The sequence below is a fragment of the Sphingobium phenoxybenzoativorans genome (assembly GCF_001757355.1).
GTDB classification, from domain to species: domain Bacteria; phylum Pseudomonadota; class Alphaproteobacteria; order Sphingomonadales; family Sphingomonadaceae; genus Sphingobium; species Sphingobium phenoxybenzoativorans.
This window is the reverse complement of record NZ_MINO01000008.1, coordinates 1-111385: the sequence shown is the minus strand read 5'-3', so window position 1 is coordinate 111385 and position 111385 is coordinate 1. Positions and strand designations below refer to the sequence as shown.

General features: G+C 60.5%; 118 protein-coding genes, 1 tRNA gene and 2 pseudogenes (1 of these 121 cut by a window edge). 76 read left to right on the top strand and 45 right to left on the bottom strand.

All coding sequences use genetic code 11. From position 1 onward, the window contains the following. Positions 1 to 408 carry the 5' portion of an orotate phosphoribosyltransferase gene (gene pyrE / locus BHQ40_RS06760; RefSeq protein ID WP_070154265.1) on the bottom strand. It extends 174 nt beyond the left edge of the window, so the window shows 408 of its 582 coding nt (coding positions 1-408); its start codon is at positions 406 to 408; its stop codon lies off the left edge, out of view. Positions 409 to 612: 204 nt separating this feature from the next. On the opposite strand from pyrE, the gene coxB reads away from it, so the two are divergent. The 11 genes from coxB (at position 613) to BHQ40_RS06710 (ending at position 10015) form a co-directional block, all read left to right on the top strand. Then, complete coding sequence (coxB, locus tag BHQ40_RS06755) at positions 613 to 1635, top strand: cytochrome c oxidase subunit II (RefSeq protein WP_070154262.1); 1023 nt, start codon at positions 613 to 615, stop codon at positions 1633 to 1635. Positions 1636 to 1653: 18 nt separating this feature from the next. Continuing rightward, positions 1654 to 3327: a cytochrome c oxidase subunit I gene (gene ctaD / locus BHQ40_RS06750; protein ID WP_070154260.1), complete on the top strand. Its 1674-nt coding sequence runs from the start codon at positions 1654 to 1656 to the stop codon at positions 3325 to 3327. Positions 3328 to 3435: 108 nt separating this feature from the next. Continuing rightward, positions 3436 to 4344 (top strand): heme o synthase, encoded by a 909-nt coding sequence (locus BHQ40_RS06745; RefSeq protein WP_070154258.1) that lies wholly within the window; start codon positions 3436 to 3438, stop codon positions 4342 to 4344. After that, the gene (locus tag BHQ40_RS26840) at positions 4341 to 4469 is read left to right on the top strand and encodes a cytochrome c oxidase system small membrane protein (RefSeq protein WP_290438420.1); all 129 of its coding nucleotides are present in this window, start codon (positions 4341 to 4343) and stop codon (positions 4467 to 4469) included. Before BHQ40_RS06745 ends, BHQ40_RS26840 begins: the two co-directional genes overlap by 4 nt. Continuing rightward, positions 4469 to 5035, top strand: a complete 567-nt coding sequence (locus tag BHQ40_RS06740; protein WP_070154256.1) for a cytochrome c oxidase assembly protein — start codon at positions 4469 to 4471, stop codon at positions 5033 to 5035. The genes BHQ40_RS26840 and BHQ40_RS06740 overlap by 1 nt, the downstream gene beginning before the upstream one ends. Before the next feature lie 36 nt (positions 5036 to 5071). Continuing rightward, positions 5072 to 5902: a cytochrome c oxidase subunit 3 gene (locus BHQ40_RS06735; RefSeq protein ID WP_070154254.1), complete on the top strand. Its 831-nt coding sequence runs from the start codon at positions 5072 to 5074 to the stop codon at positions 5900 to 5902. An 18-nt stretch (positions 5903 to 5920) separates the two neighbouring features. Continuing rightward, a complete protein-coding gene (locus tag BHQ40_RS06730) occupies positions 5921 to 6430 on the top strand; it encodes a DUF3291 domain-containing protein (protein ID WP_070154251.1) in 510 nt (169 codons plus the stop codon). Next, complete coding sequence (locus BHQ40_RS06725; protein WP_070154249.1) at positions 6423 to 6827, top strand: DUF983 domain-containing protein; 405 nt, start codon at positions 6423 to 6425, stop codon at positions 6825 to 6827. Before BHQ40_RS06730 ends, BHQ40_RS06725 begins: the two co-directional genes overlap by 8 nt. Then, complete coding sequence (locus BHQ40_RS06720) at positions 6824 to 7468, top strand: SURF1 family protein (protein ID WP_070154247.1); 645 nt, start codon at positions 6824 to 6826, stop codon at positions 7466 to 7468. The genes BHQ40_RS06725 and BHQ40_RS06720 overlap by 4 nt, the downstream gene beginning before the upstream one ends. A gap of 154 nt (positions 7469 to 7622) precedes the next feature. Next, complete coding sequence (gene thrC / locus BHQ40_RS06715) at positions 7623 to 9023, top strand: threonine synthase (RefSeq protein ID WP_070154245.1); 1401 nt, start codon at positions 7623 to 7625, stop codon at positions 9021 to 9023. Between the two features lie 122 nt (positions 9024 to 9145). Next, the gene (locus BHQ40_RS06710) at positions 9146 to 10015 is read left to right on the top strand and encodes a class I SAM-dependent methyltransferase (RefSeq protein ID WP_070154244.1); all 870 of its coding nucleotides are present in this window, start codon (positions 9146 to 9148) and stop codon (positions 10013 to 10015) included. Between the two features lie 93 nt (positions 10016 to 10108). On the opposite strand, the gene BHQ40_RS06705 is transcribed toward BHQ40_RS06710, so the two are convergent. Continuing rightward, positions 10109 to 10714 carry a TetR/AcrR family transcriptional regulator gene (locus tag BHQ40_RS06705; RefSeq protein WP_070154243.1) on the bottom strand — a complete coding sequence of 202 codons (606 nt, stop codon included), beginning with the start codon at positions 10712 to 10714 and terminating at the stop codon, positions 10109 to 10111. 104 nt (positions 10715 to 10818) lie between these two features. Here BHQ40_RS06705 and BHQ40_RS06700 point away from each other — a divergent pair, with 104 nt between their 5' ends. Then, positions 10819 to 11295, top strand: coding sequence for a hypothetical protein (locus BHQ40_RS06700; protein ID WP_070154242.1), 477 nt, complete (start codon positions 10819 to 10821; stop codon positions 11293 to 11295). Continuing rightward, on the top strand, positions 11288 to 11446 hold the full coding sequence (locus BHQ40_RS26115) for a hypothetical protein (RefSeq protein ID WP_171905789.1): 159 nt from the start codon (positions 11288 to 11290) through the stop codon (positions 11444 to 11446). The genes BHQ40_RS06700 and BHQ40_RS26115 overlap by 8 nt, the downstream gene beginning before the upstream one ends. Here the strand turns inward: BHQ40_RS26115 and BHQ40_RS06695 are convergent. Together BHQ40_RS06695 and BHQ40_RS06690 are read right to left on the bottom strand one after the other, a co-directional pair. After that, on the bottom strand, positions 11428 to 11886 hold the full coding sequence (locus BHQ40_RS06695; RefSeq protein ID WP_070154240.1) for a DUF983 domain-containing protein: 459 nt from the start codon (positions 11884 to 11886) through the stop codon (positions 11428 to 11430). The genes BHQ40_RS26115 and BHQ40_RS06695 overlap by 19 nt on opposite strands. Positions 11887 to 11973: 87 nt before the next feature. Continuing rightward, on the bottom strand, positions 11974 to 13620 hold the full coding sequence (locus BHQ40_RS06690; protein ID WP_070154321.1) for an alkaline phosphatase family protein: 1647 nt from the start codon (positions 13618 to 13620) through the stop codon (positions 11974 to 11976). Between the two features lie 108 nt (positions 13621 to 13728). On the opposite strand from BHQ40_RS06690, the gene BHQ40_RS06685 reads away from it, so the two are divergent. The 8 genes from BHQ40_RS06685 (at position 13729) to proC (ending at position 23171) form a co-directional block, all read left to right on the top strand. Continuing rightward, complete coding sequence (locus BHQ40_RS06685) at positions 13729 to 15798, top strand: protein-disulfide reductase DsbD family protein (RefSeq protein ID WP_070154238.1); 2070 nt, start codon at positions 13729 to 13731, stop codon at positions 15796 to 15798. Further along, the gene (locus BHQ40_RS06680) at positions 15791 to 16543 is read left to right on the top strand and encodes a TlyA family RNA methyltransferase (RefSeq protein ID WP_070154236.1); all 753 of its coding nucleotides are present in this window, start codon (positions 15791 to 15793) and stop codon (positions 16541 to 16543) included. The genes BHQ40_RS06685 and BHQ40_RS06680 overlap by 8 nt, the downstream gene beginning before the upstream one ends. A gap of 72 nt (positions 16544 to 16615) precedes the next feature. Beyond that, positions 16616 to 17680, top strand: coding sequence for an efflux RND transporter periplasmic adaptor subunit (locus BHQ40_RS06675; protein WP_070154232.1), 1065 nt, complete (start codon positions 16616 to 16618; stop codon positions 17678 to 17680). Between the two features lie 10 nt (positions 17681 to 17690). Then, complete coding sequence (locus BHQ40_RS06670) at positions 17691 to 20795, top strand: efflux RND transporter permease subunit (RefSeq protein ID WP_070154231.1); 3105 nt, start codon at positions 17691 to 17693, stop codon at positions 20793 to 20795. 30 nt (positions 20796 to 20825) lie between these two features. Further along, positions 20826 to 21374, top strand: a complete 549-nt coding sequence (locus BHQ40_RS06665) for a TspO/MBR family protein (RefSeq protein ID WP_070154230.1) — start codon at positions 20826 to 20828, stop codon at positions 21372 to 21374. A 47-nt stretch (positions 21375 to 21421) separates the two neighbouring features. Next, on the top strand, positions 21422 to 21712 hold the full coding sequence (locus tag BHQ40_RS06660; protein WP_070154229.1) for an accessory factor UbiK family protein: 291 nt from the start codon (positions 21422 to 21424) through the stop codon (positions 21710 to 21712). Positions 21713 to 21824: 112 nt separating this feature from the next. Continuing rightward, on the top strand, positions 21825 to 22331 hold the full coding sequence (locus BHQ40_RS06655) for a type III secretion system chaperone family protein (protein WP_070154227.1): 507 nt from the start codon (positions 21825 to 21827) through the stop codon (positions 22329 to 22331). 27 nt (positions 22332 to 22358) lie between these two features. After that, a complete protein-coding gene (proC, locus tag BHQ40_RS06650; protein WP_070154225.1) occupies positions 22359 to 23171 on the top strand; it encodes a pyrroline-5-carboxylate reductase in 813 nt (270 codons plus the stop codon). Between the two features lie 34 nt (positions 23172 to 23205). Here proC and BHQ40_RS06645 read toward each other — a convergent pair whose 3' ends face one another. Then, a complete protein-coding gene (locus tag BHQ40_RS06645; protein ID WP_070154223.1) occupies positions 23206 to 24120 on the bottom strand; it encodes a DMT family transporter in 915 nt (304 codons plus the stop codon). A 27-nt stretch (positions 24121 to 24147) separates the two neighbouring features. Here BHQ40_RS06645 and BHQ40_RS06640 point away from each other — a divergent pair, with 27 nt between their 5' ends. Next, positions 24148 to 24723, top strand: a complete 576-nt coding sequence (locus BHQ40_RS06640) for a helix-turn-helix domain-containing protein (protein WP_253183281.1) — start codon at positions 24148 to 24150, stop codon at positions 24721 to 24723. Positions 24724 to 24747: 24 nt separating this feature from the next. Here BHQ40_RS06640 and BHQ40_RS06635 read toward each other — a convergent pair whose 3' ends face one another. Both BHQ40_RS06635 and BHQ40_RS06630 read right to left on the bottom strand, forming a co-directional pair. Beyond that, positions 24748 to 25059 (bottom strand): hypothetical protein, encoded by a 312-nt coding sequence (locus BHQ40_RS06635; protein ID WP_070154219.1) that lies wholly within the window; start codon positions 25057 to 25059, stop codon positions 24748 to 24750. A 79-nt stretch (positions 25060 to 25138) separates the two neighbouring features. After that, positions 25139 to 25633 (bottom strand): MarR family winged helix-turn-helix transcriptional regulator, encoded by a 495-nt coding sequence (locus BHQ40_RS06630; protein ID WP_070154319.1) that lies wholly within the window; start codon positions 25631 to 25633, stop codon positions 25139 to 25141. Between the two features lie 180 nt (positions 25634 to 25813). Here BHQ40_RS06630 and BHQ40_RS06625 point away from each other — a divergent pair. The 5 genes from BHQ40_RS06625 (at position 25814) to BHQ40_RS06605 (ending at position 31776) form a co-directional block, all read left to right on the top strand. Next, positions 25814 to 25888: transfer RNA gene (locus tag BHQ40_RS06625), tRNA-Gln, on the top strand. 456 nt (positions 25889 to 26344) lie between these two features. Continuing rightward, a complete protein-coding gene (locus BHQ40_RS06620) occupies positions 26345 to 26824 on the top strand; it encodes an RNA polymerase sigma factor (RefSeq protein ID WP_070154217.1) in 480 nt (159 codons plus the stop codon). Beyond that, positions 26818 to 27795: a FecR family protein gene (locus BHQ40_RS06615; protein ID WP_070154215.1), complete on the top strand. Its 978-nt coding sequence runs from the start codon at positions 26818 to 26820 to the stop codon at positions 27793 to 27795. Before BHQ40_RS06620 ends, BHQ40_RS06615 begins: the two co-directional genes overlap by 7 nt. A gap of 81 nt (positions 27796 to 27876) precedes the next feature. Further along, positions 27877 to 30501 carry a TonB-dependent receptor gene (locus BHQ40_RS06610; RefSeq protein WP_083276748.1) on the top strand — a complete coding sequence of 875 codons (2625 nt, stop codon included), beginning with the start codon at positions 27877 to 27879 and terminating at the stop codon, positions 30499 to 30501. 54 nt (positions 30502 to 30555) lie between these two features. After that, positions 30556 to 31776, top strand: coding sequence for an amidohydrolase family protein (locus tag BHQ40_RS06605; RefSeq protein ID WP_070154213.1), 1221 nt, complete (start codon positions 30556 to 30558; stop codon positions 31774 to 31776). Positions 31777 to 31945: 169 nt separating this feature from the next. Here BHQ40_RS06605 and BHQ40_RS06600 read toward each other — a convergent pair whose 3' ends face one another. Both BHQ40_RS06600 and BHQ40_RS06595 read right to left on the bottom strand, forming a co-directional pair. After that, positions 31946 to 32728: an SDR family oxidoreductase gene (locus BHQ40_RS06600; RefSeq protein WP_070154209.1), complete on the bottom strand. Its 783-nt coding sequence runs from the start codon at positions 32726 to 32728 to the stop codon at positions 31946 to 31948. Further along, entirely contained in the window at positions 32725 to 33051 is a 327-nt protein-coding gene (locus tag BHQ40_RS06595; RefSeq protein WP_070154207.1) for a nuclear transport factor 2 family protein, read from the bottom strand. The genes BHQ40_RS06600 and BHQ40_RS06595 overlap by 4 nt, the downstream gene beginning before the upstream one ends. Positions 33052 to 33146: 95 nt before the next feature. Here BHQ40_RS06595 and BHQ40_RS06590 point away from each other — a divergent pair, with 95 nt between their 5' ends. After that, complete coding sequence (locus BHQ40_RS06590; RefSeq protein WP_070154205.1) at positions 33147 to 33467, top strand: winged helix-turn-helix transcriptional regulator; 321 nt, start codon at positions 33147 to 33149, stop codon at positions 33465 to 33467. 231 nt (positions 33468 to 33698) lie between these two features. Here the strand turns inward: BHQ40_RS06590 and BHQ40_RS06585 are convergent, their stop codons facing one another. The 3 genes from BHQ40_RS06585 to BHQ40_RS06575 form a co-directional block, all read right to left on the bottom strand. Then, positions 33699 to 36143: a TonB-dependent receptor plug domain-containing protein gene (locus tag BHQ40_RS06585; protein WP_070154203.1), complete on the bottom strand. Its 2445-nt coding sequence runs from the start codon at positions 36141 to 36143 to the stop codon at positions 33699 to 33701. A 153-nt stretch (positions 36144 to 36296) separates the two neighbouring features. Continuing rightward, on the bottom strand, positions 36297 to 37730 hold the full coding sequence (locus BHQ40_RS06580; protein WP_070154201.1) for an amidohydrolase family protein: 1434 nt from the start codon (positions 37728 to 37730) through the stop codon (positions 36297 to 36299). 47 nt (positions 37731 to 37777) lie between these two features. Then, complete coding sequence (locus BHQ40_RS06575; protein ID WP_070154199.1) at positions 37778 to 39190, bottom strand: amidohydrolase family protein; 1413 nt, start codon at positions 39188 to 39190, stop codon at positions 37778 to 37780. Positions 39191 to 39548: 358 nt separating this feature from the next. Here BHQ40_RS06575 and BHQ40_RS06570 point away from each other — a divergent pair, with 358 nt between their 5' ends. The 4 genes from BHQ40_RS06570 to BHQ40_RS06555 all read left to right on the top strand — a co-directional run bounded on the left by BHQ40_RS06570 (position 39549) and on the right by BHQ40_RS06555 (position 43349). Beyond that, positions 39549 to 40028 carry an RNA polymerase sigma factor gene (locus tag BHQ40_RS06570; RefSeq protein ID WP_070154315.1) on the top strand — a complete coding sequence of 160 codons (480 nt, stop codon included), beginning with the start codon at positions 39549 to 39551 and terminating at the stop codon, positions 40026 to 40028. Positions 40029 to 40044: 16 nt separating this feature from the next. Further along, complete coding sequence (locus BHQ40_RS06565) at positions 40045 to 41118, top strand: FecR family protein (protein ID WP_083276747.1); 1074 nt, start codon at positions 40045 to 40047, stop codon at positions 41116 to 41118. Between the two features lie 262 nt (positions 41119 to 41380). Continuing rightward, positions 41381 to 42400 (top strand): 1-aminocyclopropane-1-carboxylate deaminase, encoded by a 1020-nt coding sequence (locus tag BHQ40_RS06560; RefSeq protein WP_070154198.1) that lies wholly within the window; start codon positions 41381 to 41383, stop codon positions 42398 to 42400. Positions 42401 to 42581: 181 nt separating this feature from the next. Then, complete coding sequence (locus BHQ40_RS06555; RefSeq protein ID WP_070154196.1) at positions 42582 to 43349, top strand: alpha/beta hydrolase; 768 nt, start codon at positions 42582 to 42584, stop codon at positions 43347 to 43349. A 78-nt stretch (positions 43350 to 43427) separates the two neighbouring features. Here BHQ40_RS06555 and BHQ40_RS06550 read toward each other — a convergent pair whose 3' ends face one another. Then, positions 43428 to 44723 carry a pyruvate dehydrogenase complex dihydrolipoamide acetyltransferase gene (locus BHQ40_RS06550; RefSeq protein WP_070154193.1) on the bottom strand — a complete coding sequence of 432 codons (1296 nt, stop codon included), beginning with the start codon at positions 44721 to 44723 and terminating at the stop codon, positions 43428 to 43430. Position 44724: 1 nt separating this feature from the next. Then, the gene (locus BHQ40_RS06545; protein ID WP_171905787.1) at positions 44725 to 47067 is read right to left on the bottom strand and encodes a thiamine pyrophosphate-binding protein; all 2343 of its coding nucleotides are present in this window, start codon (positions 47065 to 47067) and stop codon (positions 44725 to 44727) included. Between the two features lie 131 nt (positions 47068 to 47198). Here BHQ40_RS06545 and BHQ40_RS06540 point away from each other — a divergent pair, with 131 nt between their 5' ends. The 3 genes from BHQ40_RS06540 to BHQ40_RS06530 all read left to right on the top strand — a co-directional run bounded on the left by BHQ40_RS06540 (position 47199) and on the right by BHQ40_RS06530 (position 49773). Beyond that, the gene (locus tag BHQ40_RS06540; RefSeq protein WP_070154191.1) at positions 47199 to 47696 is read left to right on the top strand and encodes an Lrp/AsnC family transcriptional regulator; all 498 of its coding nucleotides are present in this window, start codon (positions 47199 to 47201) and stop codon (positions 47694 to 47696) included. Positions 47697 to 47832: 136 nt separating this feature from the next. Further along, entirely contained in the window at positions 47833 to 48480 is a 648-nt protein-coding gene (locus BHQ40_RS06535; protein ID WP_139139209.1) for a TetR/AcrR family transcriptional regulator, read from the top strand. An 84-nt stretch (positions 48481 to 48564) separates the two neighbouring features. Continuing rightward, complete coding sequence (locus BHQ40_RS06530; RefSeq protein ID WP_070154186.1) at positions 48565 to 49773, top strand: cytochrome P450; 1209 nt, start codon at positions 48565 to 48567, stop codon at positions 49771 to 49773. Positions 49774 to 49843: 70 nt separating this feature from the next. Here the strand turns inward: BHQ40_RS06530 and BHQ40_RS06525 are convergent, their stop codons facing one another. The 13 genes from BHQ40_RS06525 to BHQ40_RS06465 all read right to left on the bottom strand — a co-directional run bounded on the left by BHQ40_RS06525 (position 49844) and on the right by BHQ40_RS06465 (position 61610). Beyond that, complete coding sequence (locus BHQ40_RS06525) at positions 49844 to 50311, bottom strand: MarR family winged helix-turn-helix transcriptional regulator (RefSeq protein ID WP_070154183.1); 468 nt, start codon at positions 50309 to 50311, stop codon at positions 49844 to 49846. A gap of 60 nt (positions 50312 to 50371) precedes the next feature. Next, positions 50372 to 51133 carry a 2-keto-4-pentenoate hydratase gene (locus tag BHQ40_RS06520; protein WP_070154182.1) on the bottom strand — a complete coding sequence of 254 codons (762 nt, stop codon included), beginning with the start codon at positions 51131 to 51133 and terminating at the stop codon, positions 50372 to 50374. Beyond that, positions 51126 to 52166, bottom strand: coding sequence for a 4-hydroxy-2-oxovalerate aldolase (gene dmpG / locus BHQ40_RS06515; protein ID WP_070154181.1), 1041 nt, complete (start codon positions 52164 to 52166; stop codon positions 51126 to 51128). Before dmpG ends, BHQ40_RS06520 begins: the two co-directional genes overlap by 8 nt. A gap of 33 nt (positions 52167 to 52199) precedes the next feature. Further along, entirely contained in the window at positions 52200 to 53144 is a 945-nt protein-coding gene (locus BHQ40_RS06510) for an acetaldehyde dehydrogenase (acetylating) (protein ID WP_070154178.1), read from the bottom strand. Continuing rightward, positions 53144 to 53959 (bottom strand): 2-keto-4-pentenoate hydratase, encoded by an 816-nt coding sequence (locus tag BHQ40_RS06505; protein WP_253183280.1) that lies wholly within the window; start codon positions 53957 to 53959, stop codon positions 53144 to 53146. Before BHQ40_RS06505 ends, BHQ40_RS06510 begins: the two co-directional genes overlap by 1 nt. Next, positions 53947 to 54597, bottom strand: coding sequence for a class II aldolase/adducin family protein (locus BHQ40_RS06500; protein ID WP_290438419.1), 651 nt, complete (start codon positions 54595 to 54597; stop codon positions 53947 to 53949). Before BHQ40_RS06500 ends, BHQ40_RS06505 begins: the two co-directional genes overlap by 13 nt. Before the next feature lie 19 nt (positions 54598 to 54616). Beyond that, on the bottom strand, positions 54617 to 55519 hold the full coding sequence (locus BHQ40_RS06495) for a VOC family protein (RefSeq protein WP_070154172.1): 903 nt from the start codon (positions 55517 to 55519) through the stop codon (positions 54617 to 54619). 69 nt (positions 55520 to 55588) lie between these two features. Then, on the bottom strand, positions 55589 to 57097 hold the full coding sequence (locus tag BHQ40_RS06490; protein ID WP_083276746.1) for a 2-hydroxymuconic semialdehyde dehydrogenase: 1509 nt from the start codon (positions 57095 to 57097) through the stop codon (positions 55589 to 55591). A gap of 382 nt (positions 57098 to 57479) precedes the next feature. Then, positions 57480 to 58226, bottom strand: coding sequence for a GntR family transcriptional regulator (locus tag BHQ40_RS06485; protein ID WP_070154170.1), 747 nt, complete (start codon positions 58224 to 58226; stop codon positions 57480 to 57482). Between the two features lie 283 nt (positions 58227 to 58509). Then, positions 58510 to 59409 carry a fumarylacetoacetate hydrolase family protein gene (locus BHQ40_RS06480; protein WP_070154168.1) on the bottom strand — a complete coding sequence of 300 codons (900 nt, stop codon included), beginning with the start codon at positions 59407 to 59409 and terminating at the stop codon, positions 58510 to 58512. Next, positions 59406 to 59606, bottom strand: a complete 201-nt coding sequence (gene thmT, locus BHQ40_RS06475; protein ID WP_070154166.1) for a 2-hydroxymuconate tautomerase — start codon at positions 59604 to 59606, stop codon at positions 59406 to 59408. Before thmT ends, BHQ40_RS06480 begins: the two co-directional genes overlap by 4 nt. A gap of 111 nt (positions 59607 to 59717) precedes the next feature. Further along, positions 59718 to 60395, bottom strand: coding sequence for a glutathione S-transferase family protein (locus BHQ40_RS06470; protein WP_070154164.1), 678 nt, complete (start codon positions 60393 to 60395; stop codon positions 59718 to 59720). Between the two features lie 273 nt (positions 60396 to 60668). Next, a complete protein-coding gene (locus BHQ40_RS06465; protein WP_070154160.1) occupies positions 60669 to 61610 on the bottom strand; it encodes a LysR family transcriptional regulator in 942 nt (313 codons plus the stop codon). Between the two features lie 140 nt (positions 61611 to 61750). On the opposite strand from BHQ40_RS06465, the gene BHQ40_RS06460 reads away from it, so the two are divergent. The 8 genes from BHQ40_RS06460 (at position 61751) to BHQ40_RS06425 (ending at position 69256) form a co-directional block, all read left to right on the top strand. Next, entirely contained in the window at positions 61751 to 62989 is a 1239-nt protein-coding gene (locus tag BHQ40_RS06460; protein ID WP_070154158.1) for an acyl-CoA dehydrogenase family protein, read from the top strand. 171 nt (positions 62990 to 63160) lie between these two features. Further along, a complete protein-coding gene (locus BHQ40_RS06455; RefSeq protein WP_070154156.1) occupies positions 63161 to 65296 on the top strand; it encodes a TonB-dependent receptor in 2136 nt (711 codons plus the stop codon). A 23-nt stretch (positions 65297 to 65319) separates the two neighbouring features. Continuing rightward, entirely contained in the window at positions 65320 to 66078 is a 759-nt protein-coding gene (locus BHQ40_RS06450; protein WP_070154154.1) for an SDR family NAD(P)-dependent oxidoreductase, read from the top strand. A 14-nt stretch (positions 66079 to 66092) separates the two neighbouring features. Then, positions 66093 to 66548, top strand: coding sequence for an SRPBCC family protein (locus tag BHQ40_RS06445; RefSeq protein ID WP_070154153.1), 456 nt, complete (start codon positions 66093 to 66095; stop codon positions 66546 to 66548). A gap of 31 nt (positions 66549 to 66579) precedes the next feature. Continuing rightward, positions 66580 to 67338: an SDR family NAD(P)-dependent oxidoreductase gene (locus BHQ40_RS06440; RefSeq protein ID WP_070154151.1), complete on the top strand. Its 759-nt coding sequence runs from the start codon at positions 66580 to 66582 to the stop codon at positions 67336 to 67338. 62 nt (positions 67339 to 67400) lie between these two features. Beyond that, positions 67401 to 67940, top strand: a complete 540-nt coding sequence (locus BHQ40_RS06435) for a nuclear transport factor 2 family protein (RefSeq protein WP_070154149.1) — start codon at positions 67401 to 67403, stop codon at positions 67938 to 67940. A gap of 5 nt (positions 67941 to 67945) precedes the next feature. Further along, positions 67946 to 68863, top strand: coding sequence for a polysaccharide deacetylase family protein (locus BHQ40_RS06430; protein ID WP_171905786.1), 918 nt, complete (start codon positions 67946 to 67948; stop codon positions 68861 to 68863). A gap of 27 nt (positions 68864 to 68890) precedes the next feature. Continuing rightward, a complete protein-coding gene (locus BHQ40_RS06425; protein ID WP_070154147.1) occupies positions 68891 to 69256 on the top strand; it encodes a nuclear transport factor 2 family protein in 366 nt (121 codons plus the stop codon). 87 nt (positions 69257 to 69343) lie between these two features. Here BHQ40_RS06425 and BHQ40_RS06420 read toward each other — a convergent pair whose 3' ends face one another. Beyond that, positions 69344 to 70252: an alpha/beta fold hydrolase gene (locus BHQ40_RS06420; protein WP_070154145.1), complete on the bottom strand. Its 909-nt coding sequence runs from the start codon at positions 70250 to 70252 to the stop codon at positions 69344 to 69346. 19 nt (positions 70253 to 70271) lie between these two features. Beyond that, complete coding sequence (locus BHQ40_RS06415; protein ID WP_070154141.1) at positions 70272 to 71120, bottom strand: NAD(P)H-binding protein; 849 nt, start codon at positions 71118 to 71120, stop codon at positions 70272 to 70274. Positions 71121 to 71246: 126 nt separating this feature from the next. Here BHQ40_RS06415 and BHQ40_RS06410 point away from each other — a divergent pair, with 126 nt between their 5' ends. Further along, positions 71247 to 71642 (top strand): winged helix-turn-helix transcriptional regulator, encoded by a 396-nt coding sequence (locus BHQ40_RS06410; protein WP_070154138.1) that lies wholly within the window; start codon positions 71247 to 71249, stop codon positions 71640 to 71642. 203 nt (positions 71643 to 71845) lie between these two features. Further along, positions 71846 to 72373 carry a VOC family protein gene (locus BHQ40_RS06405; protein ID WP_070154136.1) on the top strand — a complete coding sequence of 176 codons (528 nt, stop codon included), beginning with the start codon at positions 71846 to 71848 and terminating at the stop codon, positions 72371 to 72373. A 74-nt stretch (positions 72374 to 72447) separates the two neighbouring features. Here the strand turns inward: BHQ40_RS06405 and BHQ40_RS06400 are convergent, their stop codons facing one another. Beyond that, a complete protein-coding gene (locus tag BHQ40_RS06400) occupies positions 72448 to 73197 on the bottom strand; it encodes an SDR family NAD(P)-dependent oxidoreductase (protein ID WP_070154132.1) in 750 nt (249 codons plus the stop codon). Positions 73198 to 73469: 272 nt separating this feature from the next. On the opposite strand from BHQ40_RS06400, the gene BHQ40_RS06395 reads away from it, so the two are divergent. Next, entirely contained in the window at positions 73470 to 74750 is a 1281-nt protein-coding gene (locus BHQ40_RS06395; RefSeq protein ID WP_070154131.1) for an acyl-CoA dehydrogenase family protein, read from the top strand. A gap of 101 nt (positions 74751 to 74851) precedes the next feature. Here BHQ40_RS06395 and BHQ40_RS06390 read toward each other — a convergent pair whose 3' ends face one another. The 3 genes from BHQ40_RS06390 to BHQ40_RS06380 all read right to left on the bottom strand — a co-directional run bounded on the left by BHQ40_RS06390 (position 74852) and on the right by BHQ40_RS06380 (position 76894). Beyond that, positions 74852 to 75490, bottom strand: coding sequence for a TetR/AcrR family transcriptional regulator (locus tag BHQ40_RS06390; RefSeq protein WP_070154129.1), 639 nt, complete (start codon positions 75488 to 75490; stop codon positions 74852 to 74854). Positions 75491 to 75615: 125 nt separating this feature from the next. Beyond that, positions 75616 to 76059 (bottom strand): hypothetical protein, encoded by a 444-nt coding sequence (locus BHQ40_RS06385; protein WP_070154127.1) that lies wholly within the window; start codon positions 76057 to 76059, stop codon positions 75616 to 75618. A 64-nt stretch (positions 76060 to 76123) separates the two neighbouring features. Beyond that, complete coding sequence (locus BHQ40_RS06380) at positions 76124 to 76894, bottom strand: SDR family NAD(P)-dependent oxidoreductase (RefSeq protein WP_070154125.1); 771 nt, start codon at positions 76892 to 76894, stop codon at positions 76124 to 76126. 258 nt (positions 76895 to 77152) lie between these two features. Here BHQ40_RS06380 and BHQ40_RS06375 point away from each other — a divergent pair, with 258 nt between their 5' ends. Both BHQ40_RS06375 and BHQ40_RS06370 read left to right on the top strand, forming a co-directional pair. After that, positions 77153 to 79522 (top strand): TonB-dependent receptor, encoded by a 2370-nt coding sequence (locus BHQ40_RS06375; RefSeq protein ID WP_171905785.1) that lies wholly within the window; start codon positions 77153 to 77155, stop codon positions 79520 to 79522. Between the two features lie 65 nt (positions 79523 to 79587). Beyond that, a complete protein-coding gene (locus tag BHQ40_RS06370) occupies positions 79588 to 80328 on the top strand; it encodes an SDR family NAD(P)-dependent oxidoreductase (RefSeq protein ID WP_070154304.1) in 741 nt (246 codons plus the stop codon). 37 nt (positions 80329 to 80365) lie between these two features. Here BHQ40_RS06370 and BHQ40_RS06365 read toward each other — a convergent pair whose 3' ends face one another. From BHQ40_RS06365 to wrbA, 7 genes are all read right to left on the bottom strand, one after another. Then, on the bottom strand, positions 80366 to 81091 hold the full coding sequence (locus BHQ40_RS06365; protein ID WP_070154120.1) for a dienelactone hydrolase family protein: 726 nt from the start codon (positions 81089 to 81091) through the stop codon (positions 80366 to 80368). Between the two features lie 44 nt (positions 81092 to 81135). After that, a complete protein-coding gene (locus tag BHQ40_RS06360; RefSeq protein WP_070154118.1) occupies positions 81136 to 82032 on the bottom strand; it encodes an intradiol ring-cleavage dioxygenase in 897 nt (298 codons plus the stop codon). 10 nt (positions 82033 to 82042) lie between these two features. Then, positions 82043 to 83119, bottom strand: coding sequence for a maleylacetate reductase (locus BHQ40_RS06355; RefSeq protein WP_070154116.1), 1077 nt, complete (start codon positions 83117 to 83119; stop codon positions 82043 to 82045). Between the two features lie 18 nt (positions 83120 to 83137). Then, positions 83138 to 84169, bottom strand: coding sequence for an amidohydrolase family protein (locus BHQ40_RS06350; RefSeq protein WP_070154302.1), 1032 nt, complete (start codon positions 84167 to 84169; stop codon positions 83138 to 83140). Positions 84170 to 84274: 105 nt separating this feature from the next. After that, the gene (locus BHQ40_RS06345; protein ID WP_171905783.1) at positions 84275 to 85120 is read right to left on the bottom strand and encodes a fumarylacetoacetate hydrolase family protein; all 846 of its coding nucleotides are present in this window, start codon (positions 85118 to 85120) and stop codon (positions 84275 to 84277) included. Positions 85121 to 85267: 147 nt separating this feature from the next. Continuing rightward, positions 85268 to 85948 (bottom strand): glutathione S-transferase family protein, encoded by a 681-nt coding sequence (locus tag BHQ40_RS06340; protein ID WP_070154112.1) that lies wholly within the window; start codon positions 85946 to 85948, stop codon positions 85268 to 85270. Positions 85949 to 85976: 28 nt separating this feature from the next. Further along, positions 85977 to 86576, bottom strand: a complete 600-nt coding sequence (gene wrbA, locus BHQ40_RS06335; protein ID WP_070154110.1) for an NAD(P)H:quinone oxidoreductase — start codon at positions 86574 to 86576, stop codon at positions 85977 to 85979. 354 nt (positions 86577 to 86930) lie between these two features. Here wrbA and BHQ40_RS06330 point away from each other — a divergent pair, with 354 nt between their 5' ends. The 13 genes and pseudogenes from BHQ40_RS06330 to BHQ40_RS26110 all read left to right on the top strand — a co-directional run bounded on the left by BHQ40_RS06330 (position 86931) and on the right by BHQ40_RS26110 (position 95206). Further along, entirely contained in the window at positions 86931 to 87299 is a 369-nt protein-coding gene (locus tag BHQ40_RS06330) for a nuclear transport factor 2 family protein (RefSeq protein WP_171905782.1), read from the top strand. 362 nt (positions 87300 to 87661) lie between these two features. Then, entirely contained in the window at positions 87662 to 88936 is a 1275-nt protein-coding gene (locus BHQ40_RS06320) for a tyrosine-type recombinase/integrase (RefSeq protein WP_070154106.1), read from the top strand. Continuing rightward, a complete protein-coding gene (locus BHQ40_RS06315) occupies positions 88933 to 89619 on the top strand; it encodes a hypothetical protein (protein ID WP_070154103.1) in 687 nt (228 codons plus the stop codon). The genes BHQ40_RS06320 and BHQ40_RS06315 overlap by 4 nt, the downstream gene beginning before the upstream one ends. A 77-nt stretch (positions 89620 to 89696) precedes the next feature. Further along, the gene (locus BHQ40_RS06310; RefSeq protein WP_070154101.1) at positions 89697 to 89921 is read left to right on the top strand and encodes a helix-turn-helix domain-containing protein; all 225 of its coding nucleotides are present in this window, start codon (positions 89697 to 89699) and stop codon (positions 89919 to 89921) included. Positions 89922 to 90129: 208 nt separating this feature from the next. Further along, positions 90130 to 90354: a hypothetical protein gene (locus BHQ40_RS06300; protein ID WP_070154097.1), complete on the top strand. Its 225-nt coding sequence runs from the start codon at positions 90130 to 90132 to the stop codon at positions 90352 to 90354. Next, positions 90351 to 90689, top strand: coding sequence for a hypothetical protein (locus tag BHQ40_RS06295; protein ID WP_070154093.1), 339 nt, complete (start codon positions 90351 to 90353; stop codon positions 90687 to 90689). Before BHQ40_RS06300 ends, BHQ40_RS06295 begins: the two co-directional genes overlap by 4 nt. Beyond that, entirely contained in the window at positions 90682 to 91143 is a 462-nt protein-coding gene (locus tag BHQ40_RS06290; RefSeq protein ID WP_070154091.1) for a hypothetical protein, read from the top strand. The genes BHQ40_RS06295 and BHQ40_RS06290 overlap by 8 nt, the downstream gene beginning before the upstream one ends. Then, positions 91140 to 91991 carry a primase/helicase family protein gene (locus BHQ40_RS06285; protein WP_070154089.1) on the top strand — a complete coding sequence of 284 codons (852 nt, stop codon included), beginning with the start codon at positions 91140 to 91142 and terminating at the stop codon, positions 91989 to 91991. The genes BHQ40_RS06290 and BHQ40_RS06285 overlap by 4 nt, the downstream gene beginning before the upstream one ends. Before the next feature lie 154 nt (positions 91992 to 92145). Continuing rightward, positions 92146 to 93774: pseudogene (locus BHQ40_RS06280) on the top strand (DUF927 domain-containing protein); the annotation flags it as partial. Then, positions 93774 to 94415 carry a hypothetical protein gene (locus BHQ40_RS25600; RefSeq protein WP_139139206.1) on the top strand — a complete coding sequence of 214 codons (642 nt, stop codon included), beginning with the start codon at positions 93774 to 93776 and terminating at the stop codon, positions 94413 to 94415. The pseudogene BHQ40_RS06280 and the gene BHQ40_RS25600, both read left to right, overlap by 1 nt. Beyond that, positions 94412 to 94630, top strand: a complete 219-nt coding sequence (locus tag BHQ40_RS24955) for a hypothetical protein (protein ID WP_083276738.1) — start codon at positions 94412 to 94414, stop codon at positions 94628 to 94630. The genes BHQ40_RS25600 and BHQ40_RS24955 overlap by 4 nt, the downstream gene beginning before the upstream one ends. Further along, positions 94617 to 95048, top strand: coding sequence for a hypothetical protein (locus BHQ40_RS06270; RefSeq protein WP_070154300.1), 432 nt, complete (start codon positions 94617 to 94619; stop codon positions 95046 to 95048). Before BHQ40_RS24955 ends, BHQ40_RS06270 begins: the two co-directional genes overlap by 14 nt. Next, positions 95045 to 95206, top strand: coding sequence for a hypothetical protein (locus tag BHQ40_RS26110; protein ID WP_171905781.1), 162 nt, complete (start codon positions 95045 to 95047; stop codon positions 95204 to 95206). The genes BHQ40_RS06270 and BHQ40_RS26110 overlap by 4 nt, the downstream gene beginning before the upstream one ends. Positions 95207 to 95294: 88 nt before the next feature. Here the strand turns inward: BHQ40_RS26110 and BHQ40_RS06265 are convergent, their stop codons facing one another. Further along, positions 95295 to 96062, bottom strand: a complete 768-nt coding sequence (locus BHQ40_RS06265) for a hypothetical protein (protein ID WP_070154082.1) — start codon at positions 96060 to 96062, stop codon at positions 95295 to 95297. A 753-nt stretch (positions 96063 to 96815) separates the two neighbouring features. Between BHQ40_RS06265 and BHQ40_RS06255 the strand changes: the two genes are divergently transcribed. After that, positions 96816 to 97190 (top strand): hypothetical protein, encoded by a 375-nt coding sequence (locus tag BHQ40_RS06255; RefSeq protein ID WP_070154078.1) that lies wholly within the window; start codon positions 96816 to 96818, stop codon positions 97188 to 97190. Positions 97191 to 97303: 113 nt separating this feature from the next. On the opposite strand, the gene BHQ40_RS26105 is transcribed toward BHQ40_RS06255, so the two are convergent. Further along, positions 97304 to 97477 (bottom strand): hypothetical protein, encoded by a 174-nt coding sequence (locus BHQ40_RS26105; protein WP_171905780.1) that lies wholly within the window; start codon positions 97475 to 97477, stop codon positions 97304 to 97306. Positions 97478 to 97638: 161 nt separating this feature from the next. After that, positions 97639 to 98241 (bottom strand): DUF1772 domain-containing protein, encoded by a 603-nt coding sequence (locus BHQ40_RS06245; protein ID WP_216094857.1) that lies wholly within the window; start codon positions 98239 to 98241, stop codon positions 97639 to 97641. 763 nt (positions 98242 to 99004) lie between these two features. Between BHQ40_RS06245 and BHQ40_RS24950 the strand changes: the two genes are divergently transcribed. After that, the gene (locus BHQ40_RS24950) at positions 99005 to 99409 is read left to right on the top strand and encodes a BLUF domain-containing protein (RefSeq protein ID WP_083276736.1); all 405 of its coding nucleotides are present in this window, start codon (positions 99005 to 99007) and stop codon (positions 99407 to 99409) included. Between the two features lie 678 nt (positions 99410 to 100087). Here the strand turns inward: BHQ40_RS24950 and BHQ40_RS06235 are convergent. Continuing rightward, on the bottom strand, positions 100088 to 100258 hold the full coding sequence (locus BHQ40_RS06235; protein ID WP_171905749.1) for a hypothetical protein: 171 nt from the start codon (positions 100256 to 100258) through the stop codon (positions 100088 to 100090). A gap of 437 nt (positions 100259 to 100695) precedes the next feature. Beyond that, positions 100696 to 100980, bottom strand: coding sequence for a hypothetical protein (locus BHQ40_RS24940; protein WP_083276734.1), 285 nt, complete (start codon positions 100978 to 100980; stop codon positions 100696 to 100698). Between the two features lie 1194 nt (positions 100981 to 102174). Here BHQ40_RS24940 and BHQ40_RS06225 point away from each other — a divergent pair. From BHQ40_RS06225 to BHQ40_RS06165, 13 genes and pseudogenes are all read left to right on the top strand, one after another. Continuing rightward, positions 102175 to 102522: a winged helix DNA-binding protein gene (locus BHQ40_RS06225; RefSeq protein ID WP_021688199.1), complete on the top strand. Its 348-nt coding sequence runs from the start codon at positions 102175 to 102177 to the stop codon at positions 102520 to 102522. Between the two features lie 184 nt (positions 102523 to 102706). Beyond that, positions 102707 to 103687 carry a DUF7146 domain-containing protein gene (locus BHQ40_RS06220; protein WP_070154063.1) on the top strand — a complete coding sequence of 327 codons (981 nt, stop codon included), beginning with the start codon at positions 102707 to 102709 and terminating at the stop codon, positions 103685 to 103687. 36 nt (positions 103688 to 103723) lie between these two features. After that, on the top strand, positions 103724 to 105361 hold the full coding sequence (locus BHQ40_RS06215; RefSeq protein ID WP_021688197.1) for a PRTRC system ParB family protein: 1638 nt from the start codon (positions 103724 to 103726) through the stop codon (positions 105359 to 105361). A 37-nt stretch (positions 105362 to 105398) separates the two neighbouring features. Continuing rightward, complete coding sequence (locus tag BHQ40_RS06210; protein ID WP_013846913.1) at positions 105399 to 105836, top strand: PRTRC system protein E; 438 nt, start codon at positions 105399 to 105401, stop codon at positions 105834 to 105836. A 49-nt stretch (positions 105837 to 105885) separates the two neighbouring features. Beyond that, on the top strand, positions 105886 to 106092 hold the full coding sequence (locus tag BHQ40_RS06205) for a PRTRC system protein C (RefSeq protein ID WP_013846912.1): 207 nt from the start codon (positions 105886 to 105888) through the stop codon (positions 106090 to 106092). 219 nt (positions 106093 to 106311) lie between these two features. Further along, on the top strand, positions 106312 to 107259 hold the full coding sequence (locus BHQ40_RS06200) for a hypothetical protein (protein WP_021688196.1): 948 nt from the start codon (positions 106312 to 106314) through the stop codon (positions 107257 to 107259). Positions 107260 to 107267: 8 nt separating this feature from the next. After that, complete coding sequence (locus BHQ40_RS06195) at positions 107268 to 108098, top strand: PRTRC system protein B (RefSeq protein ID WP_021688195.1); 831 nt, start codon at positions 107268 to 107270, stop codon at positions 108096 to 108098. Continuing rightward, positions 108095 to 108754 (top strand): PRTRC system protein A, encoded by a 660-nt coding sequence (locus tag BHQ40_RS06190; RefSeq protein WP_021688194.1) that lies wholly within the window; start codon positions 108095 to 108097, stop codon positions 108752 to 108754. The genes BHQ40_RS06195 and BHQ40_RS06190 overlap by 4 nt, the downstream gene beginning before the upstream one ends. Further along, positions 108744 to 109502 carry a PRTRC system ThiF family protein gene (locus BHQ40_RS06185; protein ID WP_021688193.1) on the top strand — a complete coding sequence of 253 codons (759 nt, stop codon included), beginning with the start codon at positions 108744 to 108746 and terminating at the stop codon, positions 109500 to 109502. The genes BHQ40_RS06190 and BHQ40_RS06185 overlap by 11 nt, the downstream gene beginning before the upstream one ends. A 112-nt stretch (positions 109503 to 109614) precedes the next feature. Then, on the top strand, positions 109615 to 109890 hold the full coding sequence (locus tag BHQ40_RS06180) for a hypothetical protein (protein WP_013846907.1): 276 nt from the start codon (positions 109615 to 109617) through the stop codon (positions 109888 to 109890). Further along, positions 109887 to 110171: a hypothetical protein gene (locus tag BHQ40_RS06175; protein WP_021688191.1), complete on the top strand. Its 285-nt coding sequence runs from the start codon at positions 109887 to 109889 to the stop codon at positions 110169 to 110171. The genes BHQ40_RS06180 and BHQ40_RS06175 overlap by 4 nt, the downstream gene beginning before the upstream one ends. Before the next feature lie 60 nt (positions 110172 to 110231). Then, positions 110232 to 110723 carry a hypothetical protein gene (locus BHQ40_RS06170; protein ID WP_021688190.1) on the top strand — a complete coding sequence of 164 codons (492 nt, stop codon included), beginning with the start codon at positions 110232 to 110234 and terminating at the stop codon, positions 110721 to 110723. Beyond that, positions 110720 to 111385: pseudogene (locus tag BHQ40_RS06165) on the top strand (hypothetical protein); the annotation flags it as partial. The gene BHQ40_RS06170 and the pseudogene BHQ40_RS06165, both read left to right, overlap by 4 nt.

The window sequence follows — 111385 nt, the reverse complement described above, 5'->3', positions numbered from 1 at the left end:
CTCCGCGCGCGCCGCATCCATCGCCTGCCGCGAGGAAAGGCCGGTGGTGACGACATCCTCGACCATCAGCACCTTGGCGCCCTTGCGCAGGGAAAAGCCCCGGCGCAGCTCGAACGTGCCTTCGGGCCGCTCCAGGAACATGGCGTCGACGCCAAGGGCGCGGCCCATTTCATGCCCGATGATGATGCCGCCCATGGCGGGGGAAATCACCGCCTCAATCTCATTGCGCAATTCGCGCGGCAGCTTTTGCGCAAGGCCGCGGGCGAGGGCCGAGGCGCGTTCGGGATTCATCAGGACGCGCGCGCATTGCAGATAGTTGGCGCTGCGCTTGCCGGATGAAAGAATGAAATGGCCCTCCAGAAGCGCGCCCGCCGCCCTGAATTCGGCCAGTGCCTCGTCTTCTGTCATGCCATCATTACCCCTTGTTGTGCGGCAAGGCAGATAGGCGGCGGCAAGCCACGTTGCAACAGCGAAGAAAATAGGCTTTTAGACGCTTGAGGCATGGGATAAGCATCCCTATAAGCCGCCGCAGTCCAAGGATTAATAGCTCCTGAAAAGGGGGCGCGACTGGACCGCGTGGACGGAAAAAGGGGCTAGGGGTACATAACGCTTATGAAAATGGTGAAATCGCTTGTTCTCGCAGGATTGCTGGCCTTTTCGCCAGCCCTGGGAATGACGCAGACTGCTTTTGCGCAGGACAATGCCGCCTCTGCCGAATCTGCCGCCGCCCCGGTCGCTGAAGCCGCCGCCCCCGCTGCGGCGGCGCCCGCCGAATCGGCCGCCGCGCCCGCCGCTGCTCCTGCAGAAAAGGTCGCCCCGCCGCCGCGCATGAAGCCCACCGAGGGTATCGGCATGCCGATGCCGGGCGAAATCACCATCCAGAAGCAGTTCACCGACACCGGCCGCCAGGCGCTGTGGATGCATGACTGGCTGCTTCTGCCGATCATCACCTTCACCTCGATCTTCGTGCTGGTCCTCCTGGCGTGGACGATGTACCGCTATCGCCGTGCGGCCAATCCAGTGCCGTCGAAAACGTCGCACAACACCCTGATCGAGATCATCTGGACGGTCGCCCCGGTCCTGATCCTGCTGGTGATCGCCGTGCCATCGATCGGCCTGCTGGCTGACCAGTATAAGCCCGCGCCGAAGGATGCGCTGACCGTCAAGGTCACTGGCTATCAGTGGTATTGGGGTTATGAATATCCCGACCAGGGCATTCCCGAATTCGTGTCCAACATGCTGACGAAAGAAAAGGCCGCCGAAAATGGCGAACCTTATCTGCTGGCGCCGGACAACCGCCTTGTTCTGCCCGCTGGCAAGCCGATCAAGCTGATCATCACCGGCGCTGACGTGATCCACAGCTTTGCCGTGCCCTCGCTCTGGGTGAAGATGGACGCCGTGCCCGGCCGTCTCAATGAAAAGAGCTTCACCATCGACAAGCCCGGCGTCTATTACGGCCAGTGCTCCGAGCTTTGCGGCGCGCGCCATGGCTTCATGCCGATCGCGATCGAGGCTCTGCCCCCCGCGCAGTTCGACCAGTGGGTGCTGTCGCAGGGCGGCAACCCGAAGGGCAAGGCGGAAACGCCGGCCACGACCGCAGCCGCAGCGCCCGCCGGCGCGCCAGCCAAGATTTGATGTAAGGGCCCCACACCCATGACGACCACCACAGCCAATCCCGACGATTTCCACGGGTCCCACGCGCATGACGATCATGGCGATCATCTGCCCGGCTTCTTCGCCCGCTGGTTCATGTCCACGAACCATAAGGACATCGGCACGCTCTACCTGATCTTCGCGATCATCGCGGGTATCATCGGCGGCAGCATCTCCGGCCTGATGCGCGCGGAGCTTGCGCATCCCGGCATCCAGTATCTGCACGCCTGGGCGCAGATGATGGACGGCCCGGACGCATCGCTCGACCAGGCCTATCATCTGTGGAACGTGCTGATCACCGCCCACGGCCTGATCATGGTGTTCTTCATGGTCATGCCGGCGATGATCGGCGGCTTCGGCAACTGGTTCGTGCCCATCATGATCGGCGCGCCCGACATGGCGTTCCCGCGGATGAACAACATCTCTTTCTGGCTGCTGATCCCCGCCTTCGTGCTTCTCCTCGGCTCGACTTTCGTGCCCGGCGGCACCGGCAATGGCGCGGGCACCGGCTGGACGGTCTATGCGCCGCTCTCGACCAGCGGTTCGGCCGGTCCGGCCGTCGACATGGCGATCCTGTCGCTGCACATTGCGGGCGCCAGCTCGATCCTGGGCGCGGTCAACTTCATCACCACCATCTTCAACATGCGCGCGCCGGGCATGACCCTGCACAAGATGCCGCTGTTCGTATGGTCGGTGCTGGTCACCGCTTTCCTGCTGTTGCTCGCTTTGCCGGTTTTGGCCGCGGCGATCACCATGCTGCTGACGGACCGCAATTTCGGCACCACTTTCTATGACGCGGCCGGCGGCGGCGATCCTGAACTGTACCAGCACCTGTTCTGGTTCTTCGGCCATCCCGAAGTCTACATCATGATCCTGCCGGGCTTCGGCATTATCAGCCAGATCGTCTCGACCTTCAGCCGCAAGCCGGTGTTCGGCTATCTCGGCATGGCCTACGCCATGGTCGCGATCGGCGTCGTCGGCTTCGTCGTGTGGGCGCACCACATGTTCACCACCGGCATGTCCGTGAATGTGAAGATGTATTTCACCGCCGCCACGATGGTCATTGCGGTTCCGACCGGCATCAAAATCTTCTCGTGGATCGCGACGATGTGGGGCGGATCGATGAGCTTCAAGACCCCGATGGTCTGGGCGATCGGTTTCATCTTCATGTTCACCGTCGGCGGCGTGACCGGCGTGGTCCTCGCCAATGGCGGCGTCGATGACGTGATGCACGACACCTATTATGTCGTCGCGCACTTCCACTATGTGCTGTCGCTGGGCGCCGTCTTTGGCCTCTTTGCCGGGTTCTACTACTGGTTCCCGAAGATGAGCGGCAAGATGTACAACGAGTTCCTCGGCCAGCTCCACTTCTGGGTGTTCTTCATCGGCGTGAACCTGCTGTTCTTCCCGATGCACTTCCTGGGTCTGTCGGGCATGCCCCGCCGCTATCCCGACTATCCGGAAGCTTTCGCCAAGTGGAACGCCGTCGCCAGCCATGGTTATGAGATCATGGCGGTCGGCATGCTGATCTTCTTCGTGAACCTCATCTGGTCGCTGGCCGCCGGCAAGAAGGCCGCCGACAACCCGTGGGGCGAAGGCGCGACGACGCTGGAATGGACGCTGAGCAGCCCGCCGCCGTTCCACCAGTTCGAAACCCTTCCGGTTATCGACTGACAGGCATAGCCCCTTCCGTTCGCGGAAGGGGCAGGGTGGGAAGGCCCACGCCTTCGGGCGCTGCGCCTTTCCCGACCCCTCCCTTCAATGGGGAGGGGAGGAATTGAAATGACGACCGCTACGTTAGACGCACGCACCTTGCCCGCCCACTGGCGCGATTTCCTGGCGTTGACCAAGCCCAGGGTGATGACGCTTGTCGTTTTTACGGGGCTTTGCGGACTGCTTGCGGCGCCCGGCGGCATCCACCCGATCCTGGGCTTCACCACCATATTGTGCATCGCGCTTGGCGCTGGCGCAGCGGGCGCGCTCAATCAGTGGTATGAGGCGGAGATCGACGCGCAGATGAAGCGCACCGCCGGCCGTCCGCTGCCCGCCGGCCGCATGGACCGGCAATCGGCGCTGCATTTCGGTGTCGGCCTGTCCTTCTTCTCGGTCATTCTTCTCGGCCTCGCCGCCAACTGGCTGGCGGCAGCGATCCTGGCGGTGTCGATCCTGTTCTATGTGATCGTCTACACCATGTGGCTGAAGCCCCGGACCGCGCAGAATATCGTCATTGGCGGCGCGGCCGGAGCCTTTCCGCCGGTTATCGGCTGGGCGGCGGTCACAGGCGATGTCAGCGCGCTTCCGGTCGCGCTGTTCGCCCTGATCTTCTTCTGGACGCCGCCGCATTTCTGGGCGCTCGCCCTGTTCGTCAAGACCGACTATGCGAAGGCGGGCATCCCGATGCTGCCGGTCGTCGCGGGCGAAGTGGCGACCCGCCGCCAGATATGGCTCTACACCGCGATCATGGCCGCGGCGGCGATGGCGCCGGTTCTCCTGCGGCTTACCGGGCCGATTTACGGCACCGTCGCGTTCCTGGGCACGGCGCTGTTCGCGATATTCGCATTTCAGGTGTCCGTCCGCCGCGAGAGCGATCCTGAAAAGATGCAGCCTGAGCGGCGCCTGTTCAAATATTCCATCCTCTATCTTTTCCTGCTGTTCGGGGCGGTCGTCATTGACCGGTGGGTGTTCGCATGACGCCCGATGAGGAAAAGGAAGTCCGCGCCCGCCAGCGGTCGCGCGCCTTGGTCATGGGCCTGCTGCTGGGAGCGCTGGTCATCCTGTTCTACGGCATTACCATCGCAAAGATCGCGAACCACTGATGGCGACGGCGCCCCAGACCCTCGCGCATCGCAATCGCCGGACCATGCGGATCGCCTTGCTCGTCGCGATCGGTTCGTTGTCGATGGGTTTCGCCTCCGTGCCGCTATATCGCATATTCTGCGAACAGACGGGCTTTGGCGGGACGACCCAGCGCGCCGACGCCGCCACGAAGGTCAATGTTGCGACCGGACACACCCTGTCCATCCGCTTCGATTCCAATGTGACGCCGGGCATGCCGTGGAAATTCTATCCCGAACATCGCACGGATACCGTGACGGTCGGCGCGCGCGACATGGCGATATTCGTGGCGAAGAACATGTCGGACAAGCCGGTGACCGGCACCGCCGCCTTCAATGTCACGCCGACGCAGGCCGGGGCCTATTTCACGAAGATCCAGTGTTTCTGCTTCACCGAGCAGACGCTGCAGCCGGGGCAGGAGGTCCGCATGCCGGTCCTCTATTATGTCGACCCGAAGATCCTCGACGACCCGGACAATAAGGATACGCAGCAAATTACCTTGAGCTACACCTTCTACCCGGTTGAGAACGGGAAAAAGCCAAGCTAAGGCAGTCGATAGATAACGAACAGGGAAGACGAGACGATGGCAGGCGCCAAGAACCACGATTACCACATTCTCCCGCCCAGCATCTGGCCGCTGTTCGGCTCGATGTCGGCTCTGGTCATGGCGTTCGGCGCGATCATGTGGATGCATCCCGATGCGCTGCCCGCGCATGGCGGCTGGGTCTTCTTCGCCGGCGTCGCGGGTGTCCTGTTCACTTTCTATAGCTGGTGGGCGAAGGTCATTGGCGAGGCGCATGCCGGCGATCATACGCCGGTGGTTCAGCTTCACCTGCGCTACGGCATGATCCTGTTCATCGCGTCGGAGGTCATGTTCTTCGTCGGCTGGTTCTGGGCCTTCTTCGATTTCTCGCTGTTCCCCTCGGCCCTGCCGCCGATCGACGGCCTGTTCCCGTCGAAGGGCATCGAGGTATTGAACGCCTTCGAACTGCCGCTGCTCAACACGCTGATCCTGCTCTGCTCCGGCACCACCGTCACCTGGGCGCACCATGCGCTGATCCACGGCGACCGTGACGGCCTGATCAAGGGCCTGTGGTGCACCATCCTTCTGGGCCTGCTCTTTTCCTGCATCCAGGCCTATGAATATGCGCATGCGCCGTTCGACTTCGGCGGCACGCCCTATTCCTCCGGCTTCTACATGGCGACCGGTTTCCACGGTTTCCACGTGATCGTCGGCACGATCTTCCTGATCGTGAACCTGGTCCGCGCCTATAAGGGGCACTTCACCCCGCGCCAGCATTTCGGTTTCGAGGCGGCAGCCTGGTACTGGCACTTCGTTGACGTGGTGTGGCTGTTCCTTTTTTGCGCCGTCTATGTCTGGGGCGGCTGGGGCGCGCCCGTCCACGCCGGCTGATAGAATGAGAGGCGTTCGATGACCGGGCAGGATTACCATCTCGCTCAGGTGAACATCGGACGCCTCGTCGCTCCCAAGGGCGACCCGCGCGTCCAGCCTTTCTTCGATGCGCTGGACCGCATCAACGCGCTGGCGGAGGCGTCGCCCGGCTTCATCTGGCGGTTGAAGGATGAGGGCGGCAACGCCACCGATATCCAATATTCGCCGGACCCGTTGCTGATCCCCAATATGTCGGTCTGGGCGGATGCCGAATCCCTGTTCGATTTCGTCTATCGCAGCGCCCACACCCCGGTCATGGCCCGCCGCCGGGAATTTTTCGAGCGGTTTCGGGGCGCCTATCAGGCGCTCTGGTGGATTCCCGCCGGAACCGTCCCCACCGTCAATGACGCGCTCTCGCGCCTCTGGCTGCTCGATCGCTTCGGCCCAAGCGCTGACGCCTTCACCTTCAAGTCGCGTTTCCCCAAGCCGGGTCTGGCCGGGCCGCCGCAGGATCTGCGGCCGGACCCCTGGTGCATGGGGCGTGCCTGATACGCAGCCGCAGGCCGGCGCACCGGCTCCGACGCCATTGCTCATCGCATCGGCGCGGGGATTGTGCCCGCAATGCGGCCAGCCCACCCTGTTTGCTGCGACGGTTCGTTTCTCAAAGGACTGCCGCGCCTGCGGGCTTTCTTTCGCGCAATTCAATGTGGGCGACGGGCCAGCGGCCTTCCTGATCCTGATCGTTGGCGCGCTTGTCACCGCTCTGGCCGTGATAACGGAGGTGAAGGCGCATCCGCCCTTCTGGCTGCATATCCTGCTATGGGCGCCGCTGACGATCGTGGCTGTGATGGGATTGTTGCGCATCGCGAAGGGCACGCTGCTGATCCTGGAATATCGCAACAAGGCGCGTGAGGGTACGCTGGCGCGGCCGGGGTCTGCATCATGATCCGCCGCCTGCCGCTCATTCCGACACTCCTTGTCGCTATCGCCATTGCGGTCATGATCGGCCTTGGCGTCTGGCAATGGCAGCGGAGCGGGGAGAAGGAGGCGATGATCGCGGTCCTGCGCGCCAATCCCGCCAAGCCTTCCACCAGTTTCCCCGCCATTGGCCCGGTTCCCCCGGAACTCTTGTTCCGCCGCTCGTCGACCCATTGCCTGCGCGTCGTCGGCTGGCGGGATGAAGCGGGAAGGGCGGCGGACGGCTCCATGGGCTTTCGCTATATCGCCGAATGCGCGACCGGGGCCGAGGGGCCGGGCGTGCTCGTTAATCTGGGCGTGGGCGGTAAACCGGGCCTGAAGCCGGGCTGGACTGGCGGACAGGTCGAAGGCTGGATCGCGGAGGAACCTGATCACCGCTCCCTGCTCTCGCGTCTGGTTGAAAAGCCCATGCCGCTGCGCCCGATGCTGATCGCCAGCGCTCCTGCGGCTGGGCTGAAGGCGGCCGCACCGCCGAAGGTCGAGGACGTGCCGAACAACCATATCGCCTATGCCGTGCAATGGTTTCTGTTCGCGGGGATCGCGGCAGTGATCTACGGGCTGGCGGTGCGCAGGCGGCTCGCCGGTACTACAGACACCCGTTCGCCCTGAGCTTGTCGAAGCCCTGTCCTTCTTTGAAGGTAAGGACAGAGGTTGACCTACGGTCGATTGCGTCTCGACCGGCTCAGCCCGAACGGTACATAGGGGTTCCCTTAGCGCTAAACCCTTGCTCCCCGGCCCGCACAACGCTACCGCGCCAGCCACCATGAAATATATAAGCACCAGGGGGAGCGCGCCCGCGCTCGGATTTGAGGAGGTCACGCTCGCCGGTCTCGGATCGGACGGGGGGCTGTATCTGCCCGAAGCCTGGCCGTCTTTCACGCGAGATCAGATCGCGGCCCTCGCGGGTCTCTCCTATGTCGAGACCGCCGTGCGCGTGATGGCTCCCTTCGTCGCCGGATCGCTCAGCGAAGATGAACTGCGCGACCTGTGCACGCAGGCTTATGGCCGTTTCAGCGTGGATGCGGTGACGCCGCTGGTTCAACTCGATCACCAGCATTGGCTGCTGGAACTTTTCCACGGACCGACGCTGGCGTTCAAGGACGTCGCGCTGCAGCTTCTGGGCCTGTTGTTCGAGAAATTCCTGTCGCGCCGTGACGATCATCTGACCATCGTCGGCGCGACCTCCGGGGACACCGGTTCCGCCGCCATCGATGCCGTCGCGGGGCGGGAGAAGATCGACATCTTCATGCTGCATCCCGATGGCAGGGTGTCCGATGTGCAGCGCCGCCAGATGACGACGGTGCGCGCGCCCAATGTCCATAACATCGCCATTGATGGCAGCTTCGACGACGCGCAGGCGCTGGTGAAGCAGATGTTCAACGATCCCGGCTTTTCCAGCCGCTTCCGTCTGTCGGCCGTGAACAGCATCAACTGGGCGCGGCTGATGGCGCAGGTCGTCTACTATTTCTACGCCGCTGTACGGCTTGGCGCGCCCGAGCGGGAGATCGCCTTCTCCGTGCCGACCGGCAATTTCGGCGATGTGTTCGCCGGCTATGTCGCCTCGCGCATGGGCCTTCCGGTCAGGCAGCTTATCGTCGCCACCAACGTCAACGATATTCTCCATCGCGCACTCAGCGATGGCGATTACAGCCAGGGCAAGGTCGTCGCCACCGCCACGCCGAGCATGGACATCCAGGTTAGCTCCAACTTTGAGCGGCTGCTGTTCGATGCGGGCGGACGTGATGGCGCGGCGCTGGCCGAACAGATGCGCGGGTTTGAAGCGACGAAGGCCATGCGCCTTACCAATGCGCAGCGGGAGGGCGCCGCGGGGCTATTCTCCTCTGCGCGCGTGGATGCCGATGGCATGACGCTCGCCATGCGCTGGGCCTATGAGGGCGGTGGGCAGGTCATTGATCCGCATACGGCAGTTGGCCTCTGCGCCGCGAAGGGGGCGGATATCGATCCCGCAATCCCCATCGTCACGCTGGCGACAGCGCATCCGGCGAAGTTTCGCGACGCCGTGGAACGCGCAACCGGAACCCGGCCTGCTCTGCCCGCCCGCATCGGCAGCCTGTTCGACCGCGAAGAAGCCTATACGAAGCTGCCCGCGACGTTCGAGGCGATTACCGGCTTCGTGGCGGAGCATGCGACGGCAAGGGGCTGACGTTTTTCTTCCACCGTTCGTCCTGAGCTTGTCGAAGGACTGTCCTTCCTCTTAAGAAAGTGCGGGGCTTCGACATTCAGGCGAGCCACGCGTCTCGCTTGAACAGCCCGAACGGATGACAGATGGACCTCCAAACCCTCATCGGCGAACCCTGGCCCGATTATGGCCTGATCGATTCGGGCAATGGGCGGAAGCTGGAGCGCTATGGCTCCTACCGTTTCATCCGTCCCGAACCGCAGGCGATGTGGGCGCCCGCCACAACCGACTGGGCGTCGGATGGCGAGTTCATTCCCGGATCGGACGATGAGGGCGGCGGCCGATGGTATTATGACAAGCCGGTTCCGAAGGATGGCTGGCCGCTGGCGTGGAACGAAGTGACATTTAAGGCAAGCTGTACGCCATTCCGCCATCTTGGCTTCTTCCCGGACATGGCGCCGGTTTGGGAGTGGATGCGCCGACAGGTGGCCGGCAAGGCGGAACCGCAGGTGATGAACCTGTTCGGCTATACCGGCGTCGGCACGCTGGCGATGGCGGCCAGCGGCGCGCAGATGGTGCATGTCGACGCCTCCAAGAAATCCGTTTCCGCCGGTCGCGCCAATGCCGAGCTGTCGGGCCTTGCCGATCGACCGATCCGCTGGATCGTCGATGACGCCGCCAAATTCGCCGCGCGGGAAGTGCGCCGGGGCCGCCGCTATGACGGCATCCTGCTCGACCCGCCCAAATATGGCCGGGGGCCGGATGGCGAAGTGTGGCGGCTGGAAGAGGATCTGCCCGGCCTGATAGGCAATTGCCGCGCTTTGCTCAACGCCGACAGCAATTTCCTGTTCCTGACGGTCTACGCCGTCCGCATGTCGGCGCTGGCGATCGGCGAGTTGCTGGCCCAAGCCTTCGCGGACCTGCCTGGCAAGGTCGAAGCAGGCGAACTCGCCGTGCGGGAGGAGGCGAGGGGGCTGCTGCTCCCCACCGCCATCTGGGCACGGTGGTCGCGTTAGGGTTCGATCCGTCGCAGCGCGATTATCCGGAAATGCCGTGAACTCCTGCGGAGGCAGGAGGCCAGTTCATGCCCGGCAACGCGGCGCGTGCGTTCAAACCACATCCTCCAGCGGCCGTCCCTTGCGCGCGCGCAGGTCGGCCAGCAGCGTGCGCATTGCCCATCCGCACGCCTTGGCCATTTGCGCGCCGGTCAGCCCCCAATGGTCGCGCATTTCGAGCCAGGGCGTCGTGTGCAGCACCTGAAGCATGGCGGTGGCGAGCAGTTGATCTTCCTCGCTCAGATCCTGCGTCGCGTCCGCCGCCGCCGCGCGATAGCTTTCCGTGCGGCGCTTGCGCTCCGACATGCGGACCGCGCGCCCTTGCGGAGTGGACCGGATGACCGTCGCCAGCGGCGCAATCCTGTCAAACCCCTCATAGATGGCGGGGAGGGATGAGAGCATCTCCTCCTCTGACCGGGGGAAGGTGACCGATGGTCCCGCCAGCCCGGTCACGCGCTCCCACACCGACTGCATCAGGCTCTCGCGGTCCGGGAAATAGCGATAGACGGTGCGCCGCCCGATTCCGGCGCGTTCCGCCACCCGGTCGTGATTGATGTCGCTGCCCTCGGCGATCAGTGCGATCAGGGCGTCGACCATCCGTGATCGTGCATTTTCCTTGGCGTCCGCGCGACCAGTGGGCGTATCATTCTTGTCTGTCATGCCGTCCCGATAATGTGCGGCACAAAAAGTGTCAAATTTAGATTGACACTTTTTATGCCATCCTTATGAGGCGCTGCCACAGCGAATGAGAAAGGGGCAAGCCCATGTTGTTTCATCTGTCCATCGCAGCCCATGAGCCGCGCCATGTGGCGGAGGTTATCGCGGAGTTCTGGGGAGGGGAGGCGTTGCCCTTTCCGCCGGTTTGCGAAGGGTGCTGGATCGCCTTTGCCGGGGATGAGCGCGCCACCGCGATGGAGGTCTATCCGATCGACACGCGCTTGAAGGAAGCGGATGGCGACGCCGACGCCTATGGCGAGCGGGGGCATGAGGGGCGCTACACGGCGACCCACGCCGCCATCGCGACGATACTGTCCCAGGATGAGGTGCTGGCGATCGCCGCGCGGGAGGGCTGGCCAGCGAAATATCGCAAGCGCGGCGATCAGTTCGGCGTCATCGAATTGTGGATAGAAGGCCGCCAGATGATCGAGCTTCTGACATCCGAGATGCAGCGGGAATATTTCGCGACAACAACCATCGCGAACTGGAAAGCGATGTTTGCGGCGGAACCGGTCAGTGCCTGACGCGCTGGCCCGCTCGCTGTCCTTTGGCCGGATGCAGCATCTGGTTCAGGCCATCGCCCTGTTCGGCCTGACCGGATTGCTGGCCCCGCTCGCCGCGGACATGGCGCGCCGCCTGATGCGGTTCGCCGCGCTCTATCTGGGGCGGTCCTGAGCCGCGCCGGTCCGGCCGTGGAGGGAGTCCCACAGCTTCGCCGTTCCGGCCTCCTGCGCCTTGTTCACATATTGCGCGGCCACCAGCCATCCTTTGATGGGCCGTAACGGAAGGACAGTGGTGATGAGCAAGATCGGCAGGCCGACGAGCAAATGGACCCAGAGCGGTGGGCGGGCCAGTATCTCCAGCATCACGATGAAGATCACGCCCGGCACGCAGGCGAAAAGCTGCACGAATACGGCGGGGCCATCGGCGGGATCGGCAAAGGAATAATCCAGCCCGCACGCCTCGCAATGGTCCCTGATGGTCAGGAAGCCCTGAAAAATATGGCCCTCGCCGCAGCGTGGACAACGCCCCAGCACGCCGGTTTGCACCGGGGAAAGCATCCGTCGGGTCCCATTTGCGTCGCCTGCCGCAGCGCCATTATTCCATGCGTCCATCGGAAATCTCCTTGGCGGCGATATCGGACGGCGCGGCGGCGCATTCAATTGCGCATTTTGTCCCAGGCGCGCAGGCTGGAGCACCCCTTATTTCGGGCAGCTTTCCCCCGGCCCGGCAATGATATCCAGGCATCGCCCGTCAATCTCTCCCCTGGGCACGGAAAGGCCGATGGTTGCAGCGAGCGTCGGCATGATGTCCGCCGTTTCCACACCTAACGGCTGTTCAAAGCTCGCCAGACCTTTGCGCCAGAACAGGATCGGCACCCGCCGGTCCAGGTCCCATGGGCTGCCATGCGTTGCGACATAGCCTTTGGTCGGATCGGCGATCGGCGTGATGCGAGGTTTCAGCATGACGAGGAAGTCGCCGGACCGGCCGGGATAGAAGCTCGCGCGCGCCTCTTGGATCAAGCTCCAGCTTTCCGGCGGACCGGACGGGCTGGGTGTCGCCGCGATCTCGGCATTGGTCAGCACTGTCTGGATCTGCGGATGGGTTTTCCAGATCGCCATCAGCGCATCGGTGACCTTTTTGCGCTGAGCCGGCGAAAGCGTCCTGGCCAAATACATGTCGCCAGCGGGACCATCCCCATAGAGCAGCGTGCCGGACAGGCCCGTCTTTGCCGCCAGTGTCGCGTTCAGCGCCCTCGGTTCGAGCGCGGGGTCGATGCGCGCTTCCATCGGCATGGCGTTCTGGCGATGGCGTTCGGGAAGGTCGTGACCGCCATGATCGGCGGTCAGCATCACTTCATAGTCGATGCCGTCCGCATCCAACCGGTCAAAGAAGGCGCCGAGCTCCCGATCCAGCGAATATTGCTGAATGCACATTTCCGCGCCTTCGGTGCCATAGGTGTGGCCGATATAGTCGTTTGCCGACAGGCCGATGGAGATGATGTCGGTCTGCGCCTGCTTGCCCAGGCCCATATTCTCGATCAGCGCAGCGGCCAGCACCAGCGTTGCGGCATCCTGTTCGGGAGAGGCGCGGAACGCCTTGGCGTCGCCCGCCTTGCGCGCAAAACGGCCAGTGCCGACGCTCTTGCCCGCGCCGATATCAACGGCGAAATCGCGCGACGCGCATTCGGCGGGAAGCTCCATTCCCGGACGATCCTCGTTCAGCATCTTGGCGACGCCGGCATTCACCTGCGTTACCAGTGCGTTGTCTGCCCTTCCTTTCAGCGTGACATAACCCTTGCCGCCCCACCACCAGAGCTGATCAGCGGTAGGCCCGCCCATCATGATCGCCGCCCGGTCCTTGCCCGCCACGGACACGACGCGGGTTGCGGGGTTCGCCACCTTCATGCGCCCGCCAAGCGTCGGGACTTTCAGATGGAGGGCGGAGGCGACATAGGCCTCGCTGGTCGTTTCCGGCTGGCTTTCATCCTCGGCGCAATAGACGGCCTTGTCCGCCCGCGCCGTTTCCAGATCGAACCAGGTATTGGCGATGATGCCGGTGCGCGACGGGCGGCTGCCGGTCAGGATGGTGGAATGGCCGGGGCAGGTTTCTGTCGCGGCATGGCTTTGATAGCCGCGGGGGAATACCGCGCCCTGCGTCATCCGTTTCATGCCCGCGACATAATGCTGGCGATATTCGTTAAAGAGATCGCCCGAAAACTGGTCTACGGAGATCGCGACGATCAGTTTCGGCGGTGTGGCGGCCACGGCGGGCGTCGCGGCGGCCGGAGGCGCGCTTGCAGCGGCGCTCTGGGCGTTCAAAAGCGCCGGAGCGCAGAGGGCGGCCATCGCGGAGGCAGTGGCAAGAGCGCGGCGAAAGATCACGGGGGAAACTCCTTGCTTGACGGCTGCACCGGCGAGACCTAGCCCGCGCAGGGGGTGCTGCACAGAGGCCCGATGCGGATTTTTCATTTCCTCCTGATGACAATGGCGGCGCTGCTGCTTGCGCCAGTGCAGGCTGTTGCGCAGTTGCCGGGCGCTGCGGGCGCAGATCACATCGCCGCCCGGCTGGTTGCGGAGAGCGATGCGCCCGCGCCGGGCAGCCGCGTGACGCTGGCCTTCGTCATGGAACCGGAACCCGGCTGGCACGGCTATTGGGAAAATCCGGGCGACGCCGGTCTGGGCATGACGGCCAAATGGACGCTGCCGTCCGGCGTTACGGCGGGCGTGTTGCGCTATCCGGTGCCGGAAACGCTGTTGATCTCCGGCCTGATGAACCATGTCTATGAGGGGCGATATGCCATCCTCACCACACTCGATATTCCTGCATCCCTGAAGCCGGGAACGAAGCTTCCGCTGCGTGTCCGCGGCGACTGGCTGGCTTGCACGGACCAGATATGCGTACCGGCCGGGGCCGACCTTGCGCTCGACCTTACGGTCGGCGACGGCGCGATTTCTCCAAAAATGCGTGCGACATTTGATGGTTATCGTGCACATTTGCCACGCTCTCTTGGATCGCAGGCGCGTTTTGCCGTGGCCAATGGCAAATTCCGCCTCGCCATTCCCTTTCCCGCCACCGCGCAGATTTCCCAGCCCTGGTTCTTCGCCCTGACCGATGGCGCGCTCAAATATGCCACGCCGCAGCGGGTCACGCGCAATGGCGACATGCTGATCGTCGAGAGCGATGCGGCGGAAACGGCCCCTGCAGAGGTGAAGGGGGTTTTGCGCACAGGCGATCATGTCGGCCTGTCGATCGACGCCCGGCCCGGCGCCGTCCCCGCCGCCGGAACGCCGGTGGGCGGCGCGCAGGGCCAGACTGGGGGCAACGGCGGTCTTTCGACGATCCTGCTCGCATTCGGCGGCGCGATCCTTGGCGGCCTGATCCTCAACATCATGCCTTGCGTCTTTCCGATCCTCAGCCTCAAGGCGTTGAGCCTTGCCAAGGCGGGCGGCGATGCGGCAGGGGTGAAACGGGAAGCATGGGCCTATGCCGCGGGGGTGATCGCGACCTGCCTGGCGCTCGGCGCTGGCCTGCTCGCCCTGCGGACTGGCGGGGCGGCCGTGGGCTGGGCGTTTCAGCTTCAGGACCCGCGCGTCATTCTGCTGCTGCTTGTGCTCGTTACCGCCATCGCCCTTAATCTGGCCGGGCTGTTCGAATTGCGGGCGATCGGCGCGGGGCAGGGGCTTGCCGGCAAGCGCGGCGTCGCGGGCGCATTCTGGACCGGCGTCCTTGTCGCGTTCGTTGCGACGCCCTGCACCGGACCGTTCATGGGCGCGGCGCTAGGGGCTGCGCTGGTTCTGCCTGTGCTGGCCGCGCTGGCGATCTTTGTGGGGCTGGGCATTGGTCTGGCTCTGCCCTTCCTCCTCATCGCTCTCATGCCCGCGATCCGCGCCCATATGCCAAAACCGGGGGCATGGATGGGCGCATTCCAGCGCTGGCTCTCCATTCCCATGTTCGTCACCGCGCTTGCGGTCGCCTGGCTGTTGGGGCGGCAGGTGGGTGTGGGGGGCATGACCATTGGCCTTGGCGCGGCGCTTGCGACGGGTCTGCTGCTCTGGCTGGTCGGATTGCGTCAGCATGCGGGGCGGTCAACCGCTATCGTCGCGCTGGTTCTTGCCGCCTTGATCCTTGTGGGCGGAATGGTCCTTCTGCCGCCCGCCGGATCGGCATCCGCCGCAGCCAGCAGCTCCACTGCGAGCATCCCGTTCGACGAGGGCCGGCTCTCGCAACTGCGTGGCGAGGGAAAGCCGGTGTTCCTCTATTTCACGGCCGACTGGTGCCTGACCTGCAAGGCCAATGAAGCCGCCGCCATCGACCGCTCAGAGGTTGCCAAAGCCTTCGCAAAGGCGGGCGTCACCATGATGGTCGGCGACTGGACCAATGCCGATCCCGCCATCGGGCGCTTCCTCGAAAGTCATGGCCGCTCCGGCGTTCCGCTCTATCTGTGGTATGCGCCGGGGAAAGACGCGCAGGTCTTGCCGCAGGTGCTGACCCCCGCCACTTTGACGGCGCTCGTCAATGGCTAAGCAGCGCGCCGACCAGATGCTGGTCGACCGGGGACTGGTGGAAAGCCGCTCCCGCGCCCAGGCGATGATCCTTGCGGGCCTCGTTTTTTCGGGCGACCGGAAGGTCGAGAAGGCCGGGCAGCAGATCGCCGAGGACGCCGCCATCGAGGTGCGCGGCCGCGACCATCCCTGGGTGTCGCGCGGCGGCATCAAGCTTGCCCATGCGCTCGACCATTTCGGCTGGGATGTCACTGGCGCGGTGGCCATGGATGTCGGCAGCTCGACGGGCGGGTTCACGGACGTATTGCTGAGCAAGGGCGCCGCCCGCGTCTATGCGGTCGATAGCGGCACAAATCAGCTTGCCTGGAAATTGCGGTCGGACCCCCGCGTTATCGTCCATGAAAAGACCAGCGCCCGCATCCTTACCCCGGACCATATTCCTGAGCGTGTCGATATCATCGTGTGCGACGCCAGCTTCATTGGTCTTGCCAAGGTTCTGGACCGCCCTTTGACCTTCGCGGCTCCGCAGGCGCGCCTTATCGCCCTTATCAAACCGCAGTTCGAGGCCGGGCGGGAGGAAGTGGGGAAGGGCGGCGTGGTTCGCGATCCCGCCATCCATGACCGGGTTTGCGGCGAAGTGCGCGCATGGGTCGAAGGTCTGGGCTGGCACGTCGATGGCATCGTGCCAAGCCCGATCACCGGGCCGGAAGGCAATGTCGAATTTCTTATCGCCGCCCGGCATGGCGATGGGCATGGTGGACTGTAACCGAAACTTCGTTGAGGCGCAGTAGGCAAGCACTGTTGCATGGCAGCAAGACACGGAGTAGCGCACCTATCCATGCGATATCTTGGGGTTACATGCGTCGCGGCGCTCTTTCTTGCCGCATGTGGCAATGGCGGCGACAAGAGGGAGCGTCCTGCGCCCCTGGTCGAGGCGAAGCCGGTTGGCCAGGCGACCTTTTCCGACGCCGTGGATGCGGTTGGCACGGCGCTCGCCAATGAGCAGGTGATATTGTCCGCGCCGGTGACGGAGCGGATTACGGCGATCCATTTCACCGATGGCGGCTTTGTTCCGCGCGGCGCGATCATCGCTACGCTGGCGCAGGCGCAGGAGCGCGCAGAGCTGGCGGCGGCGCAGGCCCGCGTGCAGGAGTCCGGGCTGCAGCTTACCCGCGTCAAGGCGTTGAAAGATCGCGGGTTTGCGACAAACGCCAGCGTGGAAAACCAGATCGCGGTGGCTGATGAAGCGCGCGCCACGGCGCAGCAAGCCAATGCCACGATCGGAGACCGGATCATTCGCGCTCCCTTCGCCGGCTATGCCTCGCTGCGCACCGTTTCGGCGGGAGCGGTCGTCACGGCGGGCACGCCCATCGCCACGATCAGCGATATTTCCAGGATCAAGCTGGACTTCACAGTTCCAGAAACGCAGTTGACCTCCATAAGGGAGGGCCAGTCGATCGTGGCGACGGCTGCGGCGTTCGGGGACAAGCCCTTCCGCGGCACGATCGCGACGATCGATCCGGTGATTGACCCGACATCCCGCGCCGTGCGCGTGCGCGCGATCCTGCCCAATCCCGACAAGGCGCTGAAGCCGGGCATGCTGATGACCGTGCGCATACTTTCACGGGAGCGGACGGCCATGGCCGTGCCGGAACTGTCCCTCGTCGGAGATGGCGAGGACCGGTACGTGTTCGTCGTGAATGACGACCGGAAGGCGAAACGGGTCAAGGTTGTTACCGGCACGCATCAGAATGGCGTGGTGGAAATCATCAGCGGCATCTCGCCGGGACAGCGGATCGTGACCGAAGGCGTCGTGAAACTGTCCGATGGCTTGCCTTTCCGCCTGGCGGAGGATGCGCCGCCGGCTGCAAAGGGCGCGGCGCCTGCGGCGTCCGGGCATTAGCGGCTGAACCATGCAACTTTCCGACCTCTCGGTCCGCAGGCCGGTATTCGCCGCCGTCATAGCGGTTCTGCTCTGCATCGTGGGCGTGGTGGGCTATGTCAGCCTGTCCGTCCGGGAATATCCGGATACGGACCCGCCCGTCGTGTCCGTCGAAACGACCTATACAGGCGCGGCCGCATCAGTCATCGAAACCCGCATCACCCAGATATTGGAGGATGCGATCTCCGGCGTTCAGGGCATCCAGACCATTTCCTCCCGGTCGGAAGATGGCCAGTCGCGCATCAGCATCGAATTCGACCCCAGCCGCGACATCGACTCCGCCGCCAATGACGTGCGCGACCGCGTGGGATCGGCGGTCCAGGATTTGCCGGAGGAAGCGCTGGCGCCGCAGATCCGCAAGGTCGACGCCGATGCGCGCCCCATATTGTTTATCGTGTTCACCAAGCCTGACTGGAGCCATGTCCAGCTCAGCGATTATGTCGACCGCAACCTTTCCGACCGCTTCTCCGCCATAAATGGCGTAGCGCGCGTGTTTATAGGCGGCGAGGCGCGGCCATCGACCCGCATATGGCTGGACGCGGAAAAGCTGGCGGCGCTTGGCCTGACGCCAGCCGATGTGGAAAATGCGCTGCGTTCGCAGAATGTGGAACTGCCCGCCGGGCGGCTGGAGTCGAAGGACCAGAATATAACGCTGCGCGTCGAGCGCGCCTTTCTGTCGCCGGAAGACTTTGCGACGCTGGTCGTCCGGCGCAGCGCCGATGGGTATCAGGTCAAGCTGGGCGATGTCGCCCGGATCGAAAAGGGGGCGGAGAACCCCTATAGCGATTTCCGCGTGAACGGCGCGACTTCCGTTGGTCTGGGCATCATCAGGCAGTCGGGCGCGAACACATTGGACGTCGCCGCCAACGCCAAACAGATGATCGAGGAGATACGTCCGACCTTGCCCAAGGGCATGGTGGTGACGATCGGCACGGACGAGTCCCTGTTCATCAGCCGCGCGATCGAGAATGTCTATCATACGCTGGGCGAAGCGGCGGTCCTCGTCATCCTGGTCATTTTCATATTCCTGGGCAGCATCCGCGCGACGATAATCCCCGCGGTCACAGTGCCTATCTGCCTGTTGGCGACATGCGCGGTGATGTGGCTGCTCGGCCTGTCGATGAACCTGCTGACGCTGCTCGCCTTCGTGCTCGCCATCGGCCTGGTTGTCGATGACGCGATCGTGGTGCTGGAGAATGTCTATCACCGGATCGAGCAAGGGGAGGACCCGCTCGTCGCGGCTTTCCTGGGTACGCGTCAGGTCGGCTTCGCCATCCTTTCGACGACGCTGGTCGTCTGCGCGGTATTCGTGCCTGTCATGTTTCTAGCCGGGCAGACGGGCCTGTTATTCCGCGAACTTGCGATTGCGATGATCGCCGCTGTCGCCTTTTCCGGCTTCATCTCGCTCAGCCTGGCCCCGATGCTGTGCTCGAAACTGCTACGGCGGACGGAACGGGGCCGCTTTACGCAGTGGATTGATGAAAGATTTCAGAAGCTTGAGACCCGTTATGCAAACTTTCTGGACAGGGTAATAAGGCGGCCTATTCTATCCGTGGCGGTCATCGTCCTGTTTCTCTCCGTATCCGGCGGACTTTTCCTGACGCTCGGCAACGAACTGGCCCCTGCAGAGGATACTGGCGTTGCCGAAGGCACAGTGATCGCGGCCGAAGGCACCGGTTTCGACAAAATGCGCAATTATATGATGCAAATCGAAAAGGTGCTGTTGCCAATCAAGAAGGAAGGCGAAATCGGCAATGTCGTTATAATCACGCCTGGCGGCTTTGGCCCCAGCGACGATTATAACAGCGGCACTGTCATCGTGTTCCTGCGGCCGTGGGAAGAACGGAAAACCAATACCGCTCAATTGGTTGACCGTATCAACAGGATACTTACCCAGCAGCCCGGCACGCGTGGGAATGTGGCGCCGCGTTCCGGCCTGTCGCGCGGACGCGGCCAGCCGGTCAACCTTGTTATCGCCGGTTCCACCTATGAAGGACTGGTCGCCGCGCGCGACCGCATCATGGCGGCGGCCGCCAGCAACCCCGGACTCATCAATCTGGACAGCGATTACAAGGAAACCAAGCCGCAGATGCGGATCGACGTGAATACGCGGCGGGCGGGCGACCTGGGCGTATCGGTCGATGATATCAGCCAGGCGCTGCAGAGCATGCTGGGGTCGCGCCGCGTATCGACCTATGTCGATCGAGGGGAGGAGTATCGGGTGCTGGTGCAGGCGGACAAGCCCGGACGCCAGACCACGGCTGATCTCGCACGGATACAGGTGCGGACGCGTGACGGCGCGCTGGTGCCCTTGTCATCGGTGGTGACGGTGCGCGAGATAGCCGGACCCCGCCAGCTCAACCGCTACAACAAATTGCGCGCCATCACGCTGACCGCTGGTCTGGCGCCGGGCTATTCCCTGGGTTCGGCCCTGCAGTTCCTGGAGGATCAGGCTCGTCAGTCGCCCGAAGTCTCCGCCATCGGCTATCGCGGCGAAAGCCAATCCCTGCGCGAAACCGGAAGCGCGATCTGGCTGGTCTTTGGCCTCACCATCCTGATCGTCTACCTGCTGCTGGCGGCGCAGTTTGAAAGCTTCATCCATCCCGGCATCATTATCGCCACAGTTCCGCTGGCGGTGGGCGGCGGCATTATCGGTCTTGCGCTGACGGGGGGTACGATCAATCTCTACAGTCAGATCGGTATCGTCATGCTGGTCGGCCTGGCGGCCAAGAACGGCATTCTGATCGTGGAATTCGCCAATCAGCTCCGGGACGAAGGGCTGGAGTTTGGCGAGGCGATCCGCCGCGCGGCGACGCGCCGCCTCCGCCCGATCCTTATGACCTCTGTGGCGACCGTGATGGGCGCGGTGCCGCTGGTCATCGCCACCGGGGCCGGTGCGGCATCGCGCGCCAGCATTGGCGTTGTGGTGGTGTTCGGCGTTTCCTTCGCCACACTGTTAACCCTGTTCCTGATCCCAATCCTCTATTCGCGGGTTGCAGGGCGAACCGTTTCCCCGCAAACGGTAGGACGACGGCTCGATTCGGCGCTGGGGGATGCGCCGGATAAAGCTCCCTGAAAGCCTTCTTCCCGGAGGAAATCACCGCCGATGAACGAAATCGCGTCGAAAGGGCAGTTGCGGTTGTCCTATCTGCGGTGGGCATTGTTCACCGTACCGGCCGTTGTTTTCCTTGGGTTCCTGTCGGCTCGCGTGTCGAACAGCGGCTATGGCAATCGCTGGTTCGTGCAGTTGGTCAAACCCGATTTCATGCCGCAGCCATGGGTTTTCCCGGTGGCCTGGACGGCGTTCTATATCCTGATGGGTCTTGCGCTGGCGGTGATCCTGCATGCGCGCGGCGCGCGCCTGCGAGGGCTGGCGATCCTGTTTTTCCTGCTGCAACTGGTGGCCAATCTGGCCTGGTCGCCCCTGTTCTTCGCCATGCACAAGGTGACCCCGGCGCTCTACCTGATCGGCGGGATATTCATTCTGGCGCTGATCACCACGATCCTTTTCCTCCAGATCCGCAGGGCTGCGGCGCTGCTGATGCTGCCCTATCTCATCTGGTTGGGCTTTGCCGCTGCATTGAACTATGAGATCAAGCGGCTGAACCCGGAGGCCGAAAGCCTTGTCACACCGGCTCTGCGTACCCAGATATAGAGCCGTATTGGTGATGTAAGTCACCGGATTGAACAGACAGGTGCGTTATGCAAAGTGAAAACCGTTTCTTCGACGATCTCGCCAAGCTGATCAACGGTGCGGCCGGGACGATCGCGGGCGTCGGCCGCGAGGTTGAGTCCAATGCGCGCGAGCGGGCGAAAGACTGGATCGGTGGTCTGGATTTCGTCAGCCGGGAAGAATTCGACGCCGTAAAGGCGATGGCCGCAGCGGCACGCGAGGAAGTGGAAATCCTCAAGGCGCGCCTCGACGCGCTGGAGGGCAAGGCGCCCGCGCCTCGCAAGGCTGCGGCGAAGAAGCCCGCATCCAAGGCAAACTGACCGGCATTATCCACAGGCCGTCCACATATTCGTTCACAGCGCGCGCCTGTCTTTTGCAGGGGGCTGGTGCTAAGAGAATGGGGCAGGGATCAGCCGAACAAAGACAAGTGGCATGATGGATAGCGACGAATATGAAAATGAGGGGCAGGAGGCTGCTCCCATCGATATGCTGGCCGCCTATTTCGAGGCGCATGGCTGGGCGTTCGAGCATGCCGGCGAGGATGAGATCATCGCCAACACGCAAGGAAGCTGGGCGCAATATGAATTGCGCGCGATCTGGCGCGAGGATGATCAGGTTCTGCAGCTTCTGGTCCTGCCCGACATTCGCGTCGCGGACGACAAGCGCAGCGCGATCTATGAAACCATCGGCCTGATCAATGAGCAGCTCTGGCTGGGCCATTTCGAGCTTTGGTCGTCCAGCGGCATTGTCCTGTTCCGTCATGGCGCGCTGTTGGCGGCGGGCGAAACGATGACGCTGGATCAGGCGCAGATTCTGGTTGAGACGGCCCTCGACGAATGCGAACGCTTCTATCCGGTGTTCCAGTTCGTGCTGTGGGGAGGCAAGACGCCGGCGGAGGCCATTTCGGCCAGCATGATCGAGACGCGCGGCGAAGCCTGACCGCCGTCCGCCGGAAGGAAACCTAAAATGGTCGATGCCTGGCCCCAGCATCTGTTCATGGTTGGCTGCGGCAATATGGCTGGACAGATGCTGTCCCGTTGGCTTGCTTGCGGCCTCGACCCCGCCAGCGTCACTGTGCTTCGACCCAGCGGCAAGCCCGTTGCGCCGGGCGTTGAGGTCATCACGCATTTCCCCGCGCGTTTGCCCGATGGGACTGCGCTGATATTGGGCATGAAGCCCCATCAGTTTGAAAATGTGGCCGCAGAGCTTGCCAAGGTTGCGGGCACGTCAACCATGTTCATTTCCATCCTGGCCGGTACAACCGCTGCGCAACTGCGCGCCGCCTTGCCCAAAGGCGCGAATATCGTCCGGGTCATGCCGAATACGCCGGTGGGCGTGGGGCAGGGCGTGTGCGCGCTCTATGCCGATGAGCTGACGGAGTTGGCCACCCGCTCCGCCGCCGAAGCGCTGATGCGGCCGCTGGGTCTGGCCGAGTGGATCGCGGATGAGGCGCAGTTTAATCTGGTGACGGCCCTGTCAGGCTGCGGACCGGCCTATCTGTTCCGTTTCATTGACGCGCTGGGCATTGCTGCGGCGCGGCTGGGCTTGCCGGAGGATCAGGCGGCTCGCCTGGCGCTGGCGACCGTGCGGGGGGCATCGACCCTTGCCGTGGAGGCGGGCGAGAGTCCGGGCATACTTGCCGATCGTGTCGCCAGTCCGGGCGGAATGACGCGGGAGGGCATGAATGTCCTCGATGCGGGAGAGAGCCTTATTTCCCTCCTCACCGAAACCCTGCGCGCTGCGCGTGATCGTGGCGAGGAAATGGCGCGGAAGGCTTAGGGGCAAGATCGGTTGGGCGGGCCTGTTGAACGGCTCAAGAATCTATTCTGGCTTTCTCTTTACGCCCGAACCGCAATTCGCTGACAATGACGCCTGCGACGATCAGGAAGCCGCCGAGCAGCGCCGCGGCGGGCAGGCGTTCCCCCGCCATACGGCCGATGATGCCTGCCCAGACCGGCTCACCGGCATAGATCACCGTCGCGCGCGTAGGCGAAACCGTCCGTTGCGCCCAGTTCATGACCACCTGGATCACGGCGCTCATCAGGCCAAGCCCGCACGCGGACAGAAGGAGCAGCCAGGAAAAATGCGGAATCGCTTCCCCGGCGGGGACCATGCACAGGAACGCCGCAAGGGATGTAAAGCCAAGCTGAATGACGGTCACCCGCAATACATTGACCTGACCCGCCCACATGCTGATCAGGATGATCTCCACCGCAATGGCCAGCGTGCTGACGAGCGTCAGCAACTCCCCCTTGCCCAACGCCAATCCCTGCTGCGGCCCCGCCACCAGCAACAGTCCGCCAAAGGCCAGCGCAACGCCGATCCAGCTCATCAGATGCGGGGGACGGCGTAATATTGCCCATTGGAGCAGCGGCACCAGCGGCACATAGACCGCGGTTATGAATGCCGACGTGCTGCTGGGAATGGTCTGCAGCCCCCAGGTCTGCAGCGTGTAGCCGATGAATATGCCAAGCCCGATCGCGCTGCCGGCAATCCATTCCTTGCGGGTCACGCCGCGCAGGAGGGGGGCGGCCACAATGGCTGCCGCGATGGTGGCTGTGGCGAAGCGCAACCCGACGAAGAACAACGGCCCGGTAACCGTCATGGCGTTTTTCACGATCAGGAAGGTCGCACCCCACAGCAAAGTGATGCCGATCAGCGCAAGTTCGGCGCGGCCGATCATCAGCCGCGGCGCAGGGGTCTTGTCTAGGAAAGGATTGTGCAACATACTGCGCAGACCGTTATGAGCACTATATTGCACAGTCAAGAGGAGAGTGCCGATCGCTCGCGCCCCGATGTTCTGGCGCATGTCGGCACCAATCTGCGCCGCATGCGGCAGGAAAAGGATCTGAGCCAGTCAGCGCTTGCGGAGAAGTCAGGCATCAGCCGCCGCATGATCGTGGGTCTGGAAAGCGGGGAGGCCAATATAAGCCTTTCCAGCCTGGATCGTCTGGCCGCGGCGCTCGACGTCAGCTTTTCGGAAATGGTCCGGTCGCCGGATGCGCCGGACAACCGGCGAATAGGCACGCTGGCATGGGCCGGCGCGCATCCCGACAGCCATGCGACGCTGCTGGGGACAACCCCGGCCGCTCGGGAGGCGGAACTGTGGCTGTGGTCACTGGGTGAAGGGGAGCGCTATCCTGCGGAAGCGGACGCGGGTCACTGGCATGAGATGCTGTTCGTGATCGAAGGGACGCTTGTGGTGGAAACGGCGGAGGGCGCGCATGTGGTGGAACCGGGCGACTATCTGATATTCAGCAGCGCCCAGCCCTATGTTTTCTCCAACGGATCGGCCGGTAATGTGCGCTTCGTGCGCAATGTCGTTTTCTAGAAAACGGGCGGAGGCCGAGGCGCGTCAGTCCTTTTTCATATCCTTGCCCGCCTGCTCCAGCGTGGACCCAACGTCCTTTTGCGCCTTGTCCACTTCGTGCCCCGCCTTTCGGGCGGCATTGGAGGCTGCATCGCCGATCTGATCGCCGGTTTGCTCAATGGCGTTGCCTGTCTTGTGCAAGCCGGACTGGATATGATCGTCTGCGTTGTTGACGCCGCGGGTGATGTCGCTGCCAATCGCATCGCCCGCATCCTCAACCTTGTCCGCCGCCTTTTCCGAACATGCGGCGAGTCCCAAGGACAGGACTGCTGCTGCCGTAATGATTGATATGCGCATGGTTGCTCCTTTGGGGATTGTTGGGCTGCGCTATCAATCGATGGGCTAGCGGAAGGGTTCCTCCACAATGCTGCAGAGGTCAGCCATTGCCCCGGAGGGCCGCCACCATTGAGCGGTCCTCAACGGGAATCAGCCCCTCCAGAACGCGCCAGAATCCCGTGACGGAGCCTTGCCCCGCCTGCGTATAGGCGGCGGCCATCCTTTCGCGCAGGGCGCGGAACAGTTCGGCCTCCAGCGCAACGCCCGATTCCGTCAATCGCAGCAGCTTTTGCCGGCGATCGCGTATCCCTGGGCTTGTCTCAATATATTTCCGCTCGATCAGTTCATTGAGGACGCGGCCCAGCGATTGCTTGGTGATCGCCAGCACCCGCAGAAGTTCGCTGACAGTCAGATCCGGCTGGCGCGATATGAAATAGAGGGCGCGATGATGGGCGCGGCCAAGCCCTTGCGGCTCCAGCATCTGGTCGATCGAACGAATCAGGTTGCTGTACCCGAAATACAGCAGTTCCACGCCGCGACGGATTTCATCCTCACGCAGGAACAGGGGGGAGGCGGGTGAGATTTGAGCGGTCATGTCTATCTGTTTTTGCCGGGCTATCGGTGAGCGTCTCTCATACAGATTCTCCGCCGTCTGCATAATGCTGATCTCGCATAGGAAGGCGGATATGTAATCCGGATTGCAAAGGGATTTGCCGGGTTCCATTTCACGACCGAAGCGCTATAGGCCGTGGCTCCGGCGAGAACCGGAGCCTGCTGGGGCGTCGCCAAGCGGTAAGGCAGCGGCTTTTGATGCCGCCATACGCAGGTTCGAATCCTGCCGCCCCAGCCAACACTACCTACAGCTTGAACCTGCTGTTCAACGTATACGACATTTCCAAGGTATCGAAGTCGGTTCGTTTTTAAGCTCCTGAGCTTAGGACGATCGCTTTTCTGCGGAGTGGTGTTGCAGGCCGAAAGGCAGTGAGGCCATGCATTATAGTCGGAAGGGCAAGCGAGCCGCACCGTTCTCGCTTCGCTTCTCATTTGACGAACGGGCAAAGGTCGATGCCAACATGGGCAATATGCCCGTCGCGGGGTACACTAAATCACTTCTCTTCATCGCCTCGTCACCGGCTGAATAGCGAGCACATCTGTGCTCTCAGGCTCCTTGGTATCTGATTTCTTGATTCCCATCACGTCGCGTGGGTTCGCCTGAGATCGGACCGAGGCAGGGCTATTAATACTCCGCATTTTGTCCGGTTTTCGATAATGAATCGTCTTAACGACAAGGAGAGCAGGCTGGCCGATGAAAAGCGCATTGGACATGTTGCGCAAAGCTAGGTCTGCGTTGCTTCGACGCGGGGTTTCCGTGGACGATGTCGATGATCTTGTTCACGACGCCTTTGTTAAGGTGGAGCATTACGAAAAAGGGCAAATCGTGCGCCATCGGGAAGCACTGCTGGTGAGGACCGCCCTCAACCTCTCTACGGATGCTGCGCGCCGGAAGCAGAGATCGCCTTTCGTAACCCTATCGACCGGACTCGAATATATTATCGACCCCTGTCCCCAGCAGGAGGAAATCTTGTCGGTGAGAGATCGCTTAAGAAGGGCGAATGAAGGCTTGAATCGATTGAATCTACAGACCCGAAGGATTCTTCTCGCACGTCGCTTGGACAATAAGAGTGTCGCGGAAATCGCGAAGCAGGAAGGCATGAGCGTCGCGGCCGTCGAGAAGCAGATCGCACGGGCGACGCTGAGTTTGATGAAGTGGATGGACGGATGGTGACACCCGCCGATCTTGACAGAACCGACGGAATCCGTGCTGAAGCCGCTGCTTGGTTGGCGCGTCTTCAGGATCGCAATGAGGCGACCGACCGCGCCCTTCAGGCATGGTTGAAAGAAGATGAGGCGCACAGAACAGCGTTCAACAACGCCACGGAAATCTGGGATTTGCTACCCGGCGCAGTAGCCTTTGACGATGCATTCGAAGATCAGCACAGCCAATTCGCCTGGCGGGGATGGGCAATAGCAGCGACGCTCCTGCTGATGATATTGGGAATGGGCGGAAGCTATGCTTGGTTTACCCGTCCGCAAATCTACGAAACATCCATTGGGGAACAGCGTGAGATCCTGCTCGAAGACGGTACGCTGGTTGCTCTGAATACGGACAGCGCCATTGCCGTCCGCTATAGAGGAAGGGAGCGGCGCGTGAGCCTCGAAAGGGGAGAAGCCTTATTCAAAGTCCATAAGGATGCGGCCCGTCCTTTCGTCGTATCTGAAGAAGATCGTGAGGTCCGCGCGCTTGGCACGACATTTATGGTGCGGCGCGATCCCCAATTCCTGGCCGTGACGCTGATCGAGGGGAAGGTGGTCATCACCCGCGAGGTCAATCGACAGACCCAGAATGTTGCGACATTAGCGCCTGGACAGAGATTGAGGATGTTCCAGGGGGCGGGCGCTGCAATCGATCAACCACCGATGGACGTCATAATGGCATGGCAAGGCGGCGAGGTAATGTTTGACGATGTCACGCTACTCGAAGCGGCGGGCGAACTGAATCGCTACACGACTACGGAACGTATCATTGTCATGCCGACAGCCGCGTCTCTGCGAATTTCCGGCGTTTTCTCTATTAGGGAGCCGCAAGCATTCGCGGAAACCATAGCAGCGCTCTACGGTCTGCACATTCAGCGCCAAGGGTCTGAGATAATTCTTGAACCGGCTCCGCATCAGCCAGCCAAATCCGCATTTTTCTAATATGATGTCCGGACGCCGGAATTCGTTCGTCTAACTAATGAACCCTCCAGACAATCTAGGAAGGGGAAAAAGAGGGGATGAATGATGCGCAAGGCCTTGCGGCGCAACGCGATTCTGTGGGCAACTGTCCTGAGCTCAACAATCTTGGCGGTAGACCCCGCTCACGCACAATTTTCCAATGTGGAGATGCCGCAACAAAGCCTTGCTGTGTCGTTACGTACCCTGGGCAGCAGGCTTGGCATCACTGTCGCCTTTGATCCAGACGTGGTCCGTGGGCGTATGGCGCCAGCGATCCACGGAAACTATTCTCCCGCCGAAGCGATCGCGATCTTGCTGCGTGGAACCGGCCTATCGGTCAAGGCGACCGATGCAAGATCCTATATCATTGCCAAGGAGAAAGTTTCTGCATCTTTGCGGCCTGTCGCTCAGGTCGCCCTAAAATCCAAAGCGTTCGCACCCGAGCCGTTGCCGGCAGATGACAGGAGCGAAGCCGTCGGGCTGGCAGACATCATTGTAACTGCGCAGAAGCGTGAACAGAACCTCAATCAACTCGGTATGACGGTTACCGCTGTTTCCGGCGGCGATTTGGTACAACGAGGCATAACCGGCGCCGCCGATCTCATGAAGATCGTTCCGGGCTTCACCTATATTGAAGGTCCCACCGGCACTCCGGTCTACACGCTGCGAGGCATCGGCTATGTCGATGAGACGCTGTCTGCTTCTCCGGCGGTCAGCGTCTATGTAGATGAAGTGCCTTTGCCGTTCTCGACCATGGCGCGCGCCGCCGCGCTGGATCTTGAGCGCATCGAGGTGCTGAAAGGCCCGCAGGGCACGTTATTTGGCGAAAATTCCACCGGCGGCGCATTCAACTATATCGCCGCCAAGCCAAAAGATGAATTAGGCGCCGGCATTAACGCCAGCTATGGCCGCTTTAATACGACCGACCTGCAAGGCCATCTGACCGGCCCTCTCTCTGACAATCTCAAAGGCCGGATCGCCGTCCGGGTACTTAGCGGTGACGACTGGCAAAAAAGCTATACGAGGCCTGAAACACTTGGCCGGACCCGGCAGTATCAAGGTCGGCTATTGCTTGACTGGAAACCGACAGACAGATTGTCTATCCTGTTCAATGCAAATGGCTGGGTCGACAAGTCCGATACGCAGGCCCCGCAGCTCATCAAGATACTGCCTGGTGTGCCGTCTGCAATCCTGCCCGGCTATCTCAACTATCCCGTCTCGCCCGATCGCGCCCGCGCGGCCGACTGGGACCCGCGCTACGCGCATCGCCGGAACGATACCTTCTATCAGTTCTCCTTACGCGGCGACTATGACGTCACTGACGAGATAATATTCACAACCATCACGGCTTTTGAGAAATTGAAGATCGATGCCTTCTATGAAGGCGACGGCACCAGTTATCAGGGCGGGATCGATCGTCAGGTCAACAGCTCGGCGCGCAGTGTTTTCCAGGAGATCAGGCTTGCTGGAAATTCCGGCGCTTTGAACTGGGTGGTTGGCGGAAATTATTCTCACAGTCGGGCGTCGGAGGCCTTCTTGCAGATCGGGGCGGATGCTTCGACCGCAGAACTTGCGCCTGGCCTTCGCTACGACTTCCCACGGACATCAAGCCGGCAACGCGTCTCGTCACGCGCGGCATTCGGGAATATCGAATATAATCCTTCGTCTGAAATCACATTAAAAGCAGGCGTCCGTTATACCAAGACAGTGCGTAACGCCTATGTGTGTCAGGCCGATGCCGGCAACGGCAATTACGCCGCCTTTTTCTCCATTCTGTCGGACCTGCTCAACGGGCCTGCGCCGGCGCCGGTTATCGGCATCGGGGATTGCGCGTCTCTCGATGGAGCTAATAATTTTGCTCCCGGGCCGTTCATTGGACGCCTGCCTGAGAATAACGTGTCCTGGCGATTGGGCGTAGACTGGAAGCCGGGAGGTGGTCCGCTACTTCTCTACGCCAATGCCAGCAAGGGCTATAAGGCGGGCACTATCGGCACGACGCCCACGGCTTTTCACTCAGCAAACTCTCCGATCGGGCAGGAAAAACTGATCGCGTACGAGGCCGGAATAAAAACACCGCTGTTTAGTCGTACAATGCAGTTGAACGCAGCGGCATTCTATTATGACTATAGCGACAAACAACTGCTCGGACGCGTGCTCGATCCACTTTTCGGGTTGTTGTTCCAACTGATCAACATCCCCAAATCCAGATTGTATGGCGTAGAGGCGGATATCGTCTGGAAACCAGCCGACGGCCTCACCTTCACCGCCGCCACCACCTTTCTCGATACGAAGATCAAGGAATTCATCGGATATAATTCCGACGGTTCGCTGGTTGACTTCGCCGGAACCGGACTTCCCTATTCACCCAGATGGCAGGTCAATGGTGGGGTCGACTACAAGCGCCCTGTTGGCAGCTCGCTTGTGGGGTTTGTTGGAAGCAACCTCAGCTATCAGAGCGCATCATCCTCCGGGTTCGCAGGTGACGACCTCATCAAAATCAAGCCCCGCGCGCTTCTGGATGCACGTATTGGCGTTGAGGCGGACGACGGGCGCTGGAGCGCTCAGATCTGGGGGCGCAACATTACGAATACATTCTACTGGACTCAGGCAACCCAATCAGCGGACGCCGTGCTCCGCTTCGCCGGCAGACCGGCCACATATGGCGTGTCGGTATCCGTCAAATATTAGGACCCAATAGCCTTGCCACATGATGGCATTGAAAATTCTAATCAGGAGAGTGCCATGGGTATCGAAACACTGCCCTCTGCGTTGCAGAATTTCGCGGGCGAAATCCTAGACATTGATAGTCACGAGATGCTTCCAGTGCAGCTTTGGGCTAGCGAGTTGGGGCCGGTCAGTGACGATCTCGCCGATATTTGGCTGCATAATGGCGCAGACATCAGTTCTGATCGCAATCACCCCAACGTGCCGGGCTATTTGAGCGATGACAGGGTGATCGAAGCTGCGACAATCTGGCAGCAGAAGGGTTCGACGGCGCCAGGCGCCGCGGATCCCAGTCGCCGCCCCGCCGTGATGGATATGATGGGCATCAAGCGCCAGCTCATGTTTCCAACGGCAGGAATGTTTGGCGTATTCCTGACCTACCTTCATCCCGATTACGGATATGGAAAGGAACTCAAACGCGATTGCAGAGAATATGGCCGAGAACTGACGAAAGCATATAACAAGTGGGGCGTGAAAGTAGCGCGTTACTCGGACCGCGTCCGTCCAGTTCTTCCTGTATTTGCCGACACTGTCGACGAATTGATGGAAACAGCGCAGGACCTGATCGACAATGGCATTCGGGCAATCTGGATGCCAAGCGGCATGCTGCCCGGCGGAAAATCTCCAGCGCATCCGGATCTGGATTGTTTCTGGTCGTTGATGGAGGAGAGAAATATTGCCGTTTGTCTGCATATTGGACTCGACAGTAAAATCTTTGGAACCGACGAATGGTCGAACGCGCCCGCCTTTGAAGGTTTCAGAGCGCTAAACGAGTTCCGGCTCGATCCATGGTCGATGGCGAACCAACATATCACTTCGCAGAATTTCGTGCTGACGATGGTTCTCGGCGGTGTGTTTGAGCGCCATCCAATGCTGCGTTTCGGCGTGATTGAACTGGGGGCAGGCTGGATCGGTCCTCTCTGCAACCATATGGACTTGTGGCATTCTCAGGACCCGGGCCGGGTCAAAGGAAAGGAGCGGACAACATATCGTCTCTCCAAAGACCCATCATTTTATATGAAGCGAAATATCCGCGTGTCCGGCTTCGACTTCGAGCCGTTTGACACTTACATCAAGCACTACCAGCTTGAGGATGTTCTGTGCTTCGCGTCCGACTATCCTCATGTGGAAGGCGGAACGGATCCAATCGGCAAACTATACGCACTGCTGGAGCCGCTTGGCCAACAAGTGATCAAGAAGTTTTTCGTAACGAACGCGCAATGGCTTCTACCTGACTGAACGGCACATGATGATTTCGTCGCAGATCAAAAATGCCCGCCATCATGCCAATGGCGGGGGTGGGGTGTATGCTGGATCACCCCGGACTTTGATCTTGCGATTGGTGGAGAAACGCCTTCAGAGGTCTCCGCTGGACGGCTTTCAAAGGACGGCGCCTCCACCTGAAGCCTCATGCCGTGGGCACCGTGCCTCCGTCGATTACATATTCGGCGCCGGAAATCGACGCTGCCCGTGGTGAGCAGATGAATGTAATGAGATCGGCAACTTCTTCAGGCTTAGCCGGCCGGCCCAGCGGGATGCCGCCGAGGGCATCCATGATGATTTTCTTGCCGCCTTCATAATCGGTCCCGGCTTTTGCGGCGAGCCGTTCCGCCATCGCCACGGCGGCGTCGGTCTCGACCCAGCCGGGTGAGACGCGAACCACGCGGACACCTTTTGGCGTTACTTCCTTCGACAGGCTCTTGCTGTAGGTCGCAAGGGCGGCCTTTGCAGCGGCGTAGGCGGTGGTGGAATCGGGCAGCGGCAATATGTGCTGGATCGAAGTGACGTGGATGATCACGCCCTTTGCCTGCGCTATCATCGCGGGCAACAATGCGCGGTCGAGCCGGACCGCAGGCATGAGATTATGGTTCAGCTCCTTTTCCCATTCCGCATCGTCCAGTACGGCAAATCCGCCGCTCGGTGCGCTCGATCCGCCGAGCACATTGACGAGGATGTCGACTCCGCCAAGCCGGTCGAGCGCCACGGCAGCTAGGTCGGCGCATCCCTGCGCCGTCATCAGATCGGCCGCGACGTAATGCAGACCATGCTGTTCTTCGGAAGGCACGGTGCGAGCCGCAGCGATGACGGTGACGCCCGCATCAAGGAGGCTGGCGACCACCGCCGCGCCCACGCCTTTCGTGCCGCCAGTGACGAGCGCACGCTGGCCGCTCAAGCCGAGGTCAAAGCTCATGCCCGGATCTCCAGACGGGCGATTTCTCCGCCTGCAAGGGTGAAGGCGTAGCGGAGGTCAACAGGGCTTCCTGGGAAATCGCCAGTCAGATGCGCGGTAACGACCTGTTCGCCGCCGTCCGCCGTGATCGCAATCGGTTCGGCAAGGTAGCGATAGCGCGCGGATGCTTCCGCCTTCCAGCGGGAGATCGCTTCCCGGCCATGATGGGTCTCATTCTCGTCTATCACTACGGCGTCGATCGTGAAGCAGGCCGCGACCGAGCTGCCCTCAGCGACATCGGCCGCGAAATAGGCGGATATGGGGTCTGGCAAGGCAAGGGGCATGGCTGATCTCCGGTATCGATTGTGCGCCGGAGACATCGCGCCTACTGTAAGAAAGCACAAGAACGCACGAAAAAGTAAGGTACTTACGGAAAAGTATGGAGAAGGAATATACGCAGGAAACGGCGGCCGAAGGCGTGCAGAATGCGCTGAGTCTTCTCGAAGGTCGCTGGAAACTCATCATCCTGTTTCACCTGTTCGGTGGGCAGATCATGCGCTTTTCCGAACTGGAGCGCGCGATCCCCAAGGTTTCGCAGAAGATGCTGATCCAGCAGTTGCGGCAGATGGAGGCCGACGGCATTGTGCGGCGTATTGTCCATCATCAGGTGCCGCCGAAGGTGGAATATGGTCTGACGGACTGGGGCCAGGCGTTATGCCCCGCGCTGGACGCGCTGCTCACATGGGCGGAGCAGCGTTAGCATCTGTTCCATCCGTCGAATGGGCGGCCGCCCGATAGTTAGGGTTTCAATGTCTGCCCTTTTCAACAGGGAAGCAGATTTTTCAGGCGCGCATTGCGCTTGTAATGCGTCGCCGTCACATAACCGATATCGGATGATCTACGCCGTTTGGAGTAGCCAGATGTTGTAGAGGAATGTGTTCGGGAAAAAGGAGGGAGCACGCCGTAGGCGCGTGCTCCCCCAGGGGGCAGATCAGAATTTGACGCTTAAACGGCCGTAATAATAACCGCCGTAGAAACCGAACGGCGAGTTGGCAGCGTAGTTGCCGGTGCCGATCGTGTTCACCAGCGTCATGAGGTCGGGATAAACATTGAACAGGTTGTTCGCACCGACTGCGACCGTCGTGCTCTCCGTCAATTTATAGCTTACATCGAGATCGGTGATCCATTTCGCGCTGAAATGCTGGTCGTTCACCGCGGCAGACTGAATATAATCGATCTTGCCGTAGCGCGTTTCACGCAGGTTGACGCTGAGGCCGCCCAGCGACCAGTCGCCGCTCAGGACCAGCTTCGTCGTCGGCGTATTGTCGGTGATGAAGCCCTGCTGCTGGCGGTTGAACATTGTCACGTTCAGCCCGGACAGTTGCGGCGGATTGGCTGCAAGCTTGTGGATTTTGGTCTTGTTATAGTTGAATGCCGCAGACAGTCGCAGCGATCCAAGATCACCCAGCCGCGTGTTGTAGGTCGCGACGACATCGACGCCCTGCGTGTTGGTATCGAGCGCGTTGGTGAAGTAGCGGACGGAGTAAGGCTGGAACCCGTTTGTGGCGAGGATCGCGTTGACGCCCGCGCCCGTCAAAAAGCTGGAGAGCAGGATGCGGTCGCGCAGTTCGATGCGATAGGCGTCGGCCGTTACCGAGAAACCCGGCAATGGCGTCAATGAAAGACCAGCCGAGAGGTTCAGCGATTTTTCCGGCTTCAGCGGCTGTGCGCCAAGCGCGATGCCAACCGGAGAATCGGTTTTTACCGTTTTGGAATCAATCGGCTGGATCACGCCATTCACGACGAAAATCTGCGTCGAGGTCTGGGCGAAGCCGATCTGCGACAGGGACGGCGCGCGGAAGCCGTTGCTGACCGTGGCGCGCAGCGCCACGCCATCCATGATCTCATAGCGCGTCGACAGCTTGCCGCTGAACACATCGCCGGAGCTGTCGTCATAATGCTCAAAGCGTCCTGCGGCGTTCACAAACCATGGATCAGTGATGTTGGTCGCAAGATCGATATAGGCGGCATAGCTGTTCCGCGAGAGGTCTGCGGCATCGCTGGGATGAAGGGTGATCGCGCCCTGCGCGCCCACCTGTGCCGCCTGACCGACCAGGCCGCCATAATTGGCGGGATAGATATATCCGCCGTTCCTGTAGGCCGCTTCATCCTTGGGCACCGTCTTGAAATTCTCCCACCGGTGCTCAAGCCCAAAGGCCAGGGTGAGAGGCTTGGCGAAGCCGAGTTCGAGATCACGGGTGACGTCGAAATTGGTCGTCCACTGATTGAACGCCGATGTGAAGGTCGTGAACTCCGTGGGGCTTAGCGGACCCAGCGATGCGTTAAGCGAGTTCTGCGAGCCATGGGTGTCGAAGTTGCGGCCGAAGGTGGACGAGAGATCCCAGCTCCACGGACCCGCCTCGCTGCGCACGCCGGCGAGGAACTGGAAATCCTTCTCGCTCAGTGTGTAGTCCGGCGCGAAACCATCCGGGTGGACCTGAAGGATGTTCTGATTGCTGTTCGGCTTGCGGAAACCCTGGCCGATGGTCGCGTCACGATAGCCGAGGGTGCCGGTCGCATAAGCCTCTACGCCGCCGAAATCATAACCGGCGTTGGCAATCATGTTGATCGAGCTGGTGCGCGGCAGGCCGCCCTTGACCAGCCAGTTCCTGTCAACCGTAGTCTCGCGCGGATCGGGCTGGCCATTGACCCGGAAATAGAGCTGTTCGGTATGGGTGGAGTTGCGGACGGTGCGGCTCTGGTCGCGTCCGGCGACCGTCAACGACAGGAAGCCGGCGTCGCCGAGCTTGAAACCCTTATAGAGATCGAACGAGTAGGTTTCGCCATCGGACCGGTCATGCCATTTATAGCGCTGACCCGCATTCAGGACGAGTTGCCCGCTGTCATCTTCCTTGAGGGTGATATTGATGACGCCAGCGATCGCGTCCGAGCCATATTGCGCGGACGCGCCGTCACGCAGCACCTCTATGCTGCGGATTGCGCCGTTCGGAATAAGGTCCAGGTCGACAGGATTGCTGCCGCTCGACATGCTGAAGCTGGACAGGTTGATAAGGGCGCTGTTGTGACGCCGCTTGCCATTGACCAGCACGAGGACATGGGCGCCGCCCAGGCCACGGAGACCCGCAGGGCGGGCAAGGCTGTCCCATGAAGATGAGGCGACCGTCTGTGCCTGAAAGGACGGGACCAACTGCGTCAGCACATCGCGAAGCGATGTCGCGCCGCCCATTTTCTCGAGCTGATCGCCGCTGACCACGTCAATCGGCGCGGCGCTTTCTGTTACCGTCCGCGGCTGGCCACGCGTTCCCGTGACCACGAGCACGCCGTCGCTTGGCGTTTCTTCCTGCGCAAATGCCTGACCGCCACCCATGAACGCCAGGGCGGCGACAGTTCCCCAAAGTCGGCTCTTGTATGTCATTTTAGGTTCTCCGCAACTTGCTGAAACTGAAAATCGAGAACCTCTCCCTGTCTCGTCCCTGTTTGGTTTTTTGTTTGTTTTTCTGTGTGTTCACGACACTTCGTTGAGAGCGCGCCAATCAATCCGCGCGAATTTTGTCCGGCGATCCTGGCTCTATTTGAGCGCATCCGGCGGTGAGGGTTTAAGCAGCGGCTTCGGCACATGGCGCGGGACGAACAGGCGGCCGTCCTTGATCACGATGTTGCCGTTGCGGATCACCGTTTCGACCTTCGCAAGATCGTCCAGATTTTGATCCGGGTTGCCGTCCACGACGATGACGTCCGCAAGCTTGCCCGCCTCCAGCGTCCCCAGCTTGTCACCCATGTCCATGATCTGCGCGTTCGTCCGCGTGGCGGCGATCAGCGCCTTGGCCGGTGTGTAGCCCGCTTTCTGCAGGAATTTCAGTTCCGCGATGTAGATATTGGGTGCGCGCTCAAATCCTTCCGAGCCGGTATCGGTGCCGACGCCGATGATCACCCCGGCGGCGATCAGCTTCTTGAGCATGTCGAAATTGCCCTGCGCATTCATCGAGAAGCGCCGCGATGACGGTCCGGTATACAGGCCGCCCCGCATGTCGAGCACCTGTTGATAGAGCTGCATCGTCGGGATGGCGGCCACGCCCTTTTTGGCCATCAGCTTGATGGTCGCGTCGGTGCGCGGCAGCGGGTGTTCAATCGAGTCCACGCCTGCCTCGACGGCCATCTGCGTGTAGATGGTCTCGCAGTTGCAAGTGACCTTCAGGCCAAGGCTATGGGCTTCCTCAACGGCGGCCTTTACTTCGTCAGGGGAGAAGTGGCTGGCGATCTTGATGTGGCTCGCGCCCATCTTGAACGTCTCGCGCACCGCCTTGCGCCAATCGTCGGCGCCGTTCGCTTCGCGCGTATAGACGGGCTGCTCACCGCCAGCTCTTTGCGTTTCCAGGATCATCGCATGATAGGTGGAACCCCGATTGGCGCTATGGCCGCCGGTGCCGGTAATGATATGGCCAGCCGCAAAGACGCGGGGGCCCGGCGCCATATCCTTTTCCAGCCATTCGCTGATGATCGTGCCGGCGTCGCGCGGCCCGCCCAGGTCGCGTATCGAGGTGACGCCATTTTCCAGATAGAGGCGGAGGTTGCGTAGCGCCCGAAGGGTTGCATTGCCTTCGCTGCCGATCTGATCGGCCGGTGTTTCTGGAATCGGATATGTCGCATGAACATGCATGTCGATCAGGCCGGGCATGATCGTTTTCCCGGTTACGTCCATCACGGTCGCATCCGCCGGCCAATCGGTCGAAGCGGCCGGAAGCACGGCCACGACCTTGTTCTGCCTGATGACAAGCGACCCGGCATAAGCCGCATCCTTCACGGCATCGAAGATGCGGCCGCCGCGAAGGACCAGCGTGCCATCGAAGCCCTGCTTTTTAGGGAGAACGGGCACGCGCTGCGGATTGTCCGCAGTTACCTGATCAGGGGTCTGTACCGTCCGCCTGTCATGGAAATCCTGGGCCAGCGCCGGCACTGATAGACCGGCCAGCAGACACGCCAATAGCCGTCCGAAATTCGTCATTCCTTTACCCCCGAAATCATGCATTCGCTCCCTGAAAGAAGCGCCGGTCACCGCAGCGTTTCAGGCGGTGAGGGTTTGAGCAGCGGCTTAGGTTCATGGCGCGGGACGAACAGGCGGCCGTCCTTGATCACGATGTTGCCGTTGCGGACCACCGTTTCGACCTTCGCAAGATCGTCCAGATTTTCATCGGGTCGCCCGTCAACGACGATCACGTCCGCAAGCTTGCCCGGCTCCAGCGTTCCCAGCTTGTCGCCCATGTCCATGATCTGCGCATTGGTCCGCGTCGCGGCGATCAGCGCCTTGGCCGGCGTGTAGCCCGCCTTCTGCAGGAATTTGAGTTCCGCGATGTAGTAATTGGGCGACTTTTCGAATGCCGGAAGGCCCAGGCTGTCCGTACCGACGCCGATCGTGACGCCGGCGGCGATAAACTTTTTGAGCATGTCGAAATTGGATTGCGACGTCATGGAGAACCGGCGCGAAGGGGAGCCTGTGTAGGCGCCGCGCATGTCGAACAGATCCTGATAGGTCTGCATCGTCGGGATGGCGGCTACGCCCTTCTTGGCCATCAGCTTGATGGTCTCGTCGGTGCGCGGCAGCGGGTGCTCGATCGAATCGACGCCTGCCTCAACCGCCATTTGCGTATAAATCGTCTCGCAATCGCAGGTGACCTTAAGCCCCAGATTATGGGCCTCCTCAACGGCAGCCTTCACTTCGCCGGGGGCGAAGTGGCTGGCGATCTTGATGTGGCTGGCGCCCATCTTGAACATCTCGCGCACCGCCTTACGCCAATCGTCAGCGCCGTCGGCCTCGCGCACATAGATCGCGCTGTAGGTGGATGAACGCTCGGCCGCATGACCACCCGTGGCGGTGATGATATGCCCGGCCGCAAAGACGCGCGGTCCCGGCGACATGTCCTTTTCCAGCCATTCGCTGAGGATATAGGACGCGTTCATCACGCCGCTCATGTCGCGAACCGACGTAATGCCGTTCTCCAGCGAATAGCGGAGATTGGTGAGGCCGCGCAGAACGGCATAGCCTTCCATGGCCTTAAGGTCGGCCGGCGTGTCGGACGAGGTTACGTTCGGGGAATAGATATGGACATGCATGTCGATCATGCCGGGCATGACTGTCTTGCCGGTCACGTCCATGACCGTTGCGTCAGCAGGCCAATCAGTCGATCCGGCCGGAAGCACGGCCGCGACCTTGTTCTGCGTGATGACGAGCGATCCGGGATAGGCGGCGCTTTTTACGGAATCGAAGATGCGCCCGCCCTTCAACACCAATGTGCCGTCGAAACCCTGTTTCTTTGGAATGACCGGTATGCGCTGGGGATTGTCGGACGTCGCCTGATCGGGAAACTGCACTGTCCGCCGATCATGAAAATCCTGAGCGGCAGCAAGCCCGGCGCACAATGCCGCCAGAATGGACGCACCCACCAGTCGTACAATTCCAGCCTTCATTTTCGCCCCTTGCCGCTTCCTGTGGAGGATGACGCAGGCGCAAAGGGAAGCCGCATGCCGGAAATCGCCGGAGATGCGTTAGGTGATGTTAGTTTTCGTTAGAATGACGGAAAGTGGCTTGAATTCGTTACGAATGATTGGATTTTTGCAAAAAATGCAAAGGAGAAACCCGATAAACTGGAGGTCGCGCGGATAACGCACTTCCTGGCGCCGCTCGTTATCAAATGTGCGGCGAGAACAGCGAAGCGGCACGATTGCGAGGCGGTTCTGGCACAGCAAAACGGAGGAGAGGAGGACAGGAACTCAGGGGGATGAGGGAATGGAATCTGCGCACAAATCGACCGTGCCATGCGGCGGGATGACGCTGGCCAGCTACATACCTGCACTCAGAGCCTTCTTTGTCCGCAATGTCCGTGATCAGACCCTCGCCGATGACATGACCCAGGAAGTCATGCTTCGCCTGCATGTGCGCCAGGAAAACAAGACAGCCATAGAGAATATGGAAGGCTATCTCTTTCGAATTGCGGCGAGTGTGATGACCGATAATGCGCGGCGGGACAAAGTCCGTCACCGGTCGTCTCATGGAGAACTGTCCGAATTGGATCATCCCGTTGAGGAATTGTCTCCAGAGCGCGTCCTCCAAGGAAGGGAACAGATAGCCCTTGTCGCGGCAGCGTTGGAAGAACTGCCAGAGCGTACGCGGGACGTCTTTGTTCTCAGACGGTTCGAGGAACTATCTTATGCCGAGATCGCCCATAGACTCGATATATCGGTTAGCGCGGTTGAAAAACATGTCGCCAAGGCAATGCGGCATATCCTGCGCCGGACTGCCGGCTGATGGATGTCGCTGACGGATGGCGAAGGGAGATCCTGCCAAGGCGCGCATAGAAAGAGCGACGGAGCTTTTTGCGCGGCTCCAGAATGAAGGCGCGACCGGCGAGGACCGGGAGGCTGCCGCTATATGGCGGCGCGAAGCGGCCGAGAATGAACAAGCCTGGCAGGAGGTCGCTGCGCTATGGGCGTTTCTTGGTGAAGCCCGGCATGAGCCGCTGCTGGCCAGCATGCGCGTACGCACCCAGAACAATATTGCGTCCGTTCCGGCTTCTGCCGCTTCCCGGCGGTGGTTGCCGATGGCGCTGGCGGCATGTCTGATCGGGCTGATCTGCGCGCCGGCCATTTGGTGGAGTCTGCACCAGAAGGACGATCCCGGCGTGAAGGCCGCTCCGGCCATGGCGCGCGACGGTTATATGCGGCAAATCTATGCGTCGGATGTGGGGCAACGCAGGATTGTGAGCCTGTCCGACGGATCGACAATTGAACTGAACAGCGGCAGCGAAGTCATGGTCGCCTTTTCCAGTCATCGCCGCGACGTGCGGCTGGTGAAAGGCCAGGCACTCTTTTCCGTGAGCAAGGACAAGAGCCGCCCCTTCGTGGTTGATACCGGCGCGCTGAAGGTGATTGCCGTCGGCACCGCCTTCGACGTGCGGAGGGGGCGGGATGGCGCGGACATTACGACGATGGAGGGTTTGGTCCGCGTCGAGCCGCATGTCCGTTCCGCTGCTCTGCAGCCGACTCTGGTGCCGGCGGGAAGCAAATTGTCGATGCTGTGCGATACCCTGAAGGTCGGCAAAGTCGATGTTCGCAAGGAAACGATCTGGACCAAGGGGCTGATCGTCTTTGACGGCCGGTGCCTGAGCGATGTCGCCGAAGAGATGAACCGCTATTCCCAACGCAAGCTGACGGTCAGTACGTCAGCCGCGAACCTGACGATCAACGGGACTTTCCAGGCCAGCAACGCTCTGGCTTTCGCCCGCACCCTGCAGCAGCAGGGATTGGTTGAGATGGACGACACAGGCCGCGAAATTCGCTTGTCCGCCCAGTCTCCGGCCGTGATGACCCACGCCCTTTGCCGTCGCAAAAAAATATGATGCTTAGCCAGTAATTTTGACCCCCGATCAGAGCGGAGATCCGCCAAAAAGCGGCCCCGCAAAAGCGACGGGGAATGCGACGGTGATTCGATTTTTTGCGATATGAAAGAATATTCCGATTTTTGGATAAATAGGATGATTATCATTTGAATTTTTGAGAAACATTAAAAAACTCACGAAAAAAATCGGGAAAATTAGAGAGCACCTTTCATCGAAAGTTCGGCATAAAGGCGAGGTCAAAAGCCTTTATGGAGTGTCCAAAATGTCCCTGCTGGAGAAGTTCGAACGGTATCCGCTCACATTCGGCGCGACGCCGATTGAGCATCTGCCCAGGCTTACCGAAGCCCTTGGCGGCAAGGTGCAGATTTACGCCAAGCGGGAGGATTGCAATTCCGGCCTGGCCATGGGCGGCAACAAGCTGCGGAAGCTGGAATATATCGTTCCTGACGCAATCGCGTCAGGCGCCGATACATTGGTGTCGATCGGCGGCGTGCAATCCAACCACACCCGCATGGTCGCCGCGACAGCCGCCAAGATCGGCATGAAAAGCGTTGTTATCCAGGAAAAATGGGTGCCGCATCATGACGCGGTATATGACCGGGTGGGCAATATCCTGATGACCCGCCTGATGGGCGCCGACAGCCGCCTTGTCGAGGACGGGTTCGATATCGGCATCCGCAAAAGCTGGGAAGACGCGATCCAGTCGGTCAAGGATGCGGGCGGCAAGCCTTACGCCATTCCGGCGGGCGCCTCGGTGCATAAATTCGGTGCGCTTGGCTATATCGGCTTTGCGGAGGAGGTCGCCGAGCAGGAGAAGGAGCTTGGCTTCACTTTCGATTATATCGTGGTGTGCGTTGTGACGGGTTCCACCCAGGCCGGCATGGTCGTCGGTTTTGCGGCCCAGGACCGGGCCGACCGGGTGATTGGCATCGATGCTTCTGGCACGCTTGAACAGACGCGCGCGCAGGTCCGGCAGATTGTCGACAATACGGCCGAACTGGTCGGGCTTGGCCGGGAAGTGCGCGAGGATGAAATCGTCATCAATCCCGACTATGCCTATCCCGCATACGGCGTCCCTTCCGAGGAGACGAATGAGGCGATCCGCCTGGCCGCCCGCACAGAGGCCATGATGACCGACCCGGTATATGAGGGCAAATCGATGCAGGGCATGATCGACCTGACCCGGAAGGGCTTCTTCCCCGAAGGATCGAAGGTGCTTTACGCGCATCTGGGCGGCGCGCCCGCCCTCAATGGCTACAGCTATTATTACAGGAACGGCTGACCTTACGCTTCGCAAGCTCTTGGGCTTCGCCAGCATTGACGGTCCGCACTGGGGATAGGGCTGGCGTCTGGCCAGCCTGATCCAAAGCCGCACGCGCATTTCCATTGTGTCCCTGCGCTTGCCGGTCTCCCGGCAAGCGCAAGGATTTTACCTGCACATTTCAAACGCAAGGGAGCGTATCATGCAAATATTCCGGTGGTTGAAATCCTCCATTCTGTCCACGGCCGCTATCGTGGCCGCCGCTGCTTTGACGCCTGCGCAGGCCGCAGAGGTCAAGAATGTCGTCATTGTGCATGGCGCTCTTGCCGACGGTTCGGGATGGCGGAAAGTGTATGATCTGCTCTCCGCCAAGGGCTATAAGGTGACGATCGTGCAGGAGCCGATGACGTCTTTGCAGGATGATGTGAATGCGACGCATCGCATTCTCGCCATGCAGGACGGGCCAGCCATTCTGGTCGGGCATAGCTATGGCGGTGTCGTCATCACTGAGGCGGGCAATGCGCCGAATGTCGCGGGCCTGGTCTATATCGCCGCCTTTCAGCCGGATGCCGGGGAGACGCTGCTAAGCCTGGCGGGGCAGCAGCCCGCCGCGACCAAGGGCATATTGAGCACGCCGGATGGCTTCCTGTATCTGGACCCGAAGGTCTATGCGCAGGATTTCGCCGCGGACGTACCGCAGGCCGATGCGGAATATATGGCCAGGTCGCAGGTTTTTCCGGCGCAGGAAAGCTTCGCCACCAAGATAAAGTCGCCAGCCTGGAGAGCCAAGAAAAGCTGGGCGCTGGTCGCGTCCGAAGATCGCGCCATCCATCCCGATCTTCTACGCATGATGGCCAAGCGCGCGGGGAGCAAATCTGTCGAAGTTGCAGCCAGCCATGCCGTTTTCATGTCCCAGCCAGCGGCCGTCGCGGCGCTGATCGAGGATGCGGCCAAGGGCGTTTCCGACTAATCGGCTATTGCCCCGAAATACAAAAGGCCGGGCCGGACAGTGAAGTCCGGCCCGGCCTTTTTTGTTCGCCCTGACCGGTCAGGTGACGATCTGAAGCGGCGTTTCAACCAGGTCGCGGAAGGCGGCCATGAATTGCGCAGCAACCGCGCCGTCTATCGCACGATGATCGAAGCTGGCGGTGGCGGCCATGATGGTCGCCAGCGCGATCTCCCCATTCACCTTCCAGGGCTGCTCGACGCCTGCGGCAACGCCCAGGATCAGCGCCTGGGGCGGATTGATGACCGGGAACATCTCATCAATGCCGAACATGCCCAGGTTGGAGATGGAGGCAGTGCCGCCCTGATATTCCTCCGGCGTCAATTTGCCCTCCCGCGCCTTAGCGGCCAGAGCCTTGCTTTCCAGAGCAATGGCCGACAGCGAGAGCGAACCGGCATCCTTGATGACCGGCGTGATCAGGCCGCCCTCAATAGCCACGGCCATCGAAATGTCGGCGCGGCTAAAGCGATGCAGATCATCGCCGCCGAACTGCACATTCGCGTCGGGGACCCGATGAAGCGCAAGCGCAAGCGCCTTGATCAGGAAATCATTGACGCTGAGCTTGATGCCGCGCGCGGCGAGGCTGCCGTTGAGATCGGCGCGCAGGGCAAGCAGGCTGTCCAGATTGCAGCGCGCAGTCAGGTAGAAGTGCGGAACGGTCTGCTTGCTCTCCGTCAGGCGCTTGGCGATCGTGCGCCGCATGTTCGAAAGCTTGACCGTTTCCACCGGCACGCCAGCGGGCGGCGGCGCGATTTTGGCGGCCGCCAGAGCGACGGGGGCGGCGTCATTGGCTGGCGCCGGACGGACCAGAGGCGGCAGGCGCAGGTCGGCCTGAACGATCTTTCCACGCGCGCCCGATCCCGTGATCGACGCGAGAGAAATGCCCTTTGCCGCAGCAACCCGGCGGGCGAGGGGGGTCGCGTTAACGCCTGCTTCCACCGTCAGTGGAGCGGCGGCGGGCGCAGGAGCAGGAGCCGCCGGCGCGGGCTTGGGCGCTTCGATGACGGCCACTGCCGCTTCGGACGGTTGCGGCGACGCCTTCGGCGCTTCGGCCGCAGCGCTGGGTTGCGCGGCGGACGGCGCGGGGACGGATTCGCCTTCCTCGGCAAGCAGGGCGATGACGGTGCCGACCGGGACGTCGTCCGTGCCCTCCGTCACGACGAGCCGGGCGATGCGCCCTTCATCGACAGCCTCAAACTCCATCGTCGCCTTGTCGGTTTCAATCTCCGCGATCAGATCCCCGGCCTTGACGCTGTCGCCTTCGGTCACGAGCCATTTGGCCAGCGTGCCTTTCTCCATCGTGGGGGAAAGGGCGGGCATTTTCAGTTCGATCGGCATGTCAGTTCCCCAGGAAAAGTTCGGCGGCCGCTTCGACGATGGCGTCGGCGTCCAGCCGGTAGGTGCGGTAGAGATCCGGAAGATCGCCGGTCTGGCCGAAACGGTCCGTGCCCAGCGGGCTGACGCGCATGCCCTTCACGCCGCCCAGCCAGGACAGCGCGCCCGGCGATCCGTCGAGCACGGTGATGAGACCCGCGCCGGGCGCGAGCGATGACAGCAATGTGTCGGCGTGGCAGGGTTCGGCGTCCTTGCCGTTCCAGCGCGCGGCGCCCTTTGCCGACCAGCCGCGATGCAGCAGGTCAGGCGAGGTGACATTGAGCAGGCCCAGTCCCGGAATATCCTCGACAAGTTGCTCCCATGCCTGGAGCGCTTCGGGCGCGACGACGCCCGTAAAGACGATCGCCGCCTCGGCGCCCGCCGCCGGCTTGCGCAGCCAGTAGCCGCCCTTGAGAGCGTCATCTTCCCAGCCGCCATCTTCCCGGACCGTCTGTTCAATCGCGCGGGTCGAAAGGCGCAGATAGACGGACGATCCATCCGGCTTCTGCATATCGTCAAAGGCAAAGCGCATCATCAGCGCCAGTTCGTCCGCATAGGCGGGTTCGAAATAGGTGAGGTTGGGCTGGCCCATGCCGATCAACGGCGTGTTGATCGACTGATGCGCGCCGCCTTCGGCAGCCAGGGTGATGCCCGATGGCGTTCCCACCAGCAGGAAGCGGGAGTCCTGATAACAGCCATAGTTCAGCGCATCGAGGCCACGGGAAATGAACGGGTCATAGACCGTGCCGACAGGCAGGAGCCGGGTGCCGAAATGCGGAGCGGCGAGACCCAGCGACGTCAGCATGATGAAGAAGTTATTCTCCGCAATGCCCAGTTCGATGTGCTGACCGGCCGCATGCTGCGCCCATTTTTGCGCCGAAGGAATCTTGGCCTTGTGGAAAACGTCGGCCAGTTCCTGACGGCGGAACAGCCCGCGTTGATTGACGAAGCCGCCCAGATTGGTGGTCTGCGTGACGTCCGGCGCGGTTGTGACGATATGATCGCCCAGCGGTTCGCCCGATTTCGCCAGATCCAGCAAAATCCTGCCGAACGCAGCCTGGGTGGATTGTTCCGCGCCGTCGGGAACGGGCAGGCGGGCGGGAACCGGGACCGCAGGGGCGACCGGCTCCGGATCTTTCGACGCCAGCGGGCTGGCTTCGACAAACGCCTTGAGCTGCGCCGCGGCATTGTCGCCGAGGCCGCCCCACGGCTCCCATTCCCGTCCCTCGTCAATGCCCAGGCTGGCCCGGAATTTTTCCATCTGGGCCGGGTTCATCATGCCCGAATGATTGTCCTTATGCCCTGCCAGCGGCAGGCCAAAGCCCTTGACGGTATAGGCGATGAACAGGGTGGGCCGGTCGTCATTCGCGCCGTCGAATGCCTCGATCAGCGTTTCGACGCAGTGGCCGCCCAGATTGGTCATCAGTGTCGCCAGCGCATCGTCGTCAAAGCTTTCCAACAGCTTCTTGACGTGCGGCTTGCCGCCAATGTCCGCGACCAGCCGTTCGCGCCACGCCGCGCCGCCCTGATAGGTCAGCGCCGCGAAATCCGCATTGGGGCAATTGTCGATCCACTGTTCCAGCGTCTTGCCGCCCGGCCGCTCAAACGCTTCGCGCTGCCGCTTGCCATATTTCAGGGTGACGACCCGCCATCCACAGGTTTCGAAAATGTCGTCGAAACGGCGGAACATGCGGTCGGCGGTCGTATTATCGAGCGACTGGCGATTATAGTCGACGATCCACCAGCAGTTACGCAGGTCGTGCTTATAACCCTCGATCAGGCATTCGTAGATATTACCTTCATCGAGTTCGGCGTCGCCCATCAGGGCGATCATGCGGCCCGCATCCTGCTCCTTCATCTGGCCATGCGCGATCAGATAGTCCTGAACCAGGCTGCTAAATGCCGTGACGGCGACGCCAAGGCCGACCGATCCGGTCGAGAAATCGACAGGAATGGCGTCCTTCGTGCGGGACGGATAGCTCTGGACGCCGCCCAGGCCGCGGAAGCGCTGCATCCGGTCCAGCGACTGATTGCCCAGCAGATAGTGGATGGCGTGCAGGACCGGACCTGCGTGCGGCTTGACCGCAACCTTGTCCTGCGGGCGCAGCGCATGGAAATAGAGGGCGGACATGATCGCCGTCATTGAGGCGCAACTCGCCTGATGGCCGCCGACCTTCAGCCCGTCCCGCTTGGGACGGATGTGGTTGGCGTTATGCACCATCCAGGAGGAGAGCCATCTGAGGCGCACTTCCAGCGTGCTGATGGCGCTGACGACGTCCTGTCGCTCATTGGGGATGGTCTTGATCATGTTCGTCCTCTGCCCAAACCGGGAATATCGTCGATTAGCGCCCCAATGGGCGGCATGTCCTTGCGAATTCGCATGGCGGGCAGTGCATTTTTGGAATATAATGCCAATATATCAGGTTTTGGATTATATATATGCCAACATACGATCTTGATGAGCTGGACTGGAAGATTCTCGAGCAGGTTCAGACCGACGGACGCATCACCAATCATGAACTGTCGGAGAGAATAGGGCTGTCCCCAAGTCCCTGCCTGCGGCGGCTGAAGCATCTGGAAGCCGAAGGGGTGATCTCACGCTATGTCGCCCTGGTGGACCCCAGCCAGGTCGGCCTGGGGGTCAGTGCATTCATCCGCGTGCGGCTGGACCAGCAGGGGGACCATCATCTCGACGCCTTTGAAAAGGCGGTCGCCGAAATTCCCGAAGTGATGGAATGCTATCTGATGACCGGCGACGCCGATTATCAACTGCGCGTGCTGGTCGACTCGCTGGCGTCCTTCGAGGATTTCCTTCGCTACAATCTGACGCGCATGCCCGGCGTGTCGCAGGTGACGACCAGTTTTGCCCTACGCCCGGTCGTATACCGGACGGCGTTGCCCGCCCTTTCGAAGAAAAGCGCCAAGAGCCGCGACTGACGGGCAGGCAGGGCATCGGCTGGGCGGGTTTCCGATTGCCTTATGACAAAGCCAAGTGGATACCGGCCGGGGCCGGGTGCTGGACTTCGGCTGTTCCCCATGAGCGGAGAGGTCGATCATTACAGGCGAAACCAGAATGAAGCGGAAGGCGTGGTCGGCATCGCATGCGCGGGTGCAGCAGATGGCGGACAAGCGCGAGCGTATATTGGACGCCGCCCGCGACCGCTTCCTGGCGGAAGGATTTTCGGCCGCGAGCATGGACAGGATCGCTGAGGAGGCCGGTGCGTCGAAAATGACGCTGTATCGCCATTTCAAGAGCAAGGAGGCGCTCTTTCTGGCGGCGATCAACCGGGACTGTGCACAAATCTATGCCGTGGAGGAGCATGACCCGGCGACCACGCGGGAGGCAGCCGCGCAATCGCTGTCGGATTTCGGCCAGACCTTCGTCATGGCCATCACAGAACCGGGCGTGCTCGGCCTGTTCCGCATGCTGATGGGCGAAATGGCGCGTTTTCCAGAGCTTGGCCGCCTTTTCTACGACGCCGCCCCGGCGCGATCGATCGCCGTGATCGAACGCATTCTGTCCGGCCTGTTGCCCGCGGCCGAAGCCGACATGCGGGCTAGGGCGTTCATGCATCTGTTGATGGGAGACACCTATCAGCGCCTTGCCTTGGGCAAGATCGATTTCGCGCAAAGCGCGGCGGACTTCCCCGCGCAGATCAGTCTGGCGGTGGAATTGATCCTGTCCGGAATAGGAAAGGCTACCCCCGAAGAAAGACCTTGATGCGATACCCTATAGTATCGTATTAAACTGTGTGCACTTTGGCAGTGAGCCTGATGTGCTGCAGAGAGGATTCGGGAGAGCTTCATGAGTGAGGACAAGGTTGCGCCGGGCCATGACCTGGCGCGGGATACGAAGGGCTGGAGTTGCTATACGACCCCTCCGGCGGAAAGCCTGGAACTTTTCGAAAGTGCGCGGGCGCGCTGTCCGGTCGCCCATAGCAGCGAACATGACGGCTTCTACATGCTGCTCGACCATAAGGATGTCCGCAAGGCGATGGCGGACTATCGCACATTTTCTTCGGAGCCGCAGGTGCTGCGCCCCATGTTGCCGCGAAAGCAGATTCCGGCGCTGGAAATGGACCCGCCCCGGCACAGCGCCTGGCGCGCCCTGTTCAGTGCGGCCGTCACGACCGCCACGCCCGCTGCGATGGAGCCTTTTGTGCGGCAGGACGTCCGGCGGCATATCGCAAGCTTCATCGGCAAGGGATCATGCGACATCGTTGCGGAACTGGCGGAACCCGTGCCGGCCGAGACCATCTGCCACCTTGTCGGCATAGATGATGACAAGGTTCCGCCGATCCGGGAGGCTGCCCTCGCCATGTTCGCAGCGCAGGGCGACCCGGAGGAGTTCGGCAGGCGGCAGGCCGTTTTCGGCGCGCTGACGGTGACCGAGGTCCATGAACGGCGCGCGCGGCCGCGGGAGGATTTCCTGACTTCCCTTGCCGATGTGGAGGTCGAGGGCAGGTCGCTGGACGACAATGACTATGTTGTCCTCCTCTCCGCTTTCCTGGGGGCGGGGCATCACAGTACGACATCCGCCATGGCCAGCCTGATCTATGAGGTGTTTTCCCGGCCGGATGTCCGCGACCTTTTGATCCGCGACCCCGGCAAGATTCCGGTGGCGGTGGAGGAAGCGCTTCGGCTGAGGCCCCCTTTCTTCGGCTTTTTCCGGCGCACGACAAAGGCAGTGGACGTGCAGGGCGTGGAAATTCCGGCGGGCAAGGACGTCTATATGGGCTGGGCTGCCGCCAACCGCGATCCGCAGATATTCGAGTGCCCGGCCGAATTTTCGATCGATCGCCCAGCCAGCCGCCATTTCAGCTTCGGCTTCGGTATCCATATCTGCCCTGGCGCGCCCCTTGCCAGAATGGAGCTGTGCGTGATGCTGGAAGAATTGCTGACGATGATACCGGATATGCGGATCGAGAGCGGCGTTCCCATCTATCAGTTCGGGGGAGGGGATTATTCCTTCATCCCCGAACTGCATGTGTCGTTCGCCCCACGGGAGGCGTAGCACTGATCATCGGGAAAAGAACCGGCATCGCTTCTTTTGCGAGTGGATGCCGGATGGCCCTTAGGGACACTTACCCGCCGTCCGGCGCGATATCGTGATCGATCAGTTTGCGCAGGCAGCGCATGAAGGTAGCGCGATCTTCCTCTGACAATGGCGCAAGTATTTCACGCTGGGCGGCCTGCACCTTGGGCAAATTTTCCAGCAGCAGCTCAGTGCCCATGGCCGTCAGATGCATGGTCCACGCCCGGCTGTCGGCCTTATCCCGTTCGCGCTCCACCCAGCCGCGCGCGACCATGCGGCCAAGCATCTCCTTCAAGGTGCTCTTGTCGATGCCTGTCGCCTCTACAAGATCGCGCTGCGATGCGCCCGGCCGCTGGCCCAGCGCGAGCATCAGTGCGAATTGCTGGCGTGTAAGAACATCGCCGACGAGGCGGGTAAAGATGTCGAATGACCGCTGGTGATTCCGGCGCAGCAAATGGCCTGGCGCGGACATAAGGTCGAAGTGACGCAATTTCGCGGGCAGATCGTGATCCTTCACTTCTTCGGCTTTCTTTCCCTTGTCCGACCGCCGCCCCTATGCAGCATCGGACGAAGGAAATCACGCCCTCACGGAAAACTCCACCCTTCCAAGCTTCTGCACGAGGAGGCGAACATGCTGTCCCGGCGCAAGATGTTCGGCGGCGGTGGCTCCTCCGGCCATGACTATATCCCCCGCCTTCAAAGGTTCGCCGGCGCTGTCCGCCAGACGCGCGGCCGCCACGAGCGAACGCAGCGGGTGGCCTAGAATGGCGGCGGACGATCCGATCTGTACCGGCTGTCCGTCGATCTCCAGGATCATCCCCAGATTGGAGATGTCGGCCGCAGGGTCAGTCCAGGGACCGACGACGAAGCTGGATGACGAGCTGTTGTCGGCGACCACATCGGTCAGCGAAAATTTGAAGTCCTTGTAACGGGAATCGATGATTTCCAACGCGGGGGCGATTCCGCCGACAGCCGCCAGCGCCCCGGCTGGCGTTACCTTGCCGGCAAGGGGCGCCTTCAGGACGAAGGCGATTTCCGGTTCGACGCGCGGATGCACATAGGCGGAAAAATCGATGCTGCCGCCATCCTCGACCAGCATCTGATCCGTCAGGCGGCCCCAGATCATTTCGTCTATGCCCATCTGGGCCATTTTGGCGCGGCTGGTGAAACCCATCTTTATGCCAACGCGATTTTCGCCGCGCTGATACCGGCGGCCCAGCGATGCCGCCTGAACCCGGTAGGCGTCGTCCAGCGTCAGAGGATCTTCCAACTGCGGTGTGGCGGTCGCGTTGCGCGCGGCGTCATCGAGCCGCGCGGCGATGTCCATGATCTCAGGCATCGGCCTGCTCCTTTTGTTTCAGCATATCGAGCGCGACGTCGACGATCATATCCTCTTGTCCGCCGACCATCTTGCGACGGCCCAGCTCCACAAGGATGGCCCGCGTGTCGAGGCCATGATCCGCCGCCGCCTTTTCGGCGTGGCGCAGGAAGGAGGAATAGACGCCCGCATAACCGAGGGTCAGGGTCTCGCGGTCTACCCGCACCGGGCGGTCCTGCAGCGGCCGAACCAGATCCTCGGCCGCGTCCATCAGCGCATAGAGATCGCAGCCATGATTCCAGCCATAGGTATCGGCGGCGGCGATAAAGACTTCCAGCGGCGCATTGCCCGCGCCCGCGCCCATGCCCGCCAAACTGGCGTCGACCCGGACTATGCCATTCTGGACAGCGACGATGGAATTGGCGACGCCGAGCGACAGATTATGATGGGCGTGGACGCCGCGCTGCGTCTCCGGCTTCAGCACCCGGTCATAGGCCTGGCACCGTGCGGCATAGCCGTCCATCGTCAATGCGCCGCCGCTGTCAGTCACATAGACGCAATGCGCGCCATAGCTTTCCATCAGCTTGGCTTGGCTCGCCAACGCGTCCGGTTCGCTCATATGGCTCATCATCAGAAAGCCGGACACGTCCATGCCCAGATTGCGAGCGGCCTCGATATGCTGTTTCGACACATCGGCTTCGGTGCAATGGGTAGCGATCCGCACGGACCGGACGCCCATTTCATAGGCATGCTTCAGGTCATGTACGGTGCCGATGCCGGGCAGCAGCAGGGTGGTGAGGATGGAATGCTCCAGCACCTCGGCAACCGCGCCGATCCAGTCCCAGTCGGTATGAGCGCCGAAGCCGTAGTTGAAGCTCGACCCCTGAAGGCCGTCGCCATGCGCGACCTCGATCGCATCGACCTTGGCGCGGTCGAGAGCGCGGGCAATGGCCTGCACATGGCCCAGGCCATATTGATGCCGAATGGCGTGCATGCCGTCGCGCAGCGTCACGTCCTGAATGTAAAGCTTTTGTGTTGTGGGATCGAAGGCCATGGTCCGGTCCTGATAAAAGGGGTCAATAGCGCCTTAAGCGGCGATCTGCTCACGGTCGCGCAGGGCGATCTTTTCCGCGGTCTTGAGCGCCGCGGAAGTCATGATGTCGAGGTTGCCGGCATAGGCGGGCAAATAGTGGGCGGCGCCTTCCACCTCCAGGAACACCGAGACCTTGAGGCCGGTAAATTCGCCATTCATTTCCGGGATGCGGAGCGGCTTGTTGGAGCCGATATGTTCGAACTGCACCGCCTGTTTCAGGCGGTAACCCGGCACATAGCTCTGCACTTCCTTCACCATCTGCTCGACGGACGCGGCGATAGCCTCCTGATCTGCGTCGTCGGTGAGGCAATATACGGTGTCGCGCATGATCAGGGGCGGTTCCGCGGGGTTCAATATGATGATGGCCTTGCCGCGCGCCGCGCCGCCGACATCGACGATCGCCTGACTTGTCGTCTCAGTAAACTCGTCGATATTGGCGCGGGTGCCGGGACCGGCCGACTTCGACGCGATCGAGGCAACAATCTCGCCATAACGCACCTTCGCCACGCGGTTCACTGCGGCGACGATGGGGATTGTCGCCTGTCCGCCGCATGTCACCATGTTCACATTGGGCGCATCCAGATTGGCGTCGCCATTAACGGGCGGGATCGTGTAGGGGCCGATCGCGGCGGGCGTAAGATCGATCACCCGCTTGCCATGTGCGATCAGCGCTTCGCTATGCCGGGCGTGGGCGCCTGCGGACGTGGCGTCGAACACGATGCCGATGTCGGCAAATTCAGGCATGGCCATCAATCCATCCAGCCCGCCGGCGGTGATAGGAACACCCATGCGCGCCGCACGCTTCAACCCATCGGATTCCGGGTCGATCCCGACAAATGCCCCCATTTCCAGCACGTCGGACAGCCGCATGATCTTGATCATCAAGTCCGTGCCGATATTGCCCGATCCGATGATGGCCACCTTGGTCTTCATCGTCATCATTCCTTTCCAAAACCTACGCGAACGCTGCCCAGTCCTTCGATCCGGGCTTCAACCTTATCCCCTGGTTTGACGGCGACCATTGGGCCCAGCGTCCCGGCAAGGACGATGTCGCCCTCCTTGAGCGGCCGCCCCACCTCGGCCATCTTGGCGGCGAGCCAGCCCAGCGCATGCAGCGGATTGCCCAGGCATGCGGCACCAGCGCCGAAGGATACCTGTTCGCCATTCTTCTCCAGCACCATGCCGCACAGACGCAGGTCCAGCGCATCAAGCTTGACCGGCGTCGTGCCCAGCACGAACAGGCCGGAGGATGCATTGTCGGCGATCGTGTCGACAATGCGGATGTTCCAATCCGCGATCCGGCTATCGACAATCTCGATGGCGGGCAGGGCGTAGTCGACGCTGTTGATCAGCTCGGCCGTGGTCAGCGCCTTCGCATTGGGCGTCCGGCGAAGAACGAAGGCGATTTCCGCCTCGACCTTCGGTTGCAGCAGGCGTCCGGGCGCGACGTCATCGCCGTCCGCGATCGCCATGTCGGCAAAAAGCGCGCCGAAGTCAGGCTGATCCACCCCCAACTGCTTCTGCACGGTCTTTGCGGTGAGACCGATCTTCGCGCCGACCAGCACGCGCCCCTGTTTCAGCCAGTGGGCGGTATTGGCCTCCTGAATGGCATAGGCGTCCTCAACCGAAGCGTCTGGCAAATCGATGCGGATCGGCTCCACCGGAACCAGAGTGTCATATGCGCCGCGCAAGGAAGCGGCCTTCTGTTCCACCATATCGCTGCCCAGCGCGGGCGCAGTCATTACGCTTGCCATTCGGGATCTCCGAAACAAAGAAATTGCCACATGCGCTCGAAAAGAGCGCCCGCCCTGACGGCGCGCTTCGCGACCTCATCGGCGGTATATTCACGCGGGGTCCGCCCAGCGGCGCGGGCAGGCAGCAGGGCCAGTTCGATCTTGGCCGCGTCCTCCAGGAAGAAGGCAAGGCTCGCCGCTTCCTCCAGCGTCTCGCCCGCGATGACCGCGCCATTCCCCGACAGGACGATCGCGGCGGCGTCACCCATCATCTCGGCCACGGCAACTGCTTGCGCGTCGTCCCGCACCAGGGCGACGCCAGGCCACAAAGGCGGAGCAGGCGCGAAATAGGTTCCCAGGCCGTGCAGCGCGCGGGGCGTTTCACCAAGGGCGGACAGCGCCATCACCGCAGGAGATTGCACCCGGCAGATGCCGCCAATGGAGGGCCGTCGGCGATAGATTTCGCGATGAATGCGAACCTCCGGCAAGGCGCCGGGCGGCAGGTCTCCGTCGAGCGGCACCTGCACGCCGGGTTCGTCCAGGCCGACAGTCCCCAGCGGTTGCGCGGGAGATACGAGAAAGCTTTCGGCGTTCAACCGCGCGCTCACATGGCCATAGGCGTGGGCAAGTCCGTGCCTGCCCATTGCGCGCGCGGCCATCCTTACCGTGCGTGACGGGTCAGGCTGCACGGGCGATCGCTGAGCCATTTGGCTGGGGCACCCTGAATTCCGGGATGTCCGGCACCGAGCCCCACATGCAGAAACTGGATTCCGCCTTGGGGAACTGCCGGGGGACATAGGTCTTTTCGTCCTCGGCCGTGATCAGGCGGACGCCCGTCGAATATTCGTAGACGATATCGTCCGGCCCCTGAAAATAGAGGAAGCGGGCGCCGGATGTGGGATGACGGCCAGGGCCGAACACGATCCGCACATTATTCTTCTGCAGATGGTAGAATGACCGCATGATGTCGTCGATCGACTCCACCTGGAAATTCACATGCTGGATGCCTGCGCGGGTTGAGGGAAACAGGGCGACATTGTGATGCACGTCGTTGATGCGGATCAAAGCCGCGTCGCCGATCCAGTCGCTGACTTTCCCACCCAGATTGCGAACCCAGAACGCCTCATCCGCGCTGGGGTTGCGGGTGTGCAGGCCGACATGGCTGAAATTCAAAATGCCCGCGTCGCGCGTTGGGAAATAGCGTCTGCCGCAAGCGTCCGGCCGTGCGACCAGTTCGATGATATTTCCCGTGGGATCGGAAACCACAATCAGACCGCGCACGCGGCGCAGTTCGCGCTCCTCGCTCGTGCCTGCCCGGACTGTGACGCCCGACGCCTCGAACGCCTTTGCCGCCTCATCAAGCGCGTCCAGGCTTGCCACTTCCCAGCCAGTGACCTGGCCGCTCTCACGCCCTTGCGTGTAGCAGATGTTATGGTCGCGATCGTCGCCGCGCAGATAGGCGCGATTGCCATCCCGCTCCATAAGTTCAAGGCCAAGGATATCGGTGGCGAAGCGGACGCTGGTATCCAGATCGTCGCAACCGATCCGCACGTAGCGGATGTCATGAAGGTCGGCACCCATTTTACATATCCCTGGTCAAGTTGATGCAGCGCATTGGACTATCGGGCATCGGCATGCCCGCTCCCTCGATCATAATTTGATGCAGATGTTCGTCGGCTCGGAATAGAAATTGACGGAATGCTCTCCGCCCTCGCGGCCTACGCCCGACATTTTGGCGCCGCCAAAGGGCGTGCGCAGATCGCGCAGGAACCAGCAATTCACCCAGGATATGCCGACCTCCATCGCCTTGCCCACGCGATGCGCGCGCGAAAGATTGGTGGTCCAGATGGAGGAGGCCAGGCCATATTCGCTGTCATTGGCCATGCGAACTGCTTCCTCCTCCGTATCGAAGGGGATGATCGCACATGCGGGGCCGAAGATTTCCTCACGGCACACCCGCGCCTCATGAGGAAGGCCGGTCCAAATGGTTGGCTGGACAAAATAGCCGCCCGCCGCATCGCCCGCCAAATCGGGGATGCCGCCGCCCGTGATGACAGTGGCGCCTTCCTCCACGGCGAGCTGGTAATAGCCCAGAACCTTGCCCCGATGTTCTTCCGAGATTACCGGGCCGAGCGTCACGCCGGGGTCGTTCGGCAACCCCGGCAGCAATGCTTCGGCTTTCTCCTTCATTCCCGCGACGAAGCGGTCGAGCACGGGACGCTCCACATAGATGCGTTCAGGCGCGAGGCATACCTGGCCGGTATTGAGAAAGGCCGCACGCGCCAATCCGGCGACGGCTGCATCCATGTCGGCGTCCGCAAAGACGATGGCAGCATTTTTGCCGCCCAATTCGAAGGAGAGCGCTTTCACCGTAGGAGCAGCCGCCTTCATGATAGCCGATCCGGTGCGTGTTTCGCCGGTGAAGGTGATCGCGCGCACGCCGGGATGGCTCGTTAGAAATTCGCCCGCGGAATCCGGGCCGAAGCCGTGGATCACGTTGAACACGCCGTCCGGCATGCCGACCTCGGCCATGACCTCGCCCAGCAGGGTTGTGGTCGATGGCGTTTCCTCGGAAGGCTTCACGATCACCGCATTGCCGCAGGCGAGGGCAGGGGCGACCTTCCACGTCATGAGCAGCAGCGGCAGATTCCAGGGGCTGATGACGCCAACCACGCCCAGCGGCTTGCGCACTGCATAGTTGAGAGCCTTGCCGCCGTCGGGCGTATCCATCTCAAAGGTTTCGGTGGACAGATTGGCAATCGCATCCGCAAAAACCCGGAAATTTGCCGCGCCGCGCGGAATATCGAGATGGTGGGCCAGATCATGGGGCTTGCCCGTGTCAGCAATCTCGGCTTCCAGAAATTCGTCGAAGCGCTCCTCGATGCGGTCCGCGACCCGCGTCAGCAATGCGCGGCGCTTGGCCAGCGTCATATTGCCCCATTCGCCCTCGACCGCTTTCCGGGCGGCGCGAACGGCTTCATCGACGATGGCGCGATCGGCCTCATAGGCCGTGGCGTGAACGGATCCCGTCGCTGGATCGAAGATATCGAACGGTGCGCCGCCATCGATAAATTTGCCACCGATGAAGTTGCGCAGAATCCGTTTCGGCCGTTCCGCCGCCGTGCTGGCAAGAGCGGTCTGGCTTGCGTGCGCGATCATTCACCTCTCCATCTTGAGTCGTTTATGGATGTATACGTCCTAAAGAATATGGATGCAACCCTGATGCCATGAAGATTGCGGGCATATCGTTTCCTGACCCATGCACCGGGGAGTGCGCATGATGGAAATCGCATGAAAATGGCGATTAATTGACGCGCTCAATCACCATCGCCTGGGAATTTTCGATAATTTTGGGAGAGACCGCACAAAAGGTGTGGACACAAACTGTATCCAGAATATCATGCAGCAATCAGAGGTGGCGCAGAATCTCTGATGTCTCTCCCTGTGTCAGCCCGGTTTGCCGATGCTGATGCGTTACAGGGCGCTCTACGGCCGGCGGTGCTGCATCACCGCCGGCCATTTTTTTGGACAGAGATGGGGGTCAGGCGGCGTTTGCGCCGGCGATGGAGAAGCTGAGGCAGCTCCTGAGGCGCGACGTGTCATATTCCGGCGCGAGGGCGGCCAGCAATTCTAGGGCGGTTCGAGCGAGATGGCGCGCCGCCAGTTCGGCGGCCAGCGATGCGTTGCCATTGGACATGGCCTGGAACATTTCCCTATGTTCCGCTTCGCCGCGCTGCCACCATCCGACAAGATGAGCGCCCTTGTACGCGGATTGATATCGCTCGCTACGCAATTCCAGTTGTTCCAGCTCATTCGCCAGAACTTCGCCTGCCTCGGCAACGATCAACCGGTGGAGCCTGCGATGCAGTTTCTGCCACTGTTCAAAGACGTCATGCGCATCCTCGCTCTCGAGCGCGAGGATAACCTCGCGCAATTCGTCGAGCAGCGCAGGCGTCATCCGTTTTGTGGTGATGGCCACACCCAGCGATTCCAGTGCGAGCCGCTTGATATAGAGCGCTTCGATATCGACGGGATCGAAACCGACGACACGGCTGCGGTAATTTGGTTCGCCGACGAGCAGGCCGCCCTCCTGCAGCATGCGCATCGCTTCCCGAACGGGCGTGCGACTGACATTCAGGGTCTTTGCGAGTTCGACTTGCGAGACGATCGTGCCGGGTTTCAGTTGGCCGCTGAGAATGGATTGCTGCAGGGTTTCATAGACCTCAACGGCCGTGCGCCGTCCATCGCTGCGATCGATAGGTTTCAGAACGTCCGCAAGAGAAGCCATAGAGGACCGATAACATCGGATGCAGTTTAATCAATAGGCACGGAGGATGGGAAAGGCGCGCGCCGCCAACGGCCGGATTCCCAAAGAGGATCGGCCATTCCGGCCCCAGCCCCAGGATGCCGGAAATATTCAGACATGCGAGGCGGCGTAAAATTGTATTCACATGCGGACAGGCCGGCGGCTTGGTTTTTGCCTGGGGAGGAAATCGCCGCTTTTATTTCGGGTCCGCGCGCCCGGTGTCGACCGCCATTCCGCCAGCGGTAGCGCAAGGGATGTGCGCATATTAAGCGATAGGCGTGACCAGTTCGCCCAGCGGGCCAACCTCCATGACGACCGTATCGCCGGATTTCAGATATTCGCCACGGCCATGCCCGGTTCCCGCCGGCGTGCCGGTCGCGATGATGTCGCCTGGATACAGCGTCATGATCGAGCTGATATGCTCAATGATCGCGGCCACGCCGAAAACCATTTCCCGCGTGTTGGAATCCTGTTTCGTCACGCCATTGACGCTAAGCCGCATCCGCAAGTCCTGCGGATCGGGAACGAAGCGCGCTGGGACGATATAGGGTCCGAAGGGCGCAAAGCCATCGAACGCCTTATGCTGCACCCAATCGACGCCAACCGGCGGCCGCTTGTCCAGCCAGTCGCGGGCGGACAGGTCGTTGAAATTCGCATAGCCGGCGATCACATCGAGGGCGCCGGATGCGGGCACATCCACGCATTGCTTGCCGATGACGACAGCCAGTTCCGCTTCCCAATCCATCATGCTGGAGCGGCGGGGCACGGCGACGGCCTCGCCCGAAGCGCGGATCGTGTTATTCGCCGGTTTCAGGAAGCTGTAAGGATAGGTCGGAACCATCGGGATGGGCATTTCGGCGATATGATCGTGAAAATTGGAACCGATGCACACAATCTTTCCGGGGGCTTGTATCGGGGACAAGAACCGAACGGAGCCCGCGGACAATCCCTCGGAAGAAAATCGAGACAAATTTGCATCCACATATGCGGAAATAATTTGCTCGGACTCGTCCCAATTCTGCAATAGCGGCAGCAGGTCGCCCGGCGCCTTGCCTTCGCTGCCCGGCAGAATATCCGCCAGCGGCAGCATATGGCCGGCATATTCCACCACGGGCGCGCTCTGTCCTTCAATCTGGACAACCGCCAGGCGATACTGGTCCGTCATGCGCTTCCCCCGTCTCTTTCCGCTTTTGTGGTCAGGCCGATTCCCCAGTGTTCCGGCTCAATTTCCGTAACGATCACGCGAACGGACTGCTCTGGAACGCCCAGCGTCCGAATGGCCGCTTCTGCGAGTTCCTTCATGAAGGCTCTCTTTTGTTCAGCCGTGCGCCCACGGATCATCTGCACCGAAATTAGCGGCATCCCTTTTCCCTCTCCGTGACTGCTCAGATGCGGAGTCGTGCATCCTCAATAGCCAATTCGTGGCATCGCGCAATATAGTGGATGCAGTTATGGAATTTTAGATAGCTGCGATCATGCAGGAAGGTGCTGGAACATGTTAGCACGCGCCTGTTCGTCAAACTGCATTTTGAATGCATGGCGTTCACGCAGGCCATGTACGGCCAAGGCTGCGGGGCGTTGGCCGATCCTGTCGACCAGCCGCATCAGATGGGGGAAATCCTGCCGGGCTTCGACGCCCAGCACCCGATCGATATTGGCGCACCAGCCCCAGACCGCCATATCGACTATGGTATAGGTGTCACCAACCATCCATTCCCGATAGGCGAGATGATCGTTGAGCACCCCGTAATGACGGCGCGCTTCAAACACATAGCGCTGGACCCCGTAGCTTTTCGGTTCCGGCGCATAATGCTGAAAATGCACGGCCTGCCCGCTATAGGGACCAAGTCCGGTTGCCACGAACATCAGCCAGGACAGAAGCGTTCCGCGCGCAGCAAAGGATTCCCCCGGAAGGAACTTCCCGTATTTTTCGGCGAGATAAAGCAAGATGGCGTTGCTGTCGAAAATGGTGACGCCTTCATCCACCAGAACAGGCAGTTTCCCATTCGGATTAAGGCGCAGAAATTCGGGGCTGAGCTGCTCGCCTTTCAATATGTCCACCGGGATCGCGTCGTAAGGCACCCCGGATTCTTCAAGGAAAAGCGCGACCTTCATCGGATTGGGACCGATGCAATAATAGAAGCTGATCATGCCCAGTCTCCGTCATGCTGATGGTGTTGTGGTTGGTGCAAAGCCGTTCGCGATGCTGTTGAAATGCCGGCTCCGGCCGACCCGATCGATGGTTCCCTCTCAATCCATCCATGGCCTTTGAGATTGCGCATGCCCGATTATGGTTCTGGCGAATGGACAAAGCTCATGGCGCATTGCAGGCGCTTCATCGCGGCAAGATGTTGCGCTTCCAATTGTGGATACAGATTCCTGATGAGGGTATGTTTGTCAAGCTAGGCGGATGCGTCCGGCCATTCAGTGCGCGTCTGCGGAGATTGCTGTTTCCCTGACAAGCTCCTGGCATCTGGCGACCATCATGCCTCTGAGCCAGGCATGCGCGGCATCATGATCGTCGCGGATGTGCCATAGCATCTTTATGGCGATCTCCGCGAACTCATCGGACAGGATGAGGGGGCGGACGTCGGCATCGCAGCATAGCCGCGGAGCCAGGCGGGCTGGAACGATGCCGATCGAATGGGTGTCTGCCACCATGGGCGCGATCGACAGGAAGCTTGGCACGCGCACGCGCGGCGGATGCCGGTTGGACAGGTTCCGGCTGCCGACATCCTCGACGGCCCGTTTGCTGCCCAGAAACTGGGTGGCGACATGTGGATATGCGAGAAGTTCGTCGAGGCCGATCCGGCCTGTCAACGGATGGTCATTGTCCACGATGGCGACGAACCGGTCAGTCATCAGCGTCTTTGTGCGCACTGATCGCGCCGCTTCTCCACCGATATCATCGATGAGATCGCCAGTGACGCAGAGGTCAACCTTGCCGCTATATACGCTCTCGACAGGCTGATCGATGGCGCTGATGTCAAACTGCACGCCTTTTGCCGTCGCCATCATCTGATCCATGACCTGCGGGAAAATGATGAACAGTCCAAATTCCGACGTCATCATTGTGAATCGGCGTTCCAGATTTTCAGGCTCAAACGGACCGGGATCGAGGGTCAGCTTTTCCGCCGCCAGCAGCATCTGACGCACCTCTGGCAGAAGCGCGCCGGCGCGCTGCGTCAACTGCATCGACTTTCCCACTCTTACCAGCAAGGGATCATGCAACTGATCGCGAAGGCGGCCCAACATGCCGCTCATCGTCGGCTGGGATACGCCAATCTGCCTCGCCGCCACCGTCACATTCCGACTGTGCAACAGGGCGTCGAGGGCGGGTAGCAGATTCAAATCCAGCTCAGCCATGGCCTCTCCTGTCGGCCGTGTTGTTTCAGAAGTGTACCCAATTATCGGAAAAGCCGATAGCATCATTTGGTCCGGGCATTTTTCAACGACAGGCGGCGTCTTTACCCTTCGATCCAATCACAATCATAAGGGATGAGGACATGAACCGGATGACCAATCCACCGCAGGCCGATGACTGGCTGAGTATGGAGCCTGCGCCTGATGTGGATGAACTGATCGAGCGGGCCGCTGCTCTGCGCCCCATGCTGTTCGACCGCGCTGCACAGACGGAGCGGGACCAGTGCGTGTCCAAGGAGGTCACGGCCGAACTAGTTAGAGCAGGACTATACCGGATCTGCCAACCTCGCCGGTTCGGCGGATACGGGTTGCCGCCTTCGGTCATGTTGCAGGTTGGCTTTGAGCTTGGCCGCGCATGTGGAAGCACCGCCTGGTGCGTCATGATCGGCAATGTGAATGCGTGGATGACGTCTTACTGGCCGATCGAGGCGCAGCAGGAAATCTGGGCGGAGAGCAGCGACGATCTGGTGATTGGAACCTTCGTTCCGACTGGTAACTGTTCACCGGCGCCTGGCGGATATCATGTCAGCGGACGGTGGCCGTTCGGAAGCAATTGCGATCATGCCGCATGGATGTTCGTTGGCGCGGCGCTGCCCGATGCGGACGGGAAGCCAGCGGATGTGGGGTGGTTCATGATCCCGCGCGCCGAACTGGGCATTGATCATGATAGCTGGCGGGTGAGCGGCATGCAGGGCACTGGCAGCAAGACCCTGTTCGCCAACGACCCGCTATTCGTGCCCGATCACAGGATCATCAGATTTTCGGATGTCATGCGCGGGACAACGCCGGGGCCAAAGGAGGCCGGGCTGGACATGTCGATGTTCGCCTTCACGACCTTTGGCGCGCTTGGTCTTGTGGCTCCGCTGCTGGGCATGGCCCAGGGCGCTTTGGACTGGTTTTCCGACACCATGCAGAAAAAGGTGAAGACCAGCCTGAAGCCGGGTGGCGCAGGAACGGCTGCCCAAAGTCCGTTCACCCAGACGCGAATCGGTGAGGCCTCGGCGGCGATAGATTCTGCTTTTTGTCTTTTGTTGGCCGATCTCGCCCCGGTGGAGAAAAAGGTGATGGAGGAGCAGTCGCTGACCGTCACGGAGCGGATTCGTATTCGCCGCGACATCGGCTTTGCCGCGGCGCAGTCGGTTCGAGCGGTTAACCTGCTGTTCGAGGGTGCGGGGGCATCCGCGGCGAGTCTGGATGCGCCAATCCAGCGATACTGGCGGGATATAAACGCCGCCGCCCGCCACGCGACGCTGGATGTGCAAACCATATATAGTCTGGTCGGTCAGGACAGGCTCGGCGTTCCGACTACCTCTCCCTTCTGAACGCACTTTGCCGCGCTGGAAGCGCCGCATGTCAGGAAATTAATTGGAGGTATAAGTCCCATCTTGACGGATGTGAATCAAAAGAGGATACACTTTTCTCGATGATCCATCGCATGAACCGGATGCGGAGAGTGGATCTGTCAACGAAATATAACTTACCGGAGGGCGAAGATGAACATGAAGGGCACTCGAAAGCTGTGGTTGGCGGGCGCGAGTCTGGCCGCAATCATAACGCCGGGAACTGCGTTTGCGCAGGCCGGCGAAGAAGGCGCGCAGAGCAGCGGCGGCATTGAGGACATCGTTGTGACCGCGCAGAAGCGCAGCGAAAATCTGCAAAAGACGCCGGCGGCGGTCACGGCGCTCTCGCCGGAAGTGTTGACGCAGGCGGGCGTCACCGATCTTCGTTCGGTGCAGGCGCTCGTTCCTGCAGCGCGGTTCCAGCCGGAAGGCAACACGACGCAGGTCTTCCTGCGCGGCATCGGTTCGAACCTGGACTTTGCAAGCATCGAGCAGTCAGTCTCGTTCAACTTCAACGGCATCTACATCCCGCGTGAGGGCACTAGTGCGCCACTTTACGATCTGGAGCGTATTGAAGCGCTTCCGGGGCCGCAGGGTACACTTTACGGCCGAAGCGCAATTGGCGGCACGGTCAATGTCAGCTTTGCCCGCCCCAAGCATAAGACAGAAATTTCCGGCGTTCTGGAGGCAGGCAATTACAGCCTTCTCCATGGCACGGTGGTCGGCAACGCGCCGCTCACGGACACGCTGGCGATCCGCCTGGCCGTCGATTACATCTATCACAAGGGCTATATGGAAACCGGGTCGGATTCCAAGGATACGATATCGGCCAGGATCGGCCTGCTCTATGAACCGAACTCCGACGTTTCGATCTATTGGTGGGGTTATACCGCGCATAAATATGGATCGACCCCGAACCTTGTGAACAAGGGTCTGGACCCCAATACCTTCACCTTCAGCGAGAACGCTTTCCTGCGCGATCGCCCGTGGGACGATCTGCGTCCGGGGGCGCTGGCAGGAACCGCGCCGTTCGGCCAGCCGACCCGGTCGGAACAAAATTATCGCAACTGGGTGACGGGCGCAGAGGTCAACTTCAACCTGAGCGACGATGTGAAGCTGACCTATATTCCCGGCTATTTCTTCCTGCATTCAGAGGTTGAGCCTTATTGGCTGGGCGTCATTCCCGCCTACAAGCTGGACCGGTACAAGGAGATTACGCAGGAACTGCGCCTGAGCGGGAATAGCGGGAAGCTGGACTGGTTGCTCGGTCTCTACGGCTATCGCGTGACCGGGCGTGGACAGGGCAGGGTGCTGATCAACACGCCGCTCGAATTCTTCTCGTCCAACGTGCTTTCGAACAAGTTGGAGGGCGCTGCGGTATTCGGCCAGGGCACGTACAGCATTTCCGATCCGCTGCGCGTGACCATCGGCGGCCGCCTTGGCACCGACCGGCGCCGGGCGAACGGCATCTCGCTGGAGGACCAGGTTACGCCTTATGCCTTCCGCAACACCTATAAGCGGTTCGACTATAAGGTCGGTGTCGAATTTGATGTGGCGCCGCAGATCATGCTCTATGCGACCTATCAGACCGGCTATCAGCCAGGCACCTATAACGAGACTTTCGCCACGCCAACGCAAACCAATGCGGTTAAGACGGCAACGCTGGATGCCATCAGCGGCGGTTTCAAGGCGCGCTTCTTCGACAACAAGCTGCAGATCAACAATGAGGTGTTCTTCTACACCTATAAAGATCTGTTCATGCAGCAATATGACGCGAGCAAGGCGTATAACCAGATCTTCAACGCCGCCAAGGTCACCATTCCGGGCAATGAACTGGACATCGTGTTCCAGCCGACGCGGGACGACCAGCTCAAGTTGAACGTCAGCTACATCAAGGCGCGCAACAAGGACTTCATCACGCCGGCCGGTGACAATTATAACGGCTTCAGCACGCCCTATGCGGCGGACTGGACGATCAGCGGCGGCTATTATCACGACTTCCATTTCGGCAGCGGCTATCTGCGCGCCCAGGGCGACGCCCGTTATGAAAGCTCCTTCTGGTCCGACTTCGTGCACACGCCCGGCGTTCGTCAGAAAGCCTATGTGAAGGCCAATGCCAACATCACCTATTATGCCGACAATGGCGGGTGGAGCTTTGGCGCGTGGATCAAGAACATCACCAATGAAGCGGTTATCGCGGCGACCGCTGCAGCGGGTATTCCCGGCCCTGCAACCGCCTATCTGGAGGCGCCGCGCACCTATGGTGTCCGTGGAACCTTCAATTTCTAAATGCGGAGACAAATGTGAGTGCAATGCTGAAGGACAAGGCGATATTGGTGACAGGCGCGGGTGGCGGGATAGGGTCCGCCTCCGCCCTGGTGCTGGCGGGGCACGGCGCGCGATTGATACTGACCGATGTGAACAGGGAAGGGGGCGAGGCCGCTTGCGCAGCGGTCAAGGCCCAGGGCGGCGAAGCCTATTTCGTGCCGGCCGACCTTTCCTCCGAACAGGAGATCGCCGGACTGGTGGACGCCACGGTCAAGCAGTTCGGACGCATTGACGGCGCGTTCAACAATGCCGCGGTCGAACAAAGCAACCTGCCGCTGGACGAGATCACCATGGAGGCATGGGATCGCGTCATCCGCGTCAATCTGACGGCGATATTCGTAAGCTTGAAATATCAGGCGCGTGCCATGCTGAAGCAGGGCGGGGGCGCTATCGTCAATACCGCCTCATCTCTGGCGCAGGTGGGACTGGCCGGGGCTTCGGACTATTGTGCGGCGAAGCATGGCGTCTTGGGCCTGACCCGTGCGGCGGGGGCCGATTATGGCACGCAGGGCGTGCGCGTGAATGCAGTCTTGCCAGGCATTACCCGGACGCCGATGATCCAGCGCCTGAGCGAGGATCCACAATTGTCCGCCACATTTGACCGCTTGCGGTTGAGGCACTCCATGGGACGGTTCGGCGAACCGGGCGAGATCGGCGAGTCCGTGGCCTGGCTGTTGTCCGACCATGCCTCCTTCGTCACGGGCGCGGCCATTGCTGTGGACGGCGGCTATCTATCCATCTGAACGGAGTCACGCACATGTATACCCTGTCCTATACCATTCCCGTGAATCCTGAGGGCGTCGAACCCAAGGTCACTCAGGCCCAGGTCTGGCGCGGGCTGGAAATGAAGTGTGAGAATGCCGTGCCGTTCGTCAACGGCATGACCCAATGCGACGTGCTGGAACGCAAGGACAATACGATCCTGCGCGAAATCACCTTTATGGGCGGACAGAGCAAGGAATTCCTGACGCTGTTCGAGCCTGTGAAAGTCCAGTTCGAACGGCTGGATGGCACAGGCTGGATCGACAACACGCTGAGCGAGTCAGAGCAGGGCCTGCTGCTGACCTTCACCTTCGGCATCAAATTCCCCGGTATCGAAGAAAATAGCGCTGCGGAAAAAGAGAAGGGGGACAGCATGCGCGGCGCCTATGTCGGCGCTGTGGAGGCTACCCTGAAGCGGGTGCGCCAGATGGTGCAGGACGGCGAACTCTAAAAAACAAGACATAGCAGGAGAGACTATCCGTATGCGGCGGTTTGAAGGAAAGACCTGCGTCGTCACTGGCTCAGGAGGAAGCATCGGCCGCGCAGCCGCGCTGCGCCTCGCCGCCGAGGGCGCGAATGTCGTCGGCTGTGATGTCGTTGCGGCAGGGGCCGAGGAAACGGTGCGCCTGGTCGAGGAAGCGGGCGGCTCAATCATGTCCGTCCACCCGTGTAACCTGACCAGCAAGAGCGAATGCGAGCGGCTGGTTGCTGCTGCAGTGGAGCGGTTCGGCGGTATCGACGTGCTCTTTAACAATGGTGCGATGGCCTATTTCGCCTGGATCGAGGAGATGGACGACATCACCTGGAACAAGACGATCAATGAGGAACTTGATCTCGTCTTTCTACTGACCAGGGCGGCGTGGCCCGAACTCATCAAGAGCCAGGGCGCGATCGTCAACACGGCCTCTCTGTCGGCCTGGGCGGGGATCGAATTATTGCCCGGCCTTGCCCATGCCGCAGCGAAGGGCGGCGTGCTATCCATGACGCGTCAACTGGCGATGGAGGGCCGAAAGCACGGCATCCGCGCAAATTCCGTGTCACCCGGCACGATCGAAACCAACCAGACCCGCTTCATTCTGGAGGACCCAGAATGGTGCAAGGTGCAGCTAGGCCGCGCCATGATGAATCGCATGGGCCAGCCGGAGGAGGTCGCCAGCGTGGTGGCGTTCCTCGCCAGCGATGATGCCTCCTATGTGACTGGAGCAGACATCGCGGTCGATGGCGGCGTGCGCGCCTGGTGAATGGAGCCCGGCCGACACATTCTGACATAGCATACGGCAAAAGAACAAGAAGGAGAGTTCGAGTGACCAATGAGGAGAAACTGCTCGAACTGTGGGAGGACAAGCAGGTCGCGAAGGTCCTCCTTCGCTTCGGCCGCGCGCTTGATACCGGTAATTGGCCGGCATACCGGTCCTGCTTCACGAACCCGGTCAATATCGATTTCAAAAGGCTGACCGGCATGGACGAGGTTAGCGTCGATGCCGACCTGTGGACCAAATTCGCCGAGCAGATATTGACGCCGGTGCGCCGTCATCATGTCTATACCAATTGGGATATCACGGTGGATGGCGACAAGGCACATGCGCTTGTCTACATGACCGCCCGCCACTGGAAGGGTACGGACCGGGGATCATCGGACAATACCCAATATGGCTGGTACGATTTCTGGCTCGAACGGTCCGGGGACGGCTGGCTCATCAATCGTGTGAAGCATGACTTCCAATGGGTGTCGGGCAATGACTCCCTGCTTGATGTGCATGAGCCTGAGCTGATGAAAACCATGCAGCAGATATTCTGCGAGGAGAATTTCAACGCCGCCAAGGCATTGCTGGGCGCGTTATGACTGTAATGGCGGAAGTTGCAGGGCTGACCCAGACGCCCCGCTATCCTTATTGCCCGATCACCCGTGACCGGCGCTTTGCCTTGCCGGGCGGGGCGCGGGTGGCGATGGTCATCTACCTCAACATCGAACATTTCCCGATAGACGTGCCAGCGCCAGCCCATGCGGTCTATCCCGGCACGCAGCATCTGGTGCCCGACATCCTGAATTATGGGTGGCGGGACTATGGGAACCGGGTCGGTATCTGGCGGCTGATGGACCTGCTGACTTCTCTGGGTTTGCGGGCGAGCGTCAACCTTCATGCCGATGTCTGCCGCGAATATCCGGAACTTGTCCGGGCGGGACAGGCGCTGGGGTGGGAGTGGATCGCGCAGGGGCATACAGCCGCGAATATCCTGGGCGCCATGGGGGAAGATGAAGCCCGCGCCGTCATTGAGAGCTCTGTCGCCGCCATTGAGAAGGCTACGGGTATACGGCCCAAGGGCTGGCTAAGCTCTCATCTCTCTGAAACATGGTCGACGCCGGACTTTCTGGCCGAGGCGGGAATAGAGTATGTGTGTGATTATGCCTGCGACGATCAGCCGTTCGCCATGCGGGTCCGGCAGGGCAGCCTTTTGTCCATGCCTTACACGTTGGAGTTGAATGACGTGCCGGGTGTTCTCGGCAAGGGGCTGACTGCGAGCGACTTCGCTGATGTCATCATCGATCAGTTCGATGAACTTTACCGGGAAGGCGCGGACATTCCTCGTGTCATGCCTATCTCCCTTCACCCCTTTATTTCAGGGCATGCGTTCAGGACGCGCCATTTGCGCCGCGCGCTGGAGCATGTCGTGGGGCATGAGCAGGTTTGGCTCGGCACCTGCGGCGAACTGAACCAATGGTATAGGCAGACGTGCGGTACAGAGCCATTTGAGGCTTTGCGTTAAACTGGAACCATAAAATGGGAGAGGGTCATGCAGGATCATTGGGTGCTTGAGCGTTTCCGGGCGGTAGACCGCAAGGACATTGACGGTTTCCTCAACATGCTGACCGACGATCATAAATTTGTCTTTGGCGGCCGCCCGCCGGTGATCGGCAAGGCCGATGCGCGCGAACAGGTGCTGTTGTTCTGGTCTATGATCGGCAGGCTGAAACATAATATCTGGCGGGTCACCGAAGCCGTCGACATGGTCTTTGTGGAAGCCAATGTCGATTATGAGCGTTCCGACGGGAAATGGGTGACGGTGCCATGCTGCGATGTGATCCGCATTCGCGGCGACAAGATCTGCGAACAATATGCCTATCTGGATCAAAGCCCCGTATGGGCGGAGGCGGCATGATCTGACGGCGTGCCGGCCGAGGCATGCGGCGCATTCCCATGAAGGGTTCCAGCGCTCGCATGCCTGCTATTTTGGACAGTCAGCCGTTTAATCGTTGAAGAAGCGGTTCAGGCGATCCGCAACCCAAACTGGATTGTCGAGGGAGAAGGTGTGCCCTGACGCCGGTACGATGTCGGTCTGTATATCCGCCGCAACTTTTTCGACACAGGCCAAGGTCTGGGCCTGAGGAATGCCGCGTTCTCCGCTCAGCACAAGAACGGGCATGGCGAGTTTGGCAGTGAATGCGGCGCGGTTCTCCTGCCCATCGGAGACCATCGTTGCATAATGTTTGAACCCTTGGCGCATGCCGCCCGGCGCGACATAGTGAGGGAGGAACAAGCCCATCGCAGTTTCGGCAGCGTCCGGCGATGCGGACATCATCGACATTGTCGGCAAAAGATAGGCGCTTTCCTTCCCTTCCGTCAGAAAAGCGGCGAGGTCCGCCTGGGCATGGAAACCGAAATGCCAATAGCCGCCGGTGGCGGGATTCATCAGTTCTTCCAGACCAAAGCCCGGTATCAGGGATTCGGCCAGAACGAGATGAGCGATTTCTTCGGGGTGCCGGGACGCATAGGCATAAGCGACCATCGTGCCGATATCCGTGCCGACCAGGTTGATCGTGGCAAAGCCCCACGACTGGACGATCGCGCGGATATCTTCCGCGACACTGACTTTTGAGAAGCCGTCTTCCGCATGAGCGGAATAGCCCAGCCCGCGCAGATCAGGGGCAATAACGGTAAAGCCCGCATCAGCGATCAAGGGCATGAGTTGGCGCCACAGCGCCCAGGTGTAGGGCCATCCATGTACGAGCACGACGGCAGGGCCGGCGCCTCCCGACACATAATGTATGCGCGTACCATTCACGTCTGCAAAATGATGGCGAAAACCATCGAGGCCATCGACGGGACTGTCATTCGCCGGGGCGGGCTGTGGCGGCGATATGGTGGGGATTTGCATAAGGTCTCCAGTTGGGGGATCAGAAAGCACCGGCGATCGCCGCGGCTAAAGGCGTGGGAGATTTGCCCGACAGTTTTTCGATATCGCCGGTTACGATGTCATAGGCGCCATCGACAAAGCTGTGCTGCATGCTGATTACGGCATCGATAATGAAGCCGGGGATACCGGCGCTCTCCATGCCACCGCGAAGCATATCCTCCGGCATCGCCATGAAGGCCAGCGGCTTGCCGGCGGCGGCAGCGAGAATGTCCACACGTTCCGCGCCAGTCAGCGCTACGGGGCCGGTAAGATTGTAGATCGCGCCCGAATGCCCTTCACTCGTCAGCGCTCCGGCGATGGCTGCGCCGACATCGTTTCGAGACACATAGGACACGCGATTTTCACCCAGTCCCGTCAGCATTCCCATGCCCAGGCCCATCCGGGCTTCCTCGACCAGCGTCTCCGAAAAGAAATTCATCCGCAGGATCGTCCATTTGTTCCTGGCCTGCCGGATCAAATGCTGCTCGGCGATCCAATATGCCGCGCCGATCGCAGGTTCGGATTTCTCGCGCGTGCCTGCGGCTGACAGCAGGCATATGTGGCCGACATCAGCCGCGATGGCGGCATCGATTGCGGCGACGATCTGACGCGCCCGTACGCCCGGCATCAGGTCAGGGCCAGGAATGATGATGAGGCGGTCAAGCCCGGCATAGGCGCTGACAAGGCTTTGGGGGGCGTCCTGGTCGCCGCTGCGCGGCTCGGCAGGGGAGGGTACAGCGTCCGGTGTGCGTGAAATGCCGACTATGGACGCTTCGCCCGCACGGGACGCCAGTTCGGCAATCACCACTTTGCCCAACTGGCCGCTAGCGCCGCTCACACCGATTTTCATGCTGGATACTCCAAGACAGTTGACACGAACATTTTGTGCGTGCGGATATGCTTGGCAGAAAGTGGATGCACAAGAACGCACAAATTTGTTCGTTTGCGGATCGCCAGATTGGATCGGGAGAATGGAATGAAAAATCCGGAAACTTTAGGAATAGCGGGCGAAGATGCGGAGGATCCCGGCAGGGAATGCGTGGCGCTGGCGCAGGTCATCGACCGCATCGGCGACAAATGGACTGTAATGGTCGTTGGACATCTTTCATCCGGCGCGATGCGTTTCAATGCGATCCAGCGCGCGATTCCGGGCATTTCCCACAGGATGCTGACGCTGACCTTGCGGGGGCTGCAGCGCGACGGGTTGGTGGATCGACGGTCTTTTGGCACCGTGCCTCCACGGGTGGAATATAGGCTTACGGCTCTGGGCCAATCCCTCTGCGCGCCGCTCACCGCTCTTGCCGCGTGGGCCAGCGACCACCGGCGCGACGTGGAGACGGCACGCCACAGATATGATGCAGGGGATTCCTGACGCATCTCGCGGAATATGGGCTTTTGGTCCGGCATACTCCTCCTCCTCCTCCTCGCGACCCTTTTTCTTTGGGGCGGTCATCGTCACGGCTGACATTGTCTGCCTTGTCGCACTATGTATACAGTTGTTGACTTGTTGTGGCAAGGCTGACATCTGAACACATTGTTGGGGAGAGGCCCCTGTTCCGCAGAAAAAGGTGCGACATGACAAACGTGGTGCGTGGAGTGGATCATATCGGCCTGACGGTGCCGGAGATCGGGCCTGCCGAAAGCTTCCTGGTGGAGGGGATGGGCGCGCAGTTCATGTATGAATTGCTGGGGGCCGGAATGCCCCCGCTTAAGGGGCCGGAAGTGGAAAAGCTTGTTGGCATACCCGAGGGCGCGGAGATCAATGTGGCGCGCATGTATAAGCTGCCCACGGGACCCGCGATTGAGCTGTTCCAATATACATTGAAGGATCAGCGCCCGGCATTGAGGGTGTGCGATGTCGGCTGGCAGCATGTGGCGTTATATGTCGATGATATCGACGCCGCCGTTGCGAAGATGGTGGCCGCTGGCGGCCGGCAAATGGCCGAGCCATGGGACATGATTGGCCCGGAGAGCGGCGATGGCAACCGCTTCTGCTTTATCATGGCGCCGTTTGGCGCGATGATCGAACTCGTGACCTATCCTGAGGGGCAACTCTATAACAAGACAACGGCGCTCAGGCGGTGGAAGCCCGAACGGCAGTAAGCCAGGCCGCGTTTCAGCGCTGTAGGTTGCCGCCCCGCCAGCAGCTTTGCAGGCGGGGCTAATTTCAACGAGCGTCAGGAAATCTTGTAAGCCCCGCCGTCGACCACAACAGACTGACCGGTGATGAACGCCGCGTCATCGCTGGTCAGGAACGCTACTGGTCCGGCCAGGTCGTCCGGCACGGATATCCGTTTGATCGCTTGGGTTTGCGCCAGCATTTCCTTGTTTTCCGCAGACATGAAGGCAGTCCCGGGTGTTTCCGTAGGGGCGGGCAATACGGCATTCACGGTTATGCCGTCGACGCCCAATTCGTTGGCCAGTCCGCGTACAAACCCCAGCACCGCCATCTTGCTCGCCATATAATGGCTCATGCCGGGGATTGCGTAACCAATGGAGTTGGACGAGATGTTGACGAAGCGCCCCCATTTTTCGCGGCGCATGAGCGGCGCGAAGGCCTTGGCCGAATAGAAATGCGCATCGATGTTCACGGCAAAGGTTTTCCGCCAGAGCTTATCGTCCAACTCGTCCAGCGGGCACATGGGATAGATGCCAGCATTGTTGACGACGATATCGCCCCTTCCGAACATCCCATCGGCGGTTTTGGCAAGCTGCTGCCATGCATCCGGTGATGTAATATCTGCGGTGACGCTCGTATTTTTGGCGCCCGTTTCCTTTTCGATCATCTCACTGGTCTCGATCGAATCCAGCATGTCGACCAGAATGAGCTTGGCGCCACGGCGGGCCAAGGTGACGGCAATGGCCTGGCCGATCCCGCGCGCCGCGCCAGTGACGATCGCCACCCGCCCGGAATGTGTCTTTTCCATGTTTCAATCTTCTCCAATCCACGGTGCCCAAAACTGAATCCAAATGCCGCAGAACGCCTGTCCGCGCACAGCTCTGTGCCAGGTCCTTCAGGATGCGGTGGTGCTCGATAAGCAAAAAGATCATGCGGCTTAGCCGTATCCACTTGCATACACTATTGACATATGTATGCAAGTGGATACATGTCGGCGAAAGGCCGCAGCAGGGCGCTTGTTCAAGGCCGAGCCAAATCTGCTGCGTTCGCCTGACCGGATATTTTTAGGAGAGTGGGATAATGGCTTCCAACGCGAACATGAAATCCGCCGCTTCGGCGATACCTACGGATGAAGAATTGCTGGAACGCGCGCGGGAAATCCGGCCGCGCCTGGTGGAGCGCCAGGGGGAAACGGAAGCGCGCAGCTTCTATCCCGAATCCACGCATGAGGAGTTCACCAACGCCGGCTTCTACAAGATGCTCGTGCCCAAGCGGTATGGAGGATATGAATGCGATGTCCTCACCTATTTCAGGATTGTGCGTGAGGTGGCGCGGGGTTGTCCCTCGACTGGCTGGATGCTCAGCCAGTCGATCAACCACACGCTGACTGTGGCGTCCTTTTTCGCGGAAAGGGCGCAGGCGGAAATTTTCGCCAGCGGCGAGTTCCGCGCCCCGCTCACGGCGAAGCCGGAGGGTACGGCCGAGAAGGTCGAGGGCGGTTGGAAGATCAACGGATTCTTCCACTATAATTCGGGCGCGCCCTATTCCACCCATATGATGTCGCATGTGTTCCTCATCGACCCCGAAACGGGGAAGAAGGGCGCGCCGATGATGTTCATCGCGCCCCGCGACACATATGAAATCATGGATGACTGGGGCGATGTGCTGGGGCTTCGCGGTTCGGGATCGCACAGCATCAAGGTTGTGGATGCCATCATTCCTTCCGACTATGCGACGCCGGGGCAAACCTTTCTGACGATGGATCCCAAGAGCGCGATCGGCATGGATCTGCACGGCAATCCGCTCTACGGCGGCAGCACGCTCAGCTTCTATATGCTCGGTGGGTCGAATGTGGCGACTGGCACGGCGAAAGGCGCCGTTGATTGTTATGAGGAGCTGATGGGATCGAAAACCATTCCCAGCCCGCCATTCACGCCCCGGTCGAGCGATGCCGACTATCAGCGCTGGTTTGGCCGCTCAGTCGGCCAGATCGCCACTGCCGAATGCGCGCTCGATGCGGTCGCCCGCGAATGGATTGATCTGTCGGCCCGCAAAGCGTGGAAGCGGGAGGAGGATGTCCGTTTCGTCGGCATCGGCCATGAAGTCGTCAACAATCTGGCGTGGAAAGCGATTCAGGAGGTTGTCCGCACCTGCGGTTCGACCAGAATTCGCCGCGGTGAGCGGATGGAGCGGCTGTGGCGCGACTATTCCCAATTGTTCAGCCATGGGTGGCAGTTCCTTTACGATCTGTCCGCCCGCGATCTTTCGCGCGAGCGGGTGCCGCCCCTGGCTGCGGAACCTGGCAATGACTGGTCCCCTACATTTGTGGAAGGTGCGAAAACGCCAGTGATCGGTGTCTGATAAAGATTGCCGGCAGGCCGATTGAAAGGTCTGCCGGCATCCGCTTGCCATCTTGCGTCTGAAGCTTCGCCCGCGATTTTAGGCAGGCGCTGGAATACTATTCAGGCGACTTTGCCGGAGATTTTGTCTGACGAGCTGGGCAGCGTTCCGGTAGCGGAACCCTCCGGCATATCCACGATCTTTTGCAGCGTTTCCGCCAACCATTGGTCGATGAAAATCTGTTCTTCCCGGCTTTCCTCGCTTTCCTCTGCGGTGAGGAGCTGGACAACCGTGAATCCCATCGAGAGCATAGATATCAAACGCGCGCGGGCTTTGGCGTCCGGGCCGTCAAGCCAGTCTGCGATAACGTCAACCAGTTGATGGTTCCATTTTTCGCTGCTGATGGCTCTGGCCTGCGGGTCGCCGATTGAAAGCGCCAGCATCGCGCCGGAATTCATCGTCGTGGCATGATTTTCCCGGAGGATATTGGCCTGCCTGTTACCGAAATCGGCGCGATCTTCGATCAGCAGATCGTCAAGCTTCAGGATTGAAGCCAGCGCTTCCCGGAACAGGCTGGCCTTGCCGCCAAAATATCGGGTGATCAGGTTCTGATTTACTTCGGCAGCGGCCGAGATGTCTCGAATGCCGACATCGCGATATCCCCGCGTCGAAAAGGCGTTTTGTGCAGCCTCCAGGATGCGTGCCTTCGTCTTTGTGGAATTTCGCGGGCGGGGAGGGGCGCTGTCGGCTGCTTTGGTCATCGCCTTGTGTAACATCCACTGGAATGTGGATGCAAATACCAAGCCGCATTCGCATGGGCGGCCGCGCCGGATAAAACCGGGCGGCGATCCCGCCCGAAGGTGCCGGCGCGGCGGCCGATGTCATGTCATCGTTGTTGGGAGAAGGGGCCGCCCTTCATCGACATGCCGGATGCGGAATCGACATTCACGATAATGGCGACGCCCTTCTTGTCCGGGTCAAAATTCCTCTCATTCTCGATCATCCCATTATAGACCTCATCATTCCGGGAAGCATCGGCGCGGGCCTGCCCCTTTATCGACAACAGCATCTTGTCGCCGCTTGGCAGAGGGCCAAAAAAGATGAGCGACAAATTGGCGTTCTTCTCAATCGCAGCGGCCAGCCCCGTGTCAGTGCTCCGCGCCCAAAGACCTATTTCATTTGCGTTGAGCACTTGCGCGCTGCCGCGCAGGGAGAGGGAAGGCTCCTGCTTCTCATTGACATAGGCGACCGCCACAGGCGCGCCCCGCTCATATGCCGCATCCACGGCTGCCTGGATATCGTCCGCTAACAGGTTGATGGTACTGGTCATTTAAGGTCTCCTTTCAGAAATTCAGACATGAATTGGTTGATGGGTAAGAGGGGGAGGGGGCCGGTCATTCGGCGCGCTTGCCGCCATCGACCACAATCGTAGAACCGGTCATGAAAGCGGCGTCGGAGCTGAGCAGCCAGGCGATGGCGCCGGCGATGTCCTCTGGCTGGGCAATGCGTCCCAGCGGATATTTCTTTCCCATCGTAATGGCGGCTTCATCAGGCGAAATCTCGCCCATCACCTGCCTTACGATGCCATCAAATTGCTCAGTGCGCGTGGTTCCGGGGCAGACGACGTTGATGCGAACATTCTGCGCAGCAAATTCCAATGCTGCAGACTTCGTCAGGCCAATGACCGCATGCTTCGCGGCGCTGTAAATGGAGCCGTGTGGCGTTCCTCCAAGACCGGCGACAGACGATAGATTGACGATCGCGCCTCCACCGGCCGCAGCAATGGCGGGTATCTGATATTTCATGCCCAGCCAGGCGGTTTTCAGATTGGCGTCGATGACGCGCGCAAAGAGCGCTTCGTCCGAATCCACGGCCGTCCCTACAGCCGCGGCGCCCGCGGCATTCACGGCGAAGTTCAACTGACCGTGCGTGTCGGCGATGGCTGACACGACTGCCTCAGCCTCTTTCTCTACCGAGAAGTCCGCTTGATGGACGGACGCCTTTCCGCCCTCGTTCCGAATAGCCGCCGCCACAGCGTGGAGCGTGTCGGCTCGGCGACCGCTTACGACCACATGAACGCCTCTTTTTGCCAACAGCATCGCCGTTGCGGCGCCGATGCCCGATCCGCCGCCAGTGATGAGGCAGGTCTTTCCTTCAAGCTCCATATTCCCTCCCGGTCGTCGGTCAGCTCCGCCAAAACTGTATGGAGTTTTGGCGGAAAGATTTTCCGATCCCATATTCTTAAACTCGATCCAGTCTGGCGATTCTCAAAAATATCCCCGAAATATCCCGTATTTTCTGGGATTTTTATCGGCGTTGACAAAGTAGTCAAGTGGATACATAATCGTTTTCGGATGGTCAATATCCCTCTGCGGCGTTCAAGAGTGTGCGCAGAGATCAATAAAAATCTGGGGAGGATTTGTATGAGCGGCTCATGCATTCACCGCGCATTGGCTTGCGGTACGGCAATGATGTTGGTGATTGGCTGCGCATTGCCCGCCGTCGCGCAAACCGCGCCTGCGGCGGACAATGCCGATGCCGGAGTGAACGATATTATCGTCACGGCGCGCAAGGCGTCGGAGAATTTACGGGACGTTCCCGTTGCGATAACGGCAGTCTCCGGCCAGCAATTGACCGAAGCGAAGATCGCCCAGATTGGCGACCTCACATCGCGCATTCCGCAATTGGTGGTATCCTATTCCGCGACCCAGCCTGCTGTGCTCATTCGCGGCTTTGGCACCGGAAACAGCCAATCCTTCGATCAGGCGGTCGGCAAGTTCATCGACAACATATCCTATGGCCGGGATCAGGATGCGCGGCTTCCCTTGTTCGATGTTGAACGTGTCGAGGTTCTGAAGGGGCCCCAGGTTCTGCTCTTTGGCAACAGCTCCACCGCCGGCGCTCTCAATATCACAACCCGTAAGCCGGGAGATGATTTCGAAGCGGATGGATCGGCCGCATATGAGTTCAATCATCAGGAAATTCTGGTTCAGGGCGGGATGACGCTCCCCATTGCGGAAGGTGCGAGCCTTCGCGTTTCGGGCATGTATCAGGATCTGAACAAAGGTCCCAATTTCAACGTCGCGACCGGCAGGCATGTTTCCACCGATGAGAATTATGCAGCGCGCGCCATTTTGCGGCTGAACCCTGCGGATGGCATCGAAGTGATGTTGAAGGCCGAATATGATCATATCCGCAACAAGGGGATGGTTGGCGAACCTGTTGCGCAGCCGCTCTTTATCCCGCCCATATTCGGATATCAGTTCCCGGAAGTGAATTATGATGGCCGGATAAATTCGGACAACAGCGTAGCGCCGCTTTTTGGGAATGATTTCCAGGCGCTCAATAACCAGACGTACCAGATGGATGTGAACGCCGATCTGCTAGGCGGTACGCTCACCTCAACGTCGGGATACCGGGACCTGGAAATGGGTCTTGGCGCGGCAGGCGGGCAGGATGTGCCGCTGTTTTCCGGCTATATCGGTTATCGCAACAAACAGTTCAGCCAGGAACTGCGCTTCGCCGGTAAATATGGAAGTTTCGATATCCTGTTCGGCGGATTCTATCAGTGGGAGAAGCGCGACAATATTACCGTGGCGGATTTCAATGCGGCCGCCATTGGCGTCCCGCTGCCGCCTTTCGCGCTTAACCTCCTGTCCCTGCAAAAGACGAAAAGCTATTCGGGATTTGGCGACGTCACCTATCACCTGACCGACGCATTCAGCATCGAAGCTGGCGCGCGTTACGCGATCATCACGCGGGATGGCAATCAATCGGCGTTGGCGGGAAATATCGTGCCTAACAAGAATTTCGGGCAGGGCATGGGCTGGGTGGATCTCAATCCCGCTCTCGATCCGGTGTTTTTCGGCTTTTTCGGGGTGCCGCCGCACAGCTTCTCCGGCCTGCATCTGCGCGAAACCCATTTTCAGCCGCAGGTCATCGCCCAATATAAGGTGAACAGTCACGATCAGGTCTACGCCAAATTCGTAAAGGGCGACAAGGCGGGTGGTTTCGATGTCGCCTATCAGGGCATTCCGGCCAACCCGGCCACTGGCACGCCGGTCATCGTCGAACCGGAAGGGACGCGCTTCCTGCCTGAAAAGGCGGAGTCTTTTGAGATCGGGTACAAGGGCATCACGCTGGATCGCAAACTCAGTTTTGCGCTGGCCGCCTTCTATACGACCTTCACCAATCTGCAGACCAATGCCTATGTCGGTTCCGCGACTGTCGCGGTGGTGGCGAATGTCGGCAAGGCGCGTAGCAAGGGGTTTGAATGGGAGTTCAACTATGCGCCCGTTGAAGGTTTGAAACTGGGTTTCACCGGCGCGTTCACCGACGCAAAATATAAGGATTTTCCTGGTGGGAGTTGTACGCGCCAGCAGGATCTCGACACCATTCTGGCGACCGGAAATCCCTTTGCCGTGTGTGTCCAGGACCTTTCGGGACACCGGACGCCCATGTCGTCCCGTTGGGTGGGCACCTTCTCCATCGACTATGAACAGCCGGTGGGCGACTTGATGCTTGGCGGCGGCGCGGTGCTCGCTGGCCGGTCGCACTACAACACGTCCGCCAATGATGAGCCGCTGCTGGAGCAGAAGGGATATATCACTGTCGATGCGCATCTGGACGTGAAGGCGGGCGACGGCACGTGGACCTTCTCCCTGTTCGGCAGGAACCTGACCGATAACCGTTACAATGAATATGGCAGCATCTCGCCCGGCACCAAGGATGGCCTTGTCGCTTTCCCGTCGAAGGGCCGCCAGATCGGCATTCGCGCGGGCTTCAACTTCTGATTGCAACTGCAGGCGGCGATGGCTGGAAAGCCGTCGCCGCCCATTTTTAGGGAGCCTGGCCTTTGATGCTCGAAGGAAAAACGGCGGTAGTTACAGGAGCGGCCAGAGGCATGGGGCGGGTTTTTGCCCTGCGGCTGGCCGCTATGGGTGCGCAGGTCGCCGCGCTTGATGTACTGGATTGTGCGGAAACCGTGAATTTGATTGAGGCGGCAGGCGGAAAGGGCCTCGCCGCGCAGGTGGATATGGCCGCCCCGGAATCTATCGTCGAAGCCGCAGACCGGGTCACCGCCATGTTAGGGACTGTGCAGATCCTGGTGAACAATGCGGGCATTCACCCCGTGCCCGTCGCTTTCGAGGAGATCGATCCAGCCTTCTGGCGGAAAACGATGGCGGTCAATCTGGATGGTCCTTTTCTGTTGATCAGGGCGCTTCTGCCAGGAATGAAGGCGCTCGGCTGGGGCAGGATCATCAATATTTCCTCATCCTCTGTGGACAATTCACCGCCGATGGGCGGAGCCTATGTCGCCAGCAAGGCGGGCCTGGTGGGATTGACGCGCACTTTGGCGGCGGAGGTTGGCCGTCATGGCATTACGGTCAATGCCATTGCGCCGAACCCGGTAAGGACTCCCGGCGCGCAAGTGCCTTTGTCACCGGAGATGTTCGACCTGATTGCTTCGCAGCAACCCGTGCCCGAAGTCATGGAAGCGGATGATGTAGGCGGCACCGTTGCGTTTCTCTGCACCGACGACGCCCGGTTCATCACCGGACAGAATCTCCATGTCGACGGCGGTGCGATCCGCAGTTGATTTGAGACAGTCGGGAAAACAGCGTGAAGAAGCCGTTTTATATCAGCACCCTGCTGAACAGCTCCATCATCGCCTTCCAAGAATGCGCATCCGCTGCAGCGTCATAACGGGCAAATTCCGGTCTGCCGATCTTGTCAGCGTCCGGGTTGGTGAAGCTGTGCACGACGCCGCCATAAAGATGCATCGTCCAGTCAACCTGACCCTCACGCATTTCCTTTTCAAAGGTCATGCGCTGTTCGGCGGGAATGCCCGGATCGTCCGCCCCAATGCAGACGAGTACCGGGCAGGAGATGTTGGATGCATCCTGCGGAGCATTTGTGGCGAGGCCGCTGTGAAAGCCGACTATGGCCTTTATCGGCGCGCCCGACCGCCCAAGTTCAAGCGCCATCGTGCCGCCGAAGCAGAAACCGATGGCCGCAATGCGGAGCGGATCGACCCATTCCGTTTTCATCACGGCGTCGAGCGCGCCCGCGGCGCGTGACCGAATACGCGCTGGATCGGGGCGCAATATGTCCAGCAGCGGCATCACCTCCGCAATGTCTGAGAATGTCTGCGCGTTGCCATGCAGGTCGCATACGATGGCTGCAAAGCCCTCGTCAGCCAGACGCCGGGCCTTGGCATGAACATGCGGGCCGGGGCCAAAGGCTTCGGGATAGAGGAGCACGCCCGGCGCCGTGGTCGTCCGCGCGTCGTCAATATAGAGCGTGGCCTTCATCGCTAGGCCGTCACCAGTATAGGCGATGTCCTGGGTTATGATTGTCATGGCCTATCCTTGATCTGTGGTTCGTGGTTGGGCGGGGGAGGGGATCAGATATCCGCAGGACGGAGCTGGCCTTCGCGCGCAAGCGTGAAATCCCATTGGACTGACCAATAGGGGCTGGAGAAGCCCAGCTTTGCAGCTTCCCCCGGTTCATCGACCAATTCAAAATCGGCGATAAGGGACTGCTTTACGCCAAAAACCGCATCTCCGGGCAGATAAGGGCAGTCGGGTGTGAATATGTGGGTTACCAACCTGTCATAGCCTGCAGCCTCCACGATGAAGTGCAGATGCGCCGCACGGTTCGGGTGGCGATCAAGGGCCGTCAGCATCTTGCCCACCGGCCCGTCGTCCGGAATGGGATACCAGCGCGGTTTGACCGACCGGAACCAGTAATAACCGTCAGCATCTGTCCTGAATATGCCGCGCAGGTTGAAGTCGGGTTGGATGCCCTTCTGCTGCACGTCGTAAAAGCCGTCCTCATTGGCCTGCCACACATCCAGCGTGACGCCGGCAATGGGCCGCCCCTCCGTATCGGTCACACGGCCGCGCACCAATAGCGGCTCTCCTTTTCCGTCCAGGCAGATATTCGCGCCCAACGGATATTCGGGCGCATTGGCGACATGGAATGGGCCGAGCACAGTATTCTCGGTCGATCCGTTGGGGCGATGATGATTGATAGCATCCACCAGCATCGACACGCCCAATACATCCGACAGCAGGATGAACTCCTGCCGCCATTCATTGCACATATGGCCGGTGTCGGTGAGGAACTGGATGCCCGTCATCCATTCTTCCGGCGTAACCTTCGCTTCCCTGACTGCTGCGTGCATATGGCGGACCAGGGTATTGACTACTTCACGAAGGCGAGGATTGGCGGCGGGGCCAGTGCGACTGCTTACGATCTCCGCAGAGCGATCTTCCTCGAACCAGGAAATGTCGGTCATTTCGCTTCTCTCAATCCTTGGCGGGCGGAGCGCCTTGCCAGGCGCGCGCTATCAGTTGGCGTATGGGATTTTCTTCGAGGGGGCGGGGGTTCCAATAAGGATTGGCGAATGCCCGGCCGGTCGCCTCGTCTATGCCCTCTTCCGGCATGCCGATGGCCCCCAGGCCGTGCGGCGCACCGACCTTCCGCGCCAGTTGGTGGAGGGCAAGCGCCGGATCGTCGCCGAGAACGGATTGGAGCTGCTGCCAGGCTTCTGGAATTGCAGGCGCATTATAGGCAAGCGCATGTGGCAGGATGATCGTGTGGGTTTCTGCATGCGGCAGGTCGAATGTGCCGCCGATCACATGGCAGAGCTTGTGATGCAGCGCCATGCCGACCGCACCGAGGCAGATGCCGCACAGCCATGCGCCATAAAGCGCGGCAGCGCGCGCGTCCCTATCCGAAGGGTTGTGGTTGATGGTTGGCAGCGCCCCTGACAAGGCGGAGATGCCTTCCAGCGCCATCAAGGAAATCACGGGATTGCGGTCCCGCGCATATAGCGCTTCCACGGCATGGGCGATCGCGTTGATGCCGCTCGTGCCCGAAAGCATTGGCGGCAGTCCGAGAGTAAGATCCACATCGTAGATCACCACTTCGGGCAATATCGCCGGGTCGGATCGGGTGGTCTTTGTGCCGTCAGACGTCTCGCCCAGGATGGGCGTCATCTCCGATCCGGCATAGGTGGTCGGCACCACGATCTGGGGCAGTCCGGTGCGAAGAGCGATAGCCTTACCCAAGCCGGTGGTCGATCCTCCGCCGATGGCGACGACGCCATCAGCGCCCAGCGCATTCACGACCGCCACGGCGTCCTGTGTGACATTCACCGGCGTATGCATGACAGCGCCAGCGAATATGTCTGCGGCTTTATCGCCGATGCGCTGCGCTAGCTTTTCTGCCTCGCTCCGCTGGAAGGGCGTGGATAGCACCAGCATCCGTTTCAGGCCGAGCCGCTCTATTTCATCGGGCAATTGGGCAATCGTGCCATGCCCGAAAATCACGCGGCCCGGATTGGCGGTGTAGGTGAAGGATTGGCCTGGGGAGAAAAGCATATCTTTCGACGCTACCCTTTAATCCACATTGGAAGGATTGGGCGGTGTCGCCGCCATTGTCTTGCCTTCGTCCAGGCCAAGCTGGAACAGCCGGTTGGCGTTGGCCCTGCCGATCTTCAACCGGTCGCTTTCGCTGATGGTGGCGTTGTCGAACCAGTTGGCGGCATGGTCGACATTTTCGAAAGGCCAGTCCGCAGAGAACAGGATGCGATCCGATCCTATCTCCATCATCGCATCCACCAGCGATTGCGTCCGGAAATTACCGGAGGTCGTGATGTAGAAATTATTGTGGAAATAATAGGATATGGGCTGCTTGGCCGGGTGCTTCTTGGGCATTTTAACCCATGCGTTCCGATGATCGATCCGCCACATGGATATGGGCAATCCTTCTCCCATGTGACCAACGATGATCGTAAGGCCGGGATGCTCGTCGAATAGGCCGGAACCCATCAGGCGCAGCGCGTGCACAGCGGTTTCCTGCCCAAATGCCCATGTCGGCCCAAGCAACCATTCATGGCCAGCATAGATTTGGGCATTTTGAGGCAGGGGATTGCGCGGATGCAGATAGAAGGGGACGTCCAGCTTTTCGACCTCTGCCCAGAAGGAGCGATACATGGGCAGATCATAATATAGGGTCTGGTCGCCATCCCCGGACTGGGAGAAACCGTTTACGAGCGCTCCCCGGAAACCCAGTTCCTTGACGCAGCGTATCACCTCCTGCGACGCGGCATCGGGGTCCTGCAGAGGGAGGGCGGCGAACCCCTGGAATCGGTCCGGCCGCTTGGCGATTTCCTCCGCCAGATAGTCGTTGGCGCGCTGCGCAATCTCTATGGCTTTGGCGGGATCGGATATGGCCTGCACAGCGGGAGCGTTGAGCGAGAGCAGCATCATTTCGATGCCGTTTTCATCCATTTCCCGCAGACGGCGATCCTGGATATCCAGAATGCGCGCCGACAATTCCGTCCAATAGTCGTCCGGTACAAAACCAGCCGAATCCTGAAGCGTTTCTGGAATGGCGAAATGTTCTTCCAGGGCTATTTTGCCTTGCATATCATACTCCCAAACATGTTCGCCGATGAGCGCAGCCGTCGATATCGAGCTATATTTCCGCGACATTGCGACAGGGGTGGGCGCGAAACGGCCTCATCGCACACGTCAGACTATTGGCGTCACCAGCTTGCCCAGAGAGCCTATCTCCAACTCCACAATGTCTCCGGCTTTCAGATATTGCGGCGGCTTTGCGCCATGGCCTACACCCGCCGGAGTTCCGGTCGCGATGACGTCTCCCGGCATCAGGGTCATGATCGAACTGAGATGTTCGATGATTTCGGCAACGCCGAACACCATTTGCGCGGTATTTGAATCCTGTTTGGTGATCCCGTTTACTGTAAGGCGCATCGGTATATTCTGGGGATCGGTCACGAACTGCGCCGGAACCAGGAAAGGCCCCATAGGCGCAAAGCCGTCAAATGCCTTATGCTGCACCCAATCGATGCCCACTGGCGGCCGTGTCGCCAACCAGTCGCGGCAGGACAGGTCGTTAAAATTGAGATAGCCTGCGACCATATTGAGCGCGTCGGCTGCGCTGACATTGGCGCAACGCTTGCCAATGACCACGCCCAGCTCAGCCTCCCAATCCATCATCTGCGACCGCCGCGGCACCGCCACGGGATCTCCATTGCCGCGAACCGTATTATTTACGGGTTTCAAGAAACTGTAGGGGTAAGAGGGCGTCATCGGGATCGCCATTTCGGCGATATGATCGTGAAAATTTGAACCGATACAGACAATTTTGCCGGGATTGGCGAGAGGCGAAGCAAATTTCGCGCTATGAACCGGGATGCCCTTTTCCAAAAATAGAGACTTTCCAGCTTCAACCTTCGCGGCGATTTTTGCGTTCCATCCTGACCAGTGGTCGAGAACCGGGGCAAGGTCATCCACAGGGCGGCCGGTGCTGTTTCCAATTTTTCCATCAAGCAAGGTGTCGATCGGCAGCAACATACCACCATGTTCGACCATCGCTTCTTTCCCGGCCGCGCCGCTTACCACCGCCAAACGGTATAATTCCGTCATTTCTATTCCCCGCCTTGTCCCATTGGGTTGTCATTTAAGTGCATGCTGAAGTTCCGTTCCGCGGCGCCCTCATCATCATTGCGTGCCGCCATGGCGGTACATGTGGTCATGGGCTTCCTGATCGTAGGACTGTTTGAATACGCCGCTGTCGCGCAGGCTCGCCGCAACCCTTCCCGCCGGGCGTTCGGATATCCTGTCAACGAACGCCATGAGCGACGGATATTCCTGCCGTGCGTCAGCGCCCAGGATGAAATCGATATTCCGGGTCCAGCCCCAGACCGCCATATCGACAATGGAATATTGGCCGTTGACGATCCATTCCCGTTCACTCAGCCGGTCGTCGAGAATGGCGTAATGCCGCCGCGCTTCGAACATGTAACGGTTGACCGCATAGTCCTTTGGCTCTGGCGCGAAATGGCGAAAATGGACTGCCTGACCGCAATAAGGGCCGAGGCCGGTCGCCGCGAACATCAGCCAGGAGCGCAATTCGGCGCGTTCTTCTGCGGTTCCTACCGGGTAGAATTGGCCGGATTTTTCGCCCAGATGGATAAGGATAGCGCTGCTGTCGAAAACGACAATGCCGTCATCCACTATGACCGGCACCTTGTTGTTTGGATTGAGCCGGGTGAATTCCGGCGTGAACTGGTCGCCCTTGAATGTATCGACGGGGACCAATTTGTAAGGAAGTCCCGCCTCCTCAAGAAAGAGGACGATTTTCGTCGGATTGGGCCCGAAGTGATAATAGAGGTCGATCATCGCAATGCACCTTGCTGGCGGTGGCTGATCAAGCTGCAAGTTTCGCCGCTATGCGGGCGACATGCGCGCCGAGAAACCGGGCGCCGTCCAATTCAGAAGGGCTGGGGAGGCGCGATCCATCGCCGGCCGTTACTGTGGTCGGGCCATAGGGCGAGCCGCCACGGATTTCATCGACCCCCATCTGACCCTGGAACGTCGAAGGAAGGCCAGCCAGCACCATGCCGTGATGCATCATATTGGTCAGCATGGAAAAGAGCGTGGTTTCCTGGCCGCCATGCTGGCTGGCCGTTGCCGTGAAGGCCGCTCCCACTTTCCCGACCAGCGCGCCCTGCATCCAGAGCGGGCCAGTTTGATCCCAGAACGCCGTCATCTGGGTCGGCATGCGCCCAAATCGTGTCGGTGCGCCCATGATTATGCCGTCATATCCGGCCAGATCCGCCGGATCGGCAAGCGGGGCTGTCTGCTCAAGTTTGAAATGCATGGCCTTTGCCACCTCGGCCGGCACTGTTTCCGCCACGCGGCGAACATCAGCTTCGGCACCCGCTGATATGACACCCTCCGCAATGGTGTGCGCCATCATCTCAACATGCCCAAAGGAGGAATAATATAGAATCAGCAGCTTGGGCATCTCTCTCACCTTCGTTGAATAAGTGTACGCACTATTATTGACGGTGCTCATTTGTCAACATCTGTATACATATTGACGGAAATCGATTTTGAAGGATATCCTCGAAGAATGGTGATGAATCTCGTGGATAATCCCGAAAAATAGGATGTGTAAGGCGTTTATCAATAAAGTGGGTGGACGCAACAAAAGAGTATGCACTAACATGATGTGGTCGGTTTTGGCAGAAGGCGGGAGAATGGATTTTTTCAGTCCGGGCTGCGGAGCCTGGGCGGTGGCGGCTGAGCGGCGCTGTTATCCTGCCGATCAATTTTAACTGAAAACAGGAGCCTATTTATGTCGGAGAGCAGCGTCATATTGGATGCGGAAGGTCAGTGGATGACCGATTTTTTTCGCGATGCAGACAAGCTTGATCTGCCTTTGTTGATGAGTTGGTTCGCCCAGGACATCGACCTGCGGATCGCGAACATGCCGCCCGTTATCGGCTGGTCCGCTGTGGAAAAATCCTTTGCCGACTTCTGGGCCAATCTCTCCGGCATGAGCCATCGCGCCGAAGAACTGGTGGTGAAAGGCGATAATGGCGCGCAGATGAGTATTGTCACCTACACCAGAAAGGACGGCAAAACTGTCTCAATGCCAGTGGCGAGCCATATCCGGCGTAACGCCAGCGGCAAATTCGATCGTCTCTGGATATATATCGACATAAACCCGCTTTTTGCGGAGTGATCTGCGGCCGATGCGGCACGGGAAGGAATGGGCAGCCCGCGCCGCATCGCCTTCCTCACTGCATCTGACGCCCTGAGCCTTGGCGAAATCAAAAAGGCGAAGCACTTCCCATTATGACGGGGAGGACGCTGCCATGACATGCCCGGCGAAGATCGGGCTATTGCGTGGAATTGCCGCGGTAAGCGCTGTTTTGGTGACCCCTACGGGAATCGAACCCGTGTTTCAGCCGTGAGAGGGCAGATACCGGCACATATCGGGACATCGCGGGACTTTGAAACCTCAGCTTTTCTGCCATATTCTGTCTTCTATTGTCTATAGGTGTCCCGGCATGTATATTACCGACGCATTACCGAAGGAATATCATGCCCCGCTCTGTCCGCGATCATCGGCTGGAAAACCGCACTGCCAGGCTGAAGCTGCCGGTGCGTGCGGAACCCTATTGGGTGCTCATCTCTGAAGGCTTTCACCTGGGCTATTATCGTGGGAAGAAGCTCGCCAAGTGGGTGGTGCGTTATCGTCCGCCTGGCCGGGCCGGTGGATATGAGAAGGGCACGCTTGGCGAACCGGATGATTACTCCGATGCCGATGACGTAGACGTGCTGAACTATGGGCAAGCGCAGGATCACGCTCGGAAGTGGCTGACGGGTAAGACTGGTGTCGAGAAGGTCACCGCCAATTATACGGTAGGCGACGCGCTGGATGATTATCTGAACGCCTTCACCGGCAAGGATAAGGTCAACACCAAGAGGCGGGCGGACAAGCTGATCCGGCCGATTTTGGGCCATGTCCACCTGTCGAAGCTGACCAGCGCACAGATCAAGAAGTTCCTGACCGACCGAGCCAACGCACCAGCGCGTCTGCGGACAGGGAAGGGGAAGGAGCAGCAGTATCGCCCGCTTGAGACTGACGATGCCAAGCGCAAGCGTCGGTCCACTGCAAACCGAGACATGACCGTTTTGAAGGCGGCGCTCAATCTCGCCTTTAACGAGGGCCATGTGGCGTCTGATGCAGCGTGGCGGAAGGTGAAGCCATTCAAGGGTGCCGATCGGGCGAAGCTTCGTTACCTAACGGATGACGAGGCGCGGCGGGTAGTGAATGGAGCGGAAGGGGTTTTCCGGAAGATCGTTCAGGCATCGCTTCTAACTGGTGCGCGCTGGGGTGAGTTGCGGCGGCTGCGCTGCGTTGATGTTGATCTTTCAACCGCAACAGCGTGGCTTCAGGAAACCAAGGGTGATGTGCCCCGCGTCTGTTATCTGGAAGCTGAAGGGGGCGAGCTATTCAAACAGCAAATGGCAGGGAAGGACGGTAACGCCCTGATATTCCCTGGCCCGACCGGTGCGCGGTGGAACGATGCGCAGCAAATTCGGCGCATGAATGAGGCTTGTAAGGCGGGAAAGGTTTCGCCACCGGCTTCTTTTCATGATTTACGGCGGACGTATGGTGCGCGACTGGCTCTGCGGGCCACGCCGATGGCCGTGATCGCGGAAGCGCTGGGCCATAAGGACGAGCGCATCACCCGGCGTCACTATGCCCACCTGTCGCCCAGCTATGTTGCGGATACGGTTCGCGCCAATGCAGCGGGACTTGGGATCGTCGAAAAATCGAATGTTGAAAGAATAGCCGAGGCGAGCGCGTGACCGACGCGCCGCGACGCGCTCGGAGAAAGCGGACTGTCGATCGACTGGCGTTAGACGAGGGCGATATCAAGCCGGTGTTTGATCCCGACGCGTGGGCCGATGACATCCTTGATATGCTTCAAAGCACGCGGAGATATTACTCAAAGCCTCAAAACAATGACGCAAGAGATCGAGCGGCCGCAGTTCTCGGTGTCGTCGTGAAATCTTTTATGCAGCATCCGCTGTTAAAGCGCGGAAAGGGGATTGAGGATTTGGAGACGCTGCGACATGCGTTGAAAGGACTTCGCCTTGGTCGGGTTCATCCGCTCATTGCAAGCGATGACGGCGTAGGAAGCGGCGCGCCTGCCACATCCGCTGAAAGAGAATTTAAGCTCTATGTGCTTGCAGCCGCCGTCATCCTGAAAGAGTCGAGCGTCCCTAAGCCTTACCAATATGTGGCGGAATTGCTCTATCGCGAGGGTTATCGCGGGAAGAAGTCACGAACCAATTTCCCCGCCTCTACTGTGGCAAACTGGCGCTCCGAAACTGACGATCAAGAATTAACGGGCCACTACATGAGGTTCCGGAGCAATCCCGAATTTTGGGGTGAAGCTACCTGGCCGCTTTCCCAGGCGCGCGCAAAGGCGCTGGCGCACGAAATTATCTCTCACCCCTGGATGAAGCTCTTAAATCCGCCAAGCTAACCAACTATCGGTAAAGGTCCGTTTTTACCGATTGTCCGCTGTTGTTTCTGGTCGTTGCAATACAACGGAGGACAACAATGGTTGTGACTAAACAAGGATTGGCGGCTGACGAGACCGCCCTTGCTTACACAGTGCCTGCGGCGGTGGAGGCAGGTAATGGCGCGGTGTCGCGCTCTGCGCTGTATATCGCAATGCGTGAAGGTCGCTTGAAAGCCAAGAAACTGGGGAAGCGCACGATCATCCTCCGGGAAGATTTGACCGCGTTCCTGGCGTCCCTTCCTGAATATCCGGTCGCGGCGTGATTGATCATGGCGACAGCAACGGTTCGGTGCGCCGATAGCACCGGAAATGGAAAAGGCCGCCTGGCAGGGCGACCCTCTCCGAAATTCAGCATCAGCAACGTCATCGAAGATAGCGCAGACCGGCTTCGCATTCAACTGCTGAGCACGAGGCATGGCGTTACCGGGCAACGCGCAAAGCTGCTTTCCAACCTGATCTGGGGAGGCGCGCATGTCTGATCCAGACCACAAGATCATCCTGACCTCAAATGGCTCCGGCTTCACCGTCCGGATCGATCCCCCGATTGAAGGTGAAGACCTAGACGGCGATTTTGACAGTTATCGCAACGCCCGTGGCTGGGCTGGCGGCATTCGCATGACGCGTGGCTGGCGGATAGTCGATCACGCGCTTGAGAATAATTCCGTCACCGATCTGGCGAAGGGAGGCCGCTCATGAACGGCGGTTATCCCAACAATCCCGGTTTTCGTCGGGGTTCACCCGACACTGCCCGGCGCGCCGCAGAATCAATGGCGGAGAGTGCAGCCAGCATCGAGGCACGCGCCTTGCGCGTCATCCGTGACGCTGGATGGTGGGGCGCAACCAGCGACGAGGTCGCCGACAAGATCGGCTTGCCCAATCACTATGCCGCCCGGCCGCGCATATCCGGCCTGCGTGCGAGGAAAGAGATCGCGGACAGCACCAGACGCCGGAAGAATGCGTCGGGTCGGCAAGCTGCGGTGTGGGTGCTGCCGCAGTTTGCCCCGCAGAAGGTGGAGGTGGGCAATGGATAGCGCCTTCTTCACCCATGCCCCGGCGTCACGCGCTCGTCTTGACGAGGCCTTCGAAGCAGCCCCGCTATTCTTGCGGCCGATGATTGAGGCGGTCCGCAATTATGGATGCGGTATGCTGACGGTCGGTCAAACGAAGAAGCCGTTCCGCCTGCCGGGCGATCGGCCCGCCATCGTAATCGTCGGCGATGATACCGACCGGGCATTGGGGCCGAAGGCTTTCAACTTCGCCTCGATGCGTCGGGTAGTCCGTGACTGTCATGCCTTCGCCGTTGTGAGCTGCGAGCCGCTCCCAGCCGTCTATGCCTGCGTAGCTTCCAGCGCCGTCCTTCTGCGCCAGAACGTCATGCTGGTCGAGACGCGGCCGGAACAGGAAGAAGCCTGGTCCAGCCTGATCCACAAGCTTGCGCCGGATCGACCGCTGCTGCGGGCGCTCGTGAAGGAGGCCCGACCATGATGGCGACGGACATCATCCCTTCCTTCCTTTCCGCGATGGAAGCGGCAGGTATGCGACCTGCCGAACCTATGGCTGATCGGCTTGGTTCTGACCTGATCCGGTTCTCCTGCGAAGGGGACCGGGCAGGAAAGCGCAACGGCTGGGCAGTGCTCCATACGGACGGCCGACCAGCAGGCGCGTTTGGCAACTACCGTTTGCAGGTCAGCGAGACATGGCGGGCTGAGAAGTCTGAACCGCTATCGCCGATCGAGCGCAAGCGTCGGGCTACGGAATATCGGAAGCAAAAGGCGGAACGCGAGGCTGCAAAGCTGAAGGCTCAGCAAGAGGCCGCAGAGCGGTGCCGAGAACGCTGGGATCGTGCTGGAGCGGTAGATCATCAGCATCCCTACCTGGTGAAAAAGAGAATATCCGGATGGGGCTTGAAGCAAGAGGGCAACCGTTTGCTTGTGCCGATGTTCGGTGCGGACGGCACGCTCTGGAATATCCAGACCATATGGCCGGATGGTGCCAAGCGCTTTGCCAAGGACGGTCGGCAAAATGGGCTGTTTTGTCTGGTCGGCCCCGTCGATGCAGTCGTGATGATCGGCGAAGGCTACGCGACCTGCGCGGCGGCGCATCGGGCAACCGGCCATGCGTTCGCGGTTGCCTTCTCTGCTGGCAATCTCATGGTGACGGCAATGGCCATCGCGGCTGGATATCCTGACTGCGATCTGGTGATCTTCGCCGACGATGATGCGCATCTGGTCGATCACCCAACAATTAAACGCAACGTGGGTCTGGAAGACGCCCGCGCCGCCGCTCAGGCGGTTGGCGGTCGTGTCGCGCTCCCGCCCAGGGAGGACATGTGATGGAAGCGAATAACGTAATCGGCGTTGATTTCGCAGATGGCCGCAGCGATGCCGCAATCCGCGACGCGATCAACGGCGCACCGCCTGAACCTAAGTCGCCGTGGGGGTTCTCGTATAAGCGGGAAGGCAGTTTTTTACCTCCGGCGACGACGATAATCCGCCGCTCTGGGTCTGCTCACATATCGACTTCCTTGCTCAGACCCGCGACGATCGCGGATCGGCTTGGGGCGTGCTGATGTCCTGGCGGGATCAGGATGACCGGGAGTACCGCTGGGCGATGCACAAATCCATGTTGGCCGGGGACGGCAGCGAAATCCGCGCAAGCCTACTCGATCGTGGCTGCCGTCTCGGCACCAGCGCCAAGTCTAAGTCCAAGCTGCTCGATCTTCTGGCGACAGTCTCCATCGATACCCGCGCAATGGCCGTCGATAGCGTTGGTTGGGCTGAAGGCGCATTCGTGCTACCGGACATCACGATCGGCGACACGCCATCCCAACGGGTCATCTATCAGGGTCCAGCGCAGCAGGATCACCCTTATCGCCAGATCGGCACGCTGGAGGATTGGCAGCAGCGCGTTGCTCGTTATGGCGCGGGGAACAGCCGGATCGCGGTCGCCATCGCGTCCGCTTTTGTCGGCCCCCTGCTCGATCTGATCGGCGAAGAAGGCGGCGGCATCAATCTCCGTGGGCCGTCATCTATCGGCAAGTCCACGGCGCTGTTCGCAGCGGCCTCGGTATGGGGTGCGCCGTCCTATGTCCGGCAGTGGCGCGCAACCGCCAATGGCCTGGAGGGTGTGGCCTGTCAGCATAGTGAAACGCTCCTTTGCCTGGATGAACTGGCCCAGCTCGATCCGAAAGAGGCCGGAAGCGTGGCATATATGTTGGCCAATGGCGTCGGCAAGGCCCGTGCTGGTCGATCTGGCGCTGCGCGGGCGGCTGCGCGCTGGCGGGCGTTCTTCCTGTCGTCGGGCGAAATCAGCTTGGCCGACCTGGCTGGGCGGGATGGACGCGTTGGCAAGCGCAGTGCTGCCGGTCAGGAAATCCGCATCCTCGATATCGAGGCGGATGCGGGCGTCGGGCTTGGCTTGTTCGACACGCTGCATGACGCTCCAAGCGGTGGCGTCCTGTCGCAGCGGATCAAGGAAGGGGCCGCGACGGCCTATGGCATGGCCGGTCCCAAATTCGTCGAGATGGTCTGCGAGAACCGGGAGCATTATGCCCGCGCACTTAAAGCGACGGTAAAAGCGTTCGCCGATGCCCATGTCCCTGCCGATGCCAATGGGCAGGTCCAGCGCGCCGCCAGAAGGCTCGGCGTAATCGCCGCTGCGGGTGAGCTTGCAACGCATCTAGGCATTCTGCCTTGGTCAGAGGGCGACGCCGGGCGGGCGGCAGAAGCGGTGCTCAAGACATGGCTCGCAGGTCGCGGCGGTGTGGGTGCTGCTGAAGATGCGGACGCCATCGCCAAGGTCCGGGCTTTCCTCGAACTACATGGGGCCAGCCGGTTCGAAGCGATGGACCGGGACATCAACTCCGATCTTCGTATCCAGAACCGGGCAGGTTTCTGGCGGAGCGATGATGACAGCCTGCGTGAGCACTTTATTCTGCCAGAGGTGTGGCGGTCCGAAGTCTGCGCTGGGATCGACGCTACTCGCGTTGCCCGTGTCCTGGCGTCCAAGGGGATGCTCCGGGAAGCCAATGGCAAATTCTCTGTCATGCAGCGCTGCCCTGGCATTGGCAACACGAGGGTCTACCACATCCTGCCAGCTATCTTCGGAGGTGAGTGATGAAGATGGAAGCCGCCAGCTTCGACCTTACCGCCCACCTCATTGCCGGAGTTACTGCAAATTCCGGTGAAACAGGTGAAACAGGTGATACAGCGCGGAAAGCAAAAGGAAATTCTGTAACACCTCAGATTTTACCAGGTGATACAGGTGCAACAGACGGGGCGGAAATGTTGCACCCGTTGCACCTTGACACCTTGGCCAGTGCAACGCGGAAACCCGCAGAAAACCTTGATGTTGCACCCGTTTCACCTGTTTCACCTCAAAAACATGATGTGGGAAATCGCGCTGTCCAGCTTGCCTGGCGCGAAGGCGTTGCCTCCCTCGATCCGGAGAAGCCGCGCGGCGGTTTCCATTGGCGGCGCTGGGATCATTTAGTGGCGGACTGCGTGCTGATCTTCAACGACATCGGAGAACAGGCTGCGGCGGATGGCTGGACGGCTGAGGATTTGTTTGGGGTTGATCCGGCTGGCGCGTCGGGATCGATCGTCGGTGGATTGGCTTGGCGGCTGGAGGGGCGGAAGCTGCTGTCGGTCGGCGTGGATATGGCGATGTTCGAATATCGAAATGGTGAAATTGGCCGCTGTTCCCGTGGGTGGATCAGGGGTTTGGTGCCGGTTTGGGAGTTGGAGGGTAAATCATGAATATCGGAGCACGGTTAAATAAGTTGGAGCAGCAGTCTGGCGACGATGATGCTGAAAAGAGGCGACAAGCCACGTTGGAATTTTTGAGAAACGCGATTGGACCGGGTCCGCGTCCAGTGCTGACGCCCGAGGAACAGGCTGAAGCCGATCGGTGGATCGCGGAAATTTCTGCGGCTGTTGAAGCGGAACAAGGGGAACGAAATGCCGAAAAATAACGGTCGAAAAACGGACGGCACCTTTGCTCAGGGAAATAAGTTGGGCGGCAAAACGCCAGGAGCGCGACACCGGACGACACTAGCAATCGAAGCATTGTTGGAAGGTGAGCATGAAAAGCTGACCCGCAAGGCCATCGACAAGGCGTTGGAAGGCGATGTGCCTGCGCTACGGTTGTGCCTGGAGCGCATAGCGCCTCCCCGCAAGGATGCGCCCATCACCTTCGACTTGCCGCCTATCACTACCGCGCAGGACGCATTGGGTGCTTCGGCGGCATTGCTCGCTGCCGTGGCCGCTGGTGAGGTCAGCCCGGACGAAGGTGCAAGAGTGATGTCGCTGCTGGAAAGCCATCGCCGCCTTGTCGAGACCGGCGACCATGAAGCCCGGTTAACTACATTGGAGGAAAGATCAGGAAAATGACCCAAATGACCCATAAGCGCCGCATCGCCCATCTTGAAGGGGATCGCAGTCCCTATCTGGCCCTTGGCGAAGTTCTCGACCGGATTGATGCTCCTGCCCTTGATGTCCGCAAGCCTCATCCTGCTCTGCGCAAGGTGCTGGATGAAATGCGGGGATAGGCATCGGACCGTAAAATACAGGCAAGATAAGGTGCGCCTGCGTGCGGCTTACTCGCGGCCGAACCCAAGTTCCGCCCTTCATCGCCAATTATTGAACAGTAGCCCAGGAGCGGAAGCGCTGCGTGGTGTCCGCGAAGCGGACAAGGTTGCCCACTTCCTCGATTAAAAGGGCATCCCCACTCGGCATCGGCGTGGCCTCATCATAAACCGCTATCCGTTCTATCTGCTCATAATTGGGATTTAGAGATAGGTCATAGAATTGCTTGAACCTTCGAGCGATCGCGTCGCGATCTGTTATCGGCTCAACAAAGGCAATGGGCTTATGTTGAGCGCGATCGAGCACGACTGTGCTCACGCGATACCTGCTGCCGAGGTGGCCGCTGACCTCCTCGTTTGTGCGCACGCGTTGCACTCCCACGGCTGAGACCACTTTGCTCAGTAGGGACGACTTGAAGTCATGTAATGGTGGACGATCAGCCTTGAGAGCCTGATCAGCGATAAGTCGCGAGGCGCAGCCGACCAGAGCTAGAATTGCGCCAATGTCTTCCAGCGTTTCGCAACGCCGCCAAACCCGCAATTCGGTCAGGTCACATCCGTAAGAAGCGACTTGCGGGGCAAGCGCGTCGCCAAGCCTCTTGCCAACAGCAAAACCCAAATTGCTCAGCAGCATCGCAGCATAGCTATTGTCGTGAACGATAAAGCCCCCATCATCTGGGCGGATCATGACGACCACGCTTTGGCCGTTGTGGTACATCTGAGGGAGCGTGACCTCAAAACCTTGATTAGTATGGACGGCCTCAGTTAGGCCGCAAATTGAGGCCTTAATTATATCCGCTGTTAATCCTCGCTCGATCATCACACATTAAAATCCAACTGCTCGGCCGTGTATGGCGGCCGTTCATATTTACCAAAGAAAGATATGTTGGTCCTGCCTAAAAACTCATTGAACCACTGAACGTGCATCTGATCTCTCGGATCAGGTTCAGCAATATCGCAAGGCCAGCCGGACCAATGAGTGGTCGCAACGGCAGACTTACCCGTCTTGTTATTGTGGAACCTGCCGGGATTGACGTCGAGCGAGTAAATGCGCTCCCCGAATAGAAGCATGAAAGAACATTTACGAGGCAGCTTGCGTACGTGTGCCGTCATACTGAACCGCAACCTCCAACTGGGTTCTTCTGGTGCTATTACTCGAAGATCGCATGCGGCGTAATCACCGTGATTGCCATCCCGCCAAACCATCGAATCCTGAATGATCTTTGGCGCGTCCAAGATACGGTAGACCGTTTGTGGAAATGCCGTCTCAATCAGAACACGCTCTTTTTTGCCCCTCGACTTCGGCGAGTCGTCTTGCGAATTATTGGCTGTGTGACGAAAGCTTGGTAGTGCCTATTTTGCAAAAAAGGCCCCAATTCCGATTGAATCGAGGTCCGGTAAAAAAGCCCCGCGCCAGTTCAGGCCGCGGGGCAAGGGAGGGACGGGCCGCATGACGCCTGTGTCGTGATAGCGTCGGGCGCGATTGTTGGTTCCTATCCGAAACGGAATAGTTGGGCAAATGCAGATGGCTTTCGCGTGCTATATAGCATCTGGAAATGGGGAAATGGCACCTATGATCAGCCGAGACTATAGCGATGAAGACGGAATCATACTGGTAACTGCCACTGGCGCATGGAGCGAACGTGAGGTCGATCAGCATTATGAGGAGTTAAAGTGGGAGATCGCCGCTCGTCGGGAAAAAGGCCTCCCCATCCTGCTGCTATCAGACGTCACGCGAGCCGAGCGACAATCGGCGGCGGTCGAGCAGCGAACGATGTGGCAAATTGGACAGACGTTTCAACCAGGCGATCGGGTAGCAGTGCTTGTTGCCGACGCGGACGACAAAGCGCACGTCCGCGGATTATTAGGCGCTGCGGACATGGCCGTTTTCAATTCGAAAATCGCTGCCCAGATGTGGCTGCTATACGAAGGTCTGGAGGCACCATAGTGAGTTGCCGAGCGGTCGGCGATGCTGCCCGCCATCATACCCACATAGGAAAAGCCCCGGCCTGTGCTGGGACCGGGGCCATAGATAACCGGCAGTTACTCTATTTTGGAATGTCAGGCGTCTTCAGGGATGCGAGCGGCTGCCGCAAAGGCGGCTGCCTTTTGGCGATACTTCTCAGCCATTGCCAGGTGCGCGCGCTTGGCACACGGATCCAGGCAGTTCTCGGCCTTTTCAATTTCGTCTCTCGCACGACGCTCATAATACGCACGATCGATAGTATCGAACACGGGTTCCTCCATGAGTTAGCGCAATGGGCAGGCACGGGTCGCTCGCACCTGCCCACCCTTCCCAAGGGAGAGAAGGGACGGGAAAAATATCAATGCCGAACGATTCGGATCAAGAGGGTGCAACGGTGAAATAGCCGCCAGTCGCCTCGGCGACTAATCCATCATAGGTTTGATATAAACCACACTATGAAAGCCGCTACGCCGATAAGGGCAAGTGCGAGTACTAGACGCACAATGGGTGGGTCTTTTGCTGCGACTTCGGCGGGCCACGGGAGGGTGAGCGCTCGTAGAGGGGCGACGAACGCGGCGGTTGCGCCTGCTACCCGTAGCCAATCAAGGGAGATCCACTGACGTGTCATGGCAATGGATTGCGCATCTGTGATGGTGTCCTTGGGAGAGTGTATACCGTGGTAGTAAAGCGCGGCGTTCATCGGCCAGAACGCCACTACTGTCAGGATAAGTAACAACAAGATGCCGATCGAAGGCAGGCAAAGCAGCCATCGATAGTGCCAAGGCGTCCGCCATCCTGCGATAAGTGCGCCAAATCCGGCGATGAGCATAGCGGCCGAAAACGGGATGAAGAACACGCCGGTATCGACTGGCCACGCCTTCCCATAGGGCATCATCGCAAGTGATTGCGGCGGAGTGGCACTCCAAGCGCCCGCGAGGACCAGAAGGTCGAACAGCTTTGCGCCAAGGAGCGGACCGCCCACAAGCACGGCAAGCCAAAGAAAGGCTCGGGTGATCAGTTTCCTGTCTGCCAATTTGCCCCCCAACACTATCCGATCTAGGTCTGCTTCCTTATATGATCTGCCATAACCGGTCAGTCAGCAAGCCACCCGTCCCGGAAAATGAAAACCCGACCATTCCCGGATGTGTTGCTACCTTAGCGAAAGCACCGATCCGCTTGGGCAGTTTCCCATCATGATCTGCAAGCCTGCTTCTGCTTCAATCAACCGACAAGCACGCCGGGGCAATCTGAGCACCTGAGCATCCAGGGGACCGTCACCATCACTGCTTGCCCTCGACCAAAGCCTGCGGGGTACGCGCAGTTCGACCGGCATGCTCCCAACCGACGCGGAGAATCTGACCTCGCGATCGGTGGCAGCTTTGCCAAGAAAGCGCTGAATAGTTACCGTACTGTTAGCCATGTCCGCATTACGCGCGAGCGGCGGAATCGTTCACATAGCAAAAAGCCCGGCCTCCTGAGAAGCCGGGCTGAGTGAAGGGAAGGGATGTTCCCTAGGTCGCCTCGTCGCTATGGGGCGAGACTGGTTAGCAGACAGTTACTGTTCCCGCTAAAAGGCTTCCGGGTTACGGAACCTGCTGGCGGCCCACTCCGCTTCGGCTAACTCATAGACAACTTGGATCGGCCTCTCCATCCCGGTGCGTAAAGGCTTTGCTAGGTGCACTCAAATCGTAGCTGATGAGCGCCAAGTCCAGGACGCGATCAATACTAACAAATGTTAAGCACAAGAAGTTAGGAAATAGCAGCTACATTCAGTCTGAGATAACGGAGTGAATGCAGTGCTTCAAATAATTTACATTAGCTCCGCCCGGCCTATGTTGGGATCAGCTGACTGCCAAAATATTCTTCAGGCGGCTGTCACAAATAAATCGAAATTTGATGTCACTGGGCTGCTTTTGTTTAACTTAAAGAGATTTCTTCAGGTGCTCGAAGGGCCTGAGCGATCAGTGGACTATCTGTTTCAGAAGATTAGCCTCGACCCTCGCCATCGCGCGGTCGTAGAGTTGGATCGCAAACAAATCGACGAACGCGAATTTGGTAGCTGGGCAATGGCATTTGATGATGGCCGTTCTCCAGAGCGCTCCGAACTGAAACTGCGCATCTCAAATTTACTGGATCGGACAAGCCCTTCTACTCGCGCCTTGTTCGAAACCACTGCAGACCTTTATAAATCCGCACGTTAACCAGAGGGACCATTGTCCCACGCATTCCGTTCCCAAGACCGGATCGCATATTGGTTTCTCATTGCAGTCGCCGCCGTTTCCGCCATTATGGACCTAATAGAAGATTCGGGGTCCTTCGGAAGTCGCGGTTCGATACCCAGATTAAGGTGATTTCGTTTGTGTCCGGGCCGTTGCTAGTGCAAAGCCGCCGCGCGACCCGAGCGTTAAACCAACGCTTCTTACTAGCCCGGTGCTCTTCCCTGCGCCGGGCTATTTTTCTGCCTGGACGGCGCTGAAGTCTGCCTCCTCCAGTTCGAGAATAAAGCCTAGTAAGCCGACTTCCTGATGAAGTGTTCCGGCCAGCAACGCTAATTTATACCGATGAACTATCGCTTTCTCGGTAAGTCCGCGCGCGCCACCCAGTGCGTCCAGCCTTTCAGGCGTTAGAGTTGCACATGCGTCAGCGAGTGCGGACCGGGACAATCTTATCCAGAAAGCCCGGCCGTCATCAGCCGAAATCCAAACGCTCTCTCCAGTGGTATTGGTGGTCTCCCACTTTATGAGCAGTGGTTTGGGCATAGCCGAATATAGCGCCGCTGGTGGGTCGAGTGACAGGCCAAATATGGCCCAGAACGGCTGCGACCCTCAAACCCGTTGAAACTCAGCGACGTTTTTTTGGCTGCGAGATCCAGGCTCATTTTAACGACGCCCTAAATACTGCCGCGCGTGCCGAGCCACCGCCTCTGGAAGTTCATACTCGGCAATCGACTGATCCTGCACCGACACGACCTGCACGGCGCAAAGGCGCTGCGGCGCTATCCGGATATATGTGATCGCATGCAGCCCTGCGGCCATCTGCGCGTCGATCATCGCAATCAGTTCATTTTCCGGGACGTCCGGGCAAGGCACGCGTCTCAGCATTGCCGTCTCACGCTGCAGTCCGCGTGGGAAATACCGGCCCCACATCCTGAGCCAATCACCCTCGAAACTGATCCATCGCCCGCTTCCATTCCCGCTCGTCTGGCCATTCCGGCAGCCTTATTGTGGGTTCGGTCGTGCTTTGCTCCATACCGACAGGCCGAACCTTGGTCCGGGTCTTGTGCAGGCATCGCAGGCACAGGAAGCGGTCTTTCGCCGTCCAGAAAGCATCATTCCAACCTTTCTGATGAAAGCGCCACCAAAGACTCTTTGGCTCGAAATAGGCTGTATTGCGGCACCGGCAGGATACCCTGACCGAATATCGCCATAACGCTGCTTCGAAGATGCAGGTTGCGATCTTGAGGCCGCCCTTGCTGGAGCGCGCCACTTTACCACGGCAATTCGGCTTCGAACTGCATCAGGTCGAGGTGGTCGGCATGAAACTGGTGCAGATCATCGGCGTAGGGAATGGCCAGGCCGTTCTCGCGGGCGTAATGCTGAGCGGCAAAGAGTACATCATCGATTGTCGCATAACCGCCAGGCAGCCTAACGAAGGGCGTGGCGGGGTCGGCCGCATCGTCACGTACAGCTACGAAGAATTGCTGGCCCTCAAACTGGATGCTGACATCGTGAAGAAGCGTGCTGTGTTCCGGCCCGTTGAGTATGGCGTTCATGTCAGTCTCCTTCCGACGAATCAGGGGAAAGACGGGATAGAACAAAATAAGAACATGTGAAATGAGGCTGCGGTGAGCTGATGACGGTTCGTATGGAAGAAATCGCCTAATGGCCCTAATGACCATATTGTCCTGAGGTTCACCCCTGCGCACAGCTACAAAATTTATTTCTGCTTCTGTGTGGCATTCGCACACATGCGACGGCGGTTAGATATGCTCTCACGATCCAACGCCATGGACAGGCGACCATATGCCAATGAACCGAAGCACGCGATTGAAGCGCCTGCGACACGCCCTCGACCTCGACCATGAGGATCTTCCTCCGATAGGCAGCAGCCCTAAGAAATTTTGGCGCACGCAACTGGAAGCCAGTTATCCGTTAGGGATGTCTGCAGCAGCGCGTTTCCGGTTGGCTAGGATCCGCCGCCGCTTGATGGATGATGCTTAGGGCTTGATCGTTGCCAGGCATCTCGAACAATTCCTCATATACGCCGTTCCGTCCCGGTCTATCCCGCAATGGATATGACCGAGATATTACCGAAGCGCCCGATACTACCGAGCTATTTTCACGCTAAGTTGTTGGAATTGCTTGGTGACCCCTACGGGAATCGAACCGGGCCTTCGGGGTAATACAGGGTAACGCAGGGGAAGCAAGCCCTTGATTTGCGGTGCGCCAATTGCCCTCCACTCCCCTCCATTACCCTAAATGTGCCACGAAATGTGCCACGGTAATGCTGCTGGATGGGTTCCTCACGCTTCTTGCCTTTCAGGCGCAGACCGCACGCTAATGTGTCGACTTTGGCTTCGCGTTCGCTTCACGATCCGCCAGTTGCCCGCGCGTCGATGCTGGGCAGGCAATGTGGGAATATCCCGCAATGTTAACCAATTCGGTATCGAAATTCCCCTCCAAAAGGCACCTTGCCGGACAGGAGGATTCGAGCATCATGCCTGTTGGACTACTTTGTTCAGGATAGCGGGGGGCAACCAGACGTTGGGGCATCGGCACGGTTCGCCATGATGCTACCCAAATGGGATGGAGAGCAAATGCCCATGCGACACGATGCCCGAATTGACCCCATGCTGGACGACACAGGCCGTCCGGCTGTTTTCGCACCTCTATGCAGGTCGATCATTAGCGCAAGAGCGGCGTCGGCCACCATGTTCGGCTCTCTCTGCGCCGACCCAGGATGCGAAATGTTGCTCGATCTCTACTGGCGCGACAGCCAGGGATTGAAGACTTCTCTGACCAGCTTCTGCCTCGCGTCGAAAGCATCGGAGATGACCGGTCGGCGATGCCTTGGCGAGATGGAGGCGCAAGGCATAGTCGAGCGCTTCCCTGATCCCTTCGATAAACGCCGGATATATGTCCAGCTGACCGCCGCCGGGCGGGATAAGATGGATGCGTGTTTCCAGACCTTGCTGTCCGGATATGCGCAAACCTGTCACGACTGCGCCCGCAAATGCGGCGACGTTCCAGACGGGACCCGGCAGGAAGTCCCGTTCTGCATTGCGATAGACGGCGTCCGGCGGTTCCGACGGTAGAAGTTCAGCGCCGGTATCAGTGGTCAGCAAATAGGCCAGCGTAGCGTGCAGCACTGCGCCGGTGAAACGGGGACGCGCTGCCCGTTGATCCGACCTGAGATCACATTGGCAGCGAGCGTCGGCCGCGGCCTGAAGAGAAGGAGGAGTGGGGCGAGGGAGTTTTCCCTATGCTGGAGTTCCTCCCATGGCCCTGTCGCGCACGAGCGCCGATCCTCGTCTCCATGCCGCTGCCGCCAGCATCGTCAAATCACTCGGTGGAACATGGAAGCCATCGGGCGCGATGTGCCGTTGCCCGGCGCATGACGACCATCGCCCGAGCCTTTCGGTCCGGGTCGGCGAGCATAGCATATTGTTCAAATGCTTTGCCGGCTGTTCCACGATCGATGTCATTCGCGCGCTGCGCAGCGACAGGCGCCCTATACCGACGGCCGATGCTGAAACGGAATTCGCACGCGCGGATGGCAGCGAGCGACGGTTGGCCGGCTGGATCCGTTCGCTCTGGAAGGAAGCGCGTGCCGTTACCGATACGCCGGCGGGCGTCTATATGGCGACGCGTGGTTTCAACGAGCCGCATCCGGCGCTGCGCTACCATGATCATGTGCCGCTCGGCCGGGGCGCCGACGTCCGTTTCCGTCCGGCGCTGCTCGCCGCCGTTGAAGCCGACACCGGCGTCATAGCACTCGAACGGCTGTTCCTCGACCCCCGGACCGGATTGCCGGCCACTGATCTCGATCCGCCCAAACTGATGCTGGGTCGCCCGCACGGTGGCACCGTCCGTTTCGGGGCCGCCACCGATGTGCTGGGGCTGGCTGAGGGCTGGGAGACCGCCTGGTCCGCTCATTTGCTGCTCGGCATCCCTGTCTGGGCCGCGCTTGGTGCCGACCGCTTCCCCCTGGTCACTGTGCCTGAGCGGGTCGAACGCCTCTTCCTCCTTCACGACAACGACCTTTCCGGTCGGCGCGGCGCGGCGCGGGCGAAACAGGCGCATGCGCGAGACGGCCGGTCGATCGAGCCGCTGCCTCCACCGCCGGGCTTCAATGACTGGAACGACCTCTACCGGGCGAGGGGAAGGGGGAGGGAGATGGTTGCGGAATGCAGACTGATGATCAGCCGCGTCCCGCACATTCCGACACGCGCAGCGGCATGGGCGTCCAGCCAACCCTGAACGCGAGCCTGCTACAATCCACACAGGAGACGAGCCTTGACCTCGCTACAACCGAGCTATCCCTCCACGCTGCCGCTCGCCAGTATCGTGAAGGGCGACAATCCCCGCCGGTATTTCGACCGGAAGAAGCACGAGGAGATGGTGGCTTCCATCCGGCAGCGCGGCATACTCCAGCCCATATTGCTCCGGCCGAAGGACGACGTCTATGCCATCGTCGCCGGCGAGCGCCGGTACAGGGCAGGGCTGGAAGTCTATGGGCTCGACGGCGAAGTGCCGGTCATCATCCGCGTGATGACGGACCAGGAAGCGCTCGATGCCGCGATCGCCGAGAATGACGACCGTGACGATCCGTCGGAGACCGAGCAGGCCGATGCCGCCGTCCGCTACCTCGCGGCATGCAACGGCGACCGCGCCGAGGCCGCACGGCGACTGGCCTGGTCCCGCGCCAAGCTTGATCGCCGCCTGGCGCTCGCTGAACTCACCGACGCCGCTAAGACCGCCCTCGATGAGCGCCGGATCAAGGTTGGTCACGCCGAACTGCTCGCCGTCATCCCCAAGGACAAGCAGGACACGGCCCTCGACACGATCCTGCGCCTGAATCTTGACGTGAACGATACGCGCAAGGAACTGATGCGCATCACGCATAGCCTCGCGAGCGCCTGTTTCGACAAGACCGAGTGCGCCACCTGTCCGTTCAACTCGGCGGCGCAGCAAGTCCTTTTCGAAACCCATGTCGATGATGGCCATTGCACCAATCCGGGATGCTTCAAGCTCAAGACCGAAGCCGCCGAGGTGATCCGTTTCGAGGAAAAGGAGCGCGCCGCGAAGGCGGCCAGGAGAGCGATGCCTCCTGCTGCCGATGATGCCGACGCTGATGCGCAGGACGATGTCACCGTCGAACCCGCGCCATCGATGGATCTCCAGCCGCAGCCGGAACGCGGCGCCATATCATCCAGTGCTGTCGAAAACCGCGAGCCTCCCCCGCCACGCACTGCCGAGACCGTGCCGGCCGCGTCGACGGCGCATAAGCCGACCGTCACGGCCAGGTCGATCGCGACCCGAACCGCCGAGCTTCGCGAGGCGACATGGCGAACCGCGCTTGCCCGTGCGCTCGCGGGCAATGCTGTCCACGCCCGGACCACGATCCTTGTGGCGGCGATGTCGGGCACGCTTTCGCAGATCAAGCCCGACACGCTGACGTCCCGCGCTGGCATCCTCGTCGGCGCCTCGTTCCCGGACCTCGACTTCAAGGGCAAGATCGCGGAAATCCGGGCGCTTGCCGATGCGCGGGCCGCCAATGTGCTGGCCGTCATCGGCGGCGCTTACGCCAAGGATGTGCTCAGCTTCGATCATGTCGCGGACCTTGCGAGAGTGTTCGAGGTCGACTTGCGCGAGACGTGGCAGGTCGATCAGACCTTTCTCGAGCGCTACACAAAGGAAGAGCTCAAGTTCATCGCCCAGGAATGCGGCCTGATCGCGCATGTCGGCGAGAAACGGTTCGCCAAGCTGCTCGCATCGAAAAAGACCGAGCTTGTCACCAGCATGCTCAATCGCATCGGGTTCGATTGGGCGGGACGTCTGCCGGGCTGCATGACGCTCGATGGCGCCTATGGACCGCCCCCGGATCGTGCTGCCCAGCCGGCCGACGCTCCCATCTCGCAAATCGCCGCCTGACCGACACCCTCACCCTTCCAGACAAGGACCAACGCCCATGTTGATTGCCAACCTGCTGCCGCTTCTCGCCAACTATTCGCTCGGTTTCGATCTTGTCGCCGGCCCCGACGATACCGTCACGCTGACCGTCATTCCCCGCAAGGCGGAAGGCGCGAAGCACGGTCTCGAATCCGGCGAGACCCGCCCGATCTCGATCACCGCAACCGCCGTGGAGATCGATGCGGAACTTGGCCGTGGATCGGACGGCGCACTCGGCCAGCTCATCGCTACGCGCAAGACCCTTGCCGACCAGATCGCCGATCAGCGCCAGGCGGCCGAGGACGCAAGGATCGCCGCAGCGGAGGCCGCGAAGGCCAAGGCCGCCACGAAGGCCGCGACAGCAAAGACGACGGTGCCTGTGAGTCCTCCGAAGCTCCAGCACGCGGTCACCCCGCCGGTCGACGCCAAACCGGACCAACCCGCCACCTTGTTCTGACCGGACTCCGCTCAAATCTCGCCACGACCCAAGCCGGGAGTTTTACCTCATGCAGATCAACCATCTCACCCGCGCGTACCGCTATGACGGCATCGACCTTCCGGTTCCGCCGCATCTCGCCAACGATCCCGACGGTCTGCGTGCCTACCATGCCACGCTCTACCCCGCGGTTCTCAACGCCGAGATGGTCGACGCCGGCGTGTCGGGCGGCGCTCACGTCACCGAATACCGGCGCGCCGTCGGCACCAAGGGCTGACCGTGGCGCGCGGCAGCAGCGCGGCGATCCCGTCCGCAGTTCGTAAAACGCTCATCGAATGGATCGAGCCCGGCAATGGCGACACATCCGAATTCACCCAGCCAATCTGCAGCGAGCAAACCCAGGCGCTCCACGCGTGCATCCTTCTCGCGTCCGGGGACGGCGGGAGCAAGGCTCCCAGGCCGCTCCCGCCGCCACCGGGCCTGCGCCTTCCACCCCTTGGCTGACCTCGCGGGGCGGGCCGTTGCACTGTCCGGCGACATTCCCGCCCTCTTCGATGCTCCACTGGCGTCCCATCACAAGCTGATAGGCCGCTGGGCCACGTCTCGGGAAACGACGGCTAAACGCTATACTCGCGACCAGGCGCGCCAGCGCATCGAACGACTGTTCGACAAGGCGGTGCTCGACATTCTGGGCTCCGTCGAATTCGCGGACTTCAGGGTCGCGGTTCTTCACGGGAACGAAGGTTATCCGCCGGCTATCGCGGTGATCTGCGACAGCATGGGGCAACTCGACCTCGGATGGATCGAAGACAGCGATGCGCCCATTCCCTGGCGCGCCGCAGCCTACAAGGCCCTCGACGATATGCTGGGCCGCGCCCTTCCGATCTTCGGCTACCAGGACCTCTTCGATGAAATCTCTATGTACTATTGGGACGGCGCGACCGATGATGAAACCGCGCGGCAGTGGATCGTCGAATATCAGGGCATGGATCCTGACGATATCGAGGAACTCACTCTGCCATCCAACATGGAGTCTCGCCGGCCCGATTGGATGATCGCGGCAAACGCGGGGGCATCGGCGGAACTTCCGAACGGCTTACACCGGAAACTGGAGGAACTCCGCAAGGCGTACGCCGCTCTCGGGAAACTCCGACCGGAGCGCAGCGCCTGGCAATTCGATATCGAGATTGCCCAAGAGTATCTCCCCGGCATCGAGGAATGCTCGACATTGCCCCCGCTGACGCTCGTTCCGGTCGAGCAGTTCGCACGCGAGGTCGATGACGTCGGACGCCACGGGATGGAATACGGCTTCATGGACATCGCCGGCTTCTGCCCTTTGCCAGATTCAGTCCCGATCGACGACTGGTTCGCGTCCTTGCGTGTCGGCGCGCGGTTCCTGCTCGCCGCGCAGGACCTGATCCAGCTCGATCCAGCCAACCTTTGAGGTTCCTTATGTCCGACCACCGCACCCAGTTCGAAGCGACCGCCGGCGGCCTCGCGCTGACCAACGCCATTCTCCTTTACCGCAGCCAGCCGATCCGCAACGCCAGTCCCTATGCCACCGCTCGCGCGGGCGCCGCCGCATTCGCCAGCATCCATGCGATCGAGCATGACGATGAGGGAAAGCCGATCATCGGCGCGGGCACATCGCTGTCGCGCGCGCATCTGCGTCAATGGACCGAGGCCCTGGGCCGGACCGTTCTTCCCGAATTCCTGCCTGACAATGTGCTGGTCGCTCATCCCGACATGCTCGCATGGTGGATCCCGACCCAGGTTCGCCCGGCCTATTTCGCTCTCACGGATCCGCCCGCCGGCCTGCAGGTGCTCGCCGCGCGAACCACTATGCCGGTCCCGTATCCGCCGCATCTGTTCATCGCGACCCGATCGGGGTTCGGCGTTTACGCCTTGCCGGCAAACGAACGCCCCGGCATCGATACCCCGGTGCTGCACTCGCCGGTGCTCAATGTCTATCTCGACGGGCAACTTTGCTGGGGCAACATTCCGAAGCCAAAAACGCTGACGACAGCCTCCATCCCGGAATTCGAGCGCGGGGTGTTCGATAGCTGGTCCACCCACCCCAATCCCGGACAGGAACTGACCATCACCGGCAAAGGTGGTCTGGTTCGGCTCTGGGACGACCTCGCCGCGCGCAAGGCGAAGCGCTTTCCGGTCAGGCGTCTCAGGCCATTCGATCCCGGTCGGACACGACAGGCCTCCCGGCGAGCAACCCGGACCGATCAGATGACTCTCGGAAAGCTCCTTGCGAGAGGGGCGAACCAATGACCGTGCTTGCTGACGATCCCACTGCGGCCGCGGTCCTTGCCGCCGTGCCCTGTTATCCGGTCCCGCCACAGGGACGCTCGCCCGCCCTCGCTATGCTGCGCGCCGCCCGCGCCGGACGCGGCCTTGCGATCGGGATAGACGGCGTCATGCTCATCCTGCGCCGGCCCTGGCTGGAACTGGATTTCCCGATCACGCCGCCGCTTTCCCTCCATATGCCCTATGGCAGCACGGGCGCCTGTCGCGCCGAACTGCGCTGCGGGCTCATTCCACGCGAGCATCTCGATCATATTCTCGATCATTTTCGCGCAGCCTTGCCCAATGAAGCCGCGGCGTTCGTCCTCTGGAACGAAGCGACCCGGGAATTCGCGGTGGACCTTCCTGTCATCGACGAAGCCACACCCTCGCGCCTCGTCTATCGCACGCCGATTCCGCAGCCCGATTGGCATGTTGTCTGCGATTTTCACAGCCACGGGGTCGGTCCCGCCTTCTTCAGCACCACCGACGATGCCGATGACGCCCATGCGACGAAGATCGCGATCGTCGTCGGCCGGCTCGACGATCCCTGTGGTCCGGCGATGCTCGCGCGCCTTTGCGCCGACGGCATGTTCCTGCCGTTACCACGGAGCCCGTTTTCAGGAGACCGTCATGCCGACTGACCTCACGGATCGTCATTATCTGCCCGCCGGGTTCGATAATCGCACGATCAACATCCTGCTGGTCGGTTGCGGCGGAAACGGCGGGCAGATGCTGATGGGACTCGCCTCGCTCGACACCGCGCTGCGCGCGATCTCCTCGCGATCGCTGCATGTCGTCGTGATTGACGACGACATCGTGACCGAAGCCAATCTCGGCAGGCAGCCATATTACCGGGGCGACGTCGGCAGTTCCAAGGCCCGCACGCTCACCGAACGGATCAACCTCGCACACGGCCTGGCCTGGCAGGCAGTGCACGGCCGCGCCCCTGAAGCCATTAGTATGGATGGCGCCGACATCGTCATCACCTGTGTCGACACGGCATCGGCCCGCCGCGCGATCGGTGCCGCGCTCGCCGAATGCGGGACCGTTCCCGCCTATTGGATGGATCTCGGCAATCGCGCGAGCGACGGGCAATATCTCATAGGCTCCCCGGAGCACTGTTCCAACAAGCACCGCCATCGCCTGCCGACCGTGCTTGAATATTTCCCCGAACTCGCCGACGAAAACCTGCCCGACGACGATGCCCCTTCCTGCTCGGTCGCCGAAGCGCTCGAACGCCAGTCGCTGTTCGTCAACCGCGTCGTTGCGAGCCATGCCCTGGCGTTGTTGTTCGACCTTCTCGGACGCGGCTCCATCGGTCACGCCGGCGCATTCCTCAACCTCGCCAGCGGTCAGGCCGTCCCGATCCCGTTGCCGCGCGGCGACTGAACCTACCCGCATCACCCCGTGTCAGTCGGCCTGCACCGGCCGGAACCGCACGCCAGTCCGGCGGAGCGGCGGGAGAATCGCGCCTTCGCAAATTCACACAAGGAGACCAAACATGGCGTCACTTTCCCAGAGGGGCTGGACCCTTCATTATACCATTGGCCGGGTGCTGGCCGCCAAGGTCAGGCCGGGGGATATCGTCCCCATGCCGGGTGGGGCCAACGATTTGATGGTGCTCGGCGGACGCGCCCCGCAGCGTGCCAACGACCGCGGCAGCGTGTTCGTGCGCGATCCCCTCGCTGAGACCAGTGATTGCATGGAAATGCCGCTCCGGGCGCTCGGAATGGTTTGGATCAGCGACGCCGGTGGCTGGTCGGAGCTCCCGGCATGAGAGGGTTTCACGTCCATGTCTATACGACGATCAGGGTCAAGGTCGCGGTGACCGCCGAGGATCATGCGGGCGCGATGTTGCGGGCTGACGCGATCGTCGGACGCGGGATATTCCCCGTTCGTCTCCTTCCGAACGCCGCTGGTGTGCTGGAGGCGGAGCCGGCTGAAGAGGTCACCGGCTATCTGGTCGATGAAACCGACGATCCCGAATTCGAGAACAGCTGCTCTTACGATGCCGAATACCGGCCTTGCGGCGCGGGCGACAGTCCGGGCTGCGCCTAGAAAGGGGGAGAGGGAACAGGGGAGGGTGCTCCGCATGATGGAGCAGTCTGGAGAATCCCCATGCAAATCGAACTACGGCGTATCTCCTACAGCGCCGCGCTATCGCAGGAAACCGCGGCTTTCTCGGCGGAAGTCTGGATCGAAGGCGAACTCGCCTTTCATGCCCGAAACCAGGGAACGGGCGGAGCGGACTTCTATCACCAGGTTGGCCGGTGGACCGTGGCCGAGGTCGATGCCTGGCTCAAGGCCAACCGGCCGGTGCGCACCCTGGATGAAAATCTCGGCTGCGACCATGATCTCGAGATCGAGGTAGCCGACCTTCTCGCGCGCGAACTCGAGTCCCGGCGCCTAAAGCGCCTTTTACGCACTAACCTTCTCACAATCGAGAGTGGCCGGATATTGCAATATCCGCTCCGCAAGCGGTCGCCCGCGCCGTGCGCGCCACCAATCCCGCCGCGGTCATCGTCAACGACGCTGGCGACGAGGTGTTCGCGCGCGCGCTCGACCTGCTTCTCGCCAGCCGCTGACATTCCAGGCCGGAGATCGTCATGACCGACAGTTTCGATCCCGCCGATGCGGGATGCTGGATGGCGCGCGGCCGTCCGGCTCATCACGCCCATGCGTTGGCCGATGCCTGGCGCCGTTTCCCCGACCTGCCGAACGATGCGCCCCTCGACGCCCGCATGGCGCGTTCCCGCGAGCGGGTTCAGGCGCTTCGTCCCCTCAACGAAGCGATCGCCCAGGAAACCGAGCGCCAGCGCGTGGCCGCGAACTTTGCCTGCATCGAGCGCCAGATCGCCCAGGGCAGCACCGACAGCCGAAACCCCGCGATCCTCCATGGTCGTGACGTGCATGGCTATGGCTGGGATGCTGCCGTTGCCTACGCCGACGGACTCTACGCTGCCCGGGCGGGATGGGAATCCAGGCCGCCGTCACCGCCACGACTGGGTGATCCCGATGTCCGGCGACCTGCCTACCGCCAGGGATTTTTGGATGGCGGCGGCCAACCCGACGACATTTTCGACGTCGCCCGTCGAGCTTTCGCTGCCACACCCTCCGAGCCCAATCGCACCGAGAATGCGCAGCCGGGACGGCCGCTCCCCAGCGAGTGGTCGTACCCCACCGACGTCCCGGCACCGGCATCCTGGCATCGCCGCGTCCTTCTGCTCGGCGCGACTGAACTCGCGACGGGCACAATCGGCATCCTGGCCATG

Coding starts and splice junctions, on each gene's coding strand:
- coxB (WP_070154262.1), top strand. CDS start 613: ATGAAAATGGTGAAATCGCTTGTTCTCGCAGGATTGCTGGCCTTTTCG.
- ctaD (WP_070154260.1), top strand. CDS start 1,654: ATGACGACCACCACAGCCAATCCCGACGATTTCCACGGGTCCCACGCG.
- BHQ40_RS06745 (WP_070154258.1), top strand. CDS start 3,436: ATGACGACCGCTACGTTAGACGCACGCACCTTGCCCGCCCACTGGCGC.
- BHQ40_RS26840 (WP_290438420.1), top strand. CDS start 4,341: ATGACGCCCGATGAGGAAAAGGAAGTCCGCGCCCGCCAGCGGTCGCGC.
- BHQ40_RS06740 (WP_070154256.1), top strand. CDS start 4,469: ATGGCGACGGCGCCCCAGACCCTCGCGCATCGCAATCGCCGGACCATG.
- BHQ40_RS06735 (WP_070154254.1), top strand. CDS start 5,072: ATGGCAGGCGCCAAGAACCACGATTACCACATTCTCCCGCCCAGCATC.
- BHQ40_RS06730 (WP_070154251.1), top strand. CDS start 5,921: ATGACCGGGCAGGATTACCATCTCGCTCAGGTGAACATCGGACGCCTC.
- BHQ40_RS06720 (WP_070154247.1), top strand. CDS start 6,824: ATGATCCGCCGCCTGCCGCTCATTCCGACACTCCTTGTCGCTATCGCC.
- thrC (WP_070154245.1), top strand. CDS start 7,623: ATGAAATATATAAGCACCAGGGGGAGCGCGCCCGCGCTCGGATTTGAG.
- BHQ40_RS06710 (WP_070154244.1), top strand. CDS start 9,146: ATGGACCTCCAAACCCTCATCGGCGAACCCTGGCCCGATTATGGCCTG.
- BHQ40_RS06705 (WP_070154243.1), bottom strand. CDS start 10,714: ATGACAGACAAGAATGATACGCCCACTGGTCGCGCGGACGCCAAGGAA.
- BHQ40_RS06700 (WP_070154242.1), top strand. CDS start 10,819: ATGTTGTTTCATCTGTCCATCGCAGCCCATGAGCCGCGCCATGTGGCG.
- BHQ40_RS06695 (WP_070154240.1), bottom strand. CDS start 11,886: ATGGACGCATGGAATAATGGCGCTGCGGCAGGCGACGCAAATGGGACC.
- BHQ40_RS06690 (WP_070154321.1), bottom strand. CDS start 13,620: ATGGCCGCCCTCTGCGCTCCGGCGCTTTTGAACGCCCAGAGCGCCGCT.
- BHQ40_RS06685 (WP_070154238.1), top strand. CDS start 13,729: ATGCGGATTTTTCATTTCCTCCTGATGACAATGGCGGCGCTGCTGCTT.
- BHQ40_RS06680 (WP_070154236.1), top strand. CDS start 15,791: ATGGCTAAGCAGCGCGCCGACCAGATGCTGGTCGACCGGGGACTGGTG.
- BHQ40_RS06675 (WP_070154232.1), top strand. CDS start 16,616: ATGCGATATCTTGGGGTTACATGCGTCGCGGCGCTCTTTCTTGCCGCA.
- BHQ40_RS06670 (WP_070154231.1), top strand. CDS start 17,691: ATGCAACTTTCCGACCTCTCGGTCCGCAGGCCGGTATTCGCCGCCGTC.
- BHQ40_RS06665 (WP_070154230.1), top strand. CDS start 20,826: ATGAACGAAATCGCGTCGAAAGGGCAGTTGCGGTTGTCCTATCTGCGG.
- BHQ40_RS06660 (WP_070154229.1), top strand. CDS start 21,422: ATGCAAAGTGAAAACCGTTTCTTCGACGATCTCGCCAAGCTGATCAAC.
- BHQ40_RS06655 (WP_070154227.1), top strand. CDS start 21,825: ATGATGGATAGCGACGAATATGAAAATGAGGGGCAGGAGGCTGCTCCC.
- proC (WP_070154225.1), top strand. CDS start 22,359: ATGGTCGATGCCTGGCCCCAGCATCTGTTCATGGTTGGCTGCGGCAAT.
- BHQ40_RS06645 (WP_070154223.1), bottom strand. CDS start 24,120: ATGTTGCACAATCCTTTCCTAGACAAGACCCCTGCGCCGCGGCTGATG.
- BHQ40_RS06635 (WP_070154219.1), bottom strand. CDS start 25,059: ATGCGCATATCAATCATTACGGCAGCAGCAGTCCTGTCCTTGGGACTC.
- BHQ40_RS06630 (WP_070154319.1), bottom strand. CDS start 25,633: ATGACCGCTCAAATCTCACCCGCCTCCCCCCTGTTCCTGCGTGAGGAT.
- BHQ40_RS06620 (WP_070154217.1), top strand. CDS start 26,345: ATGAAAAGCGCATTGGACATGTTGCGCAAAGCTAGGTCTGCGTTGCTT.
- BHQ40_RS06615 (WP_070154215.1), top strand. CDS start 26,818: ATGGTGACACCCGCCGATCTTGACAGAACCGACGGAATCCGTGCTGAA.
- BHQ40_RS06610 (WP_083276748.1), top strand. CDS start 27,877: ATGATGCGCAAGGCCTTGCGGCGCAACGCGATTCTGTGGGCAACTGTC.
- BHQ40_RS06605 (WP_070154213.1), top strand. CDS start 30,556: ATGGGTATCGAAACACTGCCCTCTGCGTTGCAGAATTTCGCGGGCGAA.
- BHQ40_RS06600 (WP_070154209.1), bottom strand. CDS start 32,728: ATGAGCTTTGACCTCGGCTTGAGCGGCCAGCGTGCGCTCGTCACTGGC.
- BHQ40_RS06595 (WP_070154207.1), bottom strand. CDS start 33,051: ATGCCCCTTGCCTTGCCAGACCCCATATCCGCCTATTTCGCGGCCGAT.
- BHQ40_RS06590 (WP_070154205.1), top strand. CDS start 33,147: ATGGAGAAGGAATATACGCAGGAAACGGCGGCCGAAGGCGTGCAGAAT.
- BHQ40_RS06585 (WP_070154203.1), bottom strand. CDS start 36,143: ATGACATACAAGAGCCGACTTTGGGGAACTGTCGCCGCCCTGGCGTTC.
- BHQ40_RS06580 (WP_070154201.1), bottom strand. CDS start 37,730: ATGACGAATTTCGGACGGCTATTGGCGTGTCTGCTGGCCGGTCTATCA.
- BHQ40_RS06575 (WP_070154199.1), bottom strand. CDS start 39,190: ATGAAGGCTGGAATTGTACGACTGGTGGGTGCGTCCATTCTGGCGGCA.
- BHQ40_RS06570 (WP_070154315.1), top strand. CDS start 39,549: ATGACGCTGGCCAGCTACATACCTGCACTCAGAGCCTTCTTTGTCCGC.
- BHQ40_RS06565 (WP_083276747.1), top strand. CDS start 40,045: ATGGCGAAGGGAGATCCTGCCAAGGCGCGCATAGAAAGAGCGACGGAG.
- BHQ40_RS06560 (WP_070154198.1), top strand. CDS start 41,381: ATGTCCCTGCTGGAGAAGTTCGAACGGTATCCGCTCACATTCGGCGCG.
- BHQ40_RS06555 (WP_070154196.1), top strand. CDS start 42,582: ATGCAAATATTCCGGTGGTTGAAATCCTCCATTCTGTCCACGGCCGCT.
- BHQ40_RS06550 (WP_070154193.1), bottom strand. CDS start 44,723: ATGCCGATCGAACTGAAAATGCCCGCCCTTTCCCCCACGATGGAGAAA.
- BHQ40_RS06545 (WP_171905787.1), bottom strand. CDS start 47,067: ATGATCAAGACCATCCCCAATGAGCGACAGGACGTCGTCAGCGCCATC.
- BHQ40_RS06540 (WP_070154191.1), top strand. CDS start 47,199: ATGCCAACATACGATCTTGATGAGCTGGACTGGAAGATTCTCGAGCAG.
- BHQ40_RS06535 (WP_139139209.1), top strand. CDS start 47,833: ATGAAGCGGAAGGCGTGGTCGGCATCGCATGCGCGGGTGCAGCAGATG.
- BHQ40_RS06530 (WP_070154186.1), top strand. CDS start 48,565: ATGAGTGAGGACAAGGTTGCGCCGGGCCATGACCTGGCGCGGGATACG.
- BHQ40_RS06520 (WP_070154182.1), bottom strand. CDS start 51,133: ATGCCTGAGATCATGGACATCGCCGCGCGGCTCGATGACGCCGCGCGC.
- dmpG (WP_070154181.1), bottom strand. CDS start 52,166: ATGGCCTTCGATCCCACAACACAAAAGCTTTACATTCAGGACGTGACG.
- BHQ40_RS06510 (WP_070154178.1), bottom strand. CDS start 53,144: ATGACGATGAAGACCAAGGTGGCCATCATCGGATCGGGCAATATCGGC.
- BHQ40_RS06505 (WP_253183280.1), bottom strand. CDS start 53,959: ATGGCAAGCGTAATGACTGCGCCCGCGCTGGGCAGCGATATGGTGGAA.
- BHQ40_RS06500 (WP_290438419.1), bottom strand. CDS start 54,597: ATGGCCGCGCGCGCAATGGGCAGGCACGGACTTGCCCACGCCTATGGC.
- BHQ40_RS06495 (WP_070154172.1), bottom strand. CDS start 55,519: ATGGGTGCCGACCTTCATGACATCCGCTACGTGCGGATCGGTTGCGAC.
- BHQ40_RS06490 (WP_083276746.1), bottom strand. CDS start 57,097: ATGATCGCGCACGCAAGCCAGACCGCTCTTGCCAGCACGGCGGCGGAA.
- BHQ40_RS06485 (WP_070154170.1), bottom strand. CDS start 58,226: ATGGCTTCTCTTGCGGACGTTCTGAAACCTATCGATCGCAGCGATGGA.
- BHQ40_RS06480 (WP_070154168.1), bottom strand. CDS start 59,409: ATGACGGACCAGTATCGCCTGGCGGTTGTCCAGATTGAAGGACAGAGC.
- thmT (WP_070154166.1), bottom strand. CDS start 59,606: ATGCCGCTAATTTCGGTGCAGATGATCCGTGGGCGCACGGCTGAACAA.
- BHQ40_RS06470 (WP_070154164.1), bottom strand. CDS start 60,395: ATGATCAGCTTCTATTATTGCATCGGTCCCAATCCGATGAAGGTCGCG.
- BHQ40_RS06465 (WP_070154160.1), bottom strand. CDS start 61,610: ATGGCTGAGCTGGATTTGAATCTGCTACCCGCCCTCGACGCCCTGTTG.
- BHQ40_RS06460 (WP_070154158.1), top strand. CDS start 61,751: ATGAACCGGATGACCAATCCACCGCAGGCCGATGACTGGCTGAGTATG.
- BHQ40_RS06455 (WP_070154156.1), top strand. CDS start 63,161: ATGAACATGAAGGGCACTCGAAAGCTGTGGTTGGCGGGCGCGAGTCTG.
- BHQ40_RS06450 (WP_070154154.1), top strand. CDS start 65,320: ATGCTGAAGGACAAGGCGATATTGGTGACAGGCGCGGGTGGCGGGATA.
- BHQ40_RS06445 (WP_070154153.1), top strand. CDS start 66,093: ATGTATACCCTGTCCTATACCATTCCCGTGAATCCTGAGGGCGTCGAA.
- BHQ40_RS06440 (WP_070154151.1), top strand. CDS start 66,580: ATGCGGCGGTTTGAAGGAAAGACCTGCGTCGTCACTGGCTCAGGAGGA.
- BHQ40_RS06430 (WP_171905786.1), top strand. CDS start 67,946: ATGGCGGAAGTTGCAGGGCTGACCCAGACGCCCCGCTATCCTTATTGC.
- BHQ40_RS06425 (WP_070154147.1), top strand. CDS start 68,891: ATGCAGGATCATTGGGTGCTTGAGCGTTTCCGGGCGGTAGACCGCAAG.
- BHQ40_RS06420 (WP_070154145.1), bottom strand. CDS start 70,252: ATGCAAATCCCCACCATATCGCCGCCACAGCCCGCCCCGGCGAATGAC.
- BHQ40_RS06415 (WP_070154141.1), bottom strand. CDS start 71,120: ATGAAAATCGGTGTGAGCGGCGCTAGCGGCCAGTTGGGCAAAGTGGTG.
- BHQ40_RS06410 (WP_070154138.1), top strand. CDS start 71,247: ATGAAAAATCCGGAAACTTTAGGAATAGCGGGCGAAGATGCGGAGGAT.
- BHQ40_RS06405 (WP_070154136.1), top strand. CDS start 71,846: ATGACAAACGTGGTGCGTGGAGTGGATCATATCGGCCTGACGGTGCCG.
- BHQ40_RS06400 (WP_070154132.1), bottom strand. CDS start 73,197: ATGGAAAAGACACATTCCGGGCGGGTGGCGATCGTCACTGGCGCGGCG.
- BHQ40_RS06395 (WP_070154131.1), top strand. CDS start 73,470: ATGGCTTCCAACGCGAACATGAAATCCGCCGCTTCGGCGATACCTACG.
- BHQ40_RS06390 (WP_070154129.1), bottom strand. CDS start 75,490: ATGACCAAAGCAGCCGACAGCGCCCCTCCCCGCCCGCGAAATTCCACA.
- BHQ40_RS06385 (WP_070154127.1), bottom strand. CDS start 76,059: ATGACCAGTACCATCAACCTGTTAGCGGACGATATCCAGGCAGCCGTG.
- BHQ40_RS06380 (WP_070154125.1), bottom strand. CDS start 76,894: ATGGAGCTTGAAGGAAAGACCTGCCTCATCACTGGCGGCGGATCGGGC.
- BHQ40_RS06375 (WP_171905785.1), top strand. CDS start 77,153: ATGAGCGGCTCATGCATTCACCGCGCATTGGCTTGCGGTACGGCAATG.
- BHQ40_RS06370 (WP_070154304.1), top strand. CDS start 79,588: ATGCTCGAAGGAAAAACGGCGGTAGTTACAGGAGCGGCCAGAGGCATG.
- BHQ40_RS06365 (WP_070154120.1), bottom strand. CDS start 81,091: ATGACAATCATAACCCAGGACATCGCCTATACTGGTGACGGCCTAGCG.
- BHQ40_RS06360 (WP_070154118.1), bottom strand. CDS start 82,032: ATGACCGACATTTCCTGGTTCGAGGAAGATCGCTCTGCGGAGATCGTA.
- BHQ40_RS06355 (WP_070154116.1), bottom strand. CDS start 83,119: ATGCTTTTCTCCCCAGGCCAATCCTTCACCTACACCGCCAATCCGGGC.
- BHQ40_RS06350 (WP_070154302.1), bottom strand. CDS start 84,169: ATGCAAGGCAAAATAGCCCTGGAAGAACATTTCGCCATTCCAGAAACG.
- BHQ40_RS06345 (WP_171905783.1), bottom strand. CDS start 85,120: ATGTTGCTGCCGATCGACACCTTGCTTGATGGAAAAATTGGAAACAGC.
- BHQ40_RS06340 (WP_070154112.1), bottom strand. CDS start 85,948: ATGATCGACCTCTATTATCACTTCGGGCCCAATCCGACGAAAATCGTC.
- wrbA (WP_070154110.1), bottom strand. CDS start 86,576: ATGCCCAAGCTGCTGATTCTATATTATTCCTCCTTTGGGCATGTTGAG.
- BHQ40_RS06320 (WP_070154106.1), top strand. CDS start 87,662: ATGCCCCGCTCTGTCCGCGATCATCGGCTGGAAAACCGCACTGCCAGG.
- BHQ40_RS06310 (WP_070154101.1), top strand. CDS start 89,697: ATGGTTGTGACTAAACAAGGATTGGCGGCTGACGAGACCGCCCTTGCT.
- BHQ40_RS06300 (WP_070154097.1), top strand. CDS start 90,130: ATGTCTGATCCAGACCACAAGATCATCCTGACCTCAAATGGCTCCGGC.
- BHQ40_RS06295 (WP_070154093.1), top strand. CDS start 90,351: ATGAACGGCGGTTATCCCAACAATCCCGGTTTTCGTCGGGGTTCACCC.
- BHQ40_RS06290 (WP_070154091.1), top strand. CDS start 90,682: ATGGATAGCGCCTTCTTCACCCATGCCCCGGCGTCACGCGCTCGTCTT.
- BHQ40_RS06285 (WP_070154089.1), top strand. CDS start 91,140: ATGATGGCGACGGACATCATCCCTTCCTTCCTTTCCGCGATGGAAGCG.
- BHQ40_RS25600 (WP_139139206.1), top strand. CDS start 93,774: ATGAAGATGGAAGCCGCCAGCTTCGACCTTACCGCCCACCTCATTGCC.
- BHQ40_RS24955 (WP_083276738.1), top strand. CDS start 94,412: ATGAATATCGGAGCACGGTTAAATAAGTTGGAGCAGCAGTCTGGCGAC.
- BHQ40_RS06270 (WP_070154300.1), top strand. CDS start 94,617: ATGCCGAAAAATAACGGTCGAAAAACGGACGGCACCTTTGCTCAGGGA.
- BHQ40_RS26110 (WP_171905781.1), top strand. CDS start 95,045: ATGACCCAAATGACCCATAAGCGCCGCATCGCCCATCTTGAAGGGGAT.
- BHQ40_RS06265 (WP_070154082.1), bottom strand. CDS start 96,062: ATGATCGAGCGAGGATTAACAGCGGATATAATTAAGGCCTCAATTTGC.
- BHQ40_RS06255 (WP_070154078.1), top strand. CDS start 96,816: ATGATCAGCCGAGACTATAGCGATGAAGACGGAATCATACTGGTAACT.
- BHQ40_RS06235 (WP_171905749.1), bottom strand. CDS start 100,258: ATGATCGACGCGCAGATGGCCGCAGGGCTGCATGCGATCACATATATC.
- BHQ40_RS24940 (WP_083276734.1), bottom strand. CDS start 100,980: ATGAACGCCATACTCAACGGGCCGGAACACAGCACGCTTCTTCACGAT.
- BHQ40_RS06225 (WP_021688199.1), top strand. CDS start 102,175: ATGTTGCTCGATCTCTACTGGCGCGACAGCCAGGGATTGAAGACTTCT.
- BHQ40_RS06220 (WP_070154063.1), top strand. CDS start 102,707: ATGGCCCTGTCGCGCACGAGCGCCGATCCTCGTCTCCATGCCGCTGCC.
- BHQ40_RS06210 (WP_013846913.1), top strand. CDS start 105,399: ATGTTGATTGCCAACCTGCTGCCGCTTCTCGCCAACTATTCGCTCGGT.
- BHQ40_RS06205 (WP_013846912.1), top strand. CDS start 105,886: ATGCAGATCAACCATCTCACCCGCGCGTACCGCTATGACGGCATCGAC.
- BHQ40_RS06195 (WP_021688195.1), top strand. CDS start 107,268: ATGTCCGACCACCGCACCCAGTTCGAAGCGACCGCCGGCGGCCTCGCG.
- BHQ40_RS06190 (WP_021688194.1), top strand. CDS start 108,095: ATGACCGTGCTTGCTGACGATCCCACTGCGGCCGCGGTCCTTGCCGCC.
- BHQ40_RS06185 (WP_021688193.1), top strand. CDS start 108,744: ATGCCGACTGACCTCACGGATCGTCATTATCTGCCCGCCGGGTTCGAT.
- BHQ40_RS06180 (WP_013846907.1), top strand. CDS start 109,615: ATGGCGTCACTTTCCCAGAGGGGCTGGACCCTTCATTATACCATTGGC.
- BHQ40_RS06175 (WP_021688191.1), top strand. CDS start 109,887: ATGAGAGGGTTTCACGTCCATGTCTATACGACGATCAGGGTCAAGGTC.
- BHQ40_RS06170 (WP_021688190.1), top strand. CDS start 110,232: ATGCAAATCGAACTACGGCGTATCTCCTACAGCGCCGCGCTATCGCAG.